Source organism: Bifidobacterium sp. SKU (assembly GCF_026016405.1).
GTDB classification, from domain to species: Bacteria; Actinomycetota; Actinomycetes; order Actinomycetales; family Bifidobacteriaceae; genus Bifidobacterium; species Bifidobacterium bifidum.
The window spans coordinates 228,400-343,742 of the sequence record NZ_CP092890.1 but is presented as its reverse complement, the minus strand read 5'-3'; the positions used below and the strand labels follow the sequence as shown (position 1 = coordinate 343,742).

Here is a 115,343-nt window from a genome sequence, read left to right as displayed (position 1 = left end):
GCTGAAGGCCCTGGCTTCCGGGTACATTTCGGACGCGTTGACGTGCACGCCGAAGCGGGCGCCGTACTCGGTGCCCTTCTCCATCAGGGTGTTCATGTCCGCGGCGCCGCCGGCGCGGGTGTTGATGTCGCCGTAGTCCGGATGGCCGGAGTCGTGGCCTTCGTTGCCGTAGCCCTTGAGCAGCACGGACTGGCCGAGGCCGTCGGTGTTGAGGGCGACCTTCTTGACGTTGTCAAGCGTGGTCAGGAACGGGTTCTGCGCCTGGGAGCCGAAGTTCATGGCGATGCGCCATGCGACCAGCTCGGGCACTTCCTCTGACTTGTATGGGTTGTTCATGATGTCGCGGTATGCGATCGCGCCATCTTCCCAGTTGACCGTGCCGTCCTCGTTCTCGTCACCAGCGATGGCGACGGCCATCTTCGGCATGTCGGTCTCTTCGACGGTGTAGGTGCGCTTCTTCGTGTCGGTCACGACGCGGTGGTAGTACCACGGTGCAGTGCCCAGACCGAAGGAGGTGGCCTTGCCGACCTTCTGGGTGGAGGTGAGCACGCGGGTGTTCCTCGCACCGCCGGCGACGGTGTTGCCGACGGTGGTGCCGTCGTGCTCGGAGTTGGACCACAGGCCGGCGCTCAGGCCATTGCCCGAGACGAAGCCGTAGGTGTAGTCGTTCGCATTGCCGACCGTGGTGTCGGCGGTGATGCCGAAGTTGGTGTCACCGGGCCTGGCAGTGTCGGACGACATGCGGGCGCCGGTGAACTGGGCACCGTCCTGACCGGAGCGCACGGAGATGAGGCTCTGGTTCGGGAACGCAATCGTCTGGACCGGGTTCTCCTCGGCCTCGGTCTTGGTGTCATCCGCCTTGTTCACGATCTTGGTGACGTTGAGCTTGAGCGTATTGTCGACGACCTTGATCTGCGCGGTGACGACCGCGTTGATCTTGTTGCCGCTCTTGACGTTCAGCGTGTACTGGGCCTCGGTCGCGCTGACCTTCTTGAAGGTCACGTCGGAGTCCTTCAGCGTCACGTCGGTGCCGTTGATGGTGATGACGCGCACGTCCTTCGGCTGGCCGTACATGATCTTGCCGTCGAGCTTCTTCATCGTGTAGTCGTACACGGACGGGAAGTTCTTCTTCACGCGCACGTCCATGGCGGCGGTGGAGAGCGTCTCAGTGGCGACTTCGGCCGACTTGTTCAGCGTGATGTTGCCGACTGAGGCATTGCCATCGGCGACGGTGACGGTCTTGGTGGCGTCATCGTAGCCTTCGGCGGACACGGTCAGCGTGTAGTCGCCGGCGGCGAGGCCGGTGAGGGTGAAGGTGCCGTCCGCCGCGGTGGTGGCGGAGTTCTTGCCGGTGACGACTTCGGCGCCGGCGATGGCGGCGCCGCTGGCGTCGACGACCTTGCCGGTCACGTTGTGCTTGGCGACTTCACCCACGGTGAAGTTTTTGAAGTAGACATCAGTGACTTCGCTGGTGCCGGAGTAAGAGCCGGCCTTCATGGCGAGCTTGTCGGTCAGCGCGGTCATCGAGGAGTAATCCACATCGAACGCCTTCTGTCCGTCAATAGTCAGCGTGGCAACCTTGGCGGCAGTCCAGGAGACGTTGACGGTGATTTCAGCGTTCGCGGCAGGGGCAGCGACACGTGTGCCGTTGTACCAATCGCCATTGCCGCCGACATACTTCTGCCAGAACCAGCCCCCCTTGTCATAGCCCAGGAACAGGGCGTTGCCCGGATCCTTGTAGCCGAGGTAGAAGCCAAAACGGTTCGCGGAACCAGCCTGCGGGGACTTGACCTTGATGGAGAACTCTCCAGCCCGAGTCAGGTCAATCGTCTTGCCGCTAATGGCGACAGCCGGATAGCCACTGCTGCTGGTGGCATTGCCGTTGGCGGAGGTGGACTTGAAATGAGTCCATCCCGCATAATCGCCAGTGCCGGCTGCAAGAATTTCGCCGCCTTTGGCGGTGTTGCGGTCAATCGTCCAGCCGTTCACGGCAGCATCGTCCGCGACGGTGGCGACATCGTTGGCGTTCGCGTCATTGGAGCTAGCCGCTGAACGGAGCGCGAGAGTCTGCAAATCACTTGCAGAAAGCGGCGCGGCGGACGCTGTGCTGCCCACCCCCAGTGGGGCGACAGCGAGTGCAACCGCAAGGGCCACTGAAACCACTCGTTTTCTCATATTTCCTTACCTTCATCATGGAGCACTAAGGTTTAACCTTGAGCGGATACGCATGACGGAAGCCCGACACGCGCGTCTCAGTTTTCTATGATAACACTCTTAACAAAATACAAGAACGTGTGTTGTTAACATTATTAATTTCCAAGGAAAATAGAAATTTTCGCCATATACCAATGGGTATGCGTGAAAAAACCTGTGCAAATCCCCTCAAAGAACAGTGATTTTTCCCCGTCGCGACAACACTGTCTCGCGGAAGTTTTCCGCTATTTGTTAACTTACCTTACTTATTGGAGCGCTGGAAGAGCCAACTGGCCGATGCGATGCTCACTGGAGGTGATTTGCGTTCATATGTTCGCGCCGAAACGACGATCCTGCGCACTTACGGACACAAATGGGTCTGTTTGCGTCCGTAAGTGCGCGCACTTGTCGTTTCGGCGCGCACTTACGGACGCTAATGCCCCCAGTCGCTTCGCGACGGGGGCACGCACTATATAAAAGGACTATTTGCTATCCGGAACGAACGACTCGAAGATGTGGCGGTCGAAATACTGGTCGCATTCGGCGAGTTCGTCCGCGCTGCGAACCGTCCACGACACCGGTATCGCGCCCATCCAGCGTGCGGCCCGCAGCTGCGGAGAGGGGCCGCCATGCCAGTCGAACGCCACGAAGTCCGGACGGGAGATCCAATCGAACGCCAACAGCCCGGCCAGCCACTCCTTGGCCCCGGTACCGGTGAGCGACGCCGGCTCTGCCAACTGGCCGCGGCACACCCCCGGACGGTGCTCCTTGTACCAGTTGACCGCGCCCGGATGGAACGACTCGATCACATACGGGCCGTCATACGCCTGCAGCAGTTGGTCGCCCTTCTCCATCAGCTCGTCCGCCCGCTCGCCCCACGCGGCGTTGTCGGTGAACTTGTACTCCACGATCACCGGTACACGTCCCGCGATCACGCGCAGCACGTCGACGAACAGCGGCACGTGCTGGTAGTAGCCCTGCGGAGCGAACTGTGCGGCGGCCACCGGGTCGGCGACGGGCGCCGCCTCGGCATCCCCCGGCTTCGCGGGCGCAGGGAACAGCGGGATGCGCGACAGCTCCTCATACGTCAGGTCGGCGATCTTGCGCGGATCTCCGGCCACGCGCAACAGGTTATCGTCATGCACGACCACCACGCGGCCGTCCTTGGTGAGCTGCACGTCCAATTCGATGCCGAATCCGGCCTCACAGGCGGCGGCGAACGCAGCCAGCGAATTCTCCGGGGCGATAGAGCCGCTGAAGTCAGCTGTCCCGTATCCCGCGCGCAATGCGCAGCGACGCGCCAGCGCCACATACTCGCCGCTGTGCGCCGCATACTCCGGCGTCAGTCCCGATCCCGCGTCATGCAGGCCACGATGCGCATACCATACGTCCGGAACCGACGGCACGAAATGACGCTGCTTGTCGCTGAACGAACGCGGCTTGATGGCCCAGACCGCGGCGCCCGCGGCTACGGCTCCGGCAAGCACCAGCTTGCCGCCAACATGTTTTCCCATAGTGTTTCTCCTAACCGTGCCGTCGGTTTCTATCGCAGCACGCCGTCGATCAGCTTGGTGATCAGGTCGGTATAGCCGATGCCGGTCGCCTCCCATGCCTTCGGATACATGGAGATCGGCGTGAAACCGGGCATCGTGTTGATCTCATTGACCATCACCTCGCCGTCCGGCGTCACGAACGTGTCCACGCGGCTCAGGCCGGCGCCATCCACCGCCTTGAACGCCTTGACCGCGGTCTCGCGCACCTGCTGCAGAGTCTCCTGAGGCAGATTCGCCGGCACCTCCACATGGCTCGCCGACGAATCCATGTACTTGCTGTCGAAGTCGTAGAACTGGTCGTCGCCGCTGTTGCGCTTGTCGAGCACGATCTCGCCCGGCCAGCTGGCCTGCGGCTCGCTGCCGGCCTTCGGGCACAGCACCGCGCACTCGATCTCACGCGCGTCGATGCCCTGCTCGATCAGGATTCGCCAATCATGATGGCTCGCCTCGAACACGGCGGCGGCCAGCTCGGCGGCGTCACCGGCATGCTCCACCTTGGTCACGCCGAAGCTCGATCCGGCGCGGGACGGCTTGACGAACAGCGGGTACGCCAGTCCGGCCTCCTCGACCCGAGCGAGCAGACCATCGGCATCAGCGGCGAACCGCGACACCGCGTCGAAGCCGCGCGCGTCCACGGTGATGCCGGGAGCGACCGGAATGCCGGCGGCGGCCAGCAGCACCTTCGTGTAATGCTTGTCCATGCACGCGGCGGACGCGAGCACGCCGCAACCGACGTACGGCACATCCATCATCTCCAGCAGACCCTGAATCGTGCCGTCCTCGCCATACGGGCCGTGCAGAACCGGCAGCACCGCGTCCACGTGCCCCAGCGAGCTCAGCGTGCCGTCGTCATTGCGGGCGAAGAAGCCATCCTGCCCGAGCGCCACGTCCAGCACGACGTCGCGCGAGCCGGGAGTCTTCTCGACGACCGGCAGACCGTCGGCCATATCCCATCCGCGCGGGTCCTCGCCGTCCACGATCCACTGGCCCTGCTTGGTGATGCCCACCGGCACCGGCTCGAACCGGTCGGTGTCAAGCGCGCGCAGCACGCCGGCAGTCGAAATGCAGGAAATCGAATGCTCGTCGGCCTTGCCGCCATACATCACCACAACGCGAATCTTGGCCGTTTCAGCCATGTTTTCCTCCCATGCCATGTTTTGCACATACTGGGTCATAGCCTAATACGTGCGATGGCGCACCGCCCCGTAACAATTCGCCTCTTGCAAAACCCGCCAAACTCAGCAGGGTGGGCACCGGTGAGATTAGCTTTGCCGATGGCGCGAACCACCCCGTCTCGCTGCGGGGCATATGCTAACGCCCCCCCGCTGGCGGGGGCTGTCGAGCGCAGCGAGACTGGGGGTGGTTAATGCAGCCTACTCCTCGGTGATCTCGGTGCCGAGTAGTTCGGAGAGCATCTGCTGGCAGGATATGCCTTCGTTCAGCACGCGGCTCATCGCGTAGGCGAGCGGAGTCGGCACGTCGAGCTCGTCGCCGAGCGCGACCACGGCATCGGTAGTCGGCACGCCCTCGGCGACGCCGTTGCTCACCTTCGTGGCCTCCTCGACGCTCAGGCCCTTGCCCAGATTCGCGCCGAACGTGTAATTGCGGCTCAGGGGCGAGCCGCAGGTGGCGGTCAGATCGCCCACGCCGGCGAGACCGGCGAACGTCTTCGGATCGGCACCTGCGGCCTTGCCAAGCGCAGTCAGCTCCGCCAGTCCACGCGTCTCGATCATCGCGGCGGTGTTCTCGCCGTATCCGGCTCCACGGGCCATGCCGACTGCGAGCGCGACGACGTTCTTCAACGACCCGCACATCTCCAGTCCGATCACGTCGGAAGTGATGAACGCCTTGAAGTAACTGGTCGTGCAGGCGGACGCCACCTTGCGCGCATTGTCCAGATTCTCGCAGGCGACGACCGTGGCGGCCGGCTGACGGTCGGCGATCTCCTTGCTCAGGTTCGGTCCGGAAACCGCGGCGAAACGCTCAGCCGGCAGGTCGAGGGCCTCGCGGACCACTTCATCCATGCGCTTCTTGGTGTTCCGCTCGATGCCCTTCATCAGGCTGACGACGACGGCGGTATCGGGAATCAGGTCCTTGAACTCGGCGAGCGCCACGCGCGCGAACTGGGCGGCGATGGCGACGACGATGATATCGGCGTCCTTGACGGCCTGCGCCCGGTCGCCCGTGGCGGTCATGTTGTCGGGCAGCTTGGCGACGGACGGCAGACGAACGGCATTGTGGTGCCGGTCGCGGATGCCCTCCACGATTTCGGGCTCGATGGCCCACATCGTCACGTCATTGCCCGCGTCCGCCATCACCTGGCCAAAAGTGGTGCCCCATGCGCCGGCACCCAATACAGTACATTTCATAACCCACTACCCTACTCCAGCCCCGGATACGAGACCTCCATGCGCACGTCGCGCAGGTATGAACGCGCCCGCGCGGCATGGCGCTGCGCGGGCGTCTCGGATGTCCGTCGTGTTCGGGAATCAGTCGGTAACGCGGCTCATCGTACGGTAATCCCAGTAGCCGGAGGGAGCACGCTCGCCGCGGATCTCCGCCATGACCTGCGTCATGCGCACACGTACCCGGCGGGTCAGCTCGTCGGCGAGCTCCACGGGAGGCTCATCGCCCCACGACTCGCTGTCGACCAGCAGATCAGCGTAATCCAGCTGCGCGTCGTAGCACATGACGACGTTCTTGCGCGGCCACGGCCACCAGTGGTTGATGCTCGCCGCACCCCACGTCACCGCGCAGAACAGCGGCACCTGGTATCCGAGCCGGCGCGATGCCTCCAGTGCGATCACGCCGACGCCGTTCTTCATGCTCATCGGCCATTTCTTCGGGTCGCGGGTCACCGTGCCCTCCGGCCAGACGGTCAGCGGGCGGCCGCTCGTCAGAATCTCGACCGAGGTCTCCTCGATGGCCCGTGCCTTGCCGGACCGGCGCTGAACCGGCTGCATGCCTACAATCTGGAACCACTTGCCGATCAGAGGCCAGTGCGCCATCTCGGCCTTCGCCATGTAGCGCGGGCGACGGCCCATGTGGAACAGCGACGCCATCGGCACGAACACGTCGAACATGGTCACATGCGTGGCCGCGGTGATGAACGGGCCGGTTTCAGGGATGTTGTCGAGCCCCCAGGCGTACGTCCTGCAGCTTGCGCGGAACACGACATCGACGCCCTTGAGCAGCCGTGAGGTGCCCTTGGGGTTCTGCGCGGCGATTTCGGCCTCGTTGATCGTGCGATCAGGGCCGGTCGGCAGGTCGTGCATCGGATCGACGAGCGTGTGCGCCTTGGCGAGCCTGCTCACTTGTGCATTGGACAGCGGCTTGACCGCGGAACGCGGTGACGGTTTTCCTTTGGATGCCATGAGAGCCATTGTACGTGCGTGGCATGTCGTGGCACAAATGGTGCCGGCAACGCAAAACGGCGGCCGGAAAACCGACCGCCGTTCATGCAAACAACGTCTGACGACTTACTGAAGCTTCTCCACCTGATGGAAGCCGAGTTCCACCGGCGTGTCGCGCCCGAAGATGGAAACCAGCACGGTGAGCTTCTGTGTGGTGGGTTCGACATCGGAGACGACGGCGGCCATCGTGGCGAACGGCCCGTCGATGACGGTGACCTGATCGCCGACGGCGTAGGACACCTCGACAACGCGCTTCTTGGCCGCGGCAGGCTTATCGCCGGCCTTCTTGAGCGCTTCGGAGGCGATCATCGGCGCCAGCATGGCGACGACTTCCTTGCGGGACAGCGGCGCCGGATCCTTGGTCGGGCCGACAAAGCCGGTCACGCCTTCGGTCTCGCGCACGATACGACGGGCATCCTCGTCGGGCCACATGCGGATGAGCACGTAGCCGGGAATGCGGACGCGGGTGATGACCTTCTTGCCCTTGTCAGTGTGCTTGTCGACTTCCTCCATCGGCACTTCGATCTGGAAGATCTTGTCTTCCAGGCCAAAGCTAGTGACACGGGATTCGACGTTCGTCTTCACGCGCTTCTCGTAACCGGAATAGGTGTGGAGCACATACCACTTGCCTTCCAGGGTGCGCAGCGACTTTGAGAACTCCTCAACGGCCTTTGCGCCCGCATCGAGTTCTTCGGATTCCTGCTCGTCGGCGTCGCCGGACGCTTCCGCATCGTTTTCGGCGGTGTCGGATTCAACGGCGTCATCAGCCGCGGCGGGCTGTTCTTCGGCATTGTCATTGATGGAATCAACCGCCGCGTCCGCAACCGGATCGGCTTCAACGGCCGTGTCGGCCGAATCGGGAAGATCCGCCAGTGCGTCGAGGTTATCGAGATTCACTTCATCAGTCATGCGTAACTTTCACCTTCAGGGTCGATGGATCAGCCGAACACCCACAGCACGAGCTTGCCCAGACCGAAATCCATGCCCGTGACGAGGAGCATCAGCAACACGACAAAGATGAACACGCCAAGAGACCAGAAGAACAGTTCCTTCGCAGTGGGGGTGACCACCTTGCGAAGCTCATCGATAATCTGCTTGATGAACAGGCCGATGCGCATGAATACATTCGGCTTGACCGCTTTCTCCGCATTGCTTGCCTTCGCCATGTTCATCCTTTTGTGTGTTGGTTGCAAATACTTGGCAGGGAAGGCGGGACTCGAACCCACAACCTACGGTTTTGGAGACCGTTGCGCTACCAATTGCGCCACTTCCCTAGGTGAACTTTGCCCACTGTACCCGGCACGCAAGACTACGTGTCCGTTACTTGGCAAAACCGCCAAGAGGCCATATTAGCGGGGATTGCCGATTTCGTCCAATCGCGTGTCTCGACCGGCGCGTAATCGGCGTGCCGCGGCGTGCGCGGCAGATACCGCGCACGACCTCTTGCAACGGTTTCAGCCGACCCAGCGGCGGAACCGGCGCATGCCCTCAGCGAGCTGGTCATCGGCCAGCGCATACGAGAAACGCAGGTATCCGGGGGCGCCGAACGCCTCGCCCGGAACCGCGGCGACATGGGCCTCGTCCAGCAGCGCCGCGGCGAGTTCGGAAGACGTGTTCACGACGGTGCCGTTCTCGCCGAGCGGCTTGCCCAGCAGGCCGGTCACATCGGGGAACGCATAGAACGCACCGGTGGGCGTCGGGCAGTGGACGCCGGGGATATCGTTCAGGGCGGCGACAATGGCCTTGCGGCGGGCGTCGAATGCCTCGCGCATCATATGCACCTCGTCGAGCGAACCCGCGACGGCGGCGAGCGCCGCTCGCTGCGGAACGTTGGAAACGTTGGAGCTCAAATGGCCCTGCAGCTTGGCGACGGCCTTGGCGACGGGCGCGGGGGCGACCATCCAGCCAACTCGCCAGCCAGGCATCGCGTAGGTCTTGGCGACGCCGTTGAGCACCAGCAGCTGGTCGCGGCATTCGGGGACCTCGACGCCGACGTATGCGGTCTTGGCGCCGTCATAGTTGAGGTGCTCGTAGATCTCGTCGGAGATGACCCACACGTGGTGCTCCACGGCCCACTCGCCGATCGCGCGGATCGCCTCGCGACTCCACACGGCACCGGTCGGGTTGTTCGGGGAGGTGATGATGATGGCCTTCGTGCGCTCGGTCCGGGCGGCCTCGATGGCGGCGATGTCGGGCTCGAAACCACGGTCGGCGCCAGCGAACACCTCGACCGGTTTGCCGCCGGCCAGCTTGACGGCCTCCGGATAGCTCGTCCAGAACGGCGTGGGAATGATGACCTCGTCGCCGTCATTGAGCAGCACCTGGAAGGATTCGTACACGGCCTGCTTGCCGCCGTTGGTCACCACGACCTGATCGGCGGTCACCTCGTAGCCGGAGTCACGCAGCACCTTGGCCGCAATCGCCTCGCGCAGCTCGGGCAAGCCGGCGGTGGGCGTGTACTTGTAGTTGCGCGGGTCGTTGCACGCCTTGACGGCGGCATCCACGACATCCGCGGGAGTCGGGAAATCGGGTTCTCCCGCGCCGAAGCCAATCACGTCGACGCCGGCGGCCTTCATCGCCTTCGCCTTAGAATCGACGGCAAGAGTCGCGCTCGGTGCCACATTGTTGATACGGTCGGAAAAAGTCTGCCAGTCAGCCATAGTCATGCCATCCATGCTAAACCCAGAGCACGAAAAAACAACAGACCCCGACTACGCTCGGCACGGCGGCTCTCGTTGCGCGACGAATCAGACCAGCACGAGATTGTCGCGGTGCACCACGGGGTGAGCGAACTCGTCGCCCAGGAACCGCCTGAGCTGCGCGGTGTTGCGGCCGAGCATCTGCGGGATCTCCTCGGAGTCGAAGCCCGCGAGCCCGCGAGCCAGATGCGCGCCCGCCTCGTCATCAATCCACACCGGGTCTCCGGCGGAGAATTCGCCGTGAACCTCCACGACGCCGGCGGCGAGCAGACTCGCGCGCCCGCCTCGAACCGCCTTGGCCGCACCGGCATCCGCCACCAAGGCTCCACGCGGGTCGGACGCGAAGCCGATCCACAGCCGACGCGATGAACCGCGGTGCTTCACCGGCGCGAACACCGTGCCGACCGGATCGCCCATCAGCGCCGGGCCGGTGTTCGTCGCGCTCGTCAGCACGGCGGGAATGCCCGACGCGGCCGCCACGCGGGCGGCATCCAGTTTGGTGACCATGCCGCCCGTGCCGACCCCGGACGACGAACCGGCGACTTGCACGTCGCCGATCGTGTCGATCACATTCGGCACAAAGCCGATGCGGCGGGCGCCCGGCGTGCTCGGCGGAGCTGTATACAGGCCGTCCACATCCGTGAGCAACACCAGCGCATCGGCCCGGACGAGGTTTGCCACCAGTGCCGAAAGCCGGTCGTTGTCGCCGAAACGGATCTCGTTGCTCGCCAGCGAATCGTTCTCGTTGACGATCGGCACCACGCCGAGTTCCAGCAGACGGTTCAGCGTGCGCTGCACGTTGCGGTACTGGACCGCGCGGATCGTGTCTTCGGCAGTGATCAGAATCTGGCCGACCCGAACGCCGAAACGACCGAACGCGGCCTCATACTGCGCCATCAGCAGCCCCTGGCCGACCGCGGCGACGGCCTGCTGCGTCGCCACGTCACTCGGACGGCTCTCGAAGCCGAGCGGGCCGAAACCCGCGGCGATGGCGCCCGACGACACCAGCACCACGCGGGCGCCCTGCGCCGAGGCGGCGGACAGCGCGGCCACCAGGGAGTTCAGCTTCTTGACATCCAGATGCCCGGACGGCTGCGTCAACGAGCTCGAACCGACTTTGACGACCATGGTCCGTGCGCCTGCGATGGCGCGGCGCACATCCGATTCAGTGACGGACAACACGCACTCCCTTCCCGATCACGTATATCTTGAATCATCGCAGACGCCGGTGTCATAGGACGCCGCCGTTCCACGCTGCGGCCGCCGCGCTGGTGGAACCGCAGACGAATGTGCCAGCCATCCTCAGTCGCTCCGCGCCAGCCCCCCCCGCTGGCGGAGCTGGCAGCGAAGCTGACTGGGGGGGCAGGTGTCAGGCCAGACCGCCGTCATTCTCGTCGCCGTCCTCGCCGCGACCGAACAGGCTCTGCTCGTCGTGACGGTCGTCGTCGACGCTCGGATCGGCCCAGTGACCGGCCTGACGTTCGGCCATCATGGCCTCGCGCACCGCGGCCTTGGCGTCCATCATCTCGTGGTACTGACGACGACGCTCCGCATTGGTACGGCGACGGCCGCCCGGCTCCTGATCCTCAAGACGCAGATCGCGGCCGCGGGCACCCAGCTGAGCGCCGTCAAGCATCTCCGCGCCGGCGGCGATGGTCGGATCCCAATCAAACGACACGGCACGCTGCCCCTTGCCGATACGCACCTCGTCACCCGGCTTCGCTCCCAGCCGGCGCAGCTCGTCCTCGACGCCAAGCTTGGCGAGTCGGTCGGCCAGATAGCCGACGGCCTCGTCATTGTCGAAATTGGTCTGCACCACCCAACGTTCGGGCTTCGCGCCGGTCACCTCGTACCAGAAACCGCCATCGCCCTCCTTGCGGGCCACGGCGAAATCGGCAGTGCCGTTCGCAGCCGCACGGCGACGATTCGACCGGTTCTCCAACGGATTGATGACGACGCGCGCCTCCTCCTCGGCCTGCTCGCGGCTGGCGACCTCCTGCCGCATGTCGGCGACCATGGCCGCCAGCGCAAAGTTCAGCTCCTTCAGCCCCTCATGAGAAGCCGTGGAGATCTCGAACACCTTCAATCCCATACGTTCGAAGTCCGGGCGCACGAAATCGGCGAGCTCCTTGGCCTCCGGCACATCCACCTTGTTGAGCACGATGATGCGCGGGCGTTCCGGAATCGGGATGGCGCCCAGCGGCAGTTCCAGCTTGTCGGCGTATTCGGCGAGCTCATGCTCCAGCGCATGGTAGTCGGAAACCGGGTCGCGGCCAGGCTCCAGCGTCGCGCAGTCGATGACGTGGGCGATGATCTCCGTGCGCTCGATGTGGCGCAGGAACTCCAATCCCAGACCCTTGCCCTGCGATGCGCCGGGAATCAGGCCGGGCACGTCGGCGATGGTATAGCGGTGGTCGCCTGCGACGACGACACCCAGGTTAGGCACCAGCGTGGTGAACGGGTAGTCGGCGATCTTCGGCTTGGCGGCGCTCATCGCGGCGATCAGGCTCGACTTGCCGGCCGACGGGAAGCCCACCAGCGCTACATCGGCGATGGATTTGAGCTCCAGGATCACATCACGTTCCTCGCCCGGTTCGCCCAGCAGAGCGAAACCCGGAGCGCGGCGGGTCTTGTTGGCCAGCGCCGCGTTGCCCAGACCGCCCGCGCCGCCCGCAGCCGCGACGAACTTGTCGCCGTTATGGCGCAGATCAGCCAGCTGCTCGCCCGGACGCTTGGGACGGCCTTGAGCGCCGACCGCGGCGAAGATCACAGTGCCGAGCGGCACCGGCAGGATCAGGTCGGCGCCCTTGGAGCCGTCCTTGACGTCGCCCAGACCCATCGTGCCGTCGCCGGCGTTGCGATGCGGCATGAACCGGTAGTCCAGCAGGCTGGTGGCGTTCGTGTCGGCCACGAACACCACGGAACCACCGTTGCCGCCGTTGCCGCCGTTCGGGCCTGCCAACGGCTTGTACTTCTCGCGCCTGATGCCGGCGGATCCATTGCCGCCGTCGCCGCCCTTGACATGAACGGTCACTCTATCCACAAAATCACTCATAACGCTCTACCTTACCTTGACCCCCGGTTCTCCCCAGGTTCTCTCACTCCGCCCGCAGCGGAGCAGCCCCGGTCGCTCTGCCCCCCCCCAATCCGTGCGGAGGTCTTCACAAGTGCTCAAATTACGGGTTGAGATAGCCGATTCCGGCAATTCCCCGTGTGAAATCGCCGTTTTCAGGCCCCAAAACGACCATTTGGCACGGGGGATTCCGGATAACGGCTATTTCACCCCGTAATGTACCGGTGTACCAGAGGAGGGTGGGGTGGCTCCTCGGAGAGTGATGTGGTGCCTGATGAGGGAGGCGCGGTACCGGAGGGGACGCACGGGGGTCACAACACATGACGCGGGGAAACACGATACATGATGAGAGGGCACGGCACATGACGCGCGAATGTGGGCCGTCGCCGCCTATGCGCAATCGAATGGATGCCTTGCACTCCACCGTATGCTCCGCCATCATCCGGATTTCCCGGCGGAATAGGCTCATCGCGAATTCGCAGATGTCGCGAGCCCAGACCCCCTACACTTGGCATATGGGGACGCATCATTCGCTGGACAGACTTTTCGCCGTTGCACGGCAGGAGCGACGCTGCACCATTCCCTCCACCAACACGGACATACAGGCAATACGCAGGAGAGTGAAGACCGGCGCCGTGCTGAGAGTCTTCCGCGGCCTGTACGCAGAGCCCGCGTATTGGGAATCGCTTGATCCGCATGAACAGGTTCGCCATATCGTACGAGCGCTCGCCATCCAACATCCTGATTGGGTGTTCTGCGGCCCTACGGCCGCCATCATGCACGGGCTCGACTGCTCCTATCGGCTGGCATTCCCAATCTGCATCGTCGCGAGCCCCGGCGCGCATCATCAGGACACCAGGCACATATCGCATCACGCGATCACGCATCCGGACATCACCGTGGTCCAGGGAGTGAAGGTCATCAGCTTGCTGCAGACACTGTTCGACCTCGCGGCATGCCAGCCTCTGCGCTACGCCCTCGGGCCGGCGGATTGTGCGCTCCGCAACGGCCTCGTGAGCGAATCCGTGCTCCGGGCGTATCCCTCCAGCGTGAAATACTCACGCAACCGCGCCGCCGTCGAGCGCGCGTTCGCGCTTGCAGATCGGCGTGCCGAGAACGGCGGCGAATCCGAGGCCCGCGGCATGTTGCATGATGCCGGCTGCCCTCCTGACGACATTCAGGTGGAATTCCCCTGTCTCGATCATCCCGGCCGTAAGCATCGCAGTGATTTTCTCTGGAAGCGTGAAGACGGCTCGGTAATCGTCGGGGAATTCGATGGCGTTCGCAAGTATGTGGATCCGCATATGACTTCAGGCCGGGAAATTCGCGAAGTAGTGGATGAGGAACGGAAACGCCAGCAATGCATGTCGCAGTATGCGATCGGCATGGTGCGCATGTACTACAGGGATCTTGACAATCCGGGACGAATCGTCCGGCAGCTCAGAGATATGGGCATACAACCATGACACGCGTGATGTCGGGCCGCGCGCCGCACTCGTAACCCACACATGTGGGCCAGCAGGCATAAGCCCGGAAAGGCCGACCGTGATCGCAGCGACACCATTCCAAGCCCCGATAAGCGCCGCCATGCGCCAAAACACGGGTTGAAATAGCCGTTATCCGGAATTACCCGTGCCAAATGGTCGTTTTGAGGCCTGAAAACGGCGATTTCACACGGGGAATTGCCGGAATCGGCTATTTCAACCCGTAATGTACCGGTGTACCAGAGGAGGTTGGGGGGCTCCTCGGAGAGTGATGTGGTGCCTGATGAGGGAGGCGTGACATCGCATGGCACAGGCGTGACGGCTCTGTGGGGATGCGCCGTGCGGTGCGGGCGTGCCGGGAATGCGCCAGGGCGGCAAACGAAAAAAGCCGCACCCGGGTGGGATGCGGCTTGACGCTTGATGCGGTATTGCTCAGGCGGCGATGACGTCGACGACCTTGCGGTCGTGACGGACGCCGAACTTCACGCTGCCGTCGGTCAGCGCGAACAGGGTGTGATCCTTGCCCATGCCGACGTTCTGGCCAGGGTGGAAGTTGGTGCCACGCTGACGAATGATGATGTTGCCGGCGACGACGGCTTCGCCGCCGAACTTCTTGACGCCGAGGTACTGAGGCTTCGAATCGCGACCGTTGCGCGAGCTGGAAGCACCCTTCTTATGTGCCATGATTCAGATCCTTCCTGTATTGGCTCAGGCGATCGCCGTGATCTTCACGGCGGTCAGCTTCTGACGGTGACCCTTGCGACGAGTCACGCCGGTCTTGTTCTTGTACTTCATGATGTTGATCTTGGGGCCCTTGGCCTCGTCGTCAATGACTTCACCCTTGGCGGACACCGCGGCGAGATCCTTGGCGCCCAGCGTCACCTTGGCACCATCCACAACCAGCGCGACCGGGAATTCAACGGTCTCGCCTTTCTTCGCCTCAAGACGGTTGACGAGAATCACGTCACCGACCTCGACCTTTTCCTGATGGCCACCGGCCTTCACAATCGCGTACATGCTTCGTTCCTTGCTATGGTGTTATAAAAGCTACTTGCCTGACGCACGCAAGCCGCTGGTCAGACACCAGCAATCTAATCTACACTGACCCATGTACTAACGCAAATCATATTTCCGGCGTGTCAGGTTGACACACCGGAAATCATGATTCATTCAGCGCGTCGGGTCACTCATCCTCGTCGGTGCCGTTCGCGGCGACCGCCGCGGCGGCGATCTGCGCGAGCTTGGCCTTGATATCCGGCGAGGAGCCCTGCGGCACCTGCACATCCGTACCGCGGCCGTGCTTGTTGGTCTTGATGAACGGATCGCCACCCTTGAGCGCATACGGATCGTCGTAATCCGCGCTGACGGTCGGCTCGTCATGCAAGATGAACCCGCGGCCATGGCAGGTCGGGCACTCCTCGGAGAACGCTTCGACCAGGCCCTGGCCGATGCGCTTGCGCGTCATCTGCACCAGACCCAGCGACGTGACCTCCGCCACCTGATGCTTGGTGCGGTCACGCGCCAGGCATTCGACCAGACGCCGCAGCACCAGATCGCGGTTGGCGGGCATCACCATGTCGACGAAATCGATCATGACCATGCCGCCGATATCGCGCAGACGCAGCTGGCGCGCGATCTCCTCGGCCGCCTCCAGGTTGCATCGCGTCACCGTCTCCTCAAGGCTCTTGCCGCGGCCGATGAACCGGCCGGTGTTCACGTCGATCGTGGTCATGGCCTCGGTGCGGTCAATGACGATCGACCCGCCGGAAGGCAGGTACACCTGACGCTCCATGCCCTTCCTGAGCTGCGCGTCGATCTGCCACTTGTCGAACACGTCCTTGCCCTGATGCTCGGACGGATCCCACTTGGACAACTTCTCCTTGAGATCGGGCGCCATCGTGTCGAGGTATTCCTCGATGCGCTCGTACACCTTGTCGCCCTCGACGATCAGCTCGCCGAAATTGTCGTTGAAGATGTCGCGCACCACGCGGATCGCGACGTCCGGCTCGCCCTGCAGCAGCTTCGGCCGCTTGCCGTGCCAGAACTCCTCGCGCTTGGCGTTGATGCGCTCCCACTGGCGGACCAGGCTCTCCAGATCCTTGACGATCGCCTCCTCCTTGGCACCTTCGGCCGCGGTGCGGATAATCACGCCCATGTCCTTCGGCGCGATCTTCGAGACAATGCCCTTGAGGCGCGAACGCTCGCGCTCGCTCAGCTTGCGGCTCACGCCGGTCATGCCGCCGGACGGCACGAGCACCAGGAAACGCCCGGCGAGCGTGACCTGCGAAGTCAGGCGAGCGCCCTTGTGGCCGATCGGATCCTTGGTGACCTGCACGAGCACCGGGTCGCCAGATTTGAACGCCAGCTCGATGCGGCGCGGCTGCCCCTCGAGGCGGGTCGCGTCCCAGTTCACCTCACCGGCATACAGCACGCCGTTGCGGGACTGGCCGATGTCGACGAACGCCGCCTCCATGCTCGGCAGCACGTTCTGCACGCGGCCGAGGTAGATGTTGCCGACCGTGGCGACCTCCTGGATGTCGGAGACGTAATGCTCGACGAGCACGTTGTCCTCGATGACGGAGATCTGCGTGTGATGGCCGCGTTCGCGCACCACCATGAGACGGTTCACGTGCTCGCGGCGCGCGAGGAAGTCCTGCTCGACCAGCTGGCTCTGGCGGCTGCGCTCGCGGCGGTTGTCGCGGCGGCGCTGCTTCTTCGCCTCCAGTCGGGTGGAGCCCTCGACGTCGGTGATCTCGTCGATGTACTGCTGCTTGCGCGAGCGGCGCACGGTCATCTCATCGTCACCCTGCTCGTCGGACGCGCGCGAGCGGCGACGGCGACGGCGACGGGTGACGTTGGAGTCATCGTCTTCTTCCTCGTCGCGTGTGCGGCGGGACGACGGCTTGGCCGGCTCATCCTGCTGCGCCGCGGACTGGCTGCTGTCCGACTCGCCGTTGCCGCGGCTGTCGTCGGCACGGTTCTGACGGGAACGGCGACGGCGACGGGATCTCGTGCCCGAATCCTCGGAGGGCTCCTCGTCGTCGACCGGCGTATAGGAGATGCCGTCGAGCTCCAGGTCCTCCTCGATCTGCTCCACTTCGGCGGCCGCACGGCGCTCCTGCGCGTTCAGGCGACGGTTGCGGCGCGACGAACGCACCGGCTCGTCGGCCTCGCCGGATTCGTCACGGCTGCGGCTGTCGTCGGTATCGAAGCTGTCGACGCGCTCGATGTGGCTCAGACCGTCGATATCGCGACGGGAGGAAGCGCTCTTGTCCTTGTCCCCCTGCGCGCCGTCACGTGACACACGACCATTGCGCGAGCGACGGGACTTGCCACCGCCGCGGCTGTCGCGGTCGTCATCCTCGCGGTCGTCATCGCGCGCGTCGCGCACGATTTCCGGCACGGGCAGCACCGGCTCCTGGAACAGCACGGACGTCATCGCGTGAGCGCGCGGCGCAGGTTGCGGCAGCGTGCTAACGACATCCAGGGCGCGGGACAGATCGGCGGAATCATCGCGGACGATGATATCGGTGCCGGTATCGACGCCGAGGTCGTCATCCGACGGCTCGCCCGGAACGGCCGGCGAAGCGTCCTCGCGCGAGGAGAACATGGCGGTGCGACGACGCACGCGGGTGCGCCGGGGTTCGGCCTGATCGGCGTCATCGTCATGGCGCTTCGTCGCTTTCGAGGAGCGCGACGCGGACCGAGACTTGCCGTCGGCCTTGGCGTGCCGCGCATCATCCTTCTTTTCGGAATCGGCCGATGCGGCGGTCTCCGGCTCGTTGGCCTCCGGCGATTCGTCGGCCGCCTTCGAGCGGCGACGACGGGGAAGGGGCTGCTCCACCACGGGTTCCGCGAACAGCGGAGCGGAATGGTCCTCGACCTTCAGCGCGACCGCGGCACCGGCGGCACCGGCGCCACGAACCACGCGGCGGCCACCGCGACGACGACGCGGCGCCGCAGGCGTTTTATCGGCCGAATCAGGCGACTGGGCCGCATCGGCGTGGGTAGGCTGCTGTTCTTCGGTTTCGTCACGACTGAAACCGTTATCGTTCACACTAGGCACGATACTCCTCACGACGTGCTGCACCACGTCGCACACTCATGGCCTCATGCGGTCTCACACCACGCTCTCACCGTGGCCGCGCTACGCTTGCGCCCGCAGGAAGCAAATCCGTTAAAAGTCCGTGTGCGTGCTTCGGCGGACACCAGCGCTCGCGCATCTTCATGCATGCGAGGGGATCGACGCCTTTCACGCTCAGGTGGTTTGCAGAACCACCATCTTTAAGTATGGCACACAATTTGACCGGCCATGACCATCTCACCATATTCAACGTTCTTTTGGCGTGGCGACAACGCTCAGCCCATGCTTGTACGCAGACGCTTTCGCTCCGCGAACGGTGTCAGGATCCGTATCATCGTCACCGATGCGGACGGCGACGACATCGTCGACAAAACCTGCAGCGCCAACTGACAGCGTTGTGCGGGCAGCCGTCCGCACACTATTCGATGGCACGGATGCCGACATCCGCGCCCGAACCCCGCTCACGCGCGGCCGGTGAGCCAGTCCTCCAGGATGCCGGCCATGGTCGCCAACTCGCTTTCGGCGATCTGCTCGTCATGCTTGTGCGCAAGCAGCGGGCTCCCCGCGCCCAGGTTCACCGCGGGCACACCCAGCAGCGAGAACCGCGCGACATCGGTCCACCCGAGCTTCGCCAGCGGTTCCCGTCCCGTACGCTCACGCACCAGCTTCGCCAACGACACCACCATCGGCGCGTCCATGCCCGGCCGGGCGGACGGCGACTCGTCCTTCATCTCGATGCCGAAGCCCTCGAACACGCCACCGGTGGCGACATGCTCGCCATTGCCGAGCTCCGCGCCGGCATCCGCGCCCATCATCAGTGTCTTCGCCTGCGGCAGCGTCTTGTCGGGCGCGAACCGGTAGTTCACATGGACACGGCATTCGTCGGGGATGACATTCGTCCCCTTGCCGCCGGAAATCAGCGTCGCGTTCAGCCCCTCGCGATAATCCAGCCCATCCACCGTGATGGTTCGCGGCTCGTAGGAGTTCAGGCGGTTCAGGACATCGGCGGCCTTGTGAATGGCGTTCTCCCCCATCCATGCCCTGGCCGAATGCGCCGCGACCCCGTGCGTGACCACGTCGAACCGCATAGTGCCGTTGCAGCCGCCCTCGATGCCGCAGTCAGTCGGCTCGCCGATGATCGCGAAATCGCCGGCGAGCCAATCGGGATGCGCCTCGGCCACCTTCCGCAGACCGTTCTTCTCGGCCGCAACCTCCTCATGGTCGTAGAACACGTACGTCAGGTCATATTGCGGGTCGACCAGCGTGGCGGCGAGGTACAGGAACACCGCGTCGGATGCCTTCATGTCGGTCGCGCCGCGGCCCCGCATCACCCGCTCGCCGGGGTGCGCCGCGGCGACGTCCTCCCGGATCAGCGGGTCGCCGGGCGTCAGCCAGCGCGGCGGGAAGTTGTCGATCACCGGAACCGTGTCAAGGTGCCCGGCGAGCACCACGCGCCGAGGCCTGCCGAGCGACGTGGACGCGACCACCGTGTCGCCGTGCCTGTGCACCGTCAGGTGCGGCTTCGACCGCAGGAACGCCTCCACGGCGTCGGCCAGCGGCTTCTCGTCATCGCTGACGGAATACGAGTCCATGATCTGTTCGAGCAGTGAGGCGAGCGCCTTCTCGCGCGTGCCGGTCGTGTCGCAGGTGATCGGCGCGATCGCCGAGCGCGGGTCAGCGCCGGCCGCTGCCATCGTCGTTGTCGTAGTCATGCTGACCATCCTAACGGCAGCACGTCCCGTCGGAGCCCGTTGCCGGGCCGGAATGAGACGGTCGAACTCCCCGTCGGCGGCGAGAACAAGCGCGCGACGCGCAGCATGCCGTGCTACCGTGGCTCGCGAGACGGGTTTCGCCTACGTTATGAGACAGAACCTCGCGAAACACATGCGTATGGCAGTATGGGGTTTGCCAGCAAACGGAAAAGGGATGGGAATATGCCGGGTCTATTAAACGCGATGGAAGGCTTCTGCGTCATCGGCATCGTAATCGGAGTCGGATATGTGGCCGCTCGAATGCGCATAGGTGGGCCGAGCGCCCAGATGGTGCTCAACCGTTTCAGCTTCTTCGTGTCCAGCCCGTGTCTGATGTTCGCAATTCTGTCGAAAGAGCCGATCTTCGAGATCTTCCATTCGTCGATCATCGTGGCGTTCTTCTCCGCTGTACTCGTCGGCGCGCTGTTCCTGGTGCTGAACAAGCTGTTCTTCCACTTGGGGCCGGCAGACGCGACCGTCGGCGCGCTGAACTCACTGTATCTGAACTCGAACAACATCGGCCTGCCCATAGCCACGTACATCCTCGGCAACGGAGCCCTGGTGGCACCGATCCTGGTCATGCAGCAGGCGATCTTCACGCCGGTCGGCCTGACGGTGCTCGACGTGACCACCAAGGGCAAGGTATCGGTCAAGGAAATCCTGAAGCAGCCGCTGCATCAGCCGCTGCTGATCGGCTCCCTGGGCGGCATCCTGGTTTCGGCGATCGACGCGAAGATCGGCTGGTTCCCCGTGCCGAACTTCATCTTCGACCCGATTGACATGATCGGGGACTCCGCGGTTCCGATGATCCTGATGGCGTTCGGCATGTCGCTGCACGGCACCAAGCCGCTGCAGCAGAAGGGCGACCGCCCGGCGATCTTCACCGTAGCCGTACTGAAGAACATCGTGATGCCGATCATCGCCTTCCTGCTCTCCTATTTCGTCATGGGATTCCGCGGCGCGACGCTGTACGCCTGCGTGGTGCTGGCGGCGCTGCCGACCGGCCAGAACGTCTACAATTACGCCGCCCGGTACAACGTTGGACTTACGTTCGCACGCGACGGCATCCTGATGAGCACGATGACGAGCCCCATATTCATCGCGGTTATCGCCGCTCTGCTGAGTTGACGCTCTCAGAACTCGCAGATAGGGGGGGCCTTTTAACGAAAAGGCCCCCCCTATCTGCGAGTTCTGAGAGCGTGCGATCAGTCGTCGGCACGCCAGTCGGTGAGATTCAGGCTGGCGGCGACACGGTTCGAGGCGAATGCGCCGACGGAGACCAGCGCGTAACACAACGCTATGCCGCCGAAGAAGCTGAGCAGCGTGGCGGGTTTGGTCATGGATGCGGCGAACAGCGGGAACATCAGCAGCATCGAGCAGCCGCCGGCAACGGCCACCACCGTGTTGAGCGGGGTCAGCACCTCGATGAAACGCGCACGGTTCAACGTTTTCACGTCCGTCCCCTCCAACACCAGCATGCGGTATTCGGAAACCTGGTCGTAGACGCTGCCCGCCTGCATCACTCCGGAGCTGACGGCCGCCAGCACGGCCGCGAATCCGAGCGTCAGCAACCCTCCGGTGCCGATGTCGCGGATGAAGGCCAGTCCCGGTTCGGGTACGCCTTCGACAGGCGCGGTCGACGATGCGCCGATGAACCCGCAGATCGAGGTGATGCCAGCGATGAACACCGCCAGCGCGATGCCCGACACATTGCGCCATGCCCGCTTGGGATTGTCGAGGATGCGCCGCATCGCGATCATCGTGGCGGCGTCCTTAGGGCGGCGGGACCGCAACCTCGCCCGTGCGGTCACCACCCATGAGCCGATCAGGTTCACTAGAGCGAAGCACAGCGCGATGAACCCGATAATCACCGCATACATCGTCACCTCACCGTAATGCAGCAGGCCCTGCGGGTTCTTGAACAGCACGATCGCGGCCACCAGCACGACCAGGAACACGATTACGCGCCACTTCGTGGGCAGCGGCTGGGCGGTCCGAGCGGTGACGCCCAGCGGGGTGATGGCGACCCGACGCAGCGTCAGCAATGCGGAGATCAGCGCCAGGACCGTGACCACCACCAGCACGACGATCAGCGACAGGGATCCCACCCACAACTGCTCGAACGTGAACCTCTGATCCTGGAAATTCAGCAGCATGATCAGCGGCATGATCGCGAAATAGCCGACGATGCCGATCAACGCGCCGATGAGCGCCTGTCCGGCGGCATCCAACGCGGTCAGTCTGGTCACCTGACTGGTGGTGGCGCCCGCGAGGCGCAGTGCCGCCAATCGCGCGTCCCGCCGCGATGCCGCCAATCGCGCCGCCGAGCCGGCGAGCGCCACGAACGGCACGATCAGCAGTATGCAGGCGAAGGCCGCCAGCATCACGTACGTGCTGGCGTATTGCGCCCAGTCGTGCTGGTCCTTGAGCCGTCCGGCCCACACCGCCCACGTGCCCGGCGCGCAGGTCGACCTGTCAATCAGGCATTTCAGCGTATGGTCGGCGGACGCGCGCCAGATGAACCCGTGCACGCCGCCCAGCACGGTCAGGAAGATGGCCGTCGCCGCCGCGAACGCGACGATGGCCAACGCCGATGTGTGGCCGGAGCCGCCGCGCCGGCCTGGGCGGTGGAACAGCCGCCATAGTGCGAACGTGCTCATTGGGCGCCTCCTGCGGGAACTGCCGGGTGCAGCGAGACTGAGGGTGGTTCAGCGCTCTCGGGCCGCCCCCAGTCAGCCTGCGGATGCCGAACCCCGCCAGCGGGGGCAAGGCCGGCGTCGGCCGTCTGGCTGAGGCGGCCGTCCTGCATCGTCATCGTGCGGGCGCAGAAGCCGGCGACGTTGGGATCATGAGTGACGATCACCACGGCAGCGCCATTATCACGCGCGGCATCCATGAGAATGCTCATGACCTCGCGGCCGGTGGCCTGGTCGAGCGCGCCGGTCGGCTCGTCGGCGAAGACGACCGCCGGCTGTACGGCAAGCGCGCGGGCGATGGCGATGCGCTGCATCTGCCCGCCACTCATCTCGCCGGGCCGCTGCGAGGCCAGCTGCCGCAAACCCAGCCGTTCCAGCCACAGCATCGCCGCATCGGTGGCGGAACGGTAGTCGACGCCGTCCAGCATCATCGGCAACGCGATGTTCTCCACCGCCGGCAACTCGGGCAACAGCTGTCCGGATTGGAACACGAAGCCGAACGCACCGCGGCGCAGTTTGGTCCGGTCCGCGTCGCTCATCGCGGTCAGATTCGCGCCTTGGAAGGTCACCGTGCCCGATGTCGGGCGGATGATGCCGGCGAGCGCGTGCAGCAGCGTCGACTTGCCGGAACCGGACGGTCCCATCACGGCGACCGTCTCGCCGGGGGCCAAGTCGAAGTTCACGTGATTGAGCGCTAGCGTATGCACGGCGGGCATGGCGTGGCCGGTTCCGCCGGCCGCATACGGATGGGGGCCGCCGGTTCCGGCGCCTCGCGGCATCACGCCGGTGACACTGTGGTCCGCCTGCACACGGGCCATGCCTGCGGTGTAGTCCATGACCAGGTCACGGGCCTCGATCACCGGTGTCCACGACTGAGACCGGGCGCGGGACTGAGATTGCGATGTTGCTGTGTTCATACCTCCGAGATTACGCAGGCGGCACGCGACCGGCCATCGGGCGGCGGTATGAGCCTTGCGGCGAACCGGTTCTCCCCTCATCCGGAAGGATTAGGGGAAGAGAGTGGTGGCACTACCCTGAGCGCCCACAGGGCATCCGTGATTGCAGGGCCCGAAGGTCTGTCGCGAAGCGAGACTAAGGCCCCCAGTCGCTCGTCTGCGGTACAGCTCGGCTGTCGTGAATATATATTGCATTATATCATGCAGTACTATGCGTAATATAATGCATATTTTGTTGTGATTAAGGTGGTGACTTACATGAACATCAAGGAACGTGCGGAGGCGTTACGAGAGATCTCCACGCCGGGCTCTCGCATCGGGTTGACCGAGTTGTCCCGTTCGAACGCATGGCGAAAGGCGCTGGAGCAGCGGGGATTGCTGGAAATCGTCGACCGCGCCGACACAGCCGGCTATCTGGTGTCCGTGGACTCTCTCAACGAGATGCTGGATGTCATCAATGCGCTGGAATCCGAGGTCGAACACCTCACCATACAGCAGATGTTCACCACCCGAGGCGATAAGGAACAATGGGAGACCGGCTCCGAACTGTCACAGTCGGCGCAGGAAAGCCTGAAGCGGCGCAAGGAGAAGATTCACGCGTTCCTTGATGGCGGTCGCTGATGGCCGCCGACTACGCATTATTGAAGCAAGCCATTGCCATCATCTCGTCCGTCCGCGGTCTGTATATGGATCCGGATGCACTTGCGGATGATGTGATTCTTCTGGCATATGCCTGGCCCGACGAAGGCGAATTCAAGATGGCGGTGGCCAGAGTTCACCGAACCCTGACACAGCTCGTGGAGGGCAACGTGGAAGGAAGCCCTCTCAAGTACGGTTTCAGCGGGTGGCGTTCCTTCCACTTCCAACATCGACGAGGCCAACAGTCGCGCGCCGGCATGCGCATCGTGTATATGCCCCTCGACACGGGAATTCGCGTCAAAGGATTCGCAAACCGCCACCTTCCATCCGACATCTACCAGCGTTTGGCGCAACTGCAGTAACCGTCACGAACACCGTGCGGCAGCGGCCAGCGCGTGCAGGCGCTCGGCGAAGCGCGGCCAGTCTGTGCGCATCGCGGTCAAGAGCTTGCGGTCGGGCACTTCGTCGATCGGCACCCATTCGATTTCCATGCTCTCGTCATCGTTCGCCCGTGGCACGACCCGGTGACCGGACTTCTCGAACGCGAAGACCGTGGTGTACGCCCATGGCCCGTGATCCTCACGGTAGGACCCGACCACCTCGATGTCTTCGGGCGTGATGTTCGCCTCCTCGTAGCTCTCGCGCAGCGCACCCTCGATCGGGCTTTCACCGTCGGCCGTCGCGCCGCCGGGAATGCCCCATGTGCCGCCTTCCGCGCTCCACGCGGCGCGATGCTGCATCACCACGCTGGTCACTTCGCCGCTCTTGGGGTCACGCCGCGCGAGCAGCACGCCGGAGGCACCGTTCAATCCCCAGTGCTTGCGCCCGCATGCGCAGTCGATCCAGCCGTCGCCGGGCTGATGCACGTTCTCCTTGGGCGGCACGACTCCGCCGCCTCCGGTCTTGTCTTCGGGCGCCGATTCCCCGCGGGCCACGTTCCACAGGTCGGTCCAGTCCACGCCGAGCTTGCCGACGAGTCGGCGAAGCAGCGGCAGACTGATGCCGATGATGCCGTGCGGGTCGCCGTCGATGCCATCGATGAACGCGCCGCCGAAACCTTCCAGCGTAAACGATCCCGCGACTTCCAGCGGCTCGCCGGTGGCGATGTATCGTTCGATGTCGCGGTCGCTGAACTCGCCGAACCGCACGACGGCATGACTCGCGCCGCGCTCGACGCGCCCGGACGCGAAGTCGATCACGCAGTGCCCGGTCCACAGCTCGCCGGTGGCGCCGCTCATGCGGTGCAGTCGCTCACGCGCCACCTCGACGCTGTGCGGTTTGCCGTAGCATTCGCCGTCAAGCAGGAACATCGAATCACAGCCGACGATCAGCGGGCCGCTGCTCGCCCGAGTGAGCCCCGGCTGCATGGCAATCACATTGGATATCGGCTCGGTGACGGTCGGCATGTCCACGCCGGAGAAGTCACGGGTCATCGCGATCGGCGCCTTCGAATAGTCAAGCGGAGCGCCACTCTGGCGAGGTATGTCCGCGACGTTCATCTCGCCGCGAAGCTCCGCGGCCTGCAACGGGTACGCGATCACGCGCTCGCCCGTCGCGCTCGCGGCCGCGTCGGCGACATCGCGGTACGCCTGATGCACGGCCTGCGCTTTGGCCTCGGCCAAAATCATCACGCGCTGTTCGACGTTCAGCTGGTCAACGGTGACGCCGCGCTCGGCGGCGGCTTTTTCCAGCGCAGCCGGCTCATCGACATGGGACACGCGGATGGTCGGGCAGATGCCGGCCGCATACAGCACATCCCGGCGCGGCTGGGACTTCGACGCCAGAATCATCGGAATGGACATGATCGTCACCTTTCTTTTGCCGCCGCACCAGCTGCCGCACCACCCAACCGGCAACTTCGCGCTCCCCTCATCTCCGGCCCGAGGAGCGGGCGAGGAGGCACGTGCGGTATTCCTACTTACGCTCGACCTGCACGCCGACCGTGTCGATGGGCAGGTGCAGCACCTTCCAATGGCCGGAAGCCAGCTGTTCCGCCGCGACCTCATCGATGTCCGCCACGGCGTCGCCGTGATGCAGCACCAGCACGCACGGGCCGGCGCCGGACACCATGGCGGCGAAACCACGGGAACGGAACGCCTGAATCAGGTCCCATGACGGCTGCATGAGCCCCTTGCGATACGGCTGGTGCAGGCGATCCTGCGTGGCAGCGTACAGCAGCGCGTTCGGCTCTTCGCCGGACGCGAGCGCGCGCGGGTTCATCGCCGCGGCCATCAGCGCCACGCGCGACACGTTAAACACCGCGTCGCGATAGGCGACCTCGCCGGGCAGCGCCTCGCGCGCCTTCTCGGTGGACAGTTCGTAGTCGGGCACGAACACGGCCGCCGTGACGCCCGGATCGACCGCGTACTTGACCGTGTGGAAACCGCCGTGCAGCGGGTCTCCACCGGGGATCGGCACCGAGCCGACCCCTTCGGCCGTGTCGAAGTTCCATGAGACGGTCATGCCGCCGTACACCGCCGGCGCCACGTTGTCGGGATGGCCTTCGATGGCGGCCGCCAGCTCGAAGATGGAATCGCGGTTGAGCCGGTCCTCCTGCGCGAACGCGGCAGCGGCGGCGATGCCCGCCACGATGGCTTCGGCGGACGACCCCATGCCGCGCGCCTGCGGGATGTTGTTGTGCGCTTCGAGGATGAACCCGACCTTGCCCAGGCCGAAGGTCTGGCATGCCTTGCGGAACGTGGAGACGACCAGATGGGTCTCGTCGCGCGGCAGCGTGTCCTCGCCCTCGCCATAGATCAGCACTTGCGCGGCGCGATTGGACGGGTCACGGCTGAGCGTGAAGGTGAGTTCGTCATGATAATCGAGGGCGAGGCCGACCGTGTCGAAGCCGGAGCCCAGATTGGCGCTTGTAGCCGGCACGCGGACCTTGACCTGTGTACAGATTGGTTCCATGATTCCTTGATTCAGCGATTCCGCCCCCGCTGATGGGGAGGGGAGCAAACGATGGTGAGATCAGGGTGGTTTCGCGGAAACGCCGCGAAACCACCCCCAGTCGGCTTTGCCGACAGCCCCCGACAGCGGGGGCAGGCAACCGTATGACTAGTCGAGCACGCGCAGGATGGACGGCTCTCCGGTGACGAAGTCCAGCGTGCGGACGGCTTCGACGGTCTCACGCAGCGTGACCTCGTCGGTCAGATGCGTGACGATGCGCAGCTGTTGGATCTCGCCGTCATAACCAGGATCGGTCATCGTCGGCTTGAGATCCTGATTGACGCCGTTGATCGACACGCCGTGGTCGGCGAACTCCTTGGCGATGGCGGCGAGCACGCCCGGCTTGTCGTGGATGAGGAACCGCACGGCGAACGCGGCGCGGCTGGCGCCGATCGGCGCCTTGGGCAGCTCGTGGTACATGGGGATGGACGGGCCGGTGCAGCCTTGAGCGATGTGGCGGGCTTCGGCGACCACGTCGCCGACGACGGCGGAAGCGGTCGGAGCGCCGCCCGCACCGCGGCCGTAGAACATGAGGTCGTCGGCCGCCTCGGCCTTGACGAACACGGCGTTGAATGAGCCGTGCACGGATGCCAGCGGGTGCGATTCGGGAATCAGCGCCGGGTAGACGCGCGCCGACACACCGGCCTCGCCGTTCTCCACGACGGCGAGCAGCTTGATGACCTTGTGCTCGGCGGCGGCCGCGGCGATGTCGTCGGCGGTGATCTTCGTGATGCCCTCGACGCTCACGTCATCGATCGTCACGTTGGTGTGGAAGCCGAGCGTGGCCATAATCGCGGCCTTGTTGGCCGCATCGTAGCCTTCGATGTCGCCGGTCGGATCGGCTTCGGCGTATCCCTTGGCCTGGGCGTCCTTGAGCACGTCATCGAACTGCAGGCCCTTGGTGGTCATCTCGTCGAGAATGTAGTTGGTGGTGCCGTTGACGATGCCCAGCATGCTGGTCACCTTGTCGCCCGCCAGGGATTCGCGCAACGGCAGCAGGAACGGGATGGCGCCACCAACGGCCGCTTCGAAGTAGATGTCGACGCCCTTGGCCTCGGCCGCGGTGTAGATTTCCGGGCCGTACTTGGCAAGCAGCGCCTTGTTGGCGGTGACCACGGAGGCTCCCGACTCGATCGCGGCCATCACGAACGTGCGGGCCACTGTGGTGCCGCCGATCAGCTCGACGACGATGTCGGCGTTGGTGGCGACCTTCATCGTGTCGGTCGTCAGCAGAGACTTGTCGATCCAGGGGAAGTCCACCTCATCGGGATCCAGGCAGGCCACGCCGACCAGCTCGATCGGACGCCCGATGCGGGCAGCGAGTTCGTCCTTCTGCTCCACCAGCAGACGTGCGGTCTGTGATCCGACGGTTCCCGCTCCCAACAGTCCAACGCGGATGGGGTTGTCATTCAGCTGTGCCACGGATTTCCTTCCTTCAGCGGTGTTTGGCGCGCCCGGCCGCCACTCACCGATAGAGGGTCGCCGGGCCGGCGTCACTGTGTACCATCCTACGGAATGAATCCGACACGCCGCCCGTCAACGCCCCGGAGGCCGGATCCAGCTCCCAATGGCCTCGTTTCCCTTGGCTTTCCACTATGTAGCAGCGCTAACGACACGCCGCAGTAAAGTAGATTTACAAATTAACGCCGTAAACAGAGAAATCGTGAAACACCAGCTTCCCGTAAGGCTGAGCCCTTATACACCCGCCATGTTTCCTGCCTATTTAGCAAATAATCTTAACGAAACACGGGCCTCATATCGTAAAAGTCACGTACCATTGTTCATTGAAGCGGCGTTGCTGACATACTCGCGAGCGTCCGATCCAATGGTGGGATGGTACGTGAACGGGAATTTTGGCGGAAGAAAGCGCCGTCCGTATCCTCAGAGGGAGGTTGGAATGAAAGCATATATCCAGCGCCTTGGTCGCGCTCTTATGCTGCCCGTTGCGTGTCTGCCTGCTGCAGCACTCTTCCTGGGCATCGGTTATTGGATCGACCCGAGCGGTTGGGGTGGCAGTAACGTCGTCGCTGCCTACCTGTGCAAGACCGGCGGCGCGATCCTCGACAATCTGGGCCTGCTGTTCGCCGTTGGTGTCGCCATCGGCATGGCTCGCGACAAGGACGGCGCCTCGGCACTGTCCGCACTGGTCGGTTTCCTGACCGTCACCACGATCATGGGCTCCGCGTCCATGTTCCTTGGCTTCGACGCCACCAAGGTCGACACCGAGCACCCGGCATTCGCCGCTGGCGCCATCGGCAACAAGAACGTGTTCTTCGGCATCCTGGTCGGCTGCGTGGCAGGTGCGCTATACAACAAGTTCGGCAAGACAAAACTGCCGGACTTCCTGGCGTTCTTCTCCGGCCGCCGTTGCGTGCCGATTCTGACCGCTGCGGTCATGTCCATCATCTCGCTGCTGTTGCTGTTCATCTGGCCGGCCGTCTACGGTGCGCTGGTCTGGTTCGGCGAGTCCATCATGGGCCTCGGCGCCGTCGGTGCCGGCATTTACGCCTTCTTCAACCGTCTGCTTATCCCGACCGGTCTGCACCACGCACTGAACAACGTGTTCTGGTTCAACCTTGCCAACATCAATGACATCGGCAAGTTCTGGGGCAGCGCCGACCCGGCCAGTGGCGCGGTCATCGCCACCGGCGGCTTCCACCCGTTCGGCGTGTACGTCACCGGCATCTACCAGGCCGGCTTCTTCCCGATCATGATGTTCGGCCTGCCGGCCGGTGCACTCGCGATCTACAAGAACGCCAAGCCCGAGAACAAGAAGGCCACCGGATCCCTGATGCTCGCCGGTGCGCTCGCCGCGTTCCTCACCGGTGTCACCGAGCCGCTGGAGTTCTCCTTCATGTTCGCCGCCTTCCCGCTGTACGTGGTGCACGCGCTGCTCACCGCCATCTCGGTGTTCATCGCCGCTTCGTTCCAGTGGATCGCAGGCTTCAACTTCTCCGCAGGCTTCATCGACTGGTTCCTGTCGCTGAAGGTTCCCGCAGCTCATATGCCGTGGATGCTTATCGTTCAGGGCCTCGTCTTCGCGGTCATCTACTACTTCGTGTTCGACTTCATGATCAAGAAGTTCAACATGAAGACCCCGGGCCGTGGCGATGACGATAACGACGATGCCTCCTCCGCAGCGTTCGACACCGCGACCTCGTCCACCGGTGACAAGTACGCCGACCTCGCCGGCAAGCTGTACGCCGCTCTGGGCGGTCACGACAACATCACCGAAATCGAGAACTGCATCACCCGTCTGCGCATGGGTGTCGTGGATTCCTCGAAGGTCGACGTCGACGCCATCCGCAAGACCGGCGTCCCCGGTGTCAAGGTGATCGACAAGAAGAACGTCCAGATCATCGTCGGCACGCAGGTGCAGACCGTGGCTGACGCTCTGTCCGCCCTGTACGGCAAGCCCGTCATCGGTGGTGGTTCCCCAAAAGCGTGACGGCAGCCCCCGCTGCCGCTGCCCCCGCCCCCAAGGTGAAAGCCGCTGACAACGCGGTGCTCGCCCCTGTGGACGGTGCCATCAAGCCGATCACGGAAGTGCCCGACGAGACCTTCGCCGCCAAGATCCTTGGCGACGGATTCGCCGTGGTTCCCACGTCGGGTCGTGTGGTCGCCCCGGTGGCCGGCAAGATTACCACGGTCGCCCAGGCCAAGCATGCAGTGGGCATCACCACTCCCGCCGGAGTGGAAGTGCTCGTGCACATCGGCGTGGATACTGTACAGCTCGCCGGATCCCCGTTCACGATGATGGTCAGCGAAGGCCAGCAGGTGAACGCCGGAGACGCGCTGGTCGACGTGGACTGGAATGTGGTCAAGTCCGCTGGAAAGCCCACCGACGTGATCGTCGTGTTCACCAACCCGGCCAAGATCGATAAGCTGTCGATCACCGCCAAGGGTGCGGTGGCTACCGGCGCTCCGATTGGCACCATCGTCACCAAGTGATTCGGTAGACACAACCACAACAAACAATAAGGAGTCCTCCCTGATAGCCGGGGAGGACTCCTTTTTTTTTGAGTTCTACTGCTTTTTGCTTTTATATCTTGCCGCTGGCGCTGAACGGTCAGCCCTGATCCAGATCCAGCAGGTCGTCAATGGTCTGGCGACGGATCATCACATGTGCGCCGGCTTCACTCACGGCGACCACGGCAGGAATCAGCGCCTGATTGTAGTTGCTCGCCATCGTGCGGCCGTATGCGCCCGTCACCGGCACGGCGAGGATGTCGCCGCGCCTGAGGTCGGCCGGAAGCCTGTCCTCGTGCACGATGATGTCGCCGGACTCGCAATGCATGCCGACTACGCGCACCAGCATCGACTCGTCCGACCCGCGACGGTTGGCCAGCCGGACCGTGTAGTCGGCGCCGTACAGCGCTGGACGAATATTGTCGCTCATGCCGCCGTCCACCGACACGTACACGCGCTCATCGATGGGATTGCCGGTCTTGTCTTTGGCGTCGGACAGATGCACCGGCTTGATCGTGCCCACACGATACAGGGTCACGCCGGCCGGGGCGACGATCCATCGTCCTGGCTCGAAGCTGATGGCCGGCGCGGGCACACCGAGCGCACGGTTGATGGCACCGACCGCTTCGGCGAGACGACGCAGCTCGACGCGCACGTCCATCGAATCCTCGCCGTCGGTGTATGCCACGGAGTAGCCGCCGCCCAAGTCGACCTCGGGCAGCGTATAGGCGTCGGTGGCGTAGAAGGTCTTGCGCAGCAGCATCATGCGCTTGGCAGCCTGGATGAAGGCGTCTGCGTCATGGATGTTGGAACCGATATGAGAGTGAATGCCGACGAGTTCCAACTCGTCGGACCGTGTGAGGATGTCCTTGAGCACGGCCAGTGCCGGCCCATCCGCCACGGTTTCCATCGCGGCGGCGAGCGCCTTGTCCTTTTCGGGGATCTCCTCGTGGCTCAGGTCGTACGGGTACTTCATGTCGTAGTGCAGTTCGCGCTCGGGCTTCGCGTTCCCGTCACCGGCATCACCATCGCGTTCGGCGATGGGCGCGTTCGTAACAGCCGGCGTCACGCCTGCTGGATCAGCCGTGAGTTCGTCCAGTACGCTGAGTGCCGCGGCATCGGCGCCGGCCGGCAGCAGCGGCACGCCGAACTTCTGATCCTCATGCGCGGTGGAGATGTATTCGTGGCCACCGGCGTGAATGCCGGCGGTCACGCGCAGCATCACGCGGGCACGCTTGCCGAGTCGTCGCGCGATGGCGGCGATGCGGGCCGGCTCATCCGGCTCGTCCACGACGATTTTCGCAAAGCCCTGCTCGATGGCGAGTTCGATTTCCGCGTCGGACTTGTTGTTGCCGTGCAGCACCAGACGACGGCCGGGGACGCCTGCGGCGAGCGCGATGCGCATCTCCCCCATCGAGCATGTGTCGACGAGCATGCCTGCATCGGTCACCAACCGCACGACTTCTTTGGAGAGGAACGCCTTACCGGCGAAACTCACGTGCGTGGTGGAGTTGGTGAAGGCGTCGGCCGCCGCGCGCACGAAATATCTGGCGCGGGCGGAAACTTCGTCAGTGTCGATCAGATACAGCGGGGATCCGAACTCGTCAAGCAGCGACTCAGCGGTGCGCCCGTGGAACGTCAGGGCGCCTTCGGCATTCACTGCCGTCGCCACCGGCCAGATGGGGGTGATACCTTGCGTTCCGTCCACACGCACAGCAGATCCAGTCATTGCTCCTCTTTCGCTCAGGGCTTGCCGCTTTTCCTATTACTGTGCCATTGTGCCAGAACCGGCACCGTGATACCACTTCCCGACCATAAGGCGGAGGCTCGGTCGGAGAGTACCTGAATGAGAACCGCCCCCAGTCGCGCTACGCGCGACCAGGGGCAGCCTAGGTCACATCTTGTCGGGGGCGGTGACGCCGAGCAGGTCGAGACCGGAGGCGATGACCGTGCGCACGGCGTCGTTGAGCTTGAGGCGTGCGGCGGCACGTGCCGGTTCGGGGTTCTTGGCGATGCGCAGTGCCTCGCGAGCGGCGTCATCCAGACGCTCCTCGGGGTCGGTCAGCGCCATCGGAACCACGCGCTCGACGTTGTACCACTTGTGGTAGGCACCGGCCAGGTCCTCCAGATAGTGCGCCACCTTGTGCGGGGCACGCTGGTCGCCAGCCAGAGCCAAAGTCGCCGGCCACTGGGCGAGCGCGGCAAGCACCTCGCCGTCCGCCTCGGTGTCAAGCAGGCTCAGGTCAGCGCCTTCGGTACCGATGCCCGCAGCGGCCGCGTTGCGGTCCACATTGCAGGAACGCGCGTGCGCATACTGCACGTAGTACACCGGGTTCTCATTGGAATGCGAAGTCAGCAGATCCAGATCGATATCCACCGACGTGTTGTAGTCGGTACGGGCCAGCGAGTAACGGGCCGCATCCACGCCAACGGCCTCAACCAGATCGTCGATGGTGACGACGTTGCCAGCGCGCTTAGACATGCGCACGGGCTTGCCGTTCTTCATCACATTGACCAGCTGGCCGATGAGAATCTGCATGTTCACGCCCGGCTCGTCGCCGAAGGCGGCGCACATGGCCATCATACGACCGATATAGCCATGATGGTCGGCGCCGAGCATGTAAATCGCCACGTCGGCCGGATCCACAACGCGGTGACGCTTGTTCCAGTAGTAGGCGATGTCGGCAGCGAAGTAGGCGAAGTCACCGTTCGACTTGATGATGACGCGGTCCTTGTCATCGCCATGTTTGGTGGATTCAAACCAGGTGGCTCCATCCTTCTCGAAGATGTCGCCACGACTGCGCAGCTCCTCAATCGCGCGGTCGACTTCTCCGTCCTTGTATAGGTTGTTCTCGTGGAACCACACGTCGAAGCGGACTCGGAATTCCTTCATCGAGCGCTGAATCTCATCGAACATCATCGGCACGGCACGCTTGCGGAACTCCTCGCGCTGCTCGGAATCGCCCTCGCCGAGCGGGTTGCCGTCCTTGTCGAGGCCGCCGTCGACGCGCGGCAGGCTCAGCACATCCACGCCATCGGCCTCCGCCTCGGCGATCACGCGGTCGGCGATCTCGTTGATGTACTTGCCCTTGTATCCGTCAATGGGCGTCTCCTCGCCGTGCGCGGCTGCGACCAGGGACTTTGCGAAACGGTTGATCTGCTCGCCGTGATCGTTGAAGTAGTATTCGCGCACAACCTTGGCGCCGTTGGCCTCCAGCACGCGGGCCATCGAGTCGCCGACGGCGGCCCAACGGGTGCCGCCGATGTGAATCGGGCCGGTCGGGTTGGCGGAGACGAACTCCAGGTTGAGCGTCTTGCCGCCGAGGTGCGCGTTCTTGCCGTAGCCTGCGCCATCGGCCAGCACCTTGTCGACCACCGCGGCGGCGGAGGCGGAATCCAGCGTGATGTTGATGAAGCCGGGCCCCGCCACCTCGACGGTCGAGATGCCGTCGGCGGCGGTCAGCCGCTCGGCGAACAGCTCGGCCAAATCGCGCGGCTTCATGCCGGCCTTCTTGGCCAGCTGCATGGCGGCGTTGGAGGCCCAATCGCCGTGCGCGCGATCCTTCGGGCGCATCACGGCGAATTTGGCGGTTTCGGGAATCAAATCGTCGGTCAGGGTACCGGCTTTTCCGGCGGCGACCAGATCGTGGGCAATGGTTTCAATCAGTTCACTAAGCGCTTCAGGACTCATTCTCCCTAGTGTACCGGGCACTTTGACAGCGAACGTCCGGTTCATGCACCGACGCGGGATCGGCCGGCGTCACGCCTGGGAGCGATCGTCATCGTCCGGCGACGAGAACGGTTCGGGAAGCCCGTGATATGACGAACAAGCCTGCTGCAACGGCGTGATGTTCTCGCCGAGCAGTCCGCTGACGCCGTGGCGCAGCAGGCCGTTCGCGGCATCGTATGAATCCACCGAGTCGACATATACGGGAATTCTGCGCAGCCGCGCATTCCGCAGCAGTCTTGATGTGACGTCCCGCGTGCGGAACACGACGAAGTCCATGGCCTCGCCGCGCATTCCACGGAACATGGGATGCTTTCGCTGCTTTCCGCCGCGCTTCGCCGTCACTTCGCGGCGCACGGTCTCGACCCGTGCGGCCCCGTCCATGAACCGCGCTTCGCTCGTGCCGTCATCGTCCCATTGCGTCAGATCGGGCCTGCCGCTGGCGCACAGGCCTACATGCCACTGCGGACGCATGCTCTTGAAGACCATCACCGCATACGGATTGGCCGACATCACCATCAGATTGCCGGCGTATTTGGAATCCTCGACCACACGCACCACGGCATCGGCCACTTTCCGGGCATACCGCGCGTCCGTCTTGATGTCCAGCAGCAAGCCGAACCGCCGCTGCCCCGGACGTGACATGGAAGCGTCGTCCAACGCCTGACGCAGCGTGGGAACCGAATACCGCATGCCGCGTTGCTGCATGATCATGCGCTGCAATGCGGACAACGGCATACTGTTCACCAGCACGTTGCGACCGCCCGCGTCCAGACGCCCGGTTCTGCGGTCATGGAACACCACGGGTATGCCGTCTTTGGTCAGCCGCACGTCGATTTCGGCGAAATCGGCGCCGTTCTGCTTTGCGGCGCGAATGGAAGCCAGCGAGTTCTCGGGAGCATGCCGGGTGTCGCCACGATGCGCGATGACGATCGGGCGGTGCTGTGGCGACGCCAGTCCGATCGCATCGAACACCCAGCCGACCACATGCGTCGTGCCCATCACCAATCCGGCAAGCATGGCGATACATGCCAGTACGGAAACCACCGCCACAACGGATTCGGACAGCCGTCCTCGTCCTTCGCGCCCGTGCATCTCACACCCCGCTTCCATATTTCGCCGCGCGACATAGTCGCGCCAACGCCATTGGTGCAGGTCATCATAGGCCGCGCAGCTGTGTTCGGGGCATTCGAGGGTAAGAATCAGGGTGATTCGCGTCACTCCTTCACCACCGCATCACATATGCGGTGGATTGGCCGGAGATGATTTGGAAGACACGTTTGATGACTCTATATAGCGTGTCACGTGTGAACCACCTCAGTCGCTTTGCGACAGCCCCGCCAGCGGGAGCGTTGGTCGTACTCCCGCTGACAGGGGGCTGTCGAGCGGAGCGAGATTGGGGGGCGCTCCCAAAGCGTCCGTAAGTGCGCGCCGAAACGACAAGTGCGCGAACATATGGACGCAAAAGGCCCGATTTGCGTCCGTAAGTGCGCACGGTCGTCGTTTCGGCGCGCACTTACGGACGCAAATCACCTTCATATACGCCACATCCGACGGAACCATCAGCATCGGCGCAACATGGTTATGCAATACGACTCACAGCAGTGAGCCTCCATCATGCATCTGGTGGAGGCTCACTGCTACGGCTTTGGTTGAAGGCGGGTTACTGTTCGGATTCCCCGCGAACCGTCACAGAACTGCGATGGCGTCGATCTCGACGAGGGCGCCCTTGGGGATGTCGTTGCCGCCGATGGCAACGCGGGCGGGCTTGACGGAGCCGATGAACACGTCGGCGTACCGGGCATCGACTTCCTTGAAGTCTTCGACGTTCTTCATGTAGATCGTCGCGCGCACGACGTGCTCGATGCCGGTGCCGGCCGTGTCGAGAATCTGCTTGATGTTCTTCAGCGCCTGGGCGGTCTGCTCACCGGCGGTGTCTCCGGCCAGTTCGCCGGTCGTGGGGTCGATGCCCAGCTGGCCGGACACGAACACGAACCCGTTGGCCTTTACCGCCTGGCTGTACGCGCCCAGCGCCACAGGCGCCTCCGACGTGGCGACCGCTTCCATCTTCTCGCTCATGACTCCTCATTCCCCGCGGGTATCCGCGATTATTGTCTGCGTTGCGACGCGCTTGTGCACGCTTACCGTGTAATAAATATACCTATGCCGCCCATCCGGTGATGCGTACATGTACGCACAATGGACAGGCGGCATGAAAAATCGGGGTCATCGTCGAAGGAGTAGGCGACGATGACCCCGATATTCACTCGTTCACGCCGATCCGGAGCGATGATGCGACCGGATCAGATGGTGCGCCAGGCGATACCGCTGGGCGCCAGTTCGATGCGCTCGATGCGACCGTCGCCGCGCTCCACATACGTGGACTGCGCGCGATCCGTGTTGTTGACAACGCAGTAGCAACCCGACTTGTCGAACACCGCGACCTCGCACTCGGGGTTCGACGAGCTGTATGCCGCATACTTGCCCTCGTTGTGGGAGGCCCAGAACAGGGCACGCTCCAGCAGACGGGCGTTCGCGGCCGAGTAGGGCAGACCGGAGACGTATACGCCGCGGCCCTTGCCGTACTCGTTGACCGCGAGCTGCACCTGACCGCCGTCGGCGCGCAGCAGCGTCACGTCCTCGTTGACCGGGAACGTGTCCGCGATCGGCTCGCCGAAGTCGATGCCGCCAAGCTCGCCGATCGCCTGACCGCCGCCGCAGCCCGACAGGGGCTTGCGGTATCCGGCGTCGAGGAAGCCCTGCAGCACACCTTCGCCCAGGTGCACGTCGGCGGTGATGAAGTGCTCCGGCGTGACGGCCGGGAAGTACTTGTCCACCGACAGCGTCTGGTGACGCTCCTCGTCCACACCCAGCACATCGGCCAGCTGGAAGAAACGACCCTGGAACTGCTGGGCGCTCGGCTGGCCCACGCCAATCAGGGCGCCGCCGCCGTGCACCCAGGCACGCAGCGTCGCCGCAAGGCGCGGCTCCTCGGCCCACACCGAGCCACCGGAGAACGCGGTGTCGACCGGGCCACCGGTCACGATCACGTCGATGTCGTCGGCGACGCCATGCTCCAGCACGTCATCGAAGCTGATGAACCGCACGTTCACGCGCATGCCCGACAGCGACTCCAGAATGCCGTAATACGAATACGTCTGCTTGTTCGGCAGCGCGTGGGCGACCGTGTAGGCCATCCACGAACGCATCTTGCCCCAGCAGTTCAGGATCGCCACGTTGAGCACGCCGCGGGCCGCCTCGCCGTCGGTGCGGTCGTGGATGTCGCGGAACTCATCCGAGATGTGCTCCACCGCGTCCACGAACTTCGGGAACTTCGCGGCCAGCGACAGGTATCCGCCGTAGCCCATGCGGGCGATCGGAGAACGCAGGATGGCACGACGGGCCTTGCGCCAGTTGTCCCATGCCTCGATGCTCGGGTCGTTGCCCTCGTAGAACGTGTCGGGGAAGAAGTACGGCAGGAAACGACCCTCCGTGTACTTCACGCCCGGGATGTCCGCGATCATGCGGGTCGTGGTGCCGTCACCGATCGAACCGACGACAGCATCCAGACCCAGATCCTCGAAACCATCCTTGTACGGCTCGGTACCGATCCACTGGTCACCCAGGAACATCATCGCTTCCTTGCCGGCCTCGTGCGACAGCGATGCGAGTTTCTTCACGTTCGCGCGTACGAAATGGCTCAGGAAGTCGATCCAGTCGCGCTGCGGCTTGCGCGGCACGCGCCATGCGGAGTTGTACGAGCCCTCGTTGACGAAGTCTTCGGGACGCAGGCGGTAGCCGTACTCCTTCTCGAAGTCGTCAAGCGCGGCCGGGCTCACGGTGCAGGCGCATCCGAACCAGTCCACGACCTTCTCGCGCTGCTTCTGGTCGAACAGCAGCGTGAACTGGTAGAAGAACGTCGTGAAACGCACGACATCCACCTGCGGGTTGTCCTTGAGCCACTGCTCGAACGTGTCGAACACGAACTTGCGCGTCGCCGGATGATAGATATCGAACGGAATCTCGTGCTCCTTGTCGCCCCACCCGTTCGTCAGGTGGTTGTACATCTCGACCGGATCCCAGATGATGTACGCGAGGAACGAGACCGTGTACTCGTGCATCAGTTCCGCGCCGGAGACGTGCACTACGCCCGCTTCGGCGTCCACGGTCCACTGCTCGGTCGGCACCACGGCGCCCGTCGAACGGTCCACGACTTCCCAGTACTTGTGCGGGTCGGCGTCGAAGTTCGGCTTGAGCTGCTCCTCGAAGAAACCGTCCATCAGAGACACGTCCACCGTGTCGCTCTCCGCCAGCGCACGCTTCGACAGCAGGTACACCTGCGGGGTCTCGTCCATGTGCAGCGTGATCCACTCGTTGTGCGCGCGGGTCGGGAAGTAGGCCGTGTAGACCTTCATACCCAGCGCCACGACCTCGTCGTCCAACTGCGTGCCATCCGAGTTGCGAACCGCGTCGGCACCCCACAACCGGGCCAGTTCCGCGGTCTTCTCCGCGAAGTTCGATTCACTCGGAATCGTAAAACGGCCAGAAGTTGACATCAATGTTCCTTTCTGTGCTCTGGAACGTTTCTTCTATTTTGTCTGCCGCGGCGTTATCGCAACGGCAAGACATCCATTATATCCATCGTACCGGCAAAGGCCGGAGCCGGCACATAGTTACCGGCCCCGGCCTTTACGGCGTGTCATTCAGCGAGTGGCACGCTTGCGGACGATCATCGTGGTGCCGGCGGCGACGGCGGGCACGGACGAACCGGTCTTCGCGACGCCTTCGGTCTTCGGCTGCTCGTTAGCGCCCGGCTTGGCCGGAGTCGTCGACTTGCTTGGCTCGACTGCCTCGTCGGTCACGTTCAGCGACACCTTGCGGGTGGCGACGGACGCAAACTCGAACTGCAGACCGTAGTTGCCCGCGTCCTTGCCCTTGAGGAAGTCGGCGGCGATCTTCACCGTGATCTTGTCACCCTCGCCGCTCACCGTGTAGTCTCCCTCGTCGAGGCTGCTCAGCACGTTGCCTTCGGAGCCGATCCAGCGGATGGACTGCAGCTTGTCACCGTCCAGCGTGACGGTGTACTCGGGCAGCGTCTCAGGAGCCTGCTTGTTGTGCTGTTGACGACGGCGACAGCCGGCTTGTGCGAGGAGGCAGAACCGGAGCCGTTGTGCACCTGGATCTCGCTCATCGTCGGCGCCCACTGCACGCCGGCCTTGACGGAGTCGAGGCTCACGCGCAGCTTGGAGGAGGTGTATGCCTTGTCGAGGTTGGCCTTGGCTTCGGCGCCACGCCGGCGAGCTTGCCGGCCGGGGTGTCGGAGCCGCCGGAGAAGCCGACGAACTTCGGGTCGACTTCCAGACCACGCTTGTCCTCAGGCTGGGTGTCCGAAGCCTTGCCGCCGGCCTCGTAGTAGTCGTTGTTCGAGAACGCGGCCTTGGCGAGCGCGTCGGTCTTGCGGTACCACTGCGTCGGCGTGGTGGAGGTGTTGCAGAACACGTTGTTCATGAAGTAGACGGTGTCCTTGAAGACCTCGTCGTGGAAGTGGACGCCCTTGGAGGCGTCGAACACGAGCAAGTTGGCGGCGTAGGCGCTGGTCTTGCCCTGGCCGGTCAGCGCGGTCTTGGACGAGATGTTGACGATCGCGCCCTTCGATTCGCGCAGGTACGGGGCGCAGCGGTGGGCGAGCTCATAATAGTGCGTGAGGTTGCCGTGCAGCGACTGCTCGAATTCGCGCCACGAGGTGTGGTCGAGGTCGAGGTTGTCGTTGCGGTCCGCGTTGTTGACCAGACCGTCGATATGGCCGTAGGTCTTCACCACATCCTCGACGATCGGCGCGATGTCGTCGGTGTCGTTGAGGTCCATCAGATACGTGCGGTAGTTGTCGGTGATGGCCTTCATTTCGGCGGCGAACTGCTCGGCGGCGCCGTCGTCTCGGTTGATAACCGCCACGATGGCCCCCTCCTTGGCCAGTCGCAGGGCGATGTCCTTGCCGATGCCCTTGAAACCGCCGGTGAGGATGACGACCTTGCCTTCCAGATGCAAATCCATGATGTTTCAGTGTCCTTTGTTGTGTTCGTGTCCGTGCGAGCCGCGGCACCGCGGCGCTGCGATCAGCCCTTGTACAGGCACCGTTCGGCGGCTTCGAGTTTCATGTCGACGCCCGAGCCCGGAGCGGTCGGGGCCTTGTAACGACCATTGACGATCTCAGTGGGATGCACGAAGTATTCGTGCTGGTTGTCCACATATTCGATGACGCGATCATCCCATTGTCCACTGACCGCCAGGTAATCGGACATGGCGAAGTGGCGCACCGCCTCGCACAGGCCGACACCGCCGGCGTGGGGGGGCACACGTGCACGCCGAACTTGTTGGCGAGCAGGTATTCGAGCACGATCTCCTGCGGCCCGGCGACGCGCGTGGCGTCGATCTGCATGACCTTGAAGCTGCCCGCCTGCCGATACTGCTTGTACATGATGCGGTTCCGCATCTGCTCGCCGGTGGCGACCGCGATCGGGTCGATGGCGCGCTGAGCACGGCGCCGATGGCCATGTGCTCGACGCCCTTCTCCGGGCCGAGCCAGCGCAGCTGAGAGTCGTGGACGAACATGTCCCATGCGGCGCGCATGTCGTCGAGCAGGTTCTCGACGTTGCGGCCGACGAGCATGCGGGAGAGCGAGTCGACGGCAGCCACGACCACGTCGTTGCCACGGCCGACAGTGAAAACGAAGCCGCTGCCGCTCAGGCCGCCATCCGCGTCGGTGGTGATGACGACGTATGCCGAGGATAATCGGGGTCCTTGTTCATCGCGTCCGAGCCCGACAGCGTGCTGGACGTGGGGAAACGCAGGTCGTAGGTTTTGACTCCGATGATGGTGCCCATGTTGGCTCCTTCGCCTCAATGGTTCTCGATGTATTGTGTTTCGTTCCCATCATACACATCTTTTAGAAAAATCACCACTTATTCTAGAAATTTTCTTTCATCTATCTCGAAACGCTTTACTATAGTGTGAAGTGCGTCTGCAACGAACGCAGACACACCCACAATGAAGTACGGAAGAAACGGAGCAACCGATGGCAGGCGATATGAAAAAACCGCGAGTCAGTGAGATAGCGAAGCTTGCCGGAGTCTCCACCGCGACCGTATCAAAGGTCATCAACGGGCGAGAGGGCGTATCCAGCTCCACAAGGGCGCGCATCGAGAAAATCATGGAGGAATCCGGGTACTCCAAGTCTCTCGTCACCACGAAGACATCACAGACCATCGAGCTCGTGCTCACCGAGGTCATGGCGAACGGTATCAACGCGATGATCGCGGAGACCTCCGAATATGTAAAATCGATGCCCATCGGCATCACCATCACGCAGACCGGGCGGGGCAAGCGCAGCGAGGAAAGCTTCCGGGAAATCCTCAACCGCAATCCCCTCGGCGTCATTTTGCTGCTATCCAACGCGACCGAACGCGAAAAAACACTATTGCGTTCGCGCAACATTCCCTTCGTCATTATCGACTCCATCGGCGAAGGGTCGCAGGACACGCTCGGCGTGGGCATCGACAACTGGACCGGCGGGCTGATCGCCACCGAGCACCTCATCAAACTCGGGCATCAGCGCATCGGCATCATCACCGGCCCGCAGAACGCAGAATCCGCTCAGGCCCGCTACAGTGGCTACGCCACCGCGCTGCGTCGCGCCGGGATCCAGCTGGATCCCGAGCTGGTCGCCTACGGCGACTACATGCCGGAACGCGGCTATGAGTGCGCATGCCAACTGCTCGACCTGCCCGCCGCCAAACGGCCGACTGCGATCTTCGCATGCAACGACATCACGGCGCTCAACGTGTACCGCGCTGCCCGCCAACGCGGCCTGTCCCTGCCCGCTGACCTGTCGGTCGTCGGCTTCGACAACGTGTACCCGGCACAATACCTGTACCCGGCGCTCACCACCATCAGCCAGCCGTTCGACATGATCGCCCGCAAGGCCGTGGACATGATTCTCGACGCGCGTGCAGGCTCCGTCGCCGACCACTACCTGATCCTGCCCACACGCCTGGTCGTCCGCGAAAGCACCACCGCCCCCAAGAAGAGCTGACCGGTCGCGAGGCGGAGACAACCGCCGCGACCGGCTTTCGCCGCAACATCTCCTATCTGCGTTTCGAGGGGGTGATTTTGCAGTCTGGGGACATCTATCTGCGTTTCAAGGGGTTGCCAAAAAACGATATGCAGAGTATTCCGACCTGATTCTTGCTGGAATCATGCGGTTCCCGTAGCGTTTATACTTGGCTATCAACCCCTCGAAACGCAGATAGACCACGAAAAAAGGCTCCATACCGATGGTATGGAGCCTTTGCTGGTGGGCTCGAAGGGATTCGAACCCTCGACCTTCTGTTCCGGAGACAGACGCTCTATCCACTGAGCTACGAACCCGAGCCATCGCTCGCCTTGCGGCAAGCAACTGTATCACTGTACACCATCCCACTCCCAACATGTCGGCAATTTCGCGGAATTCCCGGGTTTACGCGCTCCCGCACCGACTACACTGGAGTGGTATGGACATCGCCATGAACGATTTCGAATATGAACGTCGGTTCTTCTGCAGGGCGCTGCCGCCGGAACTGGATGACGGCGAGCCGATGCTGATCGTGCAGAGCTATTATGTGCACGACGGTAATTACGCGTTGCGAGTGCGGCTACAGACACGCGGGGTGCGCATCGATATGAACGCCGACACCGATCCGATAGCCGTACTGAGGCAATACCGAGACCGGTTCACCGAGGCGTTCGTCACCGTCAAGGGGCCGTCGGTGGGCGGCACCCGTTATGAGGCCGAACGGGAGATCGACGCCTGCATAGCCGCGGAACTGGTGATGCGCGGAGGCCGTCCGATTATCAAGAACCGGTTCTCCGCATGGATCGGCGAGGATGGATGGAGCCTCGACATATTTGGCGGCGCGAACGCCCCACTGGTCGTCGCCGAGGCGGAGCGTAGCGGACCCGTGACCAATCTGCAGATTCCATCGTTCTGCGTGACGGAGATCACCGATCAGGCGCGGTTCAGCAACGACGGACTGGCTTCGCGGCCGTTCTCGCAGTGGGCCGCGGACTTCGACGCCGAGCTGCACCGGGACGGGCCCCGATTCCAAACCCAGTTCGGCCGTAACCGCATGGGACTATAAGGCGTAGACCACAGGCCCAAAACCGCTGAAACCGCCACGATGCAAGAATTAGCACCGCGGCGGTTTCAGCATAATGACATATTTCGGCGCGATGGCGCTCAGTACATCAGCGTGGCAAGGCGGCGACGGGCACGCTTGACGCGCTCATCGGTCGCTTCGGGAATCATGAAGTACTCCAGCAGACGCTTACGTACCGGCTCGACCTGATCGGTGTGACCGTCCGCCAGATAATCCAGCAGACGGGAGAAGGCGTCCTCGATCTGGCCGCCGATCATGTCCACATCCGCCACGGCCAGCTGCGCTTCGACGTCATCGGGACGATCTGCGGCGGCCTTGCGTACCTCGCGCACGTCAGCGGTCGCCGAACGCGCCAACAGCAGCGCCTTCGCGCGCTCCCGCGCGGCGAGCGTGTCATTGGGGTTCGCCTGCAACACCTGCTCGTAGGCCGCGGCGGCACCGGCGTAATCGCCCTGCGCCGCAAGCTGGTGCGCTTCCTGATGCTCGGGCGGCACCACGTCGGCACCAGCCGCCGCACCTGCGCCGTCACCGGTACCAGCACCGTCACCGTCGGCCGAGTCCGGGTCGCCGGAATACGGCGCAGTACCGTTCACGCCGGACTGCGCGGCCACCGAAATGAGCTTGGGGATGACCTGATCGACGATCTGCTTCAGCTCGTCATCGCCCGGCAGCCCCTGAAGAATCGGCATCGGGCGGCCACCGATCAGCGCGAACAGCGCCGGTGCGCCCTGCACCTGGAACGCCTGCGCGATCGATGGGTAGCTTGCGATGTCAATGCGGGACAGCTGAATCTGCCCCTTGAGCTTGTTCACCGCGTCGCCGAGCGTACGGGCCATCGGGAACAGACGGTCATCGGTCGGGATCCACAGCAGCAGCAGGATCGGGAACGTGGCGGAGGTCTGCACCATCGCCTGGAACGTGTTCTCTGTCGTGTCGATGACATAGCCGCCCGCGGCCGGCGCTCCCCCGGCCTGCCCCGGCTCCGCCTTCACCTGATGCTTCAACGATTCGAGATCCACCGCGCCCGCGAGTGACAATCCCGGATGAAACTCCTGCTGCTGTGCCATCATGCCTCCGTTTTCACGACTCATACCGGCCCGCGGTCTGCGCCGCACGCCGTTCCGTCACATCCATGCCGCGCGAAAATCGGCGCGACCGCATACCTGCGACCACCGTCGATTCCGTCGCGAACATCGTTGACGCATACCACTATATAGGCCACGGCGTCTCACCGCCTCCGGTTACGCTGCAAGCGCCCGATTCCGGTGCTTGGCAAGTCCGTGCGCCGGCCCGCACGCCGGCCCGAGTCCGGCGTCTACTGCGCCTCGACCTTGACCGCCTGACGATCGCCCGCCACCACGGTCACCTTCTGATCCGACCCGGCCAGCGGCACGAATATCGCCACAACGTTCACATAAGTGGCTTTCAGCGAACTGGTGGCCTTCTGATTCGTCATCTTGAACAGCGCATCCTCGTTCGGGGACCCCGGCAACGACTCACGGCCCTCGCTCATGGACCGTGTCCACTCCGAGTTGATCTGCGCGACGACCAGGTCACCGCCACGAGGGGAGCGCATCACGGCGATCTGGTCGACGACCGGCGCGAACACCTCCTGCTGCGTGCCCTTGTTCTGGGTCACACCCTTCTGGCTTTCTTCCTGCTGCTTGACTAGCGACTGGCGGAACTGGTCGTCCTCGAAGCTTCCCGCGTATTTGCTGTTCGTGTTGTTCTGCAGCACATCGGCGTATCGCTGCACCGCCTGCTTGGGGGTCATGACCAGATTGGAGTCGTTGGCATCGCCCATGACATTGCCCTGCTTAGCGGGCGCGAAGCCCGGCAGTGACACGTCCTCAAGCAGTCGGGCGACAGCCCACAGCTTGTAGTTCTGCCGGGCGGACTCCTGCCGCATCACCAGCAGACGCTTCGCCTGCTGGTCCTCGGTGGTGGTGGTGACGGTGAAAATATACCTCGGCCATGCGTTGTCGGTCGGGATGACCACCTGCGTCACATCACTGGGGATAGTCGCTAATGGCGTGACATCCTGCTGCGTGTATTGCGCAATGTTCAATTGGGCGGTGCGGATCTCCAGTTGCGAGCCGGACACGCGCGCGGCGAGCCCGTCGGCGCTTTTCGCCTCGTTCGCCTGGTTCAGCACGTCAAGGATCTTCCCGCGGATCTGCTTCTCCTGTGCGACGGTCACATCGATGATCTCGTTGTCCTTCACCGACGGCGCCACGGTCTGTGGCACCTGCCCCTCGCAGCCTGCAAGGCCGAGCGTCAGAGCGCAGACCATCGTCGCCGCCAGGGCGGTGGTTATGCGTTTATTCATTGGAGCTCCCCTTCGTGTCATCATCGGATTCCTGCGAAAGCCGCGCGAAATACGTCTGCAGCTCGCTGGCGGTGATTACCGACGTCGCCGAATCGTCGGGCTGGTCCATGGCCTGTGCGTTCTGCTGGTCGGCGACAAGGTTGCGGCTGCCGGGATCGACGACCTTCGGCTGGGAGATTTCCGGCTTTGCCGGCGTGCCCGCACCGGGTTTCCCACGATGCGCGGCATGACGGCGGCGCTTGGATTTCGGCTTGAAACTGACCGCCGCCTTGAGACTCGCGACACTGCCCGCCACCGCCTGCGAAACGGCGACCTCCTCTGCCTGCTTTTCGGCTGCGGAACCACTCACCACGCGCTTGCGACGCTTGTGCGGCGGCATGGCGAACAGAGATGCGGCCAGTACGGCCAGCAGCGCCAGCAGTCCTCCGGCGAAATAGAACGGCATGGCGAAATCAGGTAGAGTCTGACGCACCCAGTTCATGCGCACCGTCGCGTTCGAGGACTTGCCCAAGTCGATGATGGCTACGGTACCGCTGTCGGACGCGACCTTGGTCTCCGTTTTCACGGTGCCCGTCCCGCACGTCACGGAAGTCCACATATCGGAGTCCTTGAACGCCACTGCGTCATCGCCCGCATCGGCCGCGGCCCCCTGCGCGGAGACCTTCGTCGTCGCGAGTGTCGTCCATTCGTTCAAGCCGGTGACGCGCACATATGGCTGCCTGGCGAGCCAACCGATCACATCCTTGTTCGACCCCAGAGCAAGGCATACTTCGCCGTCGGACGAACCGGCATCGGCGGAAACCGTCACCTGATTGTCCACCAGCGGCAGCACGCCGGGATCGGTAACGATATATTGCGTCCCCTTCACCGCGGCACTGGCCGCGATCTGAGAGCTGGGCTTCCAATATGTGGCGTTCATAATGCCCAGACCAATGCATGCCACAGCCAGAAGACCAAGGATGGGCGTCACCACACCCCGCATGATGCGGGCATGGCGCGTCGGACGGGCGGCCGACTTGGACTTTCGCTCGTCACGCTTGCGCTCTTTTGATGTCTGTTTCTTCATAACTCACCCATTCTACAATGCAGGGCATAAAGCCCCGGCGAAAAAGACGTTTCCAAAGAAAAATCAGGGTTTTCCGCTAGTGTGGTGACCATGCGTAAGTTGACACAGACATCCACGTTCAAGCGCGTACTCGCGGCCGTGTGCACGGTCGGCCTGTGCGTCACACTCGCCGCGTGCGGCTCCGGCGATTCCGGCTCGTCGTCAAAGAAATCCGGCGACGACTCCTCGCAGTCCTCCGACTCCAGCGCATTGAAGAACATGAAGAAGATCGCCGGCATCACCGCCACGGGTACGCTGGGCGAGAAACCGAAGGTCTCCTTCAAGGCACCGAAGACCGTCGACAACAACAGCTATGCCGTGCTGCAGGAAGGCAACGGCGCCACCATCGCTGATGGCGACCGTCTGTGCTCGCAGGGCATCGCCATCAGCGTCAAGGACGGCACCGAGCTTGCGAGCAGCTGGGAGAAGAACACACCCGATTGCTCCCTGGTGCTGGAAAAGGGCACGGTGAGCGACGCCTACTATGAGCTGCTGAAGGGCCGCAAGCTCAACACGACGATCGCGTACGGCGTCAATGACTCCAACTCCAGCGGCACGTCGTACATCATGGCGCTGACCTACGTTTCCAAGTCGAAGGATCTCACCAAGGCCACAGGCGACGAGGTCACCGACATCCCGTCCGATCTGCCGAAGGTCACGCGAGCGAAGAACGGCAAGCCGTCCATCAACATGAACGGGTACAAGGGAAGCAGCAAGCTGGTCTCGCAGGCGCTGATCAAGGGCAAGGGCAAAGAGGTCACGAACAACAACACCGTCAAGGTGAAGTACACCGGATGGCTGTTGGACGGCACCCAGTTCGACTCGTCATGGGACAAGAACACCACGCTTGAGGCCGACACGTACAGCGGCGGCAACCATCAGGTGATTGAGGGCTGGCAGCAGGCCATGGTCGGCCAGACGGTCGGCTCGCAGGTGCTAATGGTGATTCCGCCGAACTTGGGTTACGGCGACACCGCCCAGGGCTCCATCCCCGCGAACTCCACGCTGATCTTCGTGGTCGATATTCTGGCCGCCTACTGACAGGCGACCGCGACAGTAGCTGAAAGCCGCCCGGCGCATGTGTGTGCCGGGCGGCTTTTGTATATGCGACGGCAAGCCACCCCCAGTCAGTCAAAGACTGACAGCCCCCGCCAGCGGCGGGCGGTTTACTTTGCCCCCGCTGGCTGTCAAGCGCAGCGAAACTGGGGAGTCTAGTAGGGAATCGAAATACGACAAAGGGGCTTCCCGCGCGTGCGGGAAGCCCCTATGAAGGTTGAGCCGATTGGCGTTGATCAGGCGAGAGCCACCGGATCGACCGGGACGCCGGGGTTCATCGTGGAGGTGATGGTCACCTTCGTGATGTAACGGCCCTTGACGGTGGCCGGCTTCAGACGCTTGACTTCGTCGGCAACGGCCTTGAAGTTCTCGTCCAGAGCGGTCTCGTCGAAGGAGAGCTTGCCGATGAGGAAGCTCAGGTTGCCGTTCTTGTCCACGCGGAACTCGATCTTGCCGCCCTTGATGTCCTTGACGGCCTTGGTGACGTCCATGGTCACGGTGCCGGTCTTCGGGTTCGGCATCAGGCCACGGGGGCCGAGCACGCGGCCCAGACGACCGACCTTGCCCATCATGTCCGGGGTGGCCACGACGGCGTCGAAGTCGAGGAAGCCGTTCTGAACCTTCTCGATCAGGTCGTCGTCACCGACGATGTCGGCGCCGGCCTCGACAGCCTCGGTGGCCTTCGGGCCACGGGCGAACACGGCGACCTTGGCGGTCTTACCAGTGCCGTGAGGCAGGTTGACGGTGCCACGGACCAGCTGGTCGGCCTTGCGCGGATCCACGCTCAGACGGTACACGGCTTCGACGGTCTGGTCGAAGTTGTAGGCCGGCATGGACTTGAGCAGAGCGATAGCCTCGTTGGCGGTGTAAAGGTTGTTGCGATCGACCTTCTCAGCCGCTTCGCGGTACTTCTTGGAACGCTTAACCATGTGTCCTTCTCCTCTCAGTCGATAACCGTGATGCCCATCGAGCGAGCGGTGCCCGCGATGATCTTCATGCCAGCCTCGACGTCGCGGGCGGACAGATCAGCCATCTTGATCTCGGCGATCTCGCGCAGCTGCGCCTTGGTGACGGAGCCGACCTTGTGGGTCAGCGGGTTTTCGGTGCCCTTCTGGATACCGGCGGCCTTGAGCAGCAGAGCCGCTGCAGGCGGGGTCTTCAGAATGAAGGTGAAGGAGCGATCCTCGTAAACGGTGATCTCAACAGGGATGACCTGACCCATCTTGTCCTGCGTCTGCGCATTGTACTGCTTGCAGAAGTCCATGATGTTCACGCCATGCGAACCCAGAGCCGGACCCAGCGGCGGGGCAGGATTGGCCTTGCCAGCCTGGATCTGGAGCTTGATCAGCGCCGAGACTTTCTTCTTGGGAGCCATTGTATGGTTCTTCTTTCTATGAAGCGGTGATGTCGGCACCCGCGGCGGTCGCCCGCAGCGGATTCCTCCCGCAACGTATATTGCTGTGCTGTGCTAGCGGATTCGCATACACGTATCCTCCAGACACAACTTTTCTATTATGCCTATGAGAGCGGACAATATCGCGGCATCGCGGGCGCGTGCGGCCGTTCATATTTCCCGGATTATCGGCAGGGTCATTGGGCTCGGATCCGTCGCATATGTGAAGAGCCGCTACGCATGTGCACAGCGGCTCATTGGTCACGCTTCACGCCGATCAGGCGCGGAACGCGGAAGACCTAGAAATCAGGCCTGCGGGGTCTGCCCCGGGTAGGAAGCGTCCGAATCGGGCTGCTGGTAAACCGGAGCGGCAGGCGCCGGCTGCTCATACGCAGTCGGGGCGACCGGTGCGGTCGGGGCCTGCGGTGCAGTGGGAGCCTGAGGAACGCCGGCATCGGACACAGGGGCGGCAGGTGCCGGGACCGGAGCACCGGGGAATGCCGTCGGCACATACTGCGGCTGGGCGGAAACACCCGGCACCGCGACCTTCGCGGCCTTCTTCTGATTGCCGAACGCAAGCACGGTGCCGACAATCAGGCCCAGCGCCGCGATGATGAGCAAGTATGCACCAATACCGAAAGCCACCGCATTCTTCGCGTAGCCGGACGCGAGACTTCCCAGACTGCCATAGTTGCTGCCGAACTTGTCCAAGCTACTGTTGATCTTGATCTTGGAATACACCATCTCAAAGATGCTGAGTACCAGCACCAAGGCGGAAATGATCATTGCGGGGAGGTGCTTCTTGAAGAACGTGAGCGCCGTGATGGCAAGAACCGCAACGAGGACAATCCATCCGTCCCCGCCTTGGAACAGGCTGGCGCTGTATCCAAACGCCGACACGAACGGCACGATGCAGGCGATGATCGCCAGCACGCCGGCCACGTAGGTGATGATGGAAATGAAGTCGAATGACTGGCCTCCGACGGTCACGTTCTTGCCACCCAGGTTCTGGGCGAAACCGGCGACGGAGTTCTGGATGTTCGCCGCGTAATCGGGGGTTGCCGGCGCCTGATAGGGTGCCCCTGCAGGCGGCACGGGCTGGGCAGGCGGCACGGGTGCGGTGTACTGCGGCTGCTGATAGGCCGCGTTTGCGTCCGAAGCCGGCTGAGCGGGCTGCGGGGCTCCATAAGAGTTGTTTCCAGTGGGGAAACCGGCATTGGGATCTGTCATATGTGCCTTCTTTCGTTCGGTCAAGCGCCAACGCCCAACATTGACCAACATAGCATATAACCGATATCTAATACGGTTTTGCCCATTTTGCGCGATGCCGCCACCCCGAAAAGGCCCTACAGACGGCCGCAATCATGACACGCAGTCATACATACCGACTGTCGGTATGTATACTGATGACATATCGAAAGGAGGAACCATGGCACGCAACCCGCACCCCGAGGTGACGGAACGCCGCATCCTCGCCGCCGCGAAAAAGCTGTTCGCCGAGAAAGGCTACGACAAGACCTCCATCCAGGACATCATCGATAAGCTGGGAGACCTGTCGAGAGGCGCGATCTACCACCACTTCAAGTCCAAAGAGGCCATCCTCGAACGACTGAACACCGACGACTGGCACGCCAGCCAGACCCTGTGCGACGAGATCGCGAAACGCGACGACATGAACGCGATGGAAAAGCTCCGCTCGCTGTTCGCCAACTCGCTGGGAGACGCCGCGCACCTGGCGCTCGTCAAGGCCACCGTGCCGTTCTTCGACGATCCCGCCACATTCACCGCAAACATGCGATTCTGGTCAACCGAGCTGCCGAAAAACTTCGAGCCATTGATCGAGGAAGGCCAGCTGGACGGCTCCATCCCCACCGAATACCCGCGCGAAGTGGCGCAGCTGCTGGCCCTGCTATGCAACTATTGGCTGATGCCATGCTTCTTCCCCGCCACGCGCACGCAGCTGCGGTATCGTCTGCAATGCCTCGCCACCATGCTCGACGCGCTGCACGCGCCGGTCTTCGACCAGCATCTCATCGATCTCGCCACGGACGGCATGATGGCCTTCGCCGGCGACGGCAGCGGCAGCGCCGCCGAGCAACAAGACGGAGGCGGCACCAGTCCGGTAAGCGACGCACACTAGACGACGCTGACTCCGGGGCAGGACGCGGCACGAATGTTTCGCCCCTGTTCCAGCACCGATTTACATACCGTCAGTCGGTATGAATGATTGCCGATGAACCACCAACTCCGGCGTCAAAATCGTCCGCCCCAATACATCGCCGTGCCCTCCATCAAACTCACGCCAAATCCACCAACGCAAAACACCGAGACCAACTCGCCACCAGCAGCAAAGGAACCCACCATGCCCACCACACCGGCACAACCCTCCGAAACACAGCTTCCCGCGGCACAGCACGAAACAGAGCAACCCAACACTTCCCCCGAACCGCAACCGCAGCCGCAGCCGCAAGCGCAGCCAAAGGCCGCGCATCCGCTGCGCTCCCGCAATTTCATCCTGCTCGTCGCCGGGCAAGGCATCTCGCTGTTCGGCAACATGATGCTGCGCTTCGCCATGTCGATGTGGGTGCTGGACGAGACCGGCTCAGCCACCGCATTCGCATCCATCCTCGCCATATCGTTCGTGCCGATGATCCTCGGCGCCCCGTTCGGCGGCGTGTTGGCCGACCGGATGAACCGCCGCACGCTCATGGTCATCCTCGACGCGGCGTCCGCCGTGACGGTCGCGCTCGCGCTCGTCTGGTTCTCCGCCGCCGGATTCAGCATCATCGCCGTGGGCGTAATGCAGGTGGCGCTATCGCTGCTCGGTATCTTCGAGACGCCGACCGTCGAATCCGCGCTGCCGCAGATGCTGCGCCAATACGGGGATGCGACGCTGAACACCAGCGCCGCGATAGTCAGTCAGGTGCAGCAGGTCAGCGCACTGATACCCAGCTTCCTCGGAGGCGCCGTGTACTCGCTCTTCGGCATCCGGCCGATGATGGCAGTCTCCGTGGCGGCATTCGCCGGCGCGGCGGCCATCGAATGCTTCATCCGGCTTGGTATGCCCGAACGCGACGAGGAGATGCCGACGCCACTCGACGACCTCAAGGCCGCTCTGCGGTTCCTGACCCGGGAAAAACCGAACCTGCTGAAAATGGTCCTGCTCGCCTCCGCGCTGAACTTCGTCGTACTCGGCTATGGCGCCGTCGGATACGCGTTCGTCATCCGCACGCAATGGGGGTTCGACGCGACCGTCTACGGCATTGCCGACGGACTGATCAGCGTCGCGGCCCTGATGGGCATGCTCATCGTGACGATGATGGCCGGACGGCTGAAAATTGGCCATATGACGAAGATCCTGACATTGCTCGGACTGACCGTCATCCCCCAAGGCGTGGCCTGCATGCTGTCTGGCGGCAACTGGACGCGGCTGATGGCGCTCGTGGCCTTCGCCTGCATCGGCGATGTCATCTGCTCATGCGCGAATATCATCGCCGTGCCCGCAATCCAAATGCGCACGCCCGATGCGATGCTCGGTAAAGTGATGGCGCTGCTGTCTGCGCTGGCCATGTGCATGCAGCCGCTCGGGCAGATGGCGTACGGCTGGGCGTTCGATCATCTCCCCGCCGCCGCGATATTCATCGCGTCAGGCGCAGTGCTCATCGCTATGGCGTTGCTGTCCGCGTCGCTGTTCGCGCACTTCGACGACTGACGACGGCGGGGCATCCTTTTCATCGACCATAATCAGTCACAGAGAAGGCCCCGATTCCTTCAGCGGAAATCGGGGCCCTACAGGCTCTCTGTACCGTTACTCGAAATCGGCACCGAGCGCGGCGAGCTTGCCGCGGAAATCCGCGTAGCCGCGGTCAATCAGCGAAATGCCATGCACATTGGACGGGCCGGACGCGGCAAGCGCCGCAATCAGATGGCTGAAACCGCCACGCAGATCCGGCACGTCGATATCGCGGCCGGTCAACGGGGTCGGTCCGAAAATCACAGCGGAATGCTTGTAGTTGCGCTGCTGGAAACGGCACGGCAGCGAGCCGAGGCACTCGCGATACAGCTGAATCGTCGCACCCATCTGCACAAGCGGCTTGGTGAAGCCGAATCGGTTCTCATACACGGTCTCGTGCACAATCGACAGGCCATTCGCCTGGGTGAGCGCCACGACCAGCGGCTGCTGCCAGTCGGTCATGAAACCGGGGTGCACATCCGTCTCGATGGCCACGGGCTTGAGGTCGCCGCCCGGATGCCAGAAACGGATGCCCCTGTCGGTCACCTCGAACTTGCCGCCGACCTTGCGGAACACGTTGAGGAACGTCATCATCTCCGGCTGCGTAGCACCCTTGACGAAAATGTCGCCGCGCGTGGCGAGCGCCGCCGACGCCCAGCTGGCGGCCTCGATGCGGTCGGTCAGCGACGTGTGCGTGAAGCCATTGAGCTCCTTGACGCCCTCGATGCGGAACGTGCGATCCACATCCACCGAAATGATCGCGCCCATCTTCTGCAGCACGGCCACCAGATCCATGATCTCGGGCTCGATTGCGGCACCCGACAGCTCGGTCTTGCCTTCGGCGAGCACGGCGGCCAGCAGCGTCTGCTCGGTCGCGCCCACGGACGGGTACGGCAGATGGATCTTCGCGCCGTGCAGGCCGTTCGGAGCGGTGATGTGAATGCCGTCCTTGTGCTCCTTGTCGACCGTGGCACCCAGCTTGCGCAGCGTTTCCAGATGGAAATCAATCGGACGGCCGCCGATCGCGCAACCTCCCAGCGCCGGGATGAACGCCTCGCCGAGACGATGCACCAGCGGGCCGGAGAACAGGATCGGAATGCGCGAAGAGCCGGACAGCGTGTCGACATCCGCCACATCGGCGAGCTGCACATGCGTCGCGTCGATGTTGACGATGCCGTTGGTGCCATCCACCTCCACATCCACGCCATGCAGGCGCAGCAGATCGGACACCACATGCACATCGCGAATCTCGGGCACGTTCTTCAGCACCGATTTGCCGGGGGCGAGCAGCGCCGCGACCATCGCCTTGCTCACGAAGTTCTTCGCGCCACGCACCTTGATCGTGCCGTTCAGCGGTTTGCCGCCGACCACATGCAGGACATCGTTCTCCGATTCCGCCATCCTCAACACTCCTATTCATTCGCCGGGCCACCCCGGACATCACATCCATTAGTTTGCCATACAGCATGTGGCGGGCACGTGAAATGCGCCGGAAGCCGATTACCATGTCGCAGCGAATGGTTCTCAATAAGAAACGTGCGAGTCCCGTCGTCGGCAAAACGAACATGATTGTATGCATATGGCCGATATTCCAACGAGTAAGCCGATGTTCGTTTTGTTCGCAAATGTGAGGAGTACTCGCACAAACGCTATTGAGAACGATTCGCTGATACAGCGGATCAGTCATCCGCCTTGATCTTGCGGGCCAGCTCGGCATCCCACATCGCGCCGGTAGCGCTCATCACCGCATCGGCGCCGGCCGCGCGGTACGCCCGGTAATCCTCTGGCGCCACGACACCGCCCACGCCGATGATCGCATAGTCAAGCCCCAGCCGCTCGCGAATCGCCGCAAGACGCGACACCATGTCAAGGCCTGCCCCGCGAATCGCGCTGCCGCACACACCGCTGCGGTCGCGCCCCTTGCCGGGCAGCGCCTGCCCGCCGTTCGCGTCGACGAGCCGGGCCGAAATCGTATTGATCGTGCTGAACGCCTGCACCGTGCCGCGGGCGGCGGTCTGACGCACCATGAGCTCCAGAGCGGCATCGTCAATCACGCGGCGATCCGGCCCCCAGCCACCCTCGACCTCGGTCGGCGGGATATACGCCAGCTTGACGATCAGAGGCCGGTCGCCGATTTCGCCCTTGACGGCCTCGGTGATGCGGCCGACCAGATGCGGGTCATGGCACAGCAGGCGATTATGACCCTCGTTCGGGCAGCTCGTGTTCATCTCCATGAGGTCGGCGCCGGTCTCGCACACCAATCGTGCGGTTGCGACATGATCCGCGATATAGTCGTCGCCGCTCATGCCCTCCACGCGCGATCCCTGGAAGCTCGGCAGCAGCACCTGCCCCGGGCCGGCCGCCGCGATGGCCCGGCGCATGTCCGGCTGCCACTCATCCGGGTCGCGGGACGGCACACCGAACGAATTCGAAATGGAAATCGGCAGGCGATAGTCCGCGTCCGCAAGCACGCCCTCATCAAGTTCGGCGCTGCCCGGCGTCAGTGAGCCGTCGGCACTGGTCGGGTGCACGGCCAACACGTTCGGGAACGGATTACACCCCCACGCGCGCGAGCGCACGGTCTTGTACGTGGCGATGTCGAACCCCATGCGGAACGCGGCCGTGGTGAACCGCTCGTTGAGCAGCGGCCCGGCCGGAATGCCGAACGGCAGGTCAACGGGGATGCCAAGGAACGACGACTTCGCCGGCGAAGCGGCCTCGCCGGCCGGCACATCACCGCGCAGCGCCGCGGCGAACTCGCCGAACGGGCCGCGCGCATAATTATCCTCATAACTTAAGTCAACGTTGTAAAACGGCTCGAAATCACTCATGGCTCTCCAGACACTCAACCGACGCCGGACCGCTGCCGGCGCCACAAACACGACGATATACCCACTGTAAAAACAGCGGCAGACCCGCAACGCCGGGAGCATTCGCCAGGCCGTCTGCCAGGCTGGTCAGACGCCCATCATCGCGGTGACGAACGACAGTATCGTGATCGCCACATTCACGATCACGAAAATTAGGAACGCAGGCGACGTCCACCCCCAATACGTTCCCGGCGCGCTGCGGTTCACCCGCCGATAGGCGCGCAATCCCCCGCCGTATTTCACCAGCACGACGATCAGGCCGATGATCGAAACACCCAAAAGTCCCAGCGTATACGCCGTGTCCCCCGCGTCGCCGAACAGGCCCGCCAGCCACGGCAGCACGCCTCCGAGCACGGCGTTGTTGAACACGTGCAGCACAATCGACCACACCAGCGAATACTCCATCGCCACGAACCCGAACAGCAAACCGCAGCCGAACGCGAACAGGCCCTGCACCACATCGTCATGGAACAGGCCGAACATCAGCGCGCTGGTCACGATGGCGAAATTCCGGCCGAGCGGCTTCAGACCGCGCATCAGCACGCCACGGAACACCAGCTCCTCGGCGACCGGCGCGGCAAGGCCGACATACAGCCACATCCAAATGTTGGTCGAGGCCTCGCTGATGTTGTCGGATGTGGGCGATTGCAACGTAGTGCCGAACATCGAGAAGCCGAGCTGGATCAGGACGATCGCCGTCTGGATCGCCATGACCAGGATGATGAACGTCAGCAGCCACGATGGTTTCATACGCGCATGGCCGGGCTCGCCGAGCCAGAAGTCGCGACGGAATATCATCCTGCGGCGCATCGGCAGTATGAAGCCCATGCCGCCGAGCACCGTGAGCAGCATGATCACGCCGGTCAGCTGCACGAGGGCGGCGCTGAGCGACTCGGCCGTCAGCGTTCCTCGCCCCGCGGCTCCGCTCAGGCCCAGTATGATGCCGATGACGAACGAGGCCAGTACGTTCACGCCCATGAACACGCCCTGGTAGGCGAATATCAGGCCCGCGTGGCGGGTGACGGTGCCTCGCAGCCAGCGGCGGCGGGCCTTGACCGGGTCGATCGGGACGGGCTGGGCGACAGGGATGGGCGGCGCGACGGGTCGTTGCGCCGAGGAATATGGAGGATACGGAGGGTATGGCGAGTACAGCTGTGACGGATATGGCGGATACGACTGGATCGGCTGGCGCATCCCCGGCTGACCTGTTCCTGACGGAATCGGAGGCATCGGACGTGGCTCAGAAGCCGGTGCCCATTGTCCCGCCACCGGCGGCTGCGAGTGGCCGACCGGCTGAGGCCGGTTCACGGATTGCGGCGGATTCACAGGCCGTGAATACGGCAAAGGCTGCGGCGTTTCGCCGGCCGTCCATTGCATCGGCTGCCCAACTTGCTGCGGGGCGTCACCGGCAGGCATCTGGAGTTTTTCGGGGTTTCCGTCTCCAGCAGCCGGCTGCCGCTGGCCTTCCGGTTCCATCTCATCATCAGGTTGCCCATGGGCCTGTTGCCGATCGTTCATGCTCATGGTTCAACAGTACGCCGTGTATCGCCCATCAACGTCAGTGTCGACATCTCATGTGGGCCTGATATGCCTGTGGGCGACATTTTCAAGCCTTGATTGGCGATATCTCGCTTTCAAGGGGTTGATTCGAGTCCCATGGGACATCTATCTGCGTTTCAGGGGGTTGGTAGCCAAGTATGAACGCCTCCAGAACGGCATGGTTCCAATGGCGATTGGCGCTCAATACTCCAGGTATCACGTTTCGGCACCCCCTCGAAACGTAGATAGATGTTTCGCGACCGTCGAATCAACCCCTCGAAATGCAGATAGCGTCGGATCGTAGACCTCGAATCACACTCACGATGTGGGACCACCCCCAGTCGCTTCGCGACAGCCCTTCGCCCTGCAGTCAAGGACGCCCGTCCTGCGGGCGCGACCCTATTCGCTCGCCGGCCGGCTCGCCTTCGCCTACGGACGGCACCACCGGCCGTAAGGCCGACTGGGGGGGGACACCGGCAAAACACCATGTCAACGCAAAAGGCCCTCCGAAGAGGGCCTTTTGCACATTGCGGTTATTCCGGAATCACTCGGAGTCGCGGGATTCCTCCGAACCGGCGTCAGAGTCATCCGCGGCCGGAGCGGCATCATCGAACTGCACGGTCTGCGTATCAGCCGTATCAGCACCATCGGCCACCAGTCCGCTCTCGTCGGCGCCCTCGTCCTCGCCCTGCACGTGTGCGCCCGTAGCGCTCTGACGCTTCCGGGCCACGGTGACGCCCACGCCAATCGCGGCCAGCACCACGACAAGCACCACGACGATGGCGATCGACGCACCCGTGTCGGACAGCCCCTCCTGCGGCACGGCAACAACATCAGCGGCATTGGCAGCGACACCGGTCGCGCCCATGGCAGCGGCCGTCGCCACCGCGGCGACCACGCTCATCAGCTTCTTACGCACGCTCATCACGTCCTTTCCTTTACGAACATCCAAGCACCGATGGTATCGCGACGAATTGACTGTTGCGTGGGGAAAAACCTTCAGCCCAGCAGGGCGAGCAGGTCGTCCTTGGTGAGCGCGGCCATCGACCGTCCGGTGGCGGAGGACGCGGAATCCACGAACCGTTGCGCGAGGTCTGTCTTGCTGCGCTGGAGGTTGAGGATGCGCTCCTCGATCGTGTCCTTCGCCACGATCTGATACACGTTGACGTCCTGTGTCTGGCCTATGCGGTGGGCGCGATCGGTGGCCTGATCCTGCGCGGCCGCGTTCCACCACGGATCGGCGTGCACAACCACGCATGCGCCGGTCAGGTTCAGGCCCGTGTTTCCCGCCTTGAGCGAGATCAGGAACACCGGCGTCGCGTCGGCGTTGAACCGGTCCACCAGCTCCAGACGGCGTTTCTTCGGCGTCGCTCCGGTGATCATGTCGTATTCCACGCCGTCGGCCCGCAGCCGTTGCGCGATCAGGTCGAGGTAGCTGGTGAACTGCGAGAAGATCAGCATCTTGCGGCCGGCATCACGGCAGGAGTCCACCAGTTCGATGATGGCGTCCAGTTTCGCGGAGCTTACGGTCTTGCGCGCCTTCGACTGTTTCACAGGCTGTTTCACGGACTGCTGTGGGCCTTTCGCGGCGGATTGCACCCCTGCGCTCAAGGCACTGGCATGCCCGTCGGCGTTCTCGTATATCAGCCGCGGGTCGCAGCATACTTGCCGCAGTCGGGTCAGCTGCGCCAGAATCTGGATTTTGCCGGTGTTGAAATCGGCCGGACGCTGCCTCAGGATGACCGAGCGCAGCTGCTGCTCCAGTGCCGCATACAGCTTGCGCTGCTCCCCCTGCAGCTGCACTGTGATGACGTTCTCGATCTTGTCGGGCAGATCCTTGAGCACCTGCGACTTAAGACGGCGCAGGATGAACGGCCCCACGAACGATTGCAGTTTCTTCTGTGCGGTCTCGTCGCCGCTCAGCACCGGCATCTCGAACCGTTCGCGGAAATGCGCGTACGAGCCGAGCATGCCGGGCATCAGGAAATCGAAGATGCTCCACAGCTCGCTCAGCCGATTCTCGATCGGAGTGCCGGTCAGGGCGAAACGATGCACTGCGGTGACGGAGCGCACGGCTTTCGACACCTTGGTAGCGGCGTTCTTGATGTACTGTGCCTCGTCGAGCGTCATGCAGTAGAACTCAAGTCCCGCATAGTCGTCGATGTCGCGACGCAGCAGGTCATACGAGGTGACGAGCACATCGGGAACGTCGTCGGACGCGGCCGCGGCCGATGCCGGCCTTGCGGATTCCCGCGTCGGAGACACACCGGTGTCCTGCTGTGCGGCGCGCACGCCGTCAAGCATCGCGCGACGTTCCGGTTTGGTGCCGGCAATGGCCTCCACGCGCAGCTCGGGAGTGTGCTTCGCCACCTCGGCCACCCAGTTGTACACCAGCGAGGCCGGGCAGACGATCAGATTCGGACGGCGCTCGGCCCGGGACTCCTTGTGCCGCGCAAGCAGCAGCGACAGCAGCTGCACGCTCTTGCCCAAACCCATCTCGTCGGCGAGGATACCCCCGAATCCCTTGTCACACACGGCATTGAGCCAGCGGAACCCCTCGGCCTGATACGGCCTCAGCACGGAGACCAGCGCAGCGGGAACGCGGTACGTGGACGGATCGATCACGCGCAGGCCGTCCAGGTATGCGGTGAAGCTTGCGTCCTTCGCGTCGTCGTCGACCTGATGGTCCAGATAGTACGCCTCATAGGCGGGCACCGTGATCGAGCCGGATTCCAGATCGGCGGCCCGCAGTCCCAGGTCATCCGCGATCTCGTCGACGTCGGACATATCCACGTTGCGCATGTCGACGAAGGAGCCGTTGCGCAGCCGGTGGAATCTGCGGCGCCGACGGTAGCTCGCCAGCAGGCCCGGCACGTCGTCCGGGTCGATTTCGTCGGCGATCGGCGATATCTCCACGAGCCCGGATTTCACCGAAAGGCCTATGGAGATCGTCGGGCGCGGCATGGCGGTCAGTCCGTCGAACGCGGGCGTCGCCATCACGTCGCCCAAACCGCGCAACACCGCCAATCCTTCGGTCAGCAGACGGTATATCGCCTCGTCGTCGGACTCGGGGATGGCGGCCACGGCACCGGACGGGCGCGGGAAATAGTGGAGCATCGCCTCGACTGCGAGTCGCTCCATCTCCTTGTCGCGCATGGACGCGTCGACGCCGACGCCGTTGAACACGTGGTAATGCTTGTCGCCATAATGAGCCTGCGCGTCGCACGTCACCCCGGCGCGGTCGCGGTCGAGGTAAAACGCGAGCCTGCAGGGCACGCGCATTTTCGCCAGCAGCTCGGGCGGCACGTCGATGATCAAGCCGCCGTGCGCCGGAACTCCGGTTTCACGCCCAGCTGGCGGCACGAGCCGGTCAAAGACCGATGACGCGGCGGAACCGTCCTCCGCGTTCGGACCGGCGGATGCGCCAATGGCGTCGACCGACCGCCCGGCCTCGTTCTCCTGGCGGGAGACCAGTTGCGGCAGTACCGTACGCACGAAACGATCCACATCACTTTCGCTCAGATACATCGCCTCGCGATCGTTTTCACCGCACAGCAGGCTCAGCAGTGCCCGTTTCTGCGCAAAATCGGCATCGCACCGGTATATCGTCGCACGATCGACGCTCAGCAGCGCCCGACCACCCGACCCCACGCCCGCGCCCGATTCGGCTTGGGAAAACGGCCGCGCGATCACGTAATGCGAGCGCTGTCCTTCAATGAATCGTTCCACGCGCTGCGCATGCCGTATCACGTAACCGGCCGCCGCCGTACTGCCGTTCGAGGCCTCGGGATCGTCGCCGCGTTCCACCGCAAGGCCGAGATCGGGATTGCCGTCCACGACTGATACGCGCATCGTCGGCGCGTAGAACCGTGCCGGAGCCGTGTATTCCACCGTGTCTTCGGTGCCGACGTACGTATCGAGCAGTTCGGCGACCTCACCGTCCGACAACGTCAGCGTCGCGTCATCCGACTGACGCCGGTAATAGTAGGAGTATGCGCTGTTGTCGTTGTTGATGACGGCGCGGATGTCCTGCGCGCGGGAGAGCACGTCGAGCAGGTTCCGCGAGCGCTCGTCAAAGGCGTCGCGCGAGTGCACGAACGCGAGCTTCTTGCCGTATGCGACGAACTCGCGGTTTTTCACGGATTGCAGCAGCGAGGCGATGTCCTTGACCACATAGGAGATGCCGCGCGACGGCACTTCGATGCGGAATTTCGCCACGCAGCTGTTCAGCGAGAAACTCAAGGAGAGCCGCAGCGACACGCTGGCGATGGGCATGAACCGCGCCGTCTGGGCTGCGCCGGCGACACCTCCGGAATCAGCCAGTCCGCCGATTTCCTTCAACAGGTCGAGCTGCCGGCTCTGCGATCTGCGGGTGCGCTCGTCGTCCTGCTGCCGCATGAACAGGTCAAGCGCGCGGGTCGTGCGCACGGCAGGTTGCCAGGGAACCAAGCCTGCGGCTCCGCGACCGATACCGTTCGTGGAGCCGTTACCATCGTCGGCCGCGGCGAAGTCATCCGGATGTTCGTTGTACGCCATGACCAGCGCGATGACATGCTTGCACACGCCCCGGAACCGGCCGTATGCGGGGCATGTGCACGATGACTGGCCGACCTTGCCCGCGTCGGTGTCGATCGCGGCGGAGACGCGGTAATCGTCCGCGTACCGGTCGGCGCCTTTGACCAGCGCTGTCAGGCGTACGTTGGCCCGCGCGCCCGTCAGCATGGTGCCCGAGGTACGTGGTGAATCCGGCACGTTGAACGATACGGCCATGTCGTGCATACGCCCGGATTTCAGCACGTCCTTCGCACGAAAATACACGGCGTTGCCGCCGAGCCGGCGCAGTTCGGCGTCGTCGACGGAGGGCGGCAGCGGCGTGGCACCGGCAGTGTCGTCTGCCATGTCGGCGTACGAGCCGCGAGCGCCGTACGTGACGCCGTCATCGTCGGCATCACCGTCGGAGAAGTCGCGGTACTGGCCGCCGCCGGAGCGGGAACCATACACGGACGCATGCCAATCCATCAATGCCCCTTCCGTTGCAGCGGGCGACAATCACGCCCGTGCATGCCATCATGACCGGCCAACATCCCGGTCGATATACGGATACGACATTAACAGGTTTCACTCCGCTCAACCAACACCGGCGCAAAGGCATCGCTGGCTGAGGCTGGCCAGATCGGTCAGATGATGCCGCGGTCGCTCAGCGGGCCCGCCCAGTCGCTCTCTTCGGGCTCGCGGGCGGACTGGATGGGTTCCTCGGCCCAATGCTTGGCGGGGATGGTCTTGGGCTTGAACGGGAACTTCTCGGCGCGCATCTTCTCGTAGGCGGCGATGTCGTCCTCATGCTGCAACGTCAGGTCGATGTCGTCGTAGCCGTTCATCAGGCGCCAGCGCACGTAATCGCCGACCTCGAACGGCAACGTCACGTCGCCGCAGGTGACGGTGCGCTGCTCAAGGTCGACGGTCATCTGACGACCGGGCTCCTCGTCCAGCAGCTTCCACAGGAGTTCGACGGACTCCTGCGGCATGATGGCCGCCAGCACGCCGTTCTTGGCGGTGTTGCCGTAGAAGATGTCGGCGAAGCTCGGCGCGATCACCACGCGGAAACCGTAATCGTGCAGCGCCCACACCGCGTGCTCGCGCGATGAGCCGATGCCGAATTCGGGGCCGGCCACGAGAATCTGCCCCTTGCCGGCATATTCCGGCTGGTTCAGCACGAAATTCGGGTCGCGGCGCCAGGCGTAGAACAGCGCGTCATCGAAACCGGACTTGGTCACGCGCTTCAGGAACACCGCGGGGATGATCTGGTCGGTGTCGACGTTGGAGCGGCGCAGCGGCACGCCCACGCCGGTCAATGTGGTGAGTTTTTCCATGGATATCAGGCTTTCAATTCTTGCCCCCGCTGGCGGGGGCTGTCGGCTTTGCTGACTGGGGGGGTGGCGCCAGTGCGCGACACTCCGCCCCACCCTCAGTCAGTCTTCGACTGACAGCTGCTGTCAGCGGGAGCCAATGTGCAGTATTTTACAGGTCGGCGGGCGACGAGATCGTGCCGCGAATGGCGGTCGCGGCGGCGACGGCGGGCGACGCGAGATGCGTGCGCGAGCCCTTGCCCTGGCGTCCTTCAAAGTTGCGGTTCGATGTGGAGATGGAGTGCTCGCCCGGCACCAGCTTGTCCGGGTTCATGCCCAGGCACATCGAGCAGCCGGCGTTGCGCCATTCGGCGCCGAAGTCCTCGAACACCTTGTCAAGTCCTTCCTTCTCCGCTTGCAGGCGCACGCGCGAGGACGCGGGCACGACGAGCACGCGGTGGATGTTCTCGGCCTTGTGGTGTCCCTTCATGATCGAGGCGGCCTGGCGCAGGTCGTCGATGCGGCCGTTGGTGCACGAGCCGATGAACACGGTGTCCACGGCGATGTCCTTGATCGGCATGCCGGGCTTGAGTCCCATGTAGGTCAGCGCCCGCTCGGCGGCGGCGCGCTTGGTGGCGTCGGCGATCTTGTCGGGCTCCGGCACGTTCGCGGTGATTGGCAGGCCCTGGCCGGGGTTGGTTCCCCACGTCACGAAGGGGCCGAGCTTGGTCGCGTCGATGTCCACGACCTTGTCGAACACGGCGTCGTCATCGGTCTTGAGCGTCTTCCAGTAGGCGACGGCCTGATCCCACAGCTCGCCTTCGGGCGCGTGCGGACGGCCCTTGAGGTATTCGAACGTGGTCTCGTCCGGCGCGATCATGCCGGCGCGGGCGCCCGCCTCGATGGACATGTTGCACACGGTCATGCGTTCGTCCATCGTGAGGTTGCGGATCGCCTCGCCGCGGTATTCGATGACGTAGCCCTGACCGCCGCCGGTGCCGATCTTCGCGATGATCGCCAGAATAATGTCCTTGGCGGTGGCGTCCGCCGGCAGCTTGCCGTTCACGTTGATCGCCATCGTCTTGAACGGCTTGAGGCTCAGCGTCTGCGTCGCCATCACGTGCTCGACCTCGGAGGTGCCGATGCCGAACGCGAGCGCGCCGAACGCGCCGTGCGTGGACGTGTGGGAGTCGCCGCACACGATGGTCATGCCCGGCTGGGTCAGGCCCAGAATCGGGGCGAACGCGTGGACGATGCCCTGATCGGCGTCGCCCAGCGGGTGCAGCCGCACGCCGAACTCCTTGCAGTTCTTTTCCAGCGTGCTCAGCTGCAGGGCGGATGTCTTGTCCGGGTTCGGGCGGTCGATGTCGACCGTCGGCGTGTTGTGATCCTCTGTGGCGATCAGCTGATCGACGTGACGCGGCTTGCGCCCGGCCAGGCGTAGACCCTCAAACGCCTGCGGGCTTGTTACTTCATGCATGAGCATCAGGTCGATGTACAGCAAATCGGGTGCGCCGTCGCTCCCCTGCCGCACCAGATGGTCGGCCCAAACTTTCTCGGCCAATGTGGTTCCCATTCGGGACCTCCTCAAATTTCCTCGCGCAAGGTATTGCCCTCACGCTTTTTATGTGGTAATAAGCGTATGGGCAAGGGCACGTCGAGAACTTCCCTAGGCCGATATATGAGATAAATACATGGCCATAAAACGGCGAAAACACGGCAATGCTTGAATTATTCTTGTTTTTGCGGTTCTTGTCGCAAATATCGCGACATTACCGGCCTGCTATTAACAGAAAAGCGCCCACGTTACTTTTGCATTTCATTATGTGAGATGGCATAATGCTTCATTATGACTTCTCTGACGCAACCACTGGCCACAAGCATGGCCGATGAACGACAGCGTGCCGACGACGAGATGCATGACGACGGCACCGTGACCAGCACCATGACAGCGGACGCCATCGAGTACACCATCAGCGGAGAGATCCATTCCGGCGTCGGTGTACTCGACAAAACCGTGAAGATTTTGGACGCGCTGGAATCCGGTCCCGCGACTCTCGGACAGCTGGTGTCGACCACCGGCCTGGCGCGACCGACCGCCCACCGTCTGGCGATCGCGTTGGAGCGCCACCGCTTCGTGCTGCGCGATCAGCACGGACGATTCGTGCTTGGCTCGCGTTTCGCCGAGCTTGCCGCCGCAGCGGGCGAGGATCGTCTGCTGACCGCGGCGGGGCCGATTCTGCAGACACTGCTTGACCGGACCGGCGAATCCGCGCAAATCTACCGCCGTCAGGGCGATCAGCGCGTGTGCATCGCCGCGGTGGAACGCGCCAGCGGCCTGCGCGATTCGATTCCCGTGGGCGCGATGCTGTCGATGGAGGCCGGGTCGGCCGCGCAGATTCTGCTCGCCTGGGAGGATTCCGAGCGGCTGCATCAGGGGCTGAGGCACGCCAAGTTCACCGCCGCGAAGCTCGCCGCCGTGCGCAAGCGCGGTTGGTCCGAATCGGTGAACGAGCGCGAAGAGGGCGTCTGCTCCATCTCCGCGCCGATCCGCAACGCCTCCGGTCAGGTCATCGCCGCGATTTCCATTTCCGGCCCGTCCGGCCGTATGGGCAACTCGCCCGGGCGCCGTTACGCCCCGCTGGTCATGGCCGCCGGCAAATACCTGACCGACGCCCTGCTCAAGGCCAGCTCCGTTCGCTGACAGCGCCGACGACGGACGGGTGCAGAGCCCAGCAGGCTGTCGAGCGCAGCGGATCAGTGGAGCGCCCCCGCTGGCGGGGGGGGCGCTCCTTGGCATCAGACAATGCCTGACGACTCAGCCCGTCAGCGGGGGCGTCCCTTTTTGCTCAGATCTTCTTCAATGCGGCGGCGACCCCGGCGAGCAGGCCGGGTTTCCTCAGCAGATTGACGCCATCGGCGGCGTTCGACTGCCCTTCGACCGCATAGGTGTACGCCTTGTTGGAGCTCGGTTTTCCGACCAGCTCGCCGAATGTCAGCAGCTGCGTCCGCGGGCTGTACGGGTGGCGGATGTCGAACTCGAACAGTCTTGCCGCACGATTCGCCGCGGCCGGTCCGTACGAGCCGAATCCGCAGGTCGGCGTCGCCACCAGCATCATCCCGTTGAGCGAGCCGACGAAACCATTGCGATGGTCATGGCCCACAACCACTCCTATATATCCGTCCGTGTCGCGCAGTGCGGCGAACTCGCCGCAATCCTCGTCAGGACAGCTCACGCCTTCGCCCAGATAGCCGCCCGGGAGCGTCCGGTCATCATCGAGCACGTAATACTGCGCATCGTACTTGCGATACCCCTGTATGGCGTTATCGGCGTTCGCCGGCATGGCCTTCAGCACGTCATAAAACTGCGGCAACGGCATATGCTGGAACACCAGGGAGCGGACGCCGAGCCACCGCGGCACATCGTGCACGAAACGCAGCGCGGCATCGCTCGGCCGGCCATAGCCGCCCTCCCGTGCGTAATCGCCGGAATTGAGCACCACCAGACCCAGCACGGCACGTTGGCGATCCTGATCCAGGACAGGCATTGCGAACGTGCCGGGCTCGCATGCGGCCACTGGCTGATCCGGCAAACCGGATGACGGCACCGAACGCACCAGGAAGCCGGGATTCGCGGCGGAATCGTCCATATTGCACGGCGGGTTGATGCACCCCGGGAACTCACGGTACAGCGCGTCCAGCTCGGCCGGGCTCAGCCCGCACTGCGCATCATGGTTGCCGTAGGTGACGGCGAATGGTATGCCGCGGTCGATCAGCGGCTGCAGGAACGCACTGATGCCGGCACGCACCTTGGCCCGCGTGCGCTCGATCTTGCCGCGCCGCGCCGGCTCCCACTGCCGCTTGCGGAACGTGTCGCGGTACGCGTCGTCGTATCCGGCGATCTGGTTGCCGGTGAATATGACGACGTCGGGGCGCGCGGCGTCCAGCGACGCCTCGATCAGCCGGATGGTGTCTTTGGAGACCTTCGGACCATCCTGTATGTCCGCCAGCTGCAACACGCGGAACTTGCCGGAACGGTGGAACTGGAGACGTCCCAGACGCGCCGAGATGGACACCGGGCGCTCGTCATCGGGGCCGCTAGCGGATGCCGGCGCTGCAATCTGGTTGAAATCCGTCATAACTCACAGCGTAGTACATACCACCTTGACCGTGCCTGACAGCACCATGGCGTGTCTTGAGCGGGCCGGGACACTGAATTACGGGTTGAAATCGCCGTTCTTGGCAATTCCCCGTGTGAAATCGCCGTTTTAAGGTTCAAAAACGGCGATTTCACACGGGGAATAGTAGATTTCGGCGATTTCAACCCGTATTTTGGACGGATCCGGCCTATAGGCCACGAATCCGCCGGCTGAATGCGCCGAGAAACAAAAAAGCCCTCGCTTCCGCGAGAGCTTCATTCGCTGGGATGCCTGGACTCGAACCAAGAATGGCTGAACCAGAATCAGCTGTGTTGCCAATTACACCACATCCCAATTTGGCTAGATGCTGTAACCGATTGGGATTATAGCACCTTCGTACCCCCAACCGGATTTGAACCGGTGTTGGCGCCGTGAGAGGGCGTAGTCCTAGACCGCTAGACGATGGGGGCTTAAGTTATCCGCTGTGCGGCGTGCCGCGCAACAGATAAAAACTATACGGCAATATCCAGCCCACCGCAACTCACGGCGTGTCGCGAGGATTTCCAACGGTTTTGGGACAGGCTCTTGACCACCGACGAAATCCGATAGACTCCAAAATATCCCAACCAATCTAGTCAACAAAAGCGTTATGCGGTAACATCGGACGAGACGGCACGATGCAGATACGTTAGGCTGCATCTCCACCGACCATCATCGAGGATGGCGAAACGGCTCACGTCAATCGTGCCGCGGGTCGCATGACATGGTCGAGATTCTCACGAATGCGCCATTACCGCACTACCATCGTCAATTGAGCCACAAAGACTGTCAAAAAACCTTATATTGCAACGATATAAGACATGCGCTGACGGATTATCACGAATCCTACTGATGAATTATCAGACACTGTATTGATGAAATTGCAAATGAGGCAATGATGCTACCAAGGACCATCGCGCAAGAGCTCACCCCGATGCTGTCATGGTTCCCGGTCGTCTCAGTGACAGGGCCACGTCAAAGCGGCAAATCCACGCTCATCAAAAACATGCTGCCCGATTACGAATACGTCAATCTTGAAGACGAAACCACCCGCATCAGCGCCATCGATGACCCGGTCGGGTTCATTCGATCACACGGCGCGAAACTCATCATCGACGAGGCGCAACATGCTCCGGGACTGTTCTCGCAGATCCAGGTCGCGGCCGACGAACGAGGCGGCATGGGGCAATACGTGCTGTCCGGCTCGCAAAACTTCCTCATGGAGAAGCGCATTGGGCCAATCTCTGGCGGGGCGCGTGGGCATGCTTCAACTGCCGCCCCTCTCGTATGAGGAGGCGATTCAGCCGGAACCCGACCTCACCGCGGACGAATTCATGTTCCGCGGCGGCTATCCTCACCTCTATGACGTGTCAACGCCGAACGACATCTATTTCCACGACAATGGCCTGCTCAACTATCTTCTCGGGATTCATTCTGCGGAAGAGCTGCTGAACGACCCCAAGCGCGGTGATGTGTTCGAGAATCTCATCATTTCGCAAACCGTGAAGCGATACCTCAACAAGAACAAAGACGGCGAGCTGTACTTCTACCGCGATACCAACCAGAGCGAAATCGACCTCGTAGACGCTACGCAGCGCCGTAGCCCCACCCTCATAGAGATCAAATCGAGAATGACTCCGCGACCAGATTTCTTCAGGCATCTCGCCACCGTCGGGGAAGAACTGGGCGTGCCGGTCGATCGCAGAATCGTCGTGTATCGAGGAACAGAGAACTTCACGGGTAAGAAACGGGAGGTATGTTACGGCGGAGCGTTATTTGGGGCGGTAAATCAGCGGAGGAGTTCTGCCCGCCTGATCGGCGGAGACTCCCCCAGTCGCTTCGTGACACCCCTGCGGGGGCAGTATTGTCTACTCGTATGTCGGCTCGCCTTCGATTACGAACGACACCTCCGTTCGCTTCACGGCTCAGCCCGCCAGCGGAGGCGCAAACTCCGCAGATAGCAGACGGCGGGCGGCGTCTTGCGACAGCCGTCCGCCGGATTCCGCATGCGCACAAGCGCTGCGTTACATCACAGGTGCTCGCGCAGGCCCTTCAGTCGAGCGATGGTGAGCGGCTTGCCGACGATCTCCATCGACTCGAACAGCGGCGGGGAGACGCGACGGCCGGATATGGCCACGCGAACCGGGCCGAAGGCGAGACGCGGCTTGTACCCGCCATCCTCCACGAGTGCCTTGTTCAGGGTCTCGTGCAGGTTGTCGGTCTTCCAATCGGCCTCGTCCACGCCCTCAAGCGCGGCGACGGCGGCATCGAGCACGTCGGCGGCGGAGTCCTTGAGCTGCTTCCTGGCATCGTCCGCAGGCTCCAGGTACTCCTCGGTGGACAGCAGGGAGCCGACCATGCCGGCGACCTCGCCCAGCAGGCGCACGCGCGGCTGGATCAGCGGAGCGGAGGCGGTCAGGACGGCCTTCTCGCGGTCAGTCAGCGCATCCCAATTGTCGGCCGAGACCACACCGTCGCGGTGCAGGTACGGCACGGAACGGTTGAGGAAGTCCTGCGGCTCAAGCATGCGGATGTGCTCGGCGTTGATGGAGATGGCCTTGTCGATGTCGAAGCGGGCCGGGTTGGCCTTCACGTCGCGCACGTCGAACTTGGCGATCATCTCGTCCATGGAGAACACGTCACGGTCGGGGGCGATGGACCAGCCGAGCAGAGCCAAGTAGTTGAGCAGACCCTCGCGGATGAAACCGTTGTCGCGGTGGTTGAACAGGTTGGACTCCGGGTCGCGCTTGGAGAGCTTCTTGTTGCCCTGGCCCATCACGTACGGCATGTGGCCGAACAGCGGCATCTGCTTGGCGATGCCAAGCTCCATCAGGTAGCGGTACAGCACGATCTGACGCGGGGTGGAGCTGAGCAGGTCCTCGCCGCGCAGCACGACGTTGACGTCCATCATCGCGTCGTCGACCGGGTTGGTGAGCGTGTACAGCGGATCGCCGTTCGGGCGCACGATGACATAGTCCGGCACGGAACCGGCCTTGAATTCGATGGTGCCGCGGATGAGGTCGTCGAAGGCGATGTCCTCGTCGGGCATGCGGATGCGCAGCGCGGGCTTGCGGCCCTCGGCGCGGAAGGCGGCCTTCTGCTCCTCGGTGAGGTCGCGGTCGTAACCGTCATAGCCGAATTCGGCCGGGCGGCCGGCGGCGAGGTTGCGCTCCTTGATCTCGTCCGGAGTGGAGAAGGACTCATAGGCGTAGCCGGCTTCGAGCAGCTTTGCGGCCACATCCTTGTAGATGTCGCCGCGCTCGGACTGGCGGTACGGGCCGTGGGGGCCGCCCACGTCGATGCCCTCGTCCCAGTCGATGCCCAGCCAGCGCAGGGATTCGAGAATCTGGTTGTAGCTTTCCTCGGAGTCGCGCACGGCGTCGGTGTCTTCGATGCGGAAGATCAGCTTGCCGCCGGTGGCGCGGGCTTCGGCCCAGTTGAACAACGCCGTACGGATCATGCCGACATGCGGCGTGCCGGTCGGCGATGGGCAGAAGCGCACGCGAACATGAGCCGGAAGTTCTGGTTTGGTGTCTTTTGAATGTTCAGCTTCAGTCATACGTTCCATTGTGCCGCGCCAACGGGACGTGAGCCGGTTCACTCACTTTTGGTCAATCGGTCTCACGGTCGCGCCGTCGATGGCAGAAGGAACGGCTGCTGGTATGGCGGTCGAAGCGCCGGCTTTGATGGCGGCTTCGACGGCGTTGCGCATGAAGGTTGCTGCGTCGTCCTGCCGATGGGTGACTGTCGGATTCCATGTACGGCGATGTATCGTCAATCCGGCAAGTGCGCCTCGGTCAGGATATTTCGGCGCGCTCAGGCGGCGAAACCGGCGAACAGCGTCGCCCAATCCTGCGACTCGTCCTCGCGGGTCTCGCGCTGGTCCATGACCTTGTTCTGATCGTTGTTCATGATCGTCCCCTTGTATTGCTACTTATACAGCTCCAATTGCTTGTTTCGATTCCATCACCGCAACCGAAATTATCGTTGATACTCATATATCGCAACCACTGGCAAAACGCAAATCGTGTTAGCGCGCACAGCGAGTCGTCACACAATCCCTACACTCATGCATGTAAACGGTCACACGCGGCACTCCCCGTTGCCTTGTTTACACCCCTTTCGTTCCGCCGCTCGCTCCCACCAGTCAATGCGGTGCGCCAACTCCTTCCATGCTGGTTCGCCTCGCAAGCCCACCCCTCCTACTTGTCAGCGCGCTGGATCCTTCCAACCATTCCCGCCCGAGACGCACCGTTCCTGCTGATTGCGCATTGCCCACCTACCCCGTGTTCGTACATGCCGCGCTCATTCACACCGCTACCTTCACCCGGTTTCTTTGGGACTGCCCCATATCTTTGCTGCGCCGCAAGACCCACATACGTGCCTACACTCCCGTCACTCCCCGAGTTGCGTCCTTAAGTGCGCGCCGAAACGACAAGCGCGCGAATATAAGGACGCAAATGCCCCTGTTTGCGTCCCTATGTGCGCACGGTCGTCGTTTCGGCGCGCACTTAGGGACGCAAACGAGCGGATTCGTGCTCGTACACTGGAGATTCCACGCTTGACGAGCTTCATATCATCGAATGGCATCCCCACCGCCATTCACTCATCATCGACAGTGCACTCGCAATATGTCGCAGCCAAGCCACAACATAATCAAGCGCCACCACAAGAAAAGAGTCCGCAACACCACTTTCTCGGTTTCAAGGGGTTGATCGCAGCCCTCGCAGACATCTATCTGCATTTCAAGGGGTTGCTTTTCGTCAATCCTCCCTATATTGATGGCGATATTCCGCCCCTCATACTTCGTATACTGGCAGACAGCAACCCCTCGAAACGTAGATAGATGTTTGGGCGAGACGAAATCACCCCCTCGAAACGCAGATGCCGCTTTCGCACCGAAGGATGAAGTTCCTGCTATCCGACCGAGTCGCGCGAAGCCCAAACACGTGCGAATATGAGGGAACAACCCATGAAACCGTTGCAACGCCACGACAATCTGGCTGGCACATCACATCCAGCCGGCCAAATCGGCGATGGCCAGCCCGCGATAGTCAACGATTGCCTCATCGCACAGCCCACTGTCGCTCATATCCACACGCGCATGACCGGTGACCGCGACCACCGTCGCGCCCGACGCCCGAGCCGCCGTCAACCCGGGCTTGGAATCCTCGAAAACCAGACACTGACCGGCACCCGACGCATCGGCCGGCAGCCCGACCATCGACGCCGCACGCCAATACGGCGCCGGATCGGGCTTCGGCGTCACATCGTCGTTGCCGCACACATAGCCGACGAACGCGCCCTTAGGCGCCTGCGCCATCACATTCTCGACGATCTCGCGCGGGGAGCCGGTCACCAGCACGGCCGGAACGTGCGCCGCCGCCAGACCGGACAGCACATCGCGAACGCCCTCAATCCACGGCAGACGCTCCTTTTCCATGCACAGCACCTCATCGGACAGGTGCCGCACGATTGCATCGCCATCCCAATCGACCCCCGCACCGCGCAGCAGACGCACGGTCTCGGGGAAGGCCGCCCCCTGCAGCGCATCGGCGAGCGCGTCGCTCCATTCCCCGCCGCAGGAGCGCACCAAGGTCTCCTGAGAGCGCACCCAATACGGATCGGAATCGATCAGCGTCCCGTCCAAGTCGAAGAACACGGCCTTCATCATCGGCATCCTCCTTGATCTCACAAGCCATTTCACGAGCCACTAGCATCGTAGCCCATGAACCCGGCGGGGAAACAGTCCGCCCCGAGAACAGCAGAAAACAGCAATGCCCCGGCAAACCGGCAAACACATGTCCACCGGCGGGAGACATGCCATGGCGGCCCGATGCCGCGCCGTCACACCGGCTCCTGCGCGAAGCCGCCCGTCGAGACATACCGCGATCCCCCGCATACCGCTATACTGGAGAACGTTCGCGCGGTTGGTGGCAGCAGCCGTGCCAGACATCAGAGAAGTAAACGCATTGCAAGGCGATATGTGTCGCGCTGCGATGCGACGGGTCTGATTCATGTCGCGCGGGCTCCTCACCTTCCCGCCCGGCGTGTGTCAGCCGGCAGGCGCACGACGTGCGCAGAAGGCAAGGAGACAGAAGATGAAGACAGTCAAGGGCTTCAGCAAGATCGTGGCGATGGTTGGGGCCGTCGCGCTCGGCCTGACGCTCAGCGCCTGCGGAAACACCAATTCCGCGAGCAACACCGATTCCAAGAACTCCGGCTCCACGCCGACCGTGTCGTTCATGCTCGACTGGACGCCGAACACGAACCACATCGGTCTGTACGTGGCTCAGAAACTCGGCTATTACAAGGATGCCGACGTCAACGTGAAGATCCTGCCGACCGCCCAGGCCGGAGCTGAAACCAGCGTCGAGAACGGCGTGGCCAACGTGGGCTTCACCACGCTGAGCAACGTCGCCGCGTTCAACTCGCAGGGCGCTGACCTGAAGTTCGTGTTCGACCTGACGCAGAAGCCGGTCGCCCGTTGGTGCGCGCTGGCATCCCGCACCGACATCAAGACGCCCAAGGACCTTTCCGGCAAGACCTTCGTCAGCTTCGGCTCCGCCGAGCAGACCGCGGTCGTCCGCCAGATGATCAAGTACGCTGGCGGCACCGGCGACATCAAGACCGCGACGGCCGGCACCAACACCTTCGAGACGCTGACCAGCGGCAAGGGTGATTTCGGCGGCTTCTACGTGACCTGGGAAGGCGTGGAAAGCGAGCTGAACGGCCCGAAGCTCAACTGCTTCGTCGCCTCCGACTGGGGCGTGCCCGGCAACCCCGACCAGCTGGGATTCGCCGTCAAGGGCTCCTGGCTCAAGGACTCCGCCAACGCGGATGCGCTGAAGAAGTTCATCGCCGCCACCAAGAAGGGCTACGACTACGCGCTCGCCAACCCGGACAAGGCCGCCGACATCCTGGTCGAACAGGCCAAGGAGGCGCAGCTCGACTCCAAGCTGACCCGCACCTCGATGGAGGAGATCGCCAAGAACAACTACTGGACGACCGACGATCCGAAGTCGCTGCCCGGCACCACGAACTTCGATGACGCGCAGCCGTACCTGGAGTTCCAGTACAAGGCCGGCACCTACAAGGACCAGGACGGCAACGATCCCGCGTCCGCGCCGCAGGCCAAGGACCTCGCGACCAACGAGTACGTGGGCTGAGCCGGCTGCAGCCAGTCCGGCCGCAGCCAATCTAGCTACAGTTCCGCGAATCCGCGAGCACAGGTTCGTCACAGCCGGCCGGGCCAACCTCCACTCCCCTTCGGTCCGTCACGAGACGGGACGGAGGGGAGTTTTCCGACTCTCGTAACGATTCCGGGGCCCTTCTCCCTCCTACCCGGCCCATCTCCCTCCGTCAGCCCGTCAACCCGCCAGTCCCCATCAATCCCATCCCTAAGGTTTCACATTGTCCGAAGATCACGCCATGCGCACACTGAAATCCCTGTTCGCACGCGTCGCGCCGCCGGCGTTCACGGTCGGCGGGCTGCTCATCGTATGGGAGATCGCCGTGGATGCGGGCCACATCTCCCAACGCGTGCTCGCCTCCCCCAGCCAGATCGCCGCATCGATCATCAAGACTTGGCCCGACCTGTGGGAGGCGACCGCCATCACCACATACGAGGCAATCACCGGCTTTCTCATCGCAGCGGTGGCCGGGGTGCTCATCGGCATCGGCCTGTACGTGTCCAAAACCCTGTATCGCGGTATCTATCCGCTGCTCGCCGCCGCGCAGACCATCCCGCTCATCACCATCGCCCCGCTGTTCATGATCTGGTTCGGGTTCGAGCCACTCGGCAAAATCGTGATCGTCGCCGTATTCGGCGTGTTCCCCGTCGCCGTGCAGACGTGCCGCGGCATGCTCGCCGTACCGCAGTTCTACGAGGACGTGGCGCTCACCTGCGGCGCCACCCGCGCATGGGCGCTGTGGCATGTGAAGCTGCGCGTCGCCGCCCGCCAGGTGTTCGGCGGCTTGCGCATCAGCGCCGCCTATGTGTTCGGCACCGCGGTGACGGCGGAATATCTGGGCGCGATGAACGGCCTGGGCATCTGGCTGCAGGCCGCTTTCAACTCGTTCCGCACCCCGCTGATCTTCTCCGCAACGATCATGGTGGTCGCACTGACCGCACTGCTGCTGACCATCATCAGTCTCGCGGAACGCCTGCTCCTCGGCCCGGACGACACCATCGCGTTCAACGACGACGGCGAATAGAGCCGGCGCCGCACCACAGCAGCCATATACGGCCGCGCCGGCGTACGGCGGCAACAGTCCTTACGCCGGCCCCTCTCAGTTCGGCACAGGCGAGCCACCGCTGGACAAACCCTACTACGGGTGCTCGTTCGGCAAGGCGTTCCTCAGGTTCTGGAAGAAGTACGCCACATTCAGCGGGCGCGCCGCAAGCAGGTCGGCACGATTCCGAGCAGTCAGCAGTGAATCGCATATATTTCAGGTCTCTGCCCCGTCCCATCAGACGTCAGGCGGCAGCCGTCACAGCTCCACGGGTGGCTTGGACGGGTCGTCGCTCACGTGCGCGAACTTGGCGGCGAGCGCCTCCTTGTTGCGGCGCTCGTCCTCCTCTTTCGCGAGCCGCTTCGCCTCGGCGGCATCCCACAGCACGTCGTCATGGTGACGTTTCCACTCACTCGCCGCGACCATAGTAAACAATTTCACCGTTTCGGCTAGGGCGGCCTCGTCGTCGTTAGTCAGCGATCGGGCGGTCATCAGCGACGACAGCTGCTCGGCCTTGAAGCACAGCCGCGGCACCGACAGGCGCTCGCACAGTTCGTTGACATAGAACATCACCGGCACCGCGCGCGACGGCTTGCGCAGATCGATCAGGCGCAGCAACCCGTCGGCCGCCACCGTCACCGTGGCGAATCGCTGCGCGATGGCTTCGACATCGGCACTGGGCGCAGCATTCGCAGGCGCGGCGGCACCGGCGGCGTCGGCACCACCGGCGGCACCACCGCCCATGCCGATGGCCTGTTCGATTGCCTCCAACGCTTCGGCGATGGCGTGCACGGTGTCATCATCCCAATCGACGCCCAACTGGCCGGCGCCTCTCATGATCAGCCTCGTGTCGCCGGTTTCGGAGTAGTCGCCCATCTCGTCGTAAGCGTCATTCGCGGCGAGCAACGCATCGACGATTCTCTGCGGACGACCGGGAATCTCGTCCGCACCCTCATACACGAACTCCGCATCGGGGACCGTCACGTCGTCGCCGGTCATGACCCGTGCGGCCATGCGGGTCATCCGCACCTGCAGGTTCTCACCGTATTTCGTGTCATTGTCCATCTGCTTGGCGTCGGCCAGCGGCCACAGTTCGATCAGTCCGGCACCGACGGCCGCCGCATCGCGTACCGCGGGATTCATCGACACATGGGCGATCGCCGTCGCGTCAAGTTGGAATGCCATATCGCTCCTTCGCTTTCATTGTCCGCCGGCGCGCGGAACCTTCCGCCGTGCCGGGTGCCAGGTGCCGGTCGCCGGCACCGCGGGCCACCGCGTAACGGCACCGCCGGCCACTCGCCGCCTGCCGTTGCCGTTACGCGGCGTCGTCACAAGTGACCGCTACGCGGCCGCCGTCAGTCCCGGCCCGCGCCGCATGCGCACCTTTTCGCGGGCGAGCCCGCAGCCGTCCTCTCTGTGTATTGTACGGCCGGCGCACGCCGCACTCACTCGACTTGCGCCGCAGGGTCGGCATATGTGATGGACATCACCTTGCCCGTATCGCTGTCGTAGGTGATCGAGGTGATCGACGCGAGCGCGGTCTTGCGTAGAAACATCCAATGCTCGGGGTGGCCGGTCTCCAGTAGGTGCCGGTAGCTCCAGATCGGCGACTCGTGGCTGACGACGATGATTTGCCGTCCGGCATACTCGCGGATCTTCTCGTTCGCGAACGCGCCCACGCGTTCGGCGATGTGCCGGTACGACTCGCCCCAGCTCGGCTTCCACAGGTTGAGCACGAGCTTCCAGTTGCCGTCGCGCCACAGCGCGCCCTTGCCATGTCCGATGCGCTTGCCGCGGAACTCGTTGCCCGCTTCGATCACACGCGGGTCGGTGATGAGTTCCAGCGGCTCCTCCCCACGCCCGGCGCGTACCGGGTTGAGCGCGTCGAGAATGGCGCCGGCGGTTTCGCGGGTGCGTTCCAGCGGGGACGAATACACCGCGGCGACCGCGTTGAGCTTGGGGTCGGCTGCGATGTATGCGCCCGTCGCCTGCGCCATGCGCATGCCGCGGTCGGACAGGTGGAATCCGGGCAGCCGCTCGTACAACAGATGGTCGGGATTGTATACCTTGCCATGGCGGATGAAATGTATGGTGGTTGTCGGCATATGCGGCCTTCCTGCGGGACTCGTGATGTCTGTCTTTCATTGTCCCACATTCACCGGCCGGCCGGCGATGCCGCGTCCGCGGCGGCGTTTGCCTGACGAACATCGCCCCGCCCCGGCACGGCCCAGCCCCACCCGATATCGTCCTGACTCCACCCGCCCGACTCCGGCTCGTCACCCCACCTGATACACCGATATATCACCGTCGTTTATGAACGTTATGAAAATTGATGCGTTCGTGATATCAACACCGCGTGTCGCGCCCCGACGCGCGATTAAAGTTGCCATGACGCAAACATGCAAAGCATCCTTTGCGCGACCAACAGGACAACACATCAATACGATGAGGGCTCCGCCGGCAACGCCACGCCGACGGGGGACATCCAATCGGGAGCGGAAAGGAGATGCTGTCATGTCCAATAACGCCAATGTCGCGGCTGCAATCAAGGAAGTCGCCCATAAGGTATTCGGCGGATACGCGGAACTGCTGCGTATGCCGCACACCGCAAGGTTCTCCATCGGCTCGGTGATCGCCTGCATGCCGTTCCCCATGGTCGGCATGACCATCACCATCTCCGTACAGCATTACTACGGCAACTACTCGCTGGCCGGCGTGCTCACCGCCATCCAGGCGATCGCGCTGGCGGTCTCCAGCCCGCTGCTCGGCAAGCTGGTCGACAAGTTCGGCCAGCGGCAGGTGTCGATTCCGACGATCCTGGTCTGGATCGTCGCCGCCATCGCCCTGACCACCAGCATCACCAACCGCGCCCCGGTATGGGTGCTGTACTGCCTGACGCCGTTCCTCGCCGCGATTCCGCCGTGGGGCGCGATGAGCCGCGCCCGCTGGACGACCATGCTCAAGGGAGACCGGGAGCGCACCGACCGCGCGCTCTCGCTGTCCGGTGTGTTCGATGAATGCATGTGGATCATCGGCAATCCGCTGGCTTCTACGCTGGCGGTGATTTCTGGCCTGCTGGCGTTCTCGTTCACCGGCGTGTGCGTCGTCATCGGCGCGCTGATGTTCCTGACCGAGCTGACGACCGAGCCGAAATCACAGACCCAGCTGGCCCGAGAGGCCGGTCTGACCCGCGAGGAGTACCGCAAGCGCGAGGCCGCCAAGGCGCAGAAGATGCGCGAGAGGGACGCCGCCGACCGCGCCCGCCGAGAGGCCGAGGCCCGCGGCGACGACGAGCAGGCCGTGCAGGCCGCCGTCGACCGAGCCATCGCCGATTCCCGCGCCGGCAAGAAGGAGTCGATCTGGGGGCCGGGCCTGATCGCCGTGTGCGTGACCTGGTTCAGTCTTGGCGCATTCCAGTCGGCGTCGAACATCTCGATCATCGCGTTCGCCACCGAAGCGAACATGAAGCAATACACCGGTTTCGTGTTCGCATGCTTCTCGTTCAGCTCGCTATGCGGCGCACTGGTGTACGGCGCGAAGAACTGGACCATCCCGCTGTGGAAGCGCTTCTACTTCTGCCTCATCGTGGTGAATCTCGGCGTGGGCACATTCATGTTCGCCAAGCATCTGTGGGTGATCATGATCATCTACCTGCTGATCGGCGTCTGCCAAGCACCTACGTGGATCAACGGCAATCAGCTGATGCTGCATCTGGTGCCTCCCACGCGATTCACCGAAGGCGTGGCGTGGATGGGCGCAATGAACTCGATCGGCTCGTCAGCCGGCTCAGCCATCGCGGGTGTCTTCATCGATCACATGGGATCGCATGGAGGCTTCCTGATGGCGACCGTGCTGGCGATCACCTCGCTTGCCATCGCCTTCGTCGGCTTCCGGCAGATCAAATCCAGCACCGAAACCCCGACTCTGACCGAAGTCAGCGTGTGATACGCCGGATGCCGCTCCCAAAACTCGCAGATACAAGGCATTTTTGAAGGAAAACACACTCTATCTGCGAGTTTTGAGAGCGCATACCGCGCTACTTCGGCCAGCCCTCCGGCGTATGCGCGAGCGACCACAGGCCAAGCCGATGCGAGAAGCTGTTCTCCCACTTCGCTTCGAGCTCTTCCTGACTCAAACGGTTCTCGGACTTCCTCAAACGATTCATCGCATTGGTATGCGTATCGTCAAGCAGCCACTTGCGGATCACGAAGTTCCAGATCATCACCACTACCGTGGCTGCCAGCTTGCCGACATTCGTCCACAGCACGTACCGCGTGTGCATGGAATACATGGAATCATGCGGCATCCACGACGTGCTGGTCCACACGATCGCCTCGTTCATGAACCAGCCGATAAGCGCCGCCACGAAGAAAATCGCGATCTCCATCCAGCGCGCCATGTCCGGCCGGTGCTTGAACACGAATTTCATGCTCGCCAGGTAATTGAATATCAGCGAGACGAAGAACGAGATTGACGTGGCCAGCACGTTATGCATATGCGTCATCAGCAGAATGTTCATCAGACCCCAGTCGATGATGAACGCGACCACACCGACAATACCGAACTTCATCAGCTGTTCAATCAATTTTCTCACATTGATTGTCTAATACATATCGCTGACTTCACACCGCGGTTTTCCTGAACCGCCACTGATTTCACACATGGCCGCACAGCCCGCGCCCGCCGCGGAACCGATTAGGATAGGGAACGAACCCAATCAAGGAGGAATCATGCCCGTTATCCACACTCACGTATCCGTCAAGACCACTCCCGAGCAGCGCGAGGCGCTGAAGGCCGCCTACAGCAAGGCGATCACGGCCGTCCCCGGCAAGTCCGAGGGCTGGCTGATGTGCCCATTCGAGGATGATATGCCGATCTACTTCGGCGGCAGCGACGATGCCCCGGCCGCATACGTCGAGGTCAATGTGTTCGGCCGTTCCGTGCCCGGTTCTGCGTGGGAGAAGCTGACCAAGTCGATCATGGCCGCGCTCAACAGCGAGCTCGGCATCCCCGAGGACCGCACCTACATCCGCTACACCGCCACCACCGACTGGGGCTGGAACGGCGGTAACTTCTGAGCTCAGGTGTGATGGTATCCGCCGCTATATTGTCGCGCATGGCGTCACTGTGTGCGACCACCGTCACGCTGCGAGCCCTCACACAGTGACGTAAATCGCAAAACCCTTATTTTGCAAGGGTTGCGGGGGTGCGTCACGGAGTGTGAGGACGCACACAGTGACGTAACCCTCACACAGTGACACCTTTTCTGCGGCACACAGGTTGCCGATATATAAATGAAAGAGCCCCTTGCGGCCAGTCGGCCCGTATGATCGGCCGACAATCCGAAAGGGGTTGTGATGATGCAGTCACGGTGTGCGGCCAGCGCGAGTGCGGCATGATTCCGCATGCCACGCCGCCGCACACTCTCACAGCACGCGTGCCCCGGCACCCCGGCGGTACGCCTCTGCCGCAATCAGACGATCTTGGGCATCGGGGTGGTCAGGGACGTGGTGAGGTTCACGTGAACCAGCCCGGCGCCTGCGTGCACTTCGACCTTCTTCAGGGTGACCGTACGCTCGTCTTCCGGAGCGCGGTCGTTGTCGGTCATCGTGGCCGGGGACTTGACGGCGACCAGCGCCAGATCGTCCAGCGACATGCCGGCGGCCTTGCACAGATCATCCGCAGCACCCAGGGAACCCAGGAAACCGTCCTTGAGCAGCACACGGCTGGCCGGCACGCCGTAGGCGTTCTCGGCCACCCACTTCACGTTCTCCAGCAGGGCCATGCCCTTGTGGCTGTCATGCTTGGACGGCATCGACGTGTTGGACAGCACATCGACGAATGCGTCGATCTGGTCGCTCAGGCCTTCGCCGCCGTCGCGATACAGGTTGCCGATGATGGGGTCGCGCAGCTCCAGACGGGCCGCGGTCTCGCGCAGTTCGGGAATCTGATCGTCCTCGCCGTCCCACAGGTTCACCAGCGGGAACGCCGGAATGTCGAGCTTCTCCAAGCGGTCCACGTGGAACGGGTAGCGCCACGCCAGCTCCGGGTCATCACGCCACGTCGAGGCGCGGGTCACGACGACCGCCGCGGACGGCCACTGCGCGCCATATTCGCGGCAGGCGATGTCGAGCCACTTCTGCGCTCCGGCGTCGGTGCCGTAACCGGCCTCGACGATGACCACATCGTGCAGGGCGCACGCCAGCTCCACGGAGACCAGCGTCGGGATGCCGATCGACACGTTGGCGAACGGGCCGCCATGCACATACACCGGCGAGCCGTTCACCGTCTCGGTGAGCGCCGGCTTGACCGCATCGGCGAGCATATCGGTGATACGCCACAGGTCGATGAAGTCGCCGAACTTGACTGGTTCGCCGTCCTTCGTGCCGGCGATCATCGCGGCCACGCGCTCGCCGATCTCATCCATCGAACGGGACAGCACGACGATCTGCATCAGCTCGGACGTCGGGGTGAGCACGACCTTCTCGGCGACGTTGTTCTTGCCCGCGTCCACGGTGATGGAACGCAGCGAGCGGGACGGCACTTCGGAGACGCGCGGCACGAGGATCGTGTCGATACGTCCCTCGTCCACAGCCTTCTCGGCGAAGGAGACGAGCAGGTTCTGCGCGGCGGCGATGGCGGCCATCTCACCGCACAGGCCCCAGTCGATGAGCTCGGGGTGGGTCAGCGAAGCCTTGCCGCCGCCCGAGGCACCGCCTTTGGAACCGGCGGCGGTGATGCCCATGCTCGGCTGGCGCAGCACGGCGGCCGCGTCGATGCCGCGAGCCCGCAGCGCATCGATCAGCGCGATCGTCGTCGTGGTCTTGCCCTCGCCGCGCGACGCCTTGAGCGGCGTATCGGCGGTGACGAGCACGACCTTGCCGTGCTTGCGCGGCGCGTCGGGATTGTCGTGCAGGTACTTCATAAACCTGAAGGCGTCGATCTTCTTGACCAGCCCGTACTGGCTGGTGAACTCCTCGATAGTAGTCATCAGTAGGTGAACCTTTCTGTAGATGTATGACGCTTGCTTACCGTCGAAGCGGCTGGCGGCCGAAAACGCTTGGCCGGGAGCCTCTCAGCGCATCAGTTGTCGGAGCGGTTGAAGCCGTTCTTCATCTTCATGCTCACGGTGTAGAGCACGGTGTCGAGCAGCTGGTCGGTCTCGGTCTTGAGCTGGTCGGCCATGGTCTGGTTGGCGGCGGCGAGGATGTCGCGCACCTCGTCGTTACGGGTCGCGTCGATGATGTCCTCGGGATCCATCGGCTCGACGTCGCCGTCCGCGTTCGCCGCCTCCAACTCCGCGTCGGCCAAGGCGGCCGCGGCCTCGTCGGCACCGCCCAGACGCGCGACCTGCTCGTCGGTGGCGGCGATCAGACGGTGGCCCATCGCGCCGGTCTTCTCCTGATAGCGCTCGATGGCGTTGGAGGTCTCCGCGAACGCCGCGTCGCACAGCGCGGCGATGATGCGGTTCTCCCAGTAGAAGTTCTCGGAAGTCACGCGCGTGGTCGTGTCTTCCAGATACTTCGGCGTTTCGTTGACGTTCGGGTAGAACGGCACCAGCGTGTTGAACGGGTTGGAGCCGTAGGCGATCCACTGGATCGCGCGGTCCGACTGCGGACGGTACGGGCGAATCTGCATGACGGCCAGCTGGCTCTGGCGGTTGATGCCGATCGGGCGGTACATGTGGCGTGTGTGCTCGTCGCCGAGGTGGCCGTACGGGTCGAACGGCGTGCCCTGATAGTGCGAGCTGAGCACGTACTTTACGTCCTCGATCGTTACCTTGCGCTCGGGCTGACGGGCCCACGGGATGTCGTCGCTGTCCGGGCGGTGGTCGGCCTCGGGGCCGTCCCACATCTCGTCGTACGGGTTGAGGAACCGCTGCATGACCCATGCGCGCGGCGTGTTGTACACGTGATCAGAGTCGGAGTGCGAGCCGAAGGCATCACGCGGGTTGAACGGTGACGTCGATTCGACGGACAGATCAAGGTGATTGCGCTCGATGAATTCGACCAGATCCTCGGAGCACATGTGGTTCTCCTGCTCACCGAGGGCGTCATCGAGGTCGAATTCGTCGATGCCGAGCTGGTTCGGCATCGTCACATACGCTTCGTCGGGCACGCGCTTGGCGATCCAGTGATGGCCACCGACGGTTTCCATCCACCAAATCTCGTCGGCGTCCGAGAACGCGACACCGTTCATCTCATAGGTGCCGTATTCCTTAAGAAGGTCGCCAAGCCGCTGCACGCCCTCACGCGCGGTGGTGACGTACGGCAGCACGATGGTCAGGAAGTCCTCCTCGCCGATGCCGCCGGGCACGGCCGGCTCGTAATCCGAGTCACCTTCCCGTCCGCGTGCCGCCCGGTATTCCACAAACGGGTCGGCGCCGAGCACACGCTCGTTGGTGGTCAGCGTTTCGGTGGCGCTCATGGCCACGTTCGCCTCGTTGACGCCGGCCTCGCCCCAGATGCCTTCCTTCAGGTCGGCGTTCGGCACTGCGGTGTACTGCAGTGGATCGTCGGGCAGGTCAATGGTCAGGTGGCTGATGACGCTGCGGTATTCGCGCGGCTGTTCATCGGGCTTGACGACGACGAACCGCTTCGGGTTGAATTCGCCGTTGGCGGAATCCTCGTTGCGGGCGATGATGGTCGAACCGTCATAGCTGGCGTCCTTGCCGACCAGAATCGTGGTGCATGCCATAGTATTCGGTACTGTCCTTTCTTGCTGTGCACACGCTGTCGCGTGCACGTTGCGGCGCGCATCCGCGGCGCGCCTCCTGTCACACGAGTGTATGACTCCGTACGGGAGTATACGGCATCAGCCCTCAGGCTTTTCCGGTGATGAACATCACACCCTGATCGGTGACGTGGTCGACGTCACGCAGCGCGTGGAACAGCTCGTTGAGCCAGAATCCTTGGTTCAGACCCGGCAACGGCTTCGCGGTGCCCCACACGTGCAGCGAATAGTCGTGGTCCTTGTCGGGCGGCTGGGGCCCGTTGTAGCGCATCGTCACCTGCGGATTCGTGCTGCCGACCAGCTTGCTCGCGGCCGACGTGCGGCCCTGCACGGTCTCGGGAATCATGGAGGGCAGCTGCCGGGAGAAGTCCGGCGGAATCTGCAGTGCATGGGAATCGTTGAAGTCGTACATCAGCGCATCGATGGGCAGATTGGCGACCGTCCAGTGAATCCATTCGAATCCGCAGACCGGGATGGAGTCGGGGTCGGTGAACGCCCAGTGCAGGTACCGGGCGGCGGGATCGATCTCGTCGATATAGAACGGGAAGGAGATGACGGGCACGCCGTCGGTGCGGTATTCGGGCGCGGCGGCTTTGGCGAAGTCGTCGGGCATCACCGTGAAGTCAGCGGAAATCTTCATGTCTCCAGTATCGCGCATGAGCGTGACGTGCGGCACCCGGCTGCAGGCCACACCGCGCGCGACGGCAGACCGGCCGCAACAAGCCACCGTCCCCCGCCGGGGTTTATCCGACGGGGGACGGTGGAGAAAGAGTCAGTCAGGCCGACCGGTCACGACTGGCCGGTCTGACTGGGGATCAGGCGGAGTGCTTGCGGCGAATCATCACCACGCTCACTCCGACGGCGAGCAGCATCAAGCCGAGGCCGGCGAGCGCGCCGACGGCGGCGCCGGTCTTCGCGACACCGTCGCCCTTGCCGTCGCCGTCGTTCTTGCCGGTTTCGGCGGCCTTGACCGTGACGCTGTAGGTCACGTCGATGACCGTGCCGTCGGCCATCGTGTACTGCACGACGAAGCTGTCGTCACCGGTCTTGTCGCCGGCCGCATACACGAGCGTGCCGTCGGCGATTTCGGCCTTGCCGAGCTTGCCTTGCTTGATGATGGAGCGGCTCTTCCAGCCCGCCACGTCCTTCGGCTCGGTGACCGTACCGGTCTTGCCGGCGGTCACGTCGCCGGTATCGGCCTTGACGGACTTGTGGTCGGGCGTCGGCTTGGTCTCATCCACGACGGTGATCTCGACGCTGCCGGACTTGTCCGTGCCGTCGGTCGAGGTGGCCGTGATGACGACCTTGCCGGCCTTCTTCGCGGTGATGACGCCGTTGGCGTCGACCGTCGCGATGGATTCGTCGCTCGACTTCCACGTCACCTTCTTGTTGGTGGCGTTGCCGGGCTTGACGGTCGCGGTGGCCTGGAGTGTCTTGCCGACGGAGACGGTGGTGCCGGCCTCGACGGTGACCTCCACGCTGGTGACGGGGACGGTCTCGACGGGCTTGGCCGTCACGGTGATGTGGAGCGTGCCGGACACGCCACCGGCCGTGGCGGTGATGGTCACCGTGCCGGCCTTCTTGGCGGTCACGACGCCGTCCTTGTCGACCGTGGCGACGGACTCGTCGCTCGACTTCCACGTAACCGTCTTGTCGGTCGCGTCAGCCGGGGCGACGGTCGCCGTCAGGGTCGTGGAGGCGCCTTCGACGAGCTCCTGCTTGCCTGTCACGGTCACGGACTGGACCGGGATGACGGTCGGGGCCTTGTCGCTCACCGTGATCTTCAGCGTGCCGGACACGCCACCGGCCGTGGCGGTGATCGTCACTTCGCCGGCCTTCTTCGCGACGACCTTGCCGTTGGCGTCAACCGTCGCCACAGTGGCGTCGGAGGACTTCCACGTGACCGTCTTGTCGGTCGCAGTGGCCGGGGCGACGGTCGCCGTCAGGGTCTGCTCTCCATCGACGGTCATCGCGGCGTCGCCGGCAACGGTGACGCTGGTGACGGGCACGGTCGCGGCGGAGACGGTGATCTCGATGGAACCGAACTTCGTCTTGTCGCCGTTCGACGTGGCGGTGATGGTCACCTTGCCGGCCTTCTTCGTGGTCACCACGCCGTTGGCGTTGACCGTAGCTACGGCGGCGTCGGAGGTCGACCAGGTGACGGACTTGTCGGTCGCATTGGCCGGGGCGACGGTAGCCGTAAGAGTGACGGTGTCGCCTGCGGTGGCGGTGTTGGCGCCGGTCACGGTCACGCCGGTGACGGGCACGTTGGCGCTCGCCTTCTTCGTGATCGTGTACGTGGTGCCTGCGGTGGTATCGAACACGAGCAGCGAGGCGCCGTCCGCGTTGGTCACGACCTTGGCGTTCACGGCGGTGTCACCGTTCTTGACCTCGTAGTTCTGGGCGCCGCCGGCGGTGATCTTGACGGCCGCCTGCTTGCCCTTGTTGGAGGTCAGCCTGACTTCGGTGGCCTTGCCGTTCTTCCATGTCGTGCCGACGGTGAAGTTGCCGCGGGCCACGAGGCCGCTCACCGAGCCGCCCGCCCAGGCATCGGGCAGGGCGGGCAGGATGTTCGTGTAGTTCACGTACTTCTTGCCGGCGGTGTCGGTGAAGGTGGAGTTGGACTGCAGCAGCATTTCGTCGACACCGGAGGTGTTGCCGAAGTTGCCGTCGATCTGGAACGGCGCATGGTAATCGAACAGGTTTGCATACATCGCGTTCTTGAGCTGCAGCTCGACCAGCTGGTACGTGGTGTTGCCGTCGCCGGTGCGAGCCCACGAATTGATGCGCTGGCCAATGGCCCAGCCGGTGTTGGACTGCAGCACGTTGCCCTTGAAGCAGCGGTACCTCAGCGAGGTCTTGGCCGCATCCATGTACTCGGAGTTGTCGATGGTGATCAAATCACCGGGGAACAGTCCGAGCAGGTGGGACATGTGACGGTGCTGGTTGTCCGCCTGGTAGCCGCTGATGGTGGATCCATCCTTCTTCTTGCCGAGCGCACCTTCGAAGTACCATTCCTTGATCTGGCCGGAGTCGCCGACCTCGATCGGCTTGAGCAGGCTCTTGGCGCAGCTCCAGGAACGGTTGGCGTTCGCATCGGTGAAGTTGCCGCTGTCATTCTTGGCCCAGTTGTCGGCCGAGCAGTCGGTGGTATTGCCGACCAGACCGTCCGGATCTCCCTTGGCCTTGGCCGCCTCGATGGCGTCGTTGAGCATCTGCCACACGAGCGAGCTCTCGTACGTGTTGCCGTCGGTGCCCAGCGGGCCCTGTTCGGGCGAGTACGCGACGCCGGTAGTCAGGCGGTCACCGGAGCTGGAGCCGGCCTTGTGCAGCATGTAGTTGACGTAGAAGTGCGATTCCTCCTTGAGCAGCGCGTACACGCGATCAAGCAGGGCAGGGTCGCCGGAGTACTCGTACGCCTCGTACACGTTCTGCAGGATCCACGGCACGGCGGCCGGGCTCCAACCCCACGAGAACGATTGACCGGGTGCGGTCCAGCCGTAGGCGGTGTTCTCGGTGTGGGCCATGTAGCCCTCGCCCTCGCCGATCGGCGTGGTCTCGGGGTTCGTCGTCTCCGCGCCCGCGTAGACCTTGGCGGTCACACGGCCGGGCTTGACCAGACCCTCCACATACTCGATGAGCGGCTCGGCGAGCTCTCCCATGTTGGCCGAATAGGTCGGCCAGTAGTTCATCTGGAGGTTCACGTTCATGTGGAAGTCGGAGCCCCAAGGCGTGTTGCCGTGGGCGTTGTCGCCCGCGGTGACCGACCAGATGCCCTGCAGGTTGCTGGGCAGCTGGCTGTTCTCACGGGAGGAGCCGATGGTCAAGTAGCGGCCGTACTTGTACACCAGCGTCTCCAGCTCGCGCTTCTGCGCGGTGGTTGCGGAGCCTCTCTGGTACGCCTTGAGCAGCGCGTCGGTGGCGACGGCGCCGTCGGAGCTGTGGCCGGACTGGCCCAAATCGATCTTCACGCGGTCGTAGATGGCGGAATGATCGTCGATGTGCGCTTTCTTGACGGCGGTGTAGCCCTTGTTGGCGGCGTCCTGCACGACCTTGGCGACGCGGGTGTTCACCTCGGCGGCGGTTTCGCCGGTGCGGTAGGACGGATACTTCTGCTTGTAGTCCGTCGCGGCGGCGATGTACAGCGTGACCGCCTTCGCGTCGGAGACCTTCAGCGAAGCGCCGTCGGAGCCTTCGGAGAGCGTGCCCTCACCGTTGTCGAGGACGACCTTGATCTGCGAGTTGTACAGCAGGCCGTTGTTGCCGAGAGCGCCCTTGACGGTGAGCGTGTCACCCTTGACCGTCGTGGTTTCGCCGGTCTTGGAGTAGTTCGTGTTGGTCGGCATGCTGACGTTGAAGTTCAGCTTGCCGGCTTTGCTGGCCGTGAGGCGGGCGACCATGACATTGTCGGGGTTCGACGCGAAGTATTCGCGCGTGTAGGTGACGCCGTCATGCTTGAACGTGACGTCGGCCTTGCCCTTGCTCAGGTTCAGGTCGCGGCGGTATTCGGTGACGGTCGTATCGTTGAACCCGTAGTCGAGGTAGATGTCGCCCCAGTTCAGGTAGTTGCCCTGCTCGGCCGCGTTCTCGCCGCCGGTCAGGTTGCCGGGATTGACCGTCTCGGCGCCGTTCGCGAGCTGCTTGTTGAGCGCGCGCAGCGTGGCGCCGTTCTGACCCTTGGTCTCGTTGTTGCCGCCGTTGTAGCTGGTCGAGGATCCGGGGCCGCCGGTCCACAGCGTCTCCTCGTTGAAGGTGACGCGTTCACGGCTGACCTCGCCCCAGACGGTGCCGCCGATCTTGCCGTTGCCGAACGGCAAGGTGGTCTGCTGCCAACGGTTGTTGTCGGGGTTGCCGTAATTGCCGCCGGCGGTGGCGGTGGCGTCGGTCTGCGACGCGGGCTGCTTGTACCACAGCCAGTCGTCTTTGCTGGTGTCGCCGTCTCCGCCGTCCTCGACACTGGCGATGACATAGGCGTTGAACGAAGCGGCGATTTCGGGGTCCTTGTTGTACTTCACGGTAACAGGGTATACGCCGATGCTGGCACTATCGAAAGCGCTGGTGTCGATGGTGTAGTTATCCTCACCGTTGCCTTCGGTCAGCGTCTTGACCGTGCCGTCAGCCGTGCTGGTGGCCTTGACCACGAGTCCGGCCTTGTCGAACGCCTCGCCCTTCTGGTACTTGACCTTGGTCGGGCCTTCGATGCTCAGCGTGTATGCCTTCGGCTTCTTGGTGACGGACAAGGTCGGCTGCATGGCTTCGGTGGCGCCGGTCAGCGAGGTGACTTCCTTGCTGCCGAAACGCATGTCGGACTTGTTGAGCTCGCCCAGGGCCAGCGTGATCTTCTTCTCGGTGGCGCCGGCGCTGAACTTGGCGAACTCTGCCTTGATGACATCGGACACGTCGAGCAGGACCTTCTTGGCGTTGCCCGATTCGACGGTCATGCCATCGGAATACTTCTTAGATCCATAAGCGAACGCATGGGACGTCGCGGTCTTCGTGGTATCGGTCACCTCGAAGTCCGGGCGGTTCGCCCACGTGGCATTGTTGGTGTCGCAGGGAGCGGTGCCGGTGCACCGCGACGTGTCAACAGCGACCACCTTGACCTTATCGGTGGCCGTGGCGGTCTTGTCTGCACCGGCGTAGCCCAGATACGTCAAGGTGAGGATGGAGTGCTCGGGCGCCGCGGTGTAATCGGACAGGTCGAACGTCATCAGACCCATCTTGGCGTCTGTGACATCGTGGACGTCGGTGGACTTGAACTTCTCACCGAAGTCGCCGTAATCGCCTTCCGGCTGCAGCGCGCCGACATAGGCCGCAGTGTTCTTCTTCTCGTTCTTCTCGCTGGCCCATGCCTGCAACGTGGTGTCGGCGGAGGGCTTGAGATCGTCCTTGGTGGACACGGAAACGGTCAGCTTCGGAGCCATGTCTGCGGTCGCGCCGTTCAGGGACGTCGTGCCTTCGGAACTGGCGAAACGAACCTCGGTCTTCTTGGTCTCGCCCACGGCCAGGGTGATGACCTTCTTGCCTTCGGCGAACTGCTGGCGCACGATTTCGGTCACATCTACGGTGACCTTCTTGGTATTGGCGGGAACCACGGTGATGGCGTCGCCCGTGTAAACCGTCGTACCGTACTCGAACGGCTTGGACTCGGCGACGAATGAGGAGTCGTTGATGCTGAACTTCGGCTTGGTCGCGCCGGTCGCGACATTCGCGCCGCAGTCTGTGGCGTTATTGGTGCACACGGTGGTGTCGACGGGGGTCACCTTGATGGTGTCGGTGTCGGTGGCCGTCGGGTTGCCGCGGTAGCCGAGGTACGTCATCTCGAACGTTGCGGAATCGGGGGCATGGTCGTAGGCGCTCAGGTCGAACGTCAGCAGGCCGGTCTTCAGATCGGTGGTGTCCGCGGCATCCGTGGACTCGAACTTCTCGCCGAACACGCCTTGCGAGGGCCCTTGCAGTGTGCCGATGTACGGCTTGGACGCCATTGAGGAATTCTTCTCGCTCGTCCATGTCTGCAACGTGGTATCGGCGGAGGGGGTGATGGTTGCTGTGGTGGAGGACGAGGCGTCGGACGCTGCCGCTCTCGTCGTGCCGACCGCGACGGCCGACACAGGTAGTCCGGCCAGCAGCATGCCGACCGTCGCGCAGGACGCCACCAGTGGCATCAGACGCGATGACATCGCTCTATGTTTCATATTTGGTTCTTTCTCCTATAGGACAGCCAGCAGCTTTGCCGGTTCATATTAATATATACATTGTTTACTAAAAGAATCAAGTCCGTCGGCGACTTGTGTCTTCAATTGGAACCACAGCTCTCAGAGAGTCCCTGGATACCGTTGTTCCCAGAATTACGTAACATTCTTGGCATTATTATCACAGGGTGCAGGGCCTCCGGCAAGACCGCCCCCAGCCTCGCTACGCTCGGCAGCTCCTGACAGCGGGAGCACACCATCCGCGCCATCGGCCGGCCAAGTCGTCAGCGCAGCCGGTCGCGTACCACACCAGCGCAAAATCACATCAAAATCGCATTGTGTGGCCAGCCAGTCTGCCTCACAATGAAATGTGAACCCTCACATCACGTGGTGTGGCACAACATGCATCGCAAAACCGCCATTTTTCAACGGCCCGAAACGACTCCTCCGATGCCCGCGTACCACACCAGCCCAAAAACCACCGAAAAACGCATTGTGTGGCAGACCGAGAGGGCGATACGCGCCGGACGCCCCTCTGCTCTCGTCACAATCATGTTCTATGGCAGCACACCGGCCATCTGCCGCACCAGCGCATCCGCTCTCAACAATCCTTCTCCCGTTTGCGTCGCTATGTGCGCGCCGGAACGACGACCGTGCGCACATAGGGACGCGAACCACAGTCCCCGAACCCGTCGCGCACCATATATAGGAAATTCTCCGCCCATCACTCGCCTACATAGCAAACAGCCCGGCGAGCCCACGCACGGCGCACTGCCATGCGTAAGTTCACCGGGCTGTCAGCCTCATCAATCCAGCGAGCGCAACGGGCACTCCATCAATCGGTGAGTGTGAATTGGCTGTTGTAGAGGTCGGCGTAAAACCCTCCCGCCGCGAGCAGTTCCTCGTGGGTACCGCGCTCGATCACGTCGCCGTGGTTCATGACGAGAATCATGTCGGCGTCGCGGATGGTGGAGAGGCGGTGCGCGATGACGAAGCTCGTGCGCCCCACGGTCAACGCATCCATGGCCTTTTGGATGAGTTCTTCGGTGCGGGTGTCGACGGAGGAGGTGGCTTCGTCAAGGATGAGGATCGGAGCGTCCTGCACCATGGCGCGGGCGATGGTGAGCAACTGGCGCTGTCCTTGGGAGAGCGAGGTGTTGTCGTCGAGCACGGTGTCGTAGCCCCGCGGCAGAGAGCGCACGAAGTGGTCGAGTCCGACGGCCTTGCATGCGGAGACGATCTGCTCGTCGGTGACGCCGGGCTTGGAGTAGGCGATGTTTTCGCGCACGGTGCCACGGAACACCCATGTATCCTGCAGGACCATGGAGAACTGGTCGTGTACGTTCCAGCGCGGCACGGAAGTGGTGTCGATGCCGTCGATGGAGATGGAGCCGCCGGAGATCTCGTAGAAGCGCATCAGCAGGTTGACCATGGTGGTTTTGCCGGCGCCGGTCGGACCGACGATGGCGACTTTCTGGCCGGCGGAGACGCTTGCCGAGAAGTCGTGGATGATCGGCTTGCCGGGCTCATAGCCGAATCGCACGTGACTGAATTCGACGTCGCCGCGCACGGTCCGGGGGTTGCCGGCCGCATCGTAGCCGAGCAGCTGCGAACGCTGCGAAGCCGTCATACCGGCGGTGGCATTCGCGCGAGTGCCGCGATGCGACAGCTTGCCGCTGTCCGTCCGTGCCGTGCTCGCGGCGGCATCAGCCACGCCGAGTTCGGCCTTGGTCGGTTCCGCATCCATCTCCGGCTCTTCGAGGAAGCCGAACACGCGCTCGGCGGCGGCCGCGCATCGCTGCAGGTTCTGGAACGCCTGCGCGAACTGGCTCAACGGCTGGGTGAACAGGCGGATGTACATCATGAACGCGACGATCACGCCGAATTCGATCTGCCCGTCCATGGCGAGCGCTGCACCGACCACGCACACGATCACGTAGCCGAAGTTGCCGACGAAGTTCATCAGCGGCATCATCAGGCCTGACAGGAACTGCGATTTCCAGCCGGATTCGTACAGGTCGGCGTTGTACTTCTCAAAGCGGCGGATTGAGTCGGCCTCGCCGTTGTACGCCTTGACGATGAGGTGACCGGCGTACATCTCCTCGATGTGGCCGTTGACGTCGCCGAGCGCCATCTGCTGGCGGGCGAAGTATTTCTGCGAGGATTTCATGATGACCATCATGATGATGAGTCCCAGTATGCTCGCGCCGATCGCGCACAGGGTCATGATGACGTTGTTGTAGAACATCATGACGAGCGCGCCAACGAACAGCGTCGCCGAGGTAATGAGCGAGCCGAGGGACTGGCCGAGCGTCTGGCCGATGGCGTCGACGTCGTTGGTGATGCGGGAGAGTACGTCGCCGTAGCTGACCTTGTCGAAGTATTTGAGCGGCAGCTTGTTGATTTTGACCGAGATCGATTCGCGCAGGCGCTGGGCGGTGCGCTGGGTGACGTTCGCCATCATCCAGCTTTGCACGTAGCTGAGCACCGCGTAGCCGACGTACAGTGCGACGAGCAGCCAGGCGATGCGGCCGACGGCGTTGAAATCGACCGAGTTCATCACCGGCTTGCCGTTCACGACGGCCGGCAGTCCCTTGACGATCTCGTTGGTCATGTCCTTGAGTTTGTCCGGTCCGATGATCTGGCATATCGTGCCGACCGCGCCCAGCACGAGCGCAATGATGATGACGGGCAGGTAGTTGCGGCAGTAGTAGACGAGCTTGCCCATCACGTTGCCGAAATTGGCAGGTTTTTCGACCGTGCGGCCGCCGCCCATTGGTCCTCTTGGTCCTGGCATTTGTACTCCTTAAAAGTCCGTATTGATCTCACGCGGTCAGTTCCGACTGACTGAGCTGGGATTCGGCGATCTGACGGTAGACATCGCAGGCGTCGAGCAGTTCCTGATGGGTGCCTTGACCGACGACCTTGCCGTCATCGAGCACGATGATGCGGTCGGCGTTCATGATCGTGCCGATGCGCTGGGCGACGATGAGCTTGGTGGATCCCTTGGCCTCTTTGGCGAGTGCGTCGCGAACTTCGCGGTCGGTCTTGAAGTCGAGCGCGGAGAACGAGTCGTCGAAGATCAGGATTTCGGGGTGGCGGTAGACGGCGCGCGCGATTGACAGGCGCTGCTTCTGGCCGCCGGAGACGTTGGACCCGCCTTGTGCGATCGGGGCGGTGTATGTGCCGTCCATGCGCTCGACGAACTCGGTGGCCTGAGCGACGCCGGCCGCCGCCTTGACCCGGTTCATCTGTTCAGCCGGCATTGCGGCGCCTTCCGCTCTCTTGCCCGCGGCGATGAATTCGGCTTCGCGTTTGCGGCCGGCCGGAGTGTAGGTGTCGGCCATTTCGACGTCCGCGGAGCTTGCCCCGTTCACGTCGTCGCCGTAGCTCACGTTGGATGCGACCGTGCCCTTGAACAGCACGGACTGCTGCGGCACGTATCCGATCTTGTCGCGAAGGGCTTTCAGATCGTATTCGCGCACGTCCACACCGTCGACGAGCACCTGCCCGGCCGACACGTCGTAGAAGCGCGGCACGAGGTTGATGAGGCTGGACTTGCCGGAGCCGGTGGAGCCGATGAACGCGACGGTCTGGCCCTTTTCGGCGGTGAAGTCGATGCCTTCGAGCGTCGCCTCGCGTGAGCCGGGGTAGGTGAAGCTCACGTTGCGGAACTCGACGGTGCCGGTTTTCCCGCCGCCCAGACGCGCCACGTCGGCGGCGGTCTTGGTGCCGGTTTTGACGATCGGATCGGTGTCGAGCACTTCGAGCACGCGCTGCGCGGACACATCGGCGCGCGGCCAGAGCACGAACACCATGCTCATCAGCAGGAAGCTCATGATGACCTGCACGGAGTAGTTGGAGAAGACGACCATGTTGGAGAACACGTTGAGCTTGTCCGTCAGGCCGGCGGCGTCGATCAGATAGGCGCCGATCCAGTAGACGGCGAGCATCAGGCCGTTCAGGACGGTGTTCATCAGCGGCATCATGAACGCCATGACGCGGTTGGTGAACAGCTGCGTGTCGGTGAGGTCCTTGTTGGCCTTGGTGAACTTGGCCTCCTGGTAGTCCTCGGCGTTGTAGGCGCGCACGACGCGCAGGCCGGTGAGGTTTTCGCGGGCCACGAGGTTGATGTTGTCGGTGAGCTTCTGCATGGCCTTGAACTTGGGCATGACCATGGCCATCATGATGACGACGGCGACGAGCAGGATGACGACGGCGATGCCGGTGGCGAGAGTCCATTCGAAACCTTCGCCGGCGATCTTGCATATGGCCCATACGGCCATGATCGGCGACTTGACGATGAGCTGCAGGCCGATGGTGATGAACATCTGGATCTGCGTGATGTCGTTGGTGGAGCGGGTGATGAGGCTCGCGGCGGAGAATTTGCTCATTTCGGCGGGGCCATAGGATTCGACCTTGCGGAATTCGAGCGAGCGCAGGCGCTGGGTGAATGACGAGCCGACGCGTGCGGAGATGTAGCCGGTGACGATGGCACAGGCGACGGAGCCGAGGGAGATGAGCAGCATCTTGCCGCCGGCGATCCAGATGTCGCTCATCGCGCTGCCCGGCATCTCGACGAGCGTGGTGATGTCTGACATGTAATCGGGCAGTTTGAGGTCGAAGAAGACCTGCCCGACGATGGTCACCAGGGCGATGAGCATCTGACCGATCTCCGCTTTGGAGAGGTATTTCAGGATGCGAAGCATTGGCTTTCCCCTTGTGTTTTGTTGGTGATTGGTTACGTTATTTGCCGCGGCATCGATATCCGATGCTCGAATTAGTTTCTGTTGTTAGATTACTTACAGTGTAAGATATTACGCATTATTCTGTGTATTCGCTGTGAATGGCGCGCTTTGCGCTGGCTGCGCACGAGAGACACGGCACGCACGCCGTCCCCCACGTCATCCGCATCCGGCGGAAGAAGCTACTCCTCGCCGGCCTTCGCGCGCTCGGTCCGCATATGATCGGCGACACGCCTGTCACGCTCGGCGAACGCGGCCCGCACCTCATCGGGGGTCGGGCGCGGAGCGCCGGGATGGCAGATGGCCATGTATGTCGAGAACTCCGACAGCAGATCAACGAACTCGCGCGTGCGCCGCTCCCCCATCTGCGAGAAGATCCAACAGATTGCCGAACGCATCTCCTCCAAGTCGCACTTGGACCGCTCTCGCCCGGCATCCGTAAGGTTCACGCGGATGATGCGGCGGTCGTCCGGGTCGATGTCTCGGGTGATCAACCCTTTTTTCTCCAGAGCGGCAAGCACTGTGGAGATGCGGCCGGAGCTGGCCTTCAGCGAACTGGCGAGCTGCGACGGCGTCATGGTGCCGCGCAGTGCGAGCTCGTGCAGAATGAATGGCTCGCCATGCGCGCCGCGCGCGAACTCCTTCTGCATCTTGGAACGGTTGCCCCACACGCTGGCGTACAGTTCGCTGAGCGCCTCCCGCTCAAAACCCATTTCGCACCGCCTTCCGATTCGACCATTGCCGCACTACCGCGCTCCGCGGAGTACCGCCAATACATTCCAGCGGCATATACATCGTGCAAACATCTGTAATATTATCTCACACCGTAAACAATTTACAGTATGTGATTATATGTCCGCGATTACCCCCTGCTACTAAAGTTGATCTGCACGCATTTTTCCGTACAACAATTCTATGGCGACACTAACGAAGCAAACGATATCGAAACAGAAAACATCCCGGCTTGACATTCGACTGACGGATGCGCAACGGCAGCTCATCGAGCGTGCCGCCGAGCTGACCGGCAGCACGCTCACGCAATGGACCGCTCGCCATCTCCTGGAATCAGCCCGTAAGGATATAGAAGAAGCAACTGTCCTGCATCTGGAATCACAGGCATTCGAAGATTTCATACAGGCATTAGATCAGCCGGTTCCGCCAGCAGCCGAAAAACTCATGGAGATGGATCCGCAGTGGGCATGATCCATCATTTCCAACGTCCGCGCAAGCTCGGCCCGGAAGAGAGAATGGGGAAGTTCTCTTGTGGAGTACCGTTCATCGACAAGTGGGCCGCACAACGCGCACTGTCATCGGCCCAGCATGGGACGGCCGTCGCGTACGTGTCATTCACTGCGTCAGGTGAACCGGCGGGATTCTACACGCTGAGTGCATATTCGGTACTGCGAGCACGATCTGTCAGCGGCGCACTAGGGTCACGTGCGCTCATTGTGGAACCTTACGACGATAAAGCACGCGCGTTCTATGCGCATTTCGGTTTTCAACCGATTCCCGGAACCACCAGCATGTATCTCAGGCTCGTTTGACGACGAGCCTGTTCCGTATTTATGACGGTGACTCATGGCGTTGATTCACGGCAGTAAAGCCAGCTCCTCAGGGGCGAGCGTGAGATTGACTGCGGCGAACGAGTCCTGGACCTCATGCGGGTTGCGAGCACTGGGAATGGTGAACAGACGGTCATATCTGGTCAGCTCCCACGCGAGCACCACACGCTGGTACGAGACGCCGCGGGCCGCTGCGACCGTGCGGAACGGATCATACGCATGACTGTCGAATGCGTCCAGGAACCCGCCGAGCGGCGACCAGCACACAAAATCAAGACCGAGATCGGCACAGTGACCCATCGTATGCTCGGGGTCGGGATGCGATGGCGAGAACTGGTTCTGCACCGCAATCAGACGGTCGCCGAGAATCCCACGGGCGGTGTCAATCTGCGCATTGTCCACGCGCGAGATGCCGGCGAACCGAATCACGCCCTCATCCAGCAAGGTTTTCAGCGCGCCGACCGTATCCTCATACGGAACCGCGGGGTCAGGGCCATGCGAATACAACAGATCGAGCGCGTCGACGCCGAGGCGGAGAGCGGACTCCTTCGCGTCACGAATCATCGTCTCCGGGCGCGAGTCGGCCATCCACCCGTACCGGCTGCCGGCCGCCTGCAGGTGCTGTCGCTCGGATGCGGATGCGCTCGCGCCGTCGCCCGGGGATTGCTGAGGATCTTCCGCGTCGCGGTTCGTCACTTCCAGCGTTCGGCGATAACCAGTCTTCGTGGCGACCAGAACCTCATCGCGCGGACCGCTCCAGCTGGCGAGCGCCGCATGCACCAGCATCTCGCCGTACCCGAAATCACGCGGCACGCCTGTACCGTCAGGCCCCGGTTCGCTTGGCAGATAATACGACCATGCGGTGTCGAGATAACGCACTCCGGCGTCAAGCGCGGCATGGATCGTGCCGATGGCCGTCGCCCGGTCCGGGCGTCCCTCGATAGAGAGCGCCATCGTTCCCATGCCGAGGCGCGGCATGCGCGCTTTCCCCGCAAACTCCACAACGTTCGATGTCACCATGCCACCATCATCCCACGCGACACGAACACAGGGCCGACTGGCAATGCGCCAGCCCATGAGTCCCGGCCCCGGTTCCTTTCGACTTGTTCCGGCGAAAGTCCCATCCGAAGACACTCAAATGGGACTTTGGCGGGATGGGTGGACTTCACCTCCCGCGTGAGGCCCCGGCAGTCAACAAGAAGTCGGCCGGCCACCGAATAGGTGACCGACCGACCGCATCGGCATCGGCATCATATGCCGATCCGCTGATTCAGCGCCGGGGCTCGCGCCGACGGCGGGCGACAAGCGCCGCGCCGGCACCGACCGCGAGCAGTGCCGCGAACGCGCCGAACACGCCGCTCACAGAGGCGCCGGTCTTCGACAGGCCGGGCTGCTTGTTGCCGGCATCCGGCTTGTTCGGCTTCACCGTGTCGCCGGGTTTCGTCGGCTCAGTCGGCTTCGTCAGTTCGGTCGGCTTCGTCAGTTCGGTCGGCTCTGACTTCTCCTTGACGGTCACGACACGCTTGACCGTGTATGACGCACCTTCGGAGTCGGTCACCGAATACGTCAGCGTGTATTCGCCGTCCTTCTCGGTGTTCGCCGAACCTTCGACCAGGATCTTGTCGGTCAGATCGCCGTCCTCCTCATCGGAAGCGGCCGCACCGGCCTTCGGGTCGAACGCGTCGGCCAACTTGTCCTTGTCAGCCTGCTTGGTGGTGACGTCGTCGCCGTACGTGCCGAAGCCGGTCGGGTCGTCCTTCCAGGTGCCGGGCACAGCCGCGCCCTGGCGCATGAACGGATATCCGTAGGCCGCGTCGGACGCGCTACCGCCGCCGACGTTGTAGCGGGCCATGTTCAGATCAAGGCCGTTGTCGCTGAAGATGGACTGGTAGAACTGCTCGCGCAGTTGCTTGCCGTATTCCACGGCCTCGGCTTTTGACGTCTCGTCGCCGAGGTCTGTGGTGATGAACGATTCCTCGCCCAGGTTGCCGGTCGCGTTTCCAGCGCGCCAGCGCCCTACGTGACTCCACGCGCCTCACGGCAGAATAATTTTCCATCGGCGGCGCAAGCCGGCGTATTCATCCCTCGCCGGCATGAGTCGGTCGAGCCATGGGTCTCATCCCCTCCACGAACCATCTCTTCAACATAAATAGAACATAATTCATGTTCGTTTTTGCGCTGAATTTATCAGATTCTCCCATATCTCAGCACAAGCGAACAATTACGTGAACAATCGGATAAATACTTGAAAATCCAGCATTTTACAATATCCATGCAACAGATGACAGTACTATGGAAAGGAACCGTTACATCGAGATACAGCACATATCGTGATAGCGAATATGTTATATCAAATGTTCAATATCACATAAGGTGACGCGCGAAAGGAACTCATCATGGCAGAAGACAATCTCATTATCGCGGACACCGACATGTTCTCCAAGGCCCCGGCCGCAAAGACCGCCGAAGTGAACATCGTCGCGAAGAAGTACGGCATCAGCAACAAGGACCTCGCCGGGGTCGAAGACTACAAGAAGGAACTGACCGAGCACAATGTCTGGGATCTGCCGTTCATGGGATACGTGAACGAGGACGGCTACGGGTACGCCTACGTGCCCGACCAGGCGATCACCGAGACGGGATGGAACGCCCACAAGGCGTTCCGCGCCCTGCCGCACGACGCGCAGACCGCATTTGCCATCCGCATGCTGTTCACCCACCGCGACGCGGACCGCTACGGCGCCGACATGTTCCTGCACTACGAGCGCGGCTTCAACGTGCGCTTCGAGGGTGCCGGCTCGAACAACTACTGAATTCGGGCATCGGAGCGCCAGAGGGATCCCGGACGCGCGAGCCGCCAAGCGCGACACACGCACAACACGCGACGGTTTTGCTTGTCCGCGAGTCTGTGGTATTCTGTTTGAGTTGTCTGTTGAGGCCAAAAGGCCGCGGCAAACAGCGCAATGGAGGATTCGCCTAGTGGTCTATGGCGCACGCTTGGAAAGCGTGTTGGTGTAACAGCCTCACGAGTTCGAATCTCGTATCCTCCGCTAGCAGGGCTTTCGAAGAAATTCGAAAGCCCTTTTCTTTTGCCGAAAACAGTTTCCTTTCAACGATTCCGAACGGCTTGGACTGTCGGAATAGTTTCCTTGTAGTGTCTTCAGAGGGTGTTCGGCCCGACGATATCGGTGGCACGTTACGTGGTGCATCCGGTAGGCCAAATCGGTGTACCACTCTATGTCTGAAGGGAGCCACTCATGACATTCGATGATCGATCGGCGTGTCATATGAGAACGTCTCCGTCGATTCCGACGGTGTTTTTACACTTTTACATTTTCCTACACAAGAAGACATAGAAAGTATGGGAGATATAGGTAATCGTGACACCTCTTGTCGGCGTGAAGGTATGGAAAAGCGCAAATTTCCTTCTGGCGGGCTTTGAGCGGCGAACAGAGTGGTACACTCATTCTGGGAATTGGTAGAAAGCCTTGCTGTTGCTGGGTTTGTGGGTTTCGGTAGATAGAGTCTCCATGATGTGCGCAGACCTCATGATGCGACGGGCTCGCCTGTTCGGGCCGCTGCTCGCCTCCGGCTGCGAGGTGCTGATCTCGGGGAAGGGGACGCGCCGCGTGCGATTGTTCGACGGTGAGCGGGCCTTGGTCGGGAACGCCACGGCCAAACGAAGAAGGGAATTCACGGAGACGCGTCTTTTGGCCCACGAGGCCTTACGACGTATCGGCCATGACGGGCCCATACTCAAAGGTTCGGATGGTGAACCGCTCTGGCCGTCCGGCATCGTGGGATCGCTGTCGCATTGTCCGTCGCTGTGCGTCGCCGCCGTGGCGTCGGCGGAAAGAATCCGTGCCGTGGGAGTGGACGTGGACGATTCGGACGGATTGTCCGACGGGATCATGCGGTTCGTGTTCTCTTCCGAAGAGCTCGCATCATTGCGTATGGTCTCCTCGGTGGAACGTAGGGCGGCCTTCTGCGCGAAGGAGGCCGCCTCGAAGGCGTTGTCCGCATTGGACGGGACGGGGGACTTCCGTAAGGTATCCGTGAGCCTGAAGGCGGATGGAACGTTCGCCGCTGTGAGACGGGATGTGGCGTTGCGCGGCCAATGGCGATTCTACGATCGGCTGGTATCCGCGATGGTCGCCGTTCCCTCGGAGACCGTCTGAGGGGTGCGGACCCCTCGAATGAGCAGCCGGAGCAGAAAGGAATAGGCCGCATCGTCATCGTCGACGGGCGTATCATGTTCGGGTCGTGTCTCGAATTGGACGAATCCGTGCACGGCGGACCATATGGACCATGCGATGAGGTGCGGGTCATCCCTCCGGATCTTTCCCGCGGCCTGCCCGTAGCGCACCAGCTCGGTCATGGCGGCGAGGCATGCCTCCGAAGCCTCGCCCGCATGCCATCGCCACAACAGGGCGTAGATGCCGGGCGACGCCTTGGCGTGCCCGCGGTATACGACTCCCGCATCGTAGAGTCTTTGCAGGGGATCCTCGGTGGTGACGCGCAGGAGCTTCTCCCGTAACGTCTGGAAACTGTCGTCGATGAGAGCGTCGATGACGGCCTGCTTGTCGCCGATATGCCGGTAGATGCTCGCGGGGGACACATCCGCCTTTTCCGAGAGAAGCCGGATGGTGAAGGCGTCATAGCCGTCCTCTTCGATGATTCGTTTCGAGGCGTCGAGTATGAGGCCCCTGATCTCGGTGGTGGGCGTCCGCTGGCTTTTTGTCATTTTCCGAATAGTCCTCATATGCTTCTCCGCATCATCCCGCCGTTACGGATGAAAAACGCCATCCGGCCCATAGGTCCCTGCACCGTCCCATGATGGGTGGGGTCGAAGGTCCAGCCACGCTCTTGGACCGCGCCTCGATGGGTGTGATGGCTGGTCCCACCGCATTGAGATTGCCACCGAGCCAAGACATGTCGGGGAACGCTGGCCGGCGCGGGCGATGACCTGCCGGGCTTCGGGGAAGCCGGACAGGCAGCCGTGGAACATGCCGACGCTCTGGCTGCCGTGACCGGGGAAGCATGCCGCGATGTCACCGATGGGGTTGCGTGTGTCCTCCGCTATCGCGCCGGCCGTCAGGAGACGGTCCGTCATATCCGTGTCCTTGATCCGTGGGATCCGTCCGTCGTCTTTCATGATGGATGTTCCTTTCTATTGGGGGAGATTGCCTGAATCGTGTTTGGGAAGTGTGATCCAGCAGAGCAGCGCGAACGCCAATGCGAGGGCGCAGGCGATCCAGCATGCCGCATGCGTGGCGCTCATGAAACTGGTCGAGACGGACTGCTCCACGGTCTGTCGGATGCCTGCCGGCAGGTGCGGAAGGATCGATTTCGCGGCCATCACCGAATCCTCCGCGGCTTTCGCGATGGAAGACGGGATCTGCAGTCCGGACAACGAGTCCGAGAGCTCGTCGGGGTAGACGGAGGAGATCGCGGACCCCATGACGGCGACGCCCAGCGTGCCGCCGATCTCACGGATCGTGTCGTTGACGGCCGATGCGGCGCCGGTCGAGCTTTCCGGAACGGTGCTCATCAGGGCGTCCGTGGCGGGCCCTTGGATCAGGGCGATGCCGGCCGCCATCAGGGCCATGGTGGGTACGACCACGAACCAGTAGCTGCAATGGGCGTCGACACGCGTGACCACGAACATGCTCGCCGACAGGAACAGCAGTCCCGTCGAGACAACCGACCGGTATCCGAAACGTTTCGCCAATTGCGTGGCGAGCGGGGCGACCGCCGCCATGACCACCGCGAAGGGCAGCGTCGCGACCGCCGTCTGCAATGCGGTGTATCCACGCAATGCCTGGAACCATTGGGTGGTGATGAAGATGAAGCCGAACAGGCAGAAGAACGCGACGCAGATCGCGCAGGTGCTGCTCGTGAACGTGGCCCTTCGGAACAGGCCGACATCGATGAGCGGGGCGTGCGTATGCCCCTCGACCGCCGCGAACACCGCAAGTATGATCAGGGCCGCGCAGATGCCGCCTATGACCTGCCAGGAGAGCCAGCCGTAAGTCGGGCGTTCGATGATCGCCCACACCAGCAGGCCCACGCCGGCCACCGATAACACGGTGCCGGGGAAATCGAACCTCTCGGAACGGTACGCCCGTACCTCGGGCACCGCCACCGCGATGCAGGCCAGCGCCACCACGCCGATGACGGAGCACACCCAGAAAATGGAATTCCACGCATAGTGCTCCAGCAGGACGCCGCCGATGATCGGGCCCAGGGCGATGCCGACCCCTGATGTCGCCGCCCACAGGCCAACGGCCAGGCTACGGTACCTGGAGCCTTCGAAGATGACGATGATTGACGACAGCGTCGCCGGATAGATCAGCGCGGCGCAGACCCCCAACACCACGCGCAGCGTCACCAGCTGCCACAGGGCCCAGGAGAAGGCCGTAGCTGCGGAGACCACGGCGAATCCCGCCAATCCGACGAGCAGCATCCGTCTTCTTCCCCATCGGTCGCTGAGTTTGCCGGCGGGCAGGAGCAGCGCCGCGAAGGACAGCGTGTAGGCGTCCACCACCCACTGCAGGTCCGTGGACGAGGCGTTCAACGCGTCGCTCATCGTGGGAATCGCGACGTTGACGATGGTGTTGTCCATCACGACCAGCAGCACCGCCAGACACAGGGCGGTGAGGGCCAGCCCCCTGTTCCCGGACCGTGCGTGTCTCCGGACCGGCATGGGGGTGGGAATCAACGAACGTTCAGATTGCATATCAATGTTCTCCTACTGTGTAACAATGTTATCTACAAATGAAACAATACTCCTCTCCGTGGGGGGGGGATCGCCACCATCCGTCAGCGAGGCATGGAAGCGCTCCGCGTGCGGACGGACCCACCGTCGGCGCCATGAACCATGCCGCCGCCCGTGGCGCGGGAAAGGGAAGGCCATGCGGCGTCGCCCGGGATCCGCAAACCCCATGGCATGTTCCGGGCCCGGGAATGCCACGGCCGATGGGTCATCCAAAATCAGCGCCGTCCGCTTCCGGGCGGAGAGTTCGTGCGGTCGCTTTGATGACACGGCCGCCGTCCCGTCGGGACGTTCGGCATCACCCGATTACCGGTCCAACCCTCACGGCGGGACCATGACCCGTCGAACTTCAATGAGGAAAGCGCCGGCCGACCCTTTGCCGGAAAACGCGAACTGTCGGCATGCCCCGCTGAAGCGACGCCGACGATGGTTTCGGATGGCGGGCGGCCCCGATCGCCCGATCCTTCTCGATCCGCCGCCCGGCGATCGCCGAACGCCCGTGGCGGCTCACGATGGTTGCAGGCCCATGCCCATCCAAGGCGTTGGCCGCATCCTGCAAAAAACCGGGTCCATCGTACGCCCGAACATGCGAATCTCCGTACGCCGGCGTGGATATCCCGCATAGGCGGGATATCCGTCAGGGAGATTCCACTGACAGCGTGACCAGTCACTCATGCGCCGGCGGGAGACGCTACCATGAAGACGCGAATCATGTGAATCATCACGCAAGGGAGCATGACGTGAACTATCTGGAACATCGCCGACAGCACAAGGACGCGCTATGGGAACAGCTACGGGAACCACATCAAGCCCCGCATAGGGAGCATACCGATAAAGCGGCTGACGGCATCGCAGATACAGGCCACGTTCGAATCGTACATAATTCCTGAAGCGGAATAGCCACATCGCACACTAGTTTTCTCTGAATTCCGATATTCTTTCTCTGAATTCAGAGATAAATCTCGGAATTCAGAGAAAACCGTTCAAGAATGATCTGCGTATCTCATTCAACGTACTGCCGCATACCGCACGTTGCGCCCACTGCCGACCTTCTTAGCGCGTCCTTCAAGGACTAGTTTTCGCAATTGATAGTACGCCTGATTCTCCTCAAGATGCAGCAATTCCATCACATCGTTTTTGCTCACTGATTTCTGTTCATGCATTAACTTGATGATCAGTTCGGGATACCGCACCCTATCGATGTCTGATTGGCGAACGTATTCCATCGCCCTACCGCTGCGCCGATACACTTTCGCACCCAACATATACGTGCGGCGAGCTCCAACGCCAGCGCTTTCAACAAGCCCCGCCTCCGTCAGCTGCCCCAGTACGGTGCGCAGACGCTGGTCACTCATGTCCAGAGAGCCCGACAACACATCAAAGCCACAACGACGTTCACTCTTGAGCTTGTCCAAAATAAGCAGACCATCGAGAGACATGGACTTGCCGCTGCGCTCACGTTCCTCGGCCAGCAGTTCCACAAACGCCTTGTCGGGCACACTACGAGGCAACAGCACCGACACTCCACGCCTGTTGGACCTCGAATAATCAGGCAGAGGACGGCCATAGTTCAAAGCACCCTCGAATATACGGTCGATGCCGCGCCCCGTACGTTCGGCGAGACCGGTTCTCTTCAACGCATCCATCAGGCATGGATTGCGGCCACGCGGCTCCGCAGTAAGCAAGTTATGGACGTTGATACCTTCCACGAATCCACCGGGATTAGCAATGGTTAAGCCGGCATCATCCACCAATACCCGCACACGACCAAGAAGCGAATAGTCCCTGTGGCCGAATGCGTTGACCAAAGCCTCTCGGAAAGCCCTTTCGTCAAATTCGGGAACCACCGAAGAAAACAGACCCACGGTCAGCTCCGTGCCTGGATTCCAGGGCTTGAACGACTCGGCTATCTGTTCTATGGTTTTGAGCAACGGGCCACGGTAGGTCTGATTCACCTTGATGTCGGTACCCACAAGAACCTGAAAAGCCGCCTCATTCGTCGGCACAAGCCTCTGCAGCGCTTCTTCGTTGCCGATAAGCAGCAACCCTGCCAAAGTCGGCGTCAGCTCACCATTGACCGACACAACAAGGCGCAGCGATTTCTCCAAGTCCGCATCCGAAAGCTCCAAAAGATTCCGGTCACTGGATTGATAGGAAGCGATGATTTTGCGCAGGCGGTCACGCTCCAATGGATCGAGATCATCCCGGGTGGACTCCGTCACCGGCTGAGCGGAATAGTCAAGTCTGCCCAGATCCGAAAGACGGGTGGCAATCTCATACGGATACATGGGCACACTTTCTGGCGTACCATCCATCTTCATCATGCGGCGAAGGATTTTCCCAGACTTGGTTGACACCACGCTCTGAGACTTAGGCACTTCGACTTGGACAACCTTGATATCATCACCAACCAATTCTGAGCGAACCGATATCGGCGGTACGGTCCTGTTGGCAATCATCGCGGCCATGCCAATAGGGTCTTGGTGCTTTTGTTTGACACCGGTCGGCGTGCCGTCATCCTCAACGCCTAGGTACACACATCCGCCATCCGTGTTGGCCAAAGCCACAACGGCTTCCACCAATTCGGAATCAGGCAAGCCCTTGAGATCACTTTTGAATTCCTTGGACAGCGTCTCTTTGCCGTACTCATGCGCCATTCGCCGTTCACCACCTATTGCATTTCTCTGAATCTTTCTCTGAATTATACAGTCTTTCTCTGAATTCCGAGAAAGATTCCTGAGTTCAGAGAAAACGGATTGGACGGCAAAGAAACTAGCCTCTGATAGATACGTATACAAATCAATCAATCAGATCAGCCATTCCGAACTATCCTGGATTTCATGGCAATAAACGTCAGCTCATCAGCACCTCGCCGTAATTGGTCACGAGAAGAGACGATGATGGCGTTCGCCTTGTATATCGTGCTCGAACCGCGAGAATGCGATGACAAAGGGCTTGACGTGCAGCGTCTTGCATCATTCCTGCACCGCACTCCCAGCTCAGTGGCATTGAAGATCTGGAACATCGCAGCCTACGATGCCAACCGCAAGGCCTGCGGTCGCGTGGGTATGAAGCATGGCAGTAAACTCGATTCCCAAGTCTGGCAATGGTATGCCGAAGACCCCGATGCATTCATGAAGCAGTGCCTGGATGTGCTGCGACGCGCACTCCTGCAAGCGAACGCAAGCAACTTCACCCCCGCCCCTCTGGCCCCCGACCGTCATTCGCCGCTCGAAACAGCAACAGCCCTGCTCATCGACGAACACGCACCCACCAAAGAGGAACGACCAATAACCATGCTTCAGCGGGTCAACCAATCCTATTTCCGCAACTCACTATTGCAGAACTACCACGGCACATGCTGCATAACCGGCATGCAGATTCCCAAACTACTGATCGCCAGTCACATCAAACCTTGGAAGGCATCGACGCCCAACGAGAAAACCGCCGCATCGAATGGGCTGTTGCTCAACGCCTTCCATGATCGGGCCTTCGACCAAGGCCTCATCTCCATCGATGACGACTACCGCATCATGGTCAACCATGACAAGGTGCGGCACTCCGACATCAACGACAGATGGCTCTATGACTTCGATGGACATGAGATCTCATTGCCGGCAATCAGCCAACCTTCGCATGAGTTCATCGAGTATCACCACAAGCACATCTTCCTCGCCAACGCCGCATAACAACACCGGGGAGGACCCCCTCCCCGGCCCACTCCTCGCTGCACCAGAGTATCGGCCAAATTCCTTCCCCATCATTTTCCCAAACCAGCAAGACACAACCTCAGGCTGCCCTGCTACACCAACTATCCGTTTCGGCCCGTCGCGGCACGCCGAAGGAGCGGCGACTTAAGCGGCCAGGCACTTAATCGGCAGTCCAAAAACGTTGAAATAGAGCCGGAAACAGCCAGTCGCCACCGGAATCTCTGTAGGGGGGGGGCGGACCGTTTCCCAAAACCGTCCGCGCGCCCATTCCCTTGTTTCGCCGCAATTGACTACAGCGACGGGTTCGGGCGTTTCACCACGAGAACGCCATTGCGATGCACCGTATACGCACCGCCGTCACTGCCCCGTTCCGCCCGGAACAGGACGATCGGCTCCCCGGCGATGCCACGCAGTTCGACATCCGATCTGCCACGTGTCAGATAGAAGTCGAATATGGCGTCGTCGGATTGACGCACGGTGTGCAGAACATCAGGGGTCGCGCCGACGACTTGCGGCTGACGGCTGGATTGCGACTGACTGTTGACTTGCGGCTGACGGGAGGATTGCGGCTGCACAGCAAGCCAGCCGCTCACGAATCGCGTCAGGTCGCTCACGCCCAGATCACAGCCGAGGAAATACGCCTCCCCCGCGCCGTATGCGTTGCGGGTGAGCGCGGCCGTGCCATCAAGCTCCCACTCATCCGCTTCTTCGCCGGCATATGTGGCAAGCACCTGCACATGCGGTCCGGCGACGGTCACGTCGTTCTGCCACAGGCGGGTCACGGCACCGTCCATCGTGGATGAATCCCCGGTGCCCGTCAGCCGAATCTCGTTCGGCTCGCCTTCCGCCCCAGCACCGAGAATGTTGAATTCCTCACCACGAACGCCCAGCATCGAGCGCAACAGCCCATCGCCCGCACCGGGATACCCGCCGAGCCACGTGTGGAAGCGCTCGTCGAGCAGACCGGTCGCGTAATCGACCACCACACGGCCTCCGGCCTGTACGAAACCGGCCAACCGCCGCGTATCGGCATCGCTCAGTATCAGTACGGTCGGCAGCACGATGGTCTTATAGGAACTCCAGTCGTAGGCGAGCGGCACGATGTCGGCGCGTGCACCAGCGTTCAGGAACGCACGGTACCAGTCACGCACATCATGCCAATGGCTGAGTTTCATGCTCGGCAATGTCTCGGATCGGGTGGCCCACTCCGATTCGGCGCTGAAGAGGATCGCCGTGTCCGATGCCGCCAATCCGCTGCCTTGAACACCGGCGTCGGCGAGCGCCCGCAACGTCGCGCCCAATTCGCACACCTGACGGAACAGTTTCGTGTCCTCGCCGGCGTGCGGGACCATGGCGGAATGGAACGCTTCGGCGCCGAACGCGGATGCGCGCCACTGGAAGAAGTTGATGGCGTCTGCGCCCATGGCCACGTGGGCCAGGGAGTCGCGCACCGTTTCCCCTTTACATTTGCGGGTGTTCAGCGGTTTCCACTGCACCGCTGAGGTGGAATGTTCCATGACGTACCACGGTTTGCCGAGCGCCAGCGAATCCACGAGCGCGTCGGAGCAGGCCAGCTCGTCGAGATGGGATTCGCCTTCGTGGAAGTAGTGGTCGTTCGATACGAAGTCCACTTCCTCCGCCCACGCGGCGTAGTCCATACAGCACTGGTCGGTGGAGATCATGAAGTTCGTGGTGAAGGGTCTGTCGGGGCAGATTTCGGCGATCGCGTCACGTTCGGTTTTGTAGAAGTCGAGCAGCATGTCATTGCCGAACCGTTCAAAATCAAGCTTCTGGCCGGGGTTGACCATGGAATCGGCACCCATGAACCGCGGGATGAACGCTTCGTCGAAACCGGTCATCTCCTGTCCCCAGAACGTGGTGCCCCACGCCTGGTTGAGTGCGTCGATGGTGCCGTACTTGCGGCGGCACCATGCGCGGAAGGCTTCGAGCGCATTGTCGGAGTAGTCGTCGCGATTGTTCCACCCATACTCGTTTCCCATATGCCATGCCGTCACATATGGGTTGGCGCCGTAGCGTTCGGCGAGTTTGCGGCATAGAGTTAGCGCGTATTCCTTGAACACCGGGCTGGTCGGGCTCCAGGACTGGCGAGAACCGGCGTTGACCGGATGACCGTACTTGTCTCGCGGAAGGACTTCGGGATGGTTTTCGTAGAGCCACAGGGGTGCGGTCGCCGTCGCGGATGCCAAATCAACCGCGATGCCAGCCTTGCCGAGCTTGTCGATGATGCGATCGAGCCAGCCGAAATCCCAATGGTCTTCGGTGGGTTGGAGGCGGTCCCAGCTGAAGATGGCAAGGGCCACGGTGTTGACACCGGCCTGAGTCATCAGGCGGATGTCGTCGTCCCAGACGTCCTCCGGCCATTGGTCGGGATTGTAGTCGCCGCCGAAGGCGATGCCGCGTCCGTCCGCGGTCAGCAGTTTCGGCCATGCAAAGTCACGTCGCGCGCGCACGGTTTCCTCCCTTGGCGATTGGCAATGAGGCCACGGCTTCATATCGGATACTAGCTGATACTAGTTGATGGAGGCTCCTGACCGACAGGTGACACACCGCCGGTTCCGACCTCGATGGCTTGCCGCTCTTCCTGACCGTGCTCGATGGGACCGGTCAGGGAAAGGATGACCGTCATCATGATGAACGTACCGGAAACGCGAACGTACCGGAAACGTAGAAGATCGCCGACGCGCCAAAGACCAGAACGATGTCGCCGCGAAACGGGCCGAACATCACGTAGGCCACGATCACGACAATCATGACGCCAATGCGCAGGTGGCGACACGGCAAGCCATCGGCGTCTTCGGCATTGGCGCGAAGCGTGCTTCGGTTTTCCTTGATTCGACGAGCGAGCAACCAGTACCGCGGGTTCTATATCAGGCCCAGCTATTGGCTGCTCGCTCGTCGACAGGTTGCACACCGGTAATCGGTTAGTGCGAAAGGTGATGCTTACGCTTCACGAGCACAAGCACGCCGGCCAACAAGATCGTCATCATCGCGATAACGACGATCGGGGCCACATCGGCACCAGTGGAGGCCATTGCCTCCGGGCCGGCATTCGTCTGCCCCTTGCCATGGCCATCGCCCTTCTGCCCTTGTTGGCTTCCGGACTGTCCACCCTGATGCCCACCTTGGCTTCCAGTCTGATTGCCGGCACCGGGCTTGGTGTCGGGCTGTTCCGGCTTGGGGAACGCGGCATTGTATGCGGCGGCGAGTCTGCCTGCCAGAGAGCCACTATCCGACGGATCACCGAATTGCGCTTTCACATTATCCGGCAATGCGGCCAGAGCAGTATATAGTTGCCGTACTTCGCTCGCCGGCGTCTGACCATTCAACGCACCGATGCCGCGCACCAAGGAGATCACCGACTGCTGCGTGTCATAACCGGAGGAATGTTCGTAACCGGCGAATCGTTTGGCGAAATCGAACGATCCGTCATAGGTGTTGCCGACACCGGTCAGGGAGTTGACATCGAAGAACGAACGCTCGGCCGCGGGCAGCGATGCCGAGTATGGCGAATACGTACGCATGGTGATCTTGTTGTTCGCTTCATCCATGCCGACGTACTGGAAGAACGCATTGCCGCCGTTATACGCGAACTGATAGTCGGACAACAGCCCCAGCACCGGATTGCCGGCGTCATTGGTCAGGGTCATTTGTCCGGATCCGTGATTGTGACCGGAGTACATCATGAATACCTGGTTGTACCGTTTCACGATGTTCCAGATTTTCGAGCCGGCACCTTCATCGTCACCGGCTTCACCGTTGTATCCGGAATCGTCATCGAGGGAGATTTCATTCGGACGTGAATCGGAGCACTTGAAGATATCGTGGCTCACCACCACAGTCGGGTTGTTCGGGTGGTCTTTGAGCACCTGCTCGAACCATCGCATATCGTCATTGCTTGCCGAGGACGAGTTGCTGACCACCGCGCCCATGTCGATGTTCATCACCAGATACTTGTAGGAGCCGTTGTCTACCAGATGGTATGAGGACAGGCCATCGGGCGAGTATGCAAAACCGTGTTCTTTCTGATACTTGCCGAAATCGGAGTCGGGTCCGAAGTGTTTCAGGTAATTGTCCGCCTTGCGCAAGCTGGGCACTCCGTAGCCATGCCTGCCTCCATTGTAATCATGATTGCCCGGCTGCTCCAGGAAGGGGACGCCCACTTTCTGCATACGCCCGAACACCTTGGACGATGCCTGCCATTGCGCGTCACTGTCCCAGTTATCCACCACGTCACCGAGGGACACGATGTTGGTCAGATTAAGACTGGAATCTTCCGAATCGAACTGGTCGATGGCTCGGTCCATCACCGTGGGCACCCAACGGATGGCATTCTGCGTGTCCGGCAAGAAAGCCATCGTATGTACGCTGGGGTTGTCCAGCACGAAACGATCGTTGGTACCGTAATCCTTGAGATACTCGGTCGGGTTGGGCACGATCCAGTTGCCCTGTGCCAGCGCACCGCGGGAGAATCTCACCTCCTGCAGGTTGCCACGCAGGAACTTGTCAAAGTCGTCCTTGTTGTATTGGCTGGTGTCGAAAGTGTCGTTGTAATACGACGAGCCGATGCGGAAGCGACCATCGGTCGGATCGGCATACAGGCCATTGCCGTTCTTGTTGATATTGCGGAATGCTTTGGCACCGTTGGTGTATGTCACCACGTTCGTGCCATCGGATACGACGGCGATGTGATACCAAACGCCACCGTGATCCATGGTGACGCCCCAGCTGGTGACGCCGTTGTTGGGATCATCGGTGTTCATGGTCGACTCATTGTCCTTGTTGGCGGCCTTGAACTGGGTTTCCTTGCAATTGGAGATCGACAGGCTCATCGACCCCATCTCGTGTTCATCCATGTTGCTGTTTGTGGATTGCCTGGCCGCAAGCCCCATCCACGAATCGGTACCGGCGTTGAAGTCATCGGGAAGGTAGTACACGAACTCCATGGTGTATCCGTTGGCAAATTGCTCTTTGTTGATGGGAGCGCCGCTCGCGGTGATGAAATCCGCGCCCTTGGGATCTCGCTGCTCGGGATGATCCTTCTTATGCGCCAGATCGCTGTCGCCGTTGAGCTTCAGGCTTCCACCACCGTCACCGTTCATCGAATTCGACGACCAGTTGACATAGTCGCTGAGCTTGTAATCATTTTTCCCGTAGGTCTGCATGTGCAGATCGTTGCCGTTGCCCGACATATCCTTGATGACCAGGTCACCACCGTCGATGGAACCGGTGGAATGCGCCTGCTGGAATTTCCAATCGGCCACCACATCCAATGGGGCACCTTCACGTTCAAGCGCCGCGGCGGAGACTACCGTACCCGGCGCGGCGAACACGGCAAGCGCTATGCACGCCACCGCTGGTTTGATGATATTGCGTATCTTTCCTATATGCATGACCAGGCTCTCCCTAGCACTCTCCTATTTCAACGACGATGCGAATGTGCCGTTGCAATGCGCCTACGCATCATGGCCTTTACAAGGCTATCCGCCGCTTTTCGGAGACGATGGCTGATTCAGGCACTGTTCATGGTGCGCGCATCAAATATCATTCGTCGTTCAACTGATGTTCAATGTGCGATGAACCGTATGAACTTGTTATGGACCGTCCCTATACCGGTCGAGTTGCCGTGTCGTGGCGGTACCGCCGGTTCCGGCCTCGTTGCCGGAGTAGGCATGGGGCATGTCCATGACCGCCGACCATATGAACGAACAGGCCCGTCCGCTGTGGACCTCATCTTGCGGTTCATAGCGGACGGGCCTGTTATATGGGAGGGGTGGCGGCGAACGGCGATGGCGCCACCAGGACTTCGGCTGCTATGGGATCGAGCTCATGGGCCTGGCGCCGCGCGTGGCGTGCGCGGCGCATGGCGTGGCGGCCGCCCAAGTGCCGTGGGCGGAGCCGGACAGCCGGCTCACCAGTGGTTTCGAGATGGAGTGCGCGTGGCCGGCGGCGGTCGCCAGCCAGAAGACCATGGGCGGATTCCCACGCATCGCGTGGAGGACCGCCGGCCATATCGCGCGCAGGGTCGCCGCCCGCTTGGAATCCTCGATGCCGTGCATGTTCGACGGTCCCACCGCGATAGGCGTGGACGAGACCGGCTGCAGGAAGGGGGCACACGCACATCACCGTGGCCGTCGACCACAAGCGCAGACGGGTCGCTTGGGCGCACGACGGATACGGCAAGGAGGTGCCCGGCCTGTTCTTCCGACAGCCGACCGACGAGCAGCGCGCCTCCATCAAGGCAGTCACCGGCGACGGCGCCAAATGGATCGACGCCAGCGTGAAGGAGCACCTGCCGAACGCCGGGCGCGTCCCGGACTCGTTCCACATCGTCTCCCGGATGAGCGACGCGCCCGACCAGGTGCGCAAACGGTTGCGGAACCAGGCCCGGCGCGGCAACGACAAGACGGCGACCGAGGCGATGCGCGGCGTCAGATACGCCGC

At 62.6% G+C, this 115,343-nt stretch carries 85 protein-coding genes, 5 tRNA genes and 2 pseudogenes (2 of these 92 only partly in view); 25 read left to right on the top strand and 67 right to left on the bottom strand.

Going from position 1 to position 115,343, the window contains the following annotated elements:
- The 11 genes from MMB49_RS01535 to obgE all read right to left on the bottom strand — a co-directional run.
- Nucleotides 1–2,175, bottom strand: the start of a protein-coding gene (locus tag MMB49_RS01535) for an endo-alpha-N-acetylgalactosaminidase family protein (RefSeq protein ID WP_047297662.1). The gene continues 3,621 nt to the left of window position 1, outside the view; only the first 2,175 of its 5,796 coding nucleotides appear in the window; the start codon lies at nt 2,173–2,175; its stop codon lies beyond the left edge, outside the window.
- Between the two features lie 500 nt (nt 2,176–2,675).
- Entirely contained in the window at nt 2,676–3,707 is a 1,032-nt protein-coding gene (locus MMB49_RS01530; RefSeq protein WP_047271473.1) for a glycerophosphodiester phosphodiesterase family protein, read from the bottom strand.
- A gap of 29 nt (nt 3,708–3,736) precedes the next feature.
- Nucleotides 3,737–4,882 (bottom strand): D-alanine--D-alanine ligase family protein, encoded by a 1,146-nt coding sequence (locus MMB49_RS01525; protein ID WP_047271471.1) that lies wholly within the window; start codon nt 4,880–4,882, stop codon nt 3,737–3,739.
- Between the two features lie 237 nt (nt 4,883–5,119).
- Nucleotides 5,120–6,115 carry an NAD(P)H-dependent glycerol-3-phosphate dehydrogenase gene (locus MMB49_RS01520; protein WP_003811732.1) on the bottom strand — a complete coding sequence of 332 codons (996 nt, stop codon included), beginning with the start codon at nt 6,113–6,115 and terminating at the stop codon, nt 5,120–5,122.
- 120 nt (nt 6,116–6,235) lie between these two features.
- Nucleotides 6,236–7,120: a lysophospholipid acyltransferase family protein gene (locus MMB49_RS01515; RefSeq protein WP_003815408.1), complete on the bottom strand. Its 885-nt coding sequence runs from the start codon at nt 7,118–7,120 to the stop codon at nt 6,236–6,238.
- A gap of 105 nt (nt 7,121–7,225) precedes the next feature.
- Nucleotides 7,226–8,068, bottom strand: coding sequence for a transcription termination/antitermination protein NusG (gene nusG, locus MMB49_RS01510; protein WP_047271469.1), 843 nt, complete (start codon nt 8,066–8,068; stop codon nt 7,226–7,228).
- A 29-nt stretch (nt 8,069–8,097) separates the two neighbouring features.
- Nucleotides 8,098–8,325: a preprotein translocase subunit SecE gene (gene secE, locus MMB49_RS01505; RefSeq protein WP_013389486.1), complete on the bottom strand. Its 228-nt coding sequence runs from the start codon at nt 8,323–8,325 to the stop codon at nt 8,098–8,100.
- A gap of 32 nt (nt 8,326–8,357) precedes the next feature.
- Nucleotides 8,358–8,433, bottom strand: a tRNA-Trp gene (locus tag MMB49_RS01500).
- Nucleotides 8,434–8,613: 180 nt separating this feature from the next.
- The gene (locus MMB49_RS01495) at nt 8,614–9,819 is read right to left on the bottom strand and encodes a pyridoxal phosphate-dependent aminotransferase (RefSeq protein WP_003811723.1); all 1,206 of its coding nucleotides are present in this window, start codon (nt 9,817–9,819) and stop codon (nt 8,614–8,616) included.
- 87 nt (nt 9,820–9,906) lie between these two features.
- A complete protein-coding gene (gene proB / locus MMB49_RS01490) occupies nt 9,907–10,986 on the bottom strand; it encodes a glutamate 5-kinase (protein WP_229026517.1) in 1,080 nt (359 codons plus the stop codon).
- Nucleotides 10,987–11,227: 241 nt separating this feature from the next.
- Nucleotides 11,228–12,913 carry a GTPase ObgE gene (gene obgE / locus MMB49_RS01485; protein ID WP_003815401.1) on the bottom strand — a complete coding sequence of 562 codons (1,686 nt, stop codon included), beginning with the start codon at nt 12,911–12,913 and terminating at the stop codon, nt 11,228–11,230.
- A gap of 638 nt (nt 12,914–13,551) precedes the next feature.
- Between obgE and MMB49_RS01480 the strand changes: the two genes are divergently transcribed.
- Nucleotides 13,552–14,397: a CTP synthase gene (locus MMB49_RS01480; protein ID WP_003824484.1), complete on the top strand. Its 846-nt coding sequence runs from the start codon at nt 13,552–13,554 to the stop codon at nt 14,395–14,397.
- Between the two features lie 450 nt (nt 14,398–14,847).
- Here the strand turns inward: MMB49_RS01480 and rpmA are convergent, their stop codons facing one another.
- The 4 genes from rpmA to dapE all read right to left on the bottom strand — a co-directional run bounded on the left by rpmA (nt 14,848) and on the right by dapE (nt 20,211).
- Nucleotides 14,848–15,099, bottom strand: coding sequence for a 50S ribosomal protein L27 (rpmA, locus tag MMB49_RS01475; RefSeq protein ID WP_003811713.1), 252 nt, complete (start codon nt 15,097–15,099; stop codon nt 14,848–14,850).
- Between the two features lie 24 nt (nt 15,100–15,123).
- Nucleotides 15,124–15,432 (bottom strand): 50S ribosomal protein L21, encoded by a 309-nt coding sequence (gene rplU, locus MMB49_RS01470; RefSeq protein ID WP_003811712.1) that lies wholly within the window; start codon nt 15,430–15,432, stop codon nt 15,124–15,126.
- 166 nt (nt 15,433–15,598) lie between these two features.
- Nucleotides 15,599–18,481 carry an Rne/Rng family ribonuclease gene (locus MMB49_RS01465; RefSeq protein WP_047271993.1) on the bottom strand — a complete coding sequence of 961 codons (2,883 nt, stop codon included), beginning with the start codon at nt 18,479–18,481 and terminating at the stop codon, nt 15,599–15,601.
- 479 nt (nt 18,482–18,960) lie between these two features.
- On the bottom strand, nt 18,961–20,211 hold the full coding sequence (gene dapE / locus MMB49_RS01460) for a succinyl-diaminopimelate desuccinylase (protein ID WP_013363038.1): 1,251 nt from the start codon (nt 20,209–20,211) through the stop codon (nt 18,961–18,963).
- 222 nt (nt 20,212–20,433) lie between these two features.
- Between dapE and MMB49_RS01455 the strand changes: the two genes are divergently transcribed.
- The gene (locus MMB49_RS01455) at nt 20,434–21,378 is read left to right on the top strand and encodes an AEC family transporter (protein ID WP_003811702.1); all 945 of its coding nucleotides are present in this window, start codon (nt 20,434–20,436) and stop codon (nt 21,376–21,378) included.
- Nucleotides 21,379–21,455: 77 nt separating this feature from the next.
- Here MMB49_RS01455 and MMB49_RS01450 read toward each other — a convergent pair whose 3' ends face one another.
- Both MMB49_RS01450 and MMB49_RS01445 read right to left on the bottom strand, forming a co-directional pair.
- Nucleotides 21,456–22,910: a transporter gene (locus MMB49_RS01450; RefSeq protein ID WP_003811699.1), complete on the bottom strand. Its 1,455-nt coding sequence runs from the start codon at nt 22,908–22,910 to the stop codon at nt 21,456–21,458.
- Nucleotides 22,907–23,863: an ABC transporter ATP-binding protein gene (locus MMB49_RS01445; RefSeq protein ID WP_229940914.1), complete on the bottom strand. Its 957-nt coding sequence runs from the start codon at nt 23,861–23,863 to the stop codon at nt 22,907–22,909. Before MMB49_RS01445 ends, MMB49_RS01450 begins: the two co-directional genes overlap by 4 nt.
- A 297-nt stretch (nt 23,864–24,160) precedes the next feature.
- Between MMB49_RS01445 and MMB49_RS01440 the strand changes: the two genes are divergently transcribed.
- Together MMB49_RS01440 and MMB49_RS01435 are read left to right on the top strand one after the other, a co-directional pair.
- Nucleotides 24,161–24,523 carry a hypothetical protein gene (locus MMB49_RS01440; protein WP_047271458.1) on the top strand — a complete coding sequence of 121 codons (363 nt, stop codon included), beginning with the start codon at nt 24,161–24,163 and terminating at the stop codon, nt 24,521–24,523.
- Complete coding sequence (locus MMB49_RS01435) at nt 24,523–24,903, top strand: hypothetical protein (RefSeq protein WP_047271457.1); 381 nt, start codon at nt 24,523–24,525, stop codon at nt 24,901–24,903. Before MMB49_RS01440 ends, MMB49_RS01435 begins: the two co-directional genes overlap by 1 nt.
- A 3-nt stretch (nt 24,904–24,906) precedes the next feature.
- Here MMB49_RS01435 and MMB49_RS01430 read toward each other — a convergent pair whose 3' ends face one another.
- The 3 genes from MMB49_RS01430 to MMB49_RS01420 form a co-directional block, all read right to left on the bottom strand.
- On the bottom strand, nt 24,907–26,343 hold the full coding sequence (locus MMB49_RS01430) for a Maf family protein (protein WP_047271455.1): 1,437 nt from the start codon (nt 26,341–26,343) through the stop codon (nt 24,907–24,909).
- A 112-nt stretch (nt 26,344–26,455) separates the two neighbouring features.
- Complete coding sequence (gene thrB, locus MMB49_RS01425; protein WP_003811687.1) at nt 26,456–27,454, bottom strand: homoserine kinase; 999 nt, start codon at nt 27,452–27,454, stop codon at nt 26,456–26,458.
- Nucleotides 27,455–27,601: 147 nt separating this feature from the next.
- On the bottom strand, nt 27,602–28,915 hold the full coding sequence (locus MMB49_RS01420) for a homoserine dehydrogenase (RefSeq protein ID WP_047271453.1): 1,314 nt from the start codon (nt 28,913–28,915) through the stop codon (nt 27,602–27,604).
- A gap of 475 nt (nt 28,916–29,390) precedes the next feature.
- On the opposite strand from MMB49_RS01420, the gene nagE reads away from it, so the two are divergent.
- Nucleotides 29,391–30,941, top strand: coding sequence for an N-acetylglucosamine-specific PTS transporter subunit IIBC (gene nagE, locus MMB49_RS01415; protein ID WP_047271452.1), 1,551 nt, complete (start codon nt 29,391–29,393; stop codon nt 30,939–30,941).
- Nucleotides 30,938–31,444 carry a PTS glucose transporter subunit IIA gene (locus tag MMB49_RS01410; protein WP_013363031.1) on the top strand — a complete coding sequence of 169 codons (507 nt, stop codon included), beginning with the start codon at nt 30,938–30,940 and terminating at the stop codon, nt 31,442–31,444. Before nagE ends, MMB49_RS01410 begins: the two co-directional genes overlap by 4 nt.
- Nucleotides 31,445–31,562: 118 nt before the next feature.
- Here the strand turns inward: MMB49_RS01410 and MMB49_RS01405 are convergent, their stop codons facing one another.
- The 8 genes and pseudogenes from MMB49_RS01405 to MMB49_RS01370 all read right to left on the bottom strand — a co-directional run bounded on the left by MMB49_RS01405 (nt 31,563) and on the right by MMB49_RS01370 (nt 42,070).
- Nucleotides 31,563–33,191, bottom strand: coding sequence for a diaminopimelate decarboxylase family protein (locus MMB49_RS01405; protein WP_047271450.1), 1,629 nt, complete (start codon nt 33,189–33,191; stop codon nt 31,563–31,565).
- Between the two features lie 165 nt (nt 33,192–33,356).
- A complete protein-coding gene (gene argS, locus MMB49_RS01400) occupies nt 33,357–35,153 on the bottom strand; it encodes an arginine--tRNA ligase (RefSeq protein WP_003815374.1) in 1,797 nt (598 codons plus the stop codon).
- Nucleotides 35,154–35,222: 69 nt separating this feature from the next.
- Nucleotides 35,223–36,410 carry a glycerophosphodiester phosphodiesterase gene (locus tag MMB49_RS01395; RefSeq protein WP_226800876.1) on the bottom strand — a complete coding sequence of 396 codons (1,188 nt, stop codon included), beginning with the start codon at nt 36,408–36,410 and terminating at the stop codon, nt 35,223–35,225.
- A gap of 468 nt (nt 36,411–36,878) precedes the next feature.
- On the bottom strand, nt 36,879–37,268 hold the full coding sequence (locus tag MMB49_RS01390; protein WP_003811675.1) for a Rid family detoxifying hydrolase: 390 nt from the start codon (nt 37,266–37,268) through the stop codon (nt 36,879–36,881).
- A gap of 224 nt (nt 37,269–37,492) precedes the next feature.
- Nucleotides 37,493–39,745, bottom strand: coding sequence for a 1,3-beta-galactosyl-N-acetylhexosamine phosphorylase (gnpA, locus tag MMB49_RS01385; RefSeq protein ID WP_013363028.1), 2,253 nt, complete (start codon nt 39,743–39,745; stop codon nt 37,493–37,495).
- A 147-nt stretch (nt 39,746–39,892) separates the two neighbouring features.
- On the bottom strand, nt 39,893–40,393 hold the full coding sequence (locus tag MMB49_RS01380) for a hypothetical protein (protein ID WP_229940913.1): 501 nt from the start codon (nt 40,391–40,393) through the stop codon (nt 39,893–39,895).
- Nucleotides 40,394–40,421: 28 nt separating this feature from the next.
- Nucleotides 40,422–41,240 (bottom strand): SDR family NAD(P)-dependent oxidoreductase, encoded by an 819-nt coding sequence (locus MMB49_RS01375; RefSeq protein ID WP_047297661.1) that lies wholly within the window; start codon nt 41,238–41,240, stop codon nt 40,422–40,424.
- A gap of 62 nt (nt 41,241–41,302) precedes the next feature.
- Nucleotides 41,303–42,070, bottom strand: a pseudogene (locus MMB49_RS01370) (enolase C-terminal domain-like protein).
- A 191-nt stretch (nt 42,071–42,261) separates the two neighbouring features.
- On the opposite strand from MMB49_RS01370, the gene MMB49_RS01365 reads away from it, so the two are divergent.
- On the top strand, nt 42,262–43,278 hold the full coding sequence (locus MMB49_RS01365) for a LacI family DNA-binding transcriptional regulator (protein ID WP_047297660.1): 1,017 nt from the start codon (nt 42,262–42,264) through the stop codon (nt 43,276–43,278).
- A 259-nt stretch (nt 43,279–43,537) separates the two neighbouring features.
- Here MMB49_RS01365 and MMB49_RS01360 read toward each other — a convergent pair.
- Nucleotides 43,538–43,613 (bottom strand) — tRNA-Arg (locus MMB49_RS01360).
- A gap of 134 nt (nt 43,614–43,747) precedes the next feature.
- Between MMB49_RS01360 and MMB49_RS01355 the strand changes: the two genes are divergently transcribed.
- Nucleotides 43,748–44,362 carry a hypothetical protein gene (locus tag MMB49_RS01355; RefSeq protein ID WP_192575684.1) on the top strand — a complete coding sequence of 205 codons (615 nt, stop codon included), beginning with the start codon at nt 43,748–43,750 and terminating at the stop codon, nt 44,360–44,362.
- A 98-nt stretch (nt 44,363–44,460) separates the two neighbouring features.
- Here MMB49_RS01355 and MMB49_RS01350 read toward each other — a convergent pair whose 3' ends face one another.
- From MMB49_RS01350 to MMB49_RS01340, 3 genes are all read right to left on the bottom strand, one after another.
- Nucleotides 44,461–45,447 (bottom strand): co-chaperone YbbN, encoded by a 987-nt coding sequence (locus MMB49_RS01350; RefSeq protein WP_047271988.1) that lies wholly within the window; start codon nt 45,445–45,447, stop codon nt 44,461–44,463.
- Nucleotides 45,448–45,695: 248 nt separating this feature from the next.
- A complete protein-coding gene (locus tag MMB49_RS01345) occupies nt 45,696–46,709 on the bottom strand; it encodes a hypothetical protein (protein WP_003811664.1) in 1,014 nt (337 codons plus the stop codon).
- Entirely contained in the window at nt 46,702–47,775 is a 1,074-nt protein-coding gene (locus tag MMB49_RS01340; RefSeq protein ID WP_047271443.1) for a hypothetical protein, read from the bottom strand. The genes MMB49_RS01345 and MMB49_RS01340 overlap by 8 nt, the downstream gene beginning before the upstream one ends.
- 90 nt (nt 47,776–47,865) lie before the next feature.
- Here MMB49_RS01340 and MMB49_RS01335 point away from each other — a divergent pair, with 90 nt between their 5' ends.
- Nucleotides 47,866–48,855, top strand: coding sequence for an FKBP-type peptidyl-prolyl cis-trans isomerase (locus MMB49_RS01335; protein ID WP_047271986.1), 990 nt, complete (start codon nt 47,866–47,868; stop codon nt 48,853–48,855).
- 251 nt (nt 48,856–49,106) lie between these two features.
- Here the strand turns inward: MMB49_RS01335 and rplA are convergent, their stop codons facing one another.
- The 3 genes from rplA to MMB49_RS01320 all read right to left on the bottom strand — a co-directional run bounded on the left by rplA (nt 49,107) and on the right by MMB49_RS01320 (nt 51,493).
- On the bottom strand, nt 49,107–49,799 hold the full coding sequence (gene rplA / locus MMB49_RS01330; protein ID WP_003811658.1) for a 50S ribosomal protein L1: 693 nt from the start codon (nt 49,797–49,799) through the stop codon (nt 49,107–49,109).
- Nucleotides 49,800–49,813: 14 nt separating this feature from the next.
- On the bottom strand, nt 49,814–50,245 hold the full coding sequence (gene rplK / locus MMB49_RS01325) for a 50S ribosomal protein L11 (RefSeq protein WP_003811655.1): 432 nt from the start codon (nt 50,243–50,245) through the stop codon (nt 49,814–49,816).
- A 324-nt stretch (nt 50,246–50,569) separates the two neighbouring features.
- Nucleotides 50,570–51,493 carry a hypothetical protein gene (locus MMB49_RS01320; protein WP_047271441.1) on the bottom strand — a complete coding sequence of 308 codons (924 nt, stop codon included), beginning with the start codon at nt 51,491–51,493 and terminating at the stop codon, nt 50,570–50,572.
- 199 nt (nt 51,494–51,692) lie between these two features.
- Between MMB49_RS01320 and MMB49_RS01315 the strand changes: the two genes are divergently transcribed.
- Nucleotides 51,693–52,403: a TetR/AcrR family transcriptional regulator gene (locus MMB49_RS01315; RefSeq protein ID WP_014759783.1), complete on the top strand. Its 711-nt coding sequence runs from the start codon at nt 51,693–51,695 to the stop codon at nt 52,401–52,403.
- A gap of 222 nt (nt 52,404–52,625) precedes the next feature.
- Nucleotides 52,626–53,975 carry an MFS transporter gene (locus MMB49_RS01310; protein ID WP_047271439.1) on the top strand — a complete coding sequence of 450 codons (1,350 nt, stop codon included), beginning with the start codon at nt 52,626–52,628 and terminating at the stop codon, nt 53,973–53,975.
- 96 nt (nt 53,976–54,071) lie between these two features.
- Here the strand turns inward: MMB49_RS01310 and murA are convergent, their stop codons facing one another.
- The 7 genes from murA to leuC all read right to left on the bottom strand — a co-directional run bounded on the left by murA (nt 54,072) and on the right by leuC (nt 65,827).
- On the bottom strand, nt 54,072–55,397 hold the full coding sequence (murA, locus tag MMB49_RS01305) for a UDP-N-acetylglucosamine 1-carboxyvinyltransferase (protein WP_003811644.1): 1,326 nt from the start codon (nt 55,395–55,397) through the stop codon (nt 54,072–54,074).
- A 278-nt stretch (nt 55,398–55,675) separates the two neighbouring features.
- On the bottom strand, nt 55,676–56,827 hold the full coding sequence (locus MMB49_RS01300; protein ID WP_047271437.1) for a diguanylate cyclase: 1,152 nt from the start codon (nt 56,825–56,827) through the stop codon (nt 55,676–55,678).
- Between the two features lie 126 nt (nt 56,828–56,953).
- Entirely contained in the window at nt 56,954–58,060 is a 1,107-nt protein-coding gene (locus tag MMB49_RS01295; protein WP_041777614.1) for a CPBP family intramembrane glutamic endopeptidase, read from the bottom strand.
- 889 nt (nt 58,061–58,949) lie between these two features.
- Complete coding sequence (locus tag MMB49_RS01290; protein ID WP_047271433.1) at nt 58,950–59,330, bottom strand: hypothetical protein; 381 nt, start codon at nt 59,328–59,330, stop codon at nt 58,950–58,952.
- A 74-nt stretch (nt 59,331–59,404) separates the two neighbouring features.
- Nucleotides 59,405–63,424, bottom strand: a complete 4,020-nt coding sequence (locus tag MMB49_RS01285; protein ID WP_047271431.1) for a DEAD/DEAH box helicase — start codon at nt 63,422–63,424, stop codon at nt 59,405–59,407.
- A 158-nt stretch (nt 63,425–63,582) separates the two neighbouring features.
- Nucleotides 63,583–64,275, bottom strand: a complete 693-nt coding sequence (gene leuD / locus MMB49_RS01280; protein ID WP_003817545.1) for a 3-isopropylmalate dehydratase small subunit — start codon at nt 64,273–64,275, stop codon at nt 63,583–63,585.
- Nucleotides 64,276–64,423: 148 nt separating this feature from the next.
- On the bottom strand, nt 64,424–65,827 hold the full coding sequence (gene leuC / locus MMB49_RS01275; RefSeq protein ID WP_265067858.1) for a 3-isopropylmalate dehydratase large subunit: 1,404 nt from the start codon (nt 65,825–65,827) through the stop codon (nt 64,424–64,426).
- A 369-nt stretch (nt 65,828–66,196) separates the two neighbouring features.
- Between leuC and MMB49_RS01270 the strand changes: the two genes are divergently transcribed.
- The gene (locus MMB49_RS01270) at nt 66,197–66,955 is read left to right on the top strand and encodes an IclR family transcriptional regulator (protein WP_192829039.1); all 759 of its coding nucleotides are present in this window, start codon (nt 66,197–66,199) and stop codon (nt 66,953–66,955) included.
- Between the two features lie 145 nt (nt 66,956–67,100).
- Here the strand turns inward: MMB49_RS01270 and MMB49_RS01265 are convergent, their stop codons facing one another.
- The 3 genes from MMB49_RS01265 to MMB49_RS01255 all read right to left on the bottom strand — a co-directional run bounded on the left by MMB49_RS01265 (nt 67,101) and on the right by MMB49_RS01255 (nt 68,860).
- On the bottom strand, nt 67,101–68,390 hold the full coding sequence (locus tag MMB49_RS01265) for a metallophosphoesterase family protein (RefSeq protein ID WP_047271429.1): 1,290 nt from the start codon (nt 68,388–68,390) through the stop codon (nt 67,101–67,103).
- A 282-nt stretch (nt 68,391–68,672) separates the two neighbouring features.
- A tRNA-Gln gene (locus MMB49_RS01260) sits at nt 68,673–68,744 on the bottom strand.
- 43 nt (nt 68,745–68,787) lie between these two features.
- Nucleotides 68,788–68,860, bottom strand: a tRNA-Glu gene (locus MMB49_RS01255).
- A 464-nt stretch (nt 68,861–69,324) separates the two neighbouring features.
- Here MMB49_RS01255 and MMB49_RS01250 point away from each other — a divergent pair.
- The gene (locus tag MMB49_RS01250) at nt 69,325–69,720 is read left to right on the top strand and encodes an AAA family ATPase (RefSeq protein ID WP_047271427.1); all 396 of its coding nucleotides are present in this window, start codon (nt 69,325–69,327) and stop codon (nt 69,718–69,720) included.
- Nucleotides 69,692–70,390, top strand: a complete 699-nt coding sequence (locus MMB49_RS01245; protein WP_229940948.1) for a DUF4143 domain-containing protein — start codon at nt 69,692–69,694, stop codon at nt 70,388–70,390. Before MMB49_RS01250 ends, MMB49_RS01245 begins: the two co-directional genes overlap by 29 nt.
- Before the next feature lie 68 nt (nt 70,391–70,458).
- On the opposite strand, the gene gltX is transcribed toward MMB49_RS01245, so the two are convergent.
- Nucleotides 70,459–71,988 carry a glutamate--tRNA ligase gene (gltX, locus tag MMB49_RS01240; protein ID WP_047271425.1) on the bottom strand — a complete coding sequence of 510 codons (1,530 nt, stop codon included), beginning with the start codon at nt 71,986–71,988 and terminating at the stop codon, nt 70,459–70,461.
- Nucleotides 71,989–73,440: 1,452 nt separating this feature from the next.
- A complete protein-coding gene (locus MMB49_RS01235; protein WP_047271423.1) occupies nt 73,441–74,103 on the bottom strand; it encodes an HAD family hydrolase in 663 nt (220 codons plus the stop codon).
- A 427-nt stretch (nt 74,104–74,530) separates the two neighbouring features.
- Here MMB49_RS01235 and MMB49_RS01230 point away from each other — a divergent pair, with 427 nt between their 5' ends.
- The gene (locus MMB49_RS01230; RefSeq protein WP_013363006.1) at nt 74,531–75,598 is read left to right on the top strand and encodes an ABC transporter substrate-binding protein; all 1,068 of its coding nucleotides are present in this window, start codon (nt 74,531–74,533) and stop codon (nt 75,596–75,598) included.
- A 262-nt stretch (nt 75,599–75,860) separates the two neighbouring features.
- Nucleotides 75,861–76,646: an ABC transporter permease gene (locus MMB49_RS01225; protein WP_047271984.1), complete on the top strand. Its 786-nt coding sequence runs from the start codon at nt 75,861–75,863 to the stop codon at nt 76,644–76,646.
- A 276-nt stretch (nt 76,647–76,922) separates the two neighbouring features.
- Here the strand turns inward: MMB49_RS01225 and MMB49_RS01220 are convergent, their stop codons facing one another.
- Entirely contained in the window at nt 76,923–77,849 is a 927-nt protein-coding gene (locus MMB49_RS01220; protein WP_047271421.1) for a hypothetical protein, read from the bottom strand.
- A 260-nt stretch (nt 77,850–78,109) separates the two neighbouring features.
- Nucleotides 78,110–78,769, bottom strand: coding sequence for a histidine phosphatase family protein (locus tag MMB49_RS01215; RefSeq protein WP_047271419.1), 660 nt, complete (start codon nt 78,767–78,769; stop codon nt 78,110–78,112).
- 409 nt (nt 78,770–79,178) lie between these two features.
- On the opposite strand from MMB49_RS01215, the gene MMB49_RS01210 reads away from it, so the two are divergent.
- Complete coding sequence (locus tag MMB49_RS01210) at nt 79,179–80,609, top strand: MFS transporter (protein WP_047271418.1); 1,431 nt, start codon at nt 79,179–79,181, stop codon at nt 80,607–80,609.
- A gap of 91 nt (nt 80,610–80,700) precedes the next feature.
- Here the strand turns inward: MMB49_RS01210 and MMB49_RS01205 are convergent, their stop codons facing one another.
- On the bottom strand, nt 80,701–81,234 hold the full coding sequence (locus MMB49_RS01205; RefSeq protein ID WP_047271416.1) for a GtrA family protein: 534 nt from the start codon (nt 81,232–81,234) through the stop codon (nt 80,701–80,703).
- A gap of 160 nt (nt 81,235–81,394) precedes the next feature.
- On the opposite strand from MMB49_RS01205, the gene MMB49_RS01200 reads away from it, so the two are divergent.
- Nucleotides 81,395–81,742 carry a phenylpyruvate tautomerase MIF-related protein gene (locus MMB49_RS01200; RefSeq protein WP_047271415.1) on the top strand — a complete coding sequence of 116 codons (348 nt, stop codon included), beginning with the start codon at nt 81,395–81,397 and terminating at the stop codon, nt 81,740–81,742.
- Nucleotides 81,743–82,137: 395 nt separating this feature from the next.
- Here MMB49_RS01200 and MMB49_RS01195 read toward each other — a convergent pair whose 3' ends face one another.
- From MMB49_RS01195 to MMB49_RS01165, 7 genes are all read right to left on the bottom strand, one after another.
- A complete protein-coding gene (locus MMB49_RS01195) occupies nt 82,138–83,655 on the bottom strand; it encodes a formate--tetrahydrofolate ligase (RefSeq protein ID WP_047271413.1) in 1,518 nt (505 codons plus the stop codon).
- A gap of 92 nt (nt 83,656–83,747) precedes the next feature.
- Nucleotides 83,748–85,361 (bottom strand): C69 family dipeptidase, encoded by a 1,614-nt coding sequence (locus MMB49_RS01190; protein ID WP_013389450.1) that lies wholly within the window; start codon nt 85,359–85,361, stop codon nt 83,748–83,750.
- A gap of 124 nt (nt 85,362–85,485) precedes the next feature.
- Nucleotides 85,486–86,037 carry a YbhB/YbcL family Raf kinase inhibitor-like protein gene (locus tag MMB49_RS01185; RefSeq protein ID WP_003817572.1) on the bottom strand — a complete coding sequence of 184 codons (552 nt, stop codon included), beginning with the start codon at nt 86,035–86,037 and terminating at the stop codon, nt 85,486–85,488.
- A 175-nt stretch (nt 86,038–86,212) separates the two neighbouring features.
- Nucleotides 86,213–92,092, bottom strand: a complete 5,880-nt coding sequence (locus MMB49_RS01180; RefSeq protein WP_047271410.1) for a glycosyl hydrolase family 95 catalytic domain-containing protein — start codon at nt 92,090–92,092, stop codon at nt 86,213–86,215.
- Between the two features lie 832 nt (nt 92,093–92,924).
- Nucleotides 92,925–94,865: an ABC transporter ATP-binding protein gene (locus MMB49_RS09595; RefSeq protein WP_047271407.1), complete on the bottom strand. Its 1,941-nt coding sequence runs from the start codon at nt 94,863–94,865 to the stop codon at nt 92,925–92,927.
- A 49-nt stretch (nt 94,866–94,914) separates the two neighbouring features.
- Complete coding sequence (locus MMB49_RS01170; protein WP_047271406.1) at nt 94,915–96,798, bottom strand: ABC transporter ATP-binding protein; 1,884 nt, start codon at nt 96,796–96,798, stop codon at nt 94,915–94,917.
- A 218-nt stretch (nt 96,799–97,016) separates the two neighbouring features.
- Nucleotides 97,017–97,547 (bottom strand): MarR family winged helix-turn-helix transcriptional regulator, encoded by a 531-nt coding sequence (locus tag MMB49_RS01165; protein WP_003811587.1) that lies wholly within the window; start codon nt 97,545–97,547, stop codon nt 97,017–97,019.
- Between the two features lie 202 nt (nt 97,548–97,749).
- Here MMB49_RS01165 and MMB49_RS01160 point away from each other — a divergent pair, with 202 nt between their 5' ends.
- Entirely contained in the window at nt 97,750–98,037 is a 288-nt protein-coding gene (locus MMB49_RS01160) for a DUF1778 domain-containing protein (RefSeq protein ID WP_047271404.1), read from the top strand.
- A 386-nt stretch (nt 98,038–98,423) separates the two neighbouring features.
- Here MMB49_RS01160 and MMB49_RS01155 read toward each other — a convergent pair whose 3' ends face one another.
- From MMB49_RS01155 to MMB49_RS09480, 3 genes and pseudogenes are all read right to left on the bottom strand, one after another.
- Nucleotides 98,424–99,416, bottom strand: a complete 993-nt coding sequence (locus MMB49_RS01155) for an aldo/keto reductase (protein ID WP_047271402.1) — start codon at nt 99,414–99,416, stop codon at nt 98,424–98,426.
- 250 nt (nt 99,417–99,666) lie between these two features.
- The gene (locus MMB49_RS09485; protein ID WP_279264934.1) at nt 99,667–100,086 is read right to left on the bottom strand and encodes an immunoglobulin-like domain-containing protein; all 420 of its coding nucleotides are present in this window, start codon (nt 100,084–100,086) and stop codon (nt 99,667–99,669) included.
- Nucleotides 100,066–100,407, bottom strand: a pseudogene (locus tag MMB49_RS09480) (hypothetical protein); the annotation flags it as partial. The pseudogene MMB49_RS09480 and the gene MMB49_RS09485, both read right to left, overlap by 21 nt.
- A 385-nt stretch (nt 100,408–100,792) precedes the next feature.
- On the opposite strand from MMB49_RS09480, the gene MMB49_RS01145 reads away from it, so the two are divergent.
- The 3 genes from MMB49_RS01145 to MMB49_RS01135 all read left to right on the top strand — a co-directional run bounded on the left by MMB49_RS01145 (nt 100,793) and on the right by MMB49_RS01135 (nt 102,574).
- Nucleotides 100,793–101,209: a hypothetical protein gene (locus tag MMB49_RS01145; protein ID WP_047271400.1), complete on the top strand. Its 417-nt coding sequence runs from the start codon at nt 100,793–100,795 to the stop codon at nt 101,207–101,209.
- A gap of 152 nt (nt 101,210–101,361) precedes the next feature.
- A tRNA-Ser gene (locus MMB49_RS01140) sits at nt 101,362–101,446 on the top strand.
- A 480-nt stretch (nt 101,447–101,926) separates the two neighbouring features.
- A complete protein-coding gene (locus tag MMB49_RS01135; RefSeq protein ID WP_047271398.1) occupies nt 101,927–102,574 on the top strand; it encodes a 4'-phosphopantetheinyl transferase family protein in 648 nt (215 codons plus the stop codon).
- Here the strand turns inward: MMB49_RS01135 and MMB49_RS01130 are convergent.
- Both MMB49_RS01130 and MMB49_RS01125 read right to left on the bottom strand, forming a co-directional pair.
- A complete protein-coding gene (locus MMB49_RS01130; RefSeq protein ID WP_029414587.1) occupies nt 102,523–103,158 on the bottom strand; it encodes a TetR/AcrR family transcriptional regulator in 636 nt (211 codons plus the stop codon). The genes MMB49_RS01135 and MMB49_RS01130 overlap by 52 nt on opposite strands.
- Before the next feature lie 408 nt (nt 103,159–103,566).
- Complete coding sequence (locus MMB49_RS01125) at nt 103,567–105,135, bottom strand: MFS transporter (RefSeq protein ID WP_003818147.1); 1,569 nt, start codon at nt 105,133–105,135, stop codon at nt 103,567–103,569.
- A 783-nt stretch (nt 105,136–105,918) separates the two neighbouring features.
- Between MMB49_RS01125 and MMB49_RS09590 the strand changes: the two genes are divergently transcribed.
- Nucleotides 105,919–106,071: a hypothetical protein gene (locus MMB49_RS09590; protein ID WP_080545186.1), complete on the top strand. Its 153-nt coding sequence runs from the start codon at nt 105,919–105,921 to the stop codon at nt 106,069–106,071.
- A 107-nt stretch (nt 106,072–106,178) separates the two neighbouring features.
- Here the strand turns inward: MMB49_RS09590 and MMB49_RS01120 are convergent, their stop codons facing one another.
- The gene (locus MMB49_RS01120) at nt 106,179–107,828 is read right to left on the bottom strand and encodes an ATP-binding protein (RefSeq protein WP_047271396.1); all 1,650 of its coding nucleotides are present in this window, start codon (nt 107,826–107,828) and stop codon (nt 106,179–106,181) included.
- 240 nt (nt 107,829–108,068) lie between these two features.
- Here MMB49_RS01120 and MMB49_RS01115 point away from each other — a divergent pair, with 240 nt between their 5' ends.
- Nucleotides 108,069–108,860: an HNH endonuclease gene (locus tag MMB49_RS01115; protein WP_081111232.1), complete on the top strand. Its 792-nt coding sequence runs from the start codon at nt 108,069–108,071 to the stop codon at nt 108,858–108,860.
- Nucleotides 108,861–109,171: 311 nt separating this feature from the next.
- On the opposite strand, the gene MMB49_RS01110 is transcribed toward MMB49_RS01115, so the two are convergent.
- The 4 genes from MMB49_RS01110 to MMB49_RS01095 all read right to left on the bottom strand — a co-directional run bounded on the left by MMB49_RS01110 (nt 109,172) and on the right by MMB49_RS01095 (nt 114,958).
- Complete coding sequence (locus MMB49_RS01110) at nt 109,172–111,352, bottom strand: beta-galactosidase (protein ID WP_081111233.1); 2,181 nt, start codon at nt 111,350–111,352, stop codon at nt 109,172–109,174.
- A 175-nt stretch (nt 111,353–111,527) separates the two neighbouring features.
- The gene (locus MMB49_RS01105) at nt 111,528–111,749 is read right to left on the bottom strand and encodes a hypothetical protein (protein ID WP_003811552.1); all 222 of its coding nucleotides are present in this window, start codon (nt 111,747–111,749) and stop codon (nt 111,528–111,530) included.
- Nucleotides 111,750–111,823: 74 nt separating this feature from the next.
- Complete coding sequence (locus tag MMB49_RS01100) at nt 111,824–114,292, bottom strand: LamG-like jellyroll fold domain-containing protein (protein WP_047271392.1); 2,469 nt, start codon at nt 114,290–114,292, stop codon at nt 111,824–111,826.
- Between the two features lie 420 nt (nt 114,293–114,712).
- Nucleotides 114,713–114,958: a hypothetical protein gene (locus MMB49_RS01095; RefSeq protein WP_047271390.1), complete on the bottom strand. Its 246-nt coding sequence runs from the start codon at nt 114,956–114,958 to the stop codon at nt 114,713–114,715.
- A gap of 68 nt (nt 114,959–115,026) precedes the next feature.
- Between MMB49_RS01095 and MMB49_RS01090 the strand changes: the two genes are divergently transcribed.
- Nucleotides 115,027–115,343 carry the 5' end (the start) of a transposase gene (locus MMB49_RS01090; protein WP_047271388.1) on the top strand. The gene runs 424 nt beyond the window's last position, so only the first 317 of its 741 coding nucleotides appear in the window; its start codon is at nt 115,027–115,029; its stop codon lies off the right edge, out of view.

Excerpts from the sequence above, each read along its gene's own strand:
- thrB (WP_003811687.1), bottom strand. The coding sequence starts at position 27,454 with ATGGAACCAATCTGTACACAGGTCAAGGTCCGCGTGCCGGCTACAAGC.
- MMB49_RS01430 (WP_047271455.1), bottom strand. The coding sequence starts at position 26,343 with ATGTCCATTCCGATGATTCTGGCGTCGAAGTCCCAGCCGCGCCGGGAT.
- MMB49_RS01290 (WP_047271433.1), bottom strand. The coding sequence starts at position 59,330 with ATGAGCGTGCGTAAGAAGCTGATGAGCGTGGTCGCCGCGGTGGCGACG.
- MMB49_RS01200 (WP_047271415.1), top strand. The coding sequence starts at position 81,395 with ATGCCCGTTATCCACACTCACGTATCCGTCAAGACCACTCCCGAGCAG.
- MMB49_RS01350 (WP_047271988.1), bottom strand. The coding sequence starts at position 45,447 with ATGGCACAGCAGCAGGAGTTTCATCCGGGATTGTCACTCGCGGGCGCG.
- MMB49_RS01120 (WP_047271396.1), bottom strand. The coding sequence starts at position 107,828 with ATGGCGCATGAGTACGGCAAAGAGACGCTGTCCAAGGAATTCAAAAGT.
- rplU (WP_003811712.1), bottom strand. The coding sequence starts at position 15,432 with ATGTACGCGATTGTGAAGGCCGGTGGCCATCAGGAAAAGGTCGAGGTC.
- MMB49_RS01315 (WP_014759783.1), top strand. The coding sequence starts at position 51,693 with ATGGCACGCAACCCGCACCCCGAGGTGACGGAACGCCGCATCCTCGCC.
- MMB49_RS01180 (WP_047271410.1), bottom strand. The coding sequence starts at position 92,092 with ATGAAACATAGAGCGATGTCATCGCGTCTGATGCCACTGGTGGCGTCC.
- MMB49_RS01130 (WP_029414587.1), bottom strand. The coding sequence starts at position 103,158 with ATGAGGACTATTCGGAAAATGACAAAAAGCCAGCGGACGCCCACCACC.
- obgE (WP_003815401.1), bottom strand. The coding sequence starts at position 12,913 with ATGAGTGATTTTGTGGATAGAGTGACCGTTCATGTCAAGGGCGGCGAC.
- MMB49_RS01100 (WP_047271392.1), bottom strand. The coding sequence starts at position 114,292 with ATGCATATAGGAAAGATACGCAATATCATCAAACCAGCGGTGGCGTGC.
- MMB49_RS01115 (WP_081111232.1), top strand. The coding sequence starts at position 108,069 with ATGATGGCGTTCGCCTTGTATATCGTGCTCGAACCGCGAGAATGCGAT.
- MMB49_RS01220 (WP_047271421.1), bottom strand. The coding sequence starts at position 77,849 with ATGGCATTCCAACTTGACGCGACGGCGATCGCCCATGTGTCGATGAAT.
- MMB49_RS01235 (WP_047271423.1), bottom strand. The coding sequence starts at position 74,103 with ATGATGAAGGCCGTGTTCTTCGACTTGGACGGGACGCTGATCGATTCC.
- MMB49_RS01185 (WP_003817572.1), bottom strand. The coding sequence starts at position 86,037 with ATGAAGATTTCCGCTGACTTCACGGTGATGCCCGACGACTTCGCCAAA.
- MMB49_RS01165 (WP_003811587.1), bottom strand. The coding sequence starts at position 97,547 with ATGGGTTTTGAGCGGGAGGCGCTCAGCGAACTGTACGCCAGCGTGTGG.
- MMB49_RS01530 (WP_047271473.1), bottom strand. The coding sequence starts at position 3,707 with ATGGGAAAACATGTTGGCGGCAAGCTGGTGCTTGCCGGAGCCGTAGCC.
- MMB49_RS01215 (WP_047271419.1), bottom strand. The coding sequence starts at position 78,769 with ATGCCGACAACCACCATACATTTCATCCGCCATGGCAAGGTATACAAT.
- MMB49_RS01515 (WP_003815408.1), bottom strand. The coding sequence starts at position 7,120 with ATGGCATCCAAAGGAAAACCGTCACCGCGTTCCGCGGTCAAGCCGCTG.
- argS (WP_003815374.1), bottom strand. The coding sequence starts at position 35,153 with ATGAGTCCTGAAGCGCTTAGTGAACTGATTGAAACCATTGCCCACGAT.
- MMB49_RS01160 (WP_047271404.1), top strand. The coding sequence starts at position 97,750 with ATGGCGACACTAACGAAGCAAACGATATCGAAACAGAAAACATCCCGG.
- MMB49_RS01440 (WP_047271458.1), top strand. The coding sequence starts at position 24,161 with ATGAACATCAAGGAACGTGCGGAGGCGTTACGAGAGATCTCCACGCCG.
- MMB49_RS01210 (WP_047271418.1), top strand. The coding sequence starts at position 79,179 with ATGTCCAATAACGCCAATGTCGCGGCTGCAATCAAGGAAGTCGCCCAT.
- gnpA (WP_013363028.1), bottom strand. The coding sequence starts at position 39,745 with ATGTCAACTTCTGGCCGTTTTACGATTCCGAGTGAATCGAACTTCGCG.
- MMB49_RS01320 (WP_047271441.1), bottom strand. The coding sequence starts at position 51,493 with ATGACAGATCCCAATGCCGGTTTCCCCACTGGAAACAACTCTTATGGA.
- secE (WP_013389486.1), bottom strand. The coding sequence starts at position 8,325 with ATGGCGAAGGCAAGCAATGCGGAGAAAGCGGTCAAGCCGAATGTATTC.
- MMB49_RS01125 (WP_003818147.1), bottom strand. The coding sequence starts at position 105,135 with ATGCAATCTGAACGTTCGTTGATTCCCACCCCCATGCCGGTCCGGAGA.
- MMB49_RS01170 (WP_047271406.1), bottom strand. The coding sequence starts at position 96,798 with ATGCTTCGCATCCTGAAATACCTCTCCAAAGCGGAGATCGGTCAGATG.
- MMB49_RS01270 (WP_192829039.1), top strand. The coding sequence starts at position 66,197 with ATGACAGCGGACGCCATCGAGTACACCATCAGCGGAGAGATCCATTCC.
- MMB49_RS01250 (WP_047271427.1), top strand. The coding sequence starts at position 69,325 with ATGATGCTACCAAGGACCATCGCGCAAGAGCTCACCCCGATGCTGTCA.
- rpmA (WP_003811713.1), bottom strand. The coding sequence starts at position 15,099 with ATGGCACATAAGAAGGGTGCTTCCAGCTCGCGCAACGGTCGCGATTCG.
- MMB49_RS09595 (WP_047271407.1), bottom strand. The coding sequence starts at position 94,865 with ATGGGCGGCGGCCGCACGGTCGAAAAACCTGCCAATTTCGGCAACGTG.
- MMB49_RS01345 (WP_003811664.1), bottom strand. The coding sequence starts at position 46,709 with ATGAATAAACGCATAACCACCGCCCTGGCGGCGACGATGGTCTGCGCT.
- MMB49_RS01205 (WP_047271416.1), bottom strand. The coding sequence starts at position 81,234 with ATGAAGTTCGGTATTGTCGGTGTGGTCGCGTTCATCATCGACTGGGGT.
- MMB49_RS01155 (WP_047271402.1), bottom strand. The coding sequence starts at position 99,416 with ATGGTGACATCGAACGTTGTGGAGTTTGCGGGGAAAGCGCGCATGCCG.
- gltX (WP_047271425.1), bottom strand. The coding sequence starts at position 71,988 with ATGACTGAAGCTGAACATTCAAAAGACACCAAACCAGAACTTCCGGCT.
- rplA (WP_003811658.1), bottom strand. The coding sequence starts at position 49,799 with ATGGTTAAGCGTTCCAAGAAGTACCGCGAAGCGGCTGAGAAGGTCGAT.
- MMB49_RS01520 (WP_003811732.1), bottom strand. The coding sequence starts at position 6,115 with ATGAAATGTACTGTATTGGGTGCCGGCGCATGGGGCACCACTTTTGGC.
- MMB49_RS01450 (WP_003811699.1), bottom strand. The coding sequence starts at position 22,910 with ATGAGCACGTTCGCACTATGGCGGCTGTTCCACCGCCCAGGCCGGCGC.
- MMB49_RS01495 (WP_003811723.1), bottom strand. The coding sequence starts at position 9,819 with ATGGCTGACTGGCAGACTTTTTCCGACCGTATCAACAATGTGGCACCG.
- dapE (WP_013363038.1), bottom strand. The coding sequence starts at position 20,211 with ATGACTACGACAACGACGATGGCAGCGGCCGGCGCTGACCCGCGCTCG.
- MMB49_RS01340 (WP_047271443.1), bottom strand. The coding sequence starts at position 47,775 with ATGAAGAAACAGACATCAAAAGAGCGCAAGCGTGACGAGCGAAAGTCC.
- MMB49_RS01285 (WP_047271431.1), bottom strand. The coding sequence starts at position 63,424 with ATGGATTGGCATGCGTCCGTGTATGGTTCCCGCTCCGGCGGCGGCCAG.
- MMB49_RS01355 (WP_192575684.1), top strand. The coding sequence starts at position 43,748 with ATGAACGATTTCGAATATGAACGTCGGTTCTTCTGCAGGGCGCTGCCG.
- MMB49_RS01225 (WP_047271984.1), top strand. The coding sequence starts at position 75,861 with ATGCGCACACTGAAATCCCTGTTCGCACGCGTCGCGCCGCCGGCGTTC.
- MMB49_RS01390 (WP_003811675.1), bottom strand. The coding sequence starts at position 37,268 with ATGAGCGAGAAGATGGAAGCGGTCGCCACGTCGGAGGCGCCTGTGGCG.
- MMB49_RS01300 (WP_047271437.1), bottom strand. The coding sequence starts at position 56,827 with ATGAGTGATTTCGAGCCGTTTTACAACGTTGACTTAAGTTATGAGGAT.
- MMB49_RS01525 (WP_047271471.1), bottom strand. The coding sequence starts at position 4,882 with ATGGCTGAAACGGCCAAGATTCGCGTTGTGGTGATGTATGGCGGCAAG.
- MMB49_RS01375 (WP_047297661.1), bottom strand. The coding sequence starts at position 41,240 with ATGGATTTGCATCTGGAAGGCAAGGTCGTCATCCTCACCGGCGGTTTC.
- MMB49_RS01365 (WP_047297660.1), top strand. The coding sequence starts at position 42,262 with ATGGCAGGCGATATGAAAAAACCGCGAGTCAGTGAGATAGCGAAGCTT.
- MMB49_RS01455 (WP_003811702.1), top strand. The coding sequence starts at position 20,434 with ATGCCGGGTCTATTAAACGCGATGGAAGGCTTCTGCGTCATCGGCATC.
- nagE (WP_047271452.1), top strand. The coding sequence starts at position 29,391 with ATGAAAGCATATATCCAGCGCCTTGGTCGCGCTCTTATGCTGCCCGTT.
- proB (WP_229026517.1), bottom strand. The coding sequence starts at position 10,986 with ATGGTCGTCAAAGTCGGTTCGAGCTCGTTGACGCAGCCGTCCGGGCAT.
- MMB49_RS01230 (WP_013363006.1), top strand. The coding sequence starts at position 74,531 with ATGAAGACAGTCAAGGGCTTCAGCAAGATCGTGGCGATGGTTGGGGCC.
- leuC (WP_265067858.1), bottom strand. The coding sequence starts at position 65,827 with ATGGGAACCACATTGGCCGAGAAAGTTTGGGCCGACCATCTGGTGCGG.
- MMB49_RS01265 (WP_047271429.1), bottom strand. The coding sequence starts at position 68,390 with ATGACGGATTTCAACCAGATTGCAGCGCCGGCATCCGCTAGCGGCCCC.
- MMB49_RS01190 (WP_013389450.1), bottom strand. The coding sequence starts at position 85,361 with ATGGCATGCACCACGATTCTGGTCGGCAAGGACGCCAGCTATGACGGT.
- MMB49_RS01405 (WP_047271450.1), bottom strand. The coding sequence starts at position 33,191 with ATGACTGGATCTGCTGTGCGTGTGGACGGAACGCAAGGTATCACCCCC.
- MMB49_RS01310 (WP_047271439.1), top strand. The coding sequence starts at position 52,626 with ATGCCCACCACACCGGCACAACCCTCCGAAACACAGCTTCCCGCGGCA.
- MMB49_RS01245 (WP_229940948.1), top strand. The coding sequence starts at position 69,692 with ATGCTTCAACTGCCGCCCCTCTCGTATGAGGAGGCGATTCAGCCGGAA.
- murA (WP_003811644.1), bottom strand. The coding sequence starts at position 55,397 with ATGGCGGAATCGGAGAACGATGTCCTGCATGTGGTCGGCGGCAAACCG.
- MMB49_RS01335 (WP_047271986.1), top strand. The coding sequence starts at position 47,866 with ATGCGTAAGTTGACACAGACATCCACGTTCAAGCGCGTACTCGCGGCC.
- MMB49_RS01435 (WP_047271457.1), top strand. The coding sequence starts at position 24,523 with ATGGCCGCCGACTACGCATTATTGAAGCAAGCCATTGCCATCATCTCG.
- MMB49_RS01195 (WP_047271413.1), bottom strand. The coding sequence starts at position 83,655 with ATGACTACTATCGAGGAGTTCACCAGCCAGTACGGGCTGGTCAAGAAG.
- MMB49_RS01445 (WP_229940914.1), bottom strand. The coding sequence starts at position 23,863 with ATGAACACAGCAACATCGCAATCTCAGTCCCGCGCCCGGTCTCAGTCG.
- MMB49_RS01095 (WP_047271390.1), bottom strand. The coding sequence starts at position 114,958 with ATGCACGGCATCGAGGATTCCAAGCGGGCGGCGACCCTGCGCGCGATA.
- MMB49_RS01135 (WP_047271398.1), top strand. The coding sequence starts at position 101,927 with ATGATGTGCGCAGACCTCATGATGCGACGGGCTCGCCTGTTCGGGCCG.
- leuD (WP_003817545.1), bottom strand. The coding sequence starts at position 64,275 with ATGGAAAAACTCACCACATTGACCGGCGTGGGCGTGCCGCTGCGCCGC.
- MMB49_RS01295 (WP_041777614.1), bottom strand. The coding sequence starts at position 58,060 with ATGCGCCAGCCGATCCAGTCGTATCCGCCATATCCGTCACAGCTGTAC.
- rplK (WP_003811655.1), bottom strand. The coding sequence starts at position 50,245 with ATGGCTCCCAAGAAGAAAGTCTCGGCGCTGATCAAGCTCCAGATCCAG.
- nusG (WP_047271469.1), bottom strand. The coding sequence starts at position 8,068 with ATGACTGATGAAGTGAATCTCGATAACCTCGACGCACTGGCGGATCTT.
- MMB49_RS01145 (WP_047271400.1), top strand. The coding sequence starts at position 100,793 with ATGGCAGAAGACAATCTCATTATCGCGGACACCGACATGTTCTCCAAG.